Raw genomic sequence first — 115,343 nt, forward strand, 5'->3', positions numbered from 1 at the left:
TCAACCCGGAAGACAACCGCGTCTACAAATGTACGCTGTGCGTTGACCGCGTGGTGGTTGGGCAAGAACCGGCCTGCGTGAAGACCTGCCCAACGGGCGCGATTCACTTCGGTACGAAAGAGTCGATGAAAACGCTGGCGAGCGAGCGCGTGGCGGAGCTGAAAACTCGCGGTTACGACAATGCGGGTCTGTACGATCCGGCAGGCGTTGGTGGTACACACGTTATGTACGTGCTGCACCATGCTGACAAGCCAAATCTGTATCATGGCTTGCCGGAGAACCCGGAAATCAGCGAAACCGTGAAATTCTGGAAAGGCATCTGGAAACCGCTCGCGGCTGTTGGCTTTGCGGCTACCTTTGCGGCCAGTATCTTCCACTACGTGGGTGTCGGTCCGAACCGTGCGGATGAGGAAGAGAATAATCTGCACGAAGAGAAAGACGAGGAGCGCAAATGAAACGACGTGACACCATCGTGCGCTACACCGCGCCGGAACGTATCAACCACTGGATCACCGCCTTCTGCTTCATCCTGGCGGCGGTGAGCGGGCTGGGCTTTTTGTTCCCGTCCTTCAACTGGTTGATGCAAATCATGGGCACACCGCAGCTGGCGCGAATTCTGCACCCGTTTGTCGGCGTGGTTATGTTTGCCTCGTTCATCATCATGTTTTTCCGTTACTGGCATCACAACCTAATCAATCGGGATGATATCTTTTGGGCGAAGAATATTCGTAAGATCGTCGTCAACGAGGAAGTAGGTGACACCGGGCGTTATAACTTCGGTCAGAAATGCGTTTTCTGGGCGGCGATTATTTTCCTGGTTCTGCTGCTGGTGAGCGGCGTGATTATCTGGCGTCCTTATTTTGCGCCTGCTTTCTCAATCCCGGTGATCCGATTCGCGTTAATGCTGCATTCATTTGCCGCAGTGGCGTTAATTGTGGTTATCATGGTGCATATCTACGCCGCCCTTTGGGTGAAAGGCACGATTACCGCCATGGTGGAAGGATGGGTTACCAGCGCCTGGGCGAAGAAACATCACCCGCGCTGGTACCGTGAGGTCCGCAAGACAACGGAAAAGAAAGCTGAATGAGTATTCGCATAATCCCGCAAGATGAGCTGGGTTCGAGCGAGAAACGTACGGCGGATATGATTCCGCCGTTATTGTTCCCTCGGCTCAAGAATTTATACAACCGCCGCGCCGAGCGTCTGCGCGAGCTGGCAGAAAATAATCCGCTGGGTGATTACCTGCGCTTTGCTGCGCTTATCGCCCACGCCCAGGAAGTGGTGCTGTACGACCATCCGCTGGAGATGGATCTGACTGCACGCATTAAAGAAGCCAGCGCACAGGGCAAGCCCCCGCTGGATATTCACGTTCTGCCGCGTGATAAGCACTGGCAAAAGCTGCTGATGGCGCTGATTGCTGAGCTGAAACCTGAAATGAGCGGCCCGGCGCTGGCAGTGATTGAGAATCTGGAGAAGGCATCGACCCAGGAGCTGGAAGATATGGCCAGCGCACTGTTTGCCTCTGATTTCTCGTCCGTCAGCAGTGATAAAGCGCCGTTTATCTGGGCTGCACTGTCGCTCTACTGGGCGCAGATGGCCAATCTGATCCCCGGCAAAGCCCGCGCTGAATATGGCGAACAACGTCAATATTGCCCGGTTTGTGGTTCTATGCCGGTGTCCAGCATGGTGCAAATTGGCACCACTCAGGGTCTGCGTTACCTGCACTGCAACCTGTGTGAAACTGAATGGCACGTAGTGCGCGTAAAATGCAGCAACTGTGAACAGAGCGGCAAACTGCATTACTGGTCGCTGGATGACGAACAGGCCGCGATTAAAGCCGAAAGCTGTGATGACTGTGGCACTTACCTGAAGATTCTTTATCAGGAAAAAGAACCGAAAGTTGAAGCCGTGGCAGATGACCTCGCCTCTCTGGTACTGGACGCGCGAATGGAGCAAGAGGGCTACGCCCGCAGTTCCATCAACCCGTTCCTGTTCCCGGGTGAAGGGGAGTAATCTCTGACGTTTTCCGGGTGGCGCAGGTCGCCCGGATTACAATTGATAGGGTATGACGACACCCGCTATTCCCGCAAAATCTCTCGTATTTTGCGAGGCGTTTTCCAGATATGATGTAACAGTTGCAGTTATTATAAGTTCAAGTAAAACAGCCTTGTATTAATACCAGAATAAGGGCATCTGTTTTTTTATATTCAAGAATGAAAAATTTTTGTCATTCCTTATGCTCCTTACACTGATCATCAACACCAACTACCTCCCCCTTTTGCCTGCCTCCCTTTGCTTTACGCACCGGGAATTGCTGACGTTCCAGATATTGCTCTACCGCTTCGCGTAAAATTGCAGATCGTGAAACCTTACGCCAGCCCCTAAGCTTGTTCAGCCGTTTAATTGCCTCTTCTGATAAATGAAGAAAAACCGTATTCATCGCCATTACCAATACCTTACATATATTACTCATTAATGTATGTGCGAAAATTACGCCGAAAAATCATTTAAAAAAAGCGGATTTTTGCATGCTGTTTTGTTTTTGCGAGACGTTTTCCAGAAATAATAAGAACGTTGCAGTTGTTTCATTTGTTAATCAAAAATGGTTTGGTTATCGCCCAGGATGAGATATGGGTGCTATAAATATATTATATTCAGGGATATTTATTTTTTGATTGGGTCTTCATTTGCATAATCTGAATGGTGTACCCGAAAAACGTCAGCATCCTAACAGCACCAGGATTTAAGGTGAAATTTAACATCCATCACAGACCGTTCAATGCTGCCACCAACCGGTCTTTACTTGCTCGTCGTTATAATTTTGTGGGTAACAGTTCGGGAAACAAGGAATTCCTTCCGGAACACCCCGGTATCATCCGATAGCATTGACGTCAATCATCAGCGCGACGGTGAGTTTTTTTAATCGCATCATAGGATGGTAACGTTAAGCACGATTACGGGTCATAGTAAAACTCCTGAGCAGGCGGCACTATGCCGCTTTCACAGGAGTTCTGAATGCTAGTGCTTTCTGTATGGCTTCGCTATGCCCCTCGCGGCTAAGCGCCTGCACACATCTCTCTTTGAATGTCATTTTTGCAATGCATTGTCCGAATTCTGATAATCCTAATGAGTTTTACCCGTCAGACTCCCATCCCTACGGTATACGAGCTAGATTCATGAATGAAATCGACATTTTTAAAAAACGAATCTTGTAAAACATCCGTGTTGATATTACCTTGCAATCCAACATTAAATTTGTTAGAGAGATGAAGAACTCGAATATCAAAAAGGTCTTTTAACATCATTAATTCTTTGGCTGTTAATGAATCGCAACTAAAATATCCCTGTTGATCAAAAAGCTTTTCTATTTCTCTACCATCGGCGAGGCGTTTTTCAAGGAGTGTTTGCAACATCGAGTTACCAAGGACAATGGATATCGTGCGATCTTTCGCAGATTTACACCCCATCACAACGGCAACATTCGTATCCCCCTCAGGAGTTTCATTTATCGCCGTCGCTAAAATGGTGGTCAAACACGCAAACGGAACTGTATTTCTTTCGTGATTTAATTTATCTACCAGCTCATTCCATTTATCAAAAGCCGGGCGATATTTGTTGCGCACAGAAGCATCCAACTGGGTAAACAATTGAGCCATGCGATTTTTTATCATCTCGATATCCGGAGAACCAGAAAGACTTTGTGCATAATACGGTCCTGATGATGTTGCATACATTAAAGCCGATCCCACGCCTGTCGCCATGATGGGCGCAGCCACGGTTTTGGCAAGGGCGACGCTGCGATGGCTATGCGCTTCACAGGCTAAAGGAACATATTCCACTGACTGCGGTAATTCCTCACATGCCTCCCTCATCATTGCGGTATGCTTTACAAACAACGGTTTTTCACTGCCCAAAAAAACTTTCTGCTTAATTGCACTAAGAAAACGTAAATCAAAAATGATTGTTTTTGGTTTATTATTTTTTGGCACATTTCCTATTATCCCGCTAAGAACCTTCCTTGCTGCATGGAGATTTTTTTGCACAGCACATAACACAATTGACGAAGCCTTCTCTACTTCGTTATTGATTTTAATTTTAAAATCTGCATGATATACGTTGACGGGCAATGCAAGTATATCTTCCCCTACATCTTTGGCTGAGTATTTATTTGTGATCGACGGTCGTGAATCCACGAGAAAACTTAGCTGCAAATTATGCTCTATATTACCAGCTGTTTTTGTAGTGTGGTTAAACATAGAGATGCCACATCTCATTCTTTCACACATATCCTCAACTTTTTCACTTCGTTCTTGTGGCAATTTGGCTTTAACGTTAATTTGATGATTTTTACCCGTGCATTCCTTAACTACAAGAGGAATGTTATCTAAAGTGCCATACAGGCTAATAACGTCACCAGGATTTTTATCATGTAAGTAAGTTTGATTAATACTCGAAGCATTCACAAAGAGGTCAATATTATAACTGTTTATAACTTCACCTACATCAAATGTGTAGTGCTTACTCTGGAGGCTGCCATCCTTATTTAATTGTATATCAATCAATATATCCCCGGACTTTGTCACCATATCTTTGCCATAAACCATTTGCATAGCCATTTCGAGGAGATTTTTATCTAACTGATTGCGGGCGTTGAGTAAGCGACTACCAAATAATTTATATACTGTTCCCGTCATTGCCAGCGCTGCACTTTCTGGTACTTTGCGTTTCCACAGTGAGGTTTCTTTATTTTTAAACAGGTCATATTTATTATTACTCGACAACCCGAGTTTAAGTTCGTTAACACAATCGCACAGTTGCTCCTCACCTTCCATTTTAAGGCGATGTGAAAAATCATTTAATAGCGTTTGCTTCGGTGATTCATTACTCATTAGTTGTTTTTCTAAATTAACAATAGAATAACTTTCTTGTTTAATGAGATTAATATTGGCAACCATTACAGCCTCCTTCCCACGGTTTAAGAGCAAACATGCCACATAATTATTTACAACATCCAGAAGCAGTAAATGAATGATACTGACAATGACGCCAGTCCATTATCTTTGCATAATGTTTGTTAGCTATAGATTTTAAAAATATTTATGAGAAAAGTATGGCACCAGAGGGGGTTTTGACTATCAAAAATCGCTCAAACCTGAACTAAGATGATGAATTAAGCATTATCAGCGATAATTGCCACTCAGCTCTACAAATAATATTTAAATGCTCCTGAACAGTGATGTAGCAAGACACGTATGGTGCCAACGAAGAATAAAAATTTATAGAGTTCTTATTCAATATAACCGGAATAGTCAGAGACTGAAGTAAATGACCTGAAAGAATGAGAGAGGCAGCACCGCCCCTCTCCATCAGCTACTCTTCTTCGTTCCCGCCCTCTTCATACGGGCCAAATGGCTTCGCGGGCAGAACGATATACGTGCCTTCAAACACTGCACCCGGCGTCTCGTCGCCAAAGATTTCGACCTGCATTTGTACCCGCGCTTTGCGCCCGCGCGCCAGACGGTCGAGATCGCCGCTTAAGGCACCGAGGTCGGCTTCCGCATGAGGTTTACCGCTAATCGGCTTGCTGTAGCGGATATGCGCATCGGCCAGAATAATCGTTCCGCCCAGATGGCGTTCACGCAGCATCAGCCAGATAAGCCCCCAACCGGTGAGCGTTGCCAGTGAGAATAAACTCCCGGCAAACAGCGTATGGTGCGGATTCTGATTGCCGGTTTCCGGCATGGTGGTGATAAATTTTTGCCCGGTATATTGCTGAATGCGCACGCCCATTTTTTCGCTTAGCGGGATATGTTCGTACCACGCCTGCTGAAGCTGGGCGCACCAGTCGCCGCGATGCAAAATATCATCCAGAGTGGCGACAGGTTTAATCATCAAAAAATGGCGAATCGGCGTGGTGGTTGGCGTGGTGATTTCTCCCTGATTAACAAACCCCAGCTTGGCGAAAAACTCCACCGCGTCTTCGCGGGCGCTACAGGTCACGCGCTTAACACCTTCCTGACGCGCCACAGATTCGAGGGTCATCGCCATCAGCGTTCCTAACCCTTTGTCCTGCACGTCGGGATGAACGGCCATAAAGCGAATGGACGCTTCATTGTCGGCATTAATATACAGTCGGCCTACCGCCACCAGATTACCCTGCTCGTCGACGACCATCTGGTGATGCGCCATCGCATCCCACGCGTCGCGTTCCGAACCTTTCGGTTGATGCAGGGGCTTACGCAACATTTCCCAGCGAAACTGATAGTAACGCTCTAATTCTTCTTCTGTTTGTGGAACCCGAAGGTGGTACATAGCGATACTCTCTCTTGTTTCCCGTGACAACCCTGGAAGCTGGCTCATACCTGCAACCAGAATGTCACGGGGCCATCATTGACCAGCGATACCTGCATATCCGCAGCGAAGCGTCCTGTTTGCGTGTTCATCTCTTGCTGACGGCAGCGTTCGACGAAATAGTCATATAACGCCTCTGCGCGATCCGGTGATGCACCTTTGGAGAAACTTGGACGCATCCCCCGTTCGGTATCTGCGGCGAGGGTAAACTGGGAAACCACCAGCACACTGCCGCCCGCCTGTTGCACGTTGAGGTTCATCTTGCCTTCGGCATCGCTAAAGATGCGATAGCCGAGCACACGCTCGCACAGACGGTTTGCTTTCTGTTCGTCGTCATCCTTTTCGACACCCAATAACACCAAAAGTCCCGCGCCAATTTCGCCCGTCACTTCTCCCTCCACGGTGACGCTGGCACGGGTTACGCGTTGAATTAATGCAATCATGGTTCGTCGTCTTCTTCTTGTTCAGCTGCTTGTTTTAGTTTGCGGTATTCCCCGAGAGTGACAGTAATTTCCGCGCCAAGCAAGACGATACACCATGTCCAGTAGACCCAAACAAAGAGAATGGGGATCACCGCCAGCACGCCGTAAATGAGCTGATATGACGGGAACATGGTGATATAAAGCGCGAAACCTTTCTTTCCTGCTTCGAACAGGAGTGCGGCGACAAACGCGCCGACAATCGCGTCGCGATTAGGTACGCGGATAGTAGGAACAATGCTGTACAGCAACCAGAAGGAGATCCACGACAACAGCAGCGGAAAAATACGCAGCACGTTGTCGATGACAGTATTGAGATCGCTCGCCCAGCGCAGGGAGAGCAAATAGGAACTGATCGCCAGACTGGCCCCTGCCAGCAGCGGCCCCAGCGTTAAAATCATCCAGTACACGGCAAACGAGTAAATTTTTGGTCGCGCTCGTTTACTGCGCCAGATGGTATTCAACGCGCTATCGATGGAGTACATCAACAATAACGCGGTGACGATCAGCCCGCACGCCCCAACGGCGGTCATCTTGTTGGAATTGGCAACAAATTGTTCGATATACCGCTGAATAACATCGCCAGTAGCAGGCAGAAAGTTGGCAAAAATAAAGTGACGCAACTGAATGCTGACGTCGGAAAACATGGGAAAAGCGGCGAAAAGCGCAAAAACAACGGCAACAAGCGGCACTAATGAGAGCAACGACACATAGGCAAGGTTACCTGCCAGGGTTGTCATGTTGTCCTCATCAATGCGTTGCCAGAGTAGTTTTAGCCAGGCCCATAGTGGACGGGTACGGTGCCTGGCTTTGTCCTGAATGGTTTTTAGCATAACACCTTCGCGAAATAGTCCGGGATGGTGGTTTTATCTTTCACCAGAATACTGGTAATGCCTAGCTGATTCGCTCCTTCTATATTATCGGCGTTATCGTCGAAAAAGACCGTATCGTCTGGTGAAAAACCTTCTGCCTGCAAAACATGCTGATAAATTCGTGCTTCAGGTTTGCGCATCCCCAGATCTTGCGACAGATAGATATGGTCAGCAGCATCACGGATTTCCGGGTATTCCTCCGGCCAGAAGGTAGTATGCAGGCGGTTAGTATTGGAAAGCACCACCACGCGATGCCCCTGCTCACGCAGTTTATGCATGATGGCGATCACTTCCGGGCGCAGCGCAACAAACACCGCCTGCCAGCCGTGAGAGAACTGCTCGTAGCTTAGCGGTAGAGCCATCTCATGACACAGCGCCTCTGCGAACGCTTCGTCGCTAATTTCCCCACGCTCATGCTGATGAAACGCCTCGCCCATGTGGAAACTCTTCTTAAGCGTAGCCAGTGGAACACGCGTTAAATCGCTCCAGGCACCCAGCACACGGTTAAAGTCGATATCGACAATCACATTACCTAAATCAAAGATATAGAGCATTTTTGCCTCCTTTCGCGCCACAAGAAATTAACTGTAGCGGGAAAGGATAGGTTTGGCTATGTGGCAATAAGGGTAATCTTGTGATGCTGATTGCGAAAAAGTAGAGTAATTTCACTGGCTTTTTCGCAATAGATGAATGGTTAAGATTCAGGTGTAAATTGCCAACGAGTTTCGATGACCAGCGGCTTATCTGGTGTCACCAATTCCGGCGTTAGATTTATTGCGTTAGGTGCCTGAGTCAGCGGGTTAATACAGGTGGCATCGGGCTGTTTATCAAATACCACCAGACTGTTTGCAGAAGAGATCATGGTCATCGCGAGTTTACCAGGCCACAGTAACTTAACCTTCACCCCGTCATAAAAACCAAAACAGTCATCCCAGGGACCGGCTTGAGGAGAGATACGATTTCCAGTTGGCAGTTCATCACTACCCGCTTCTTCTTGCCAGTCCGCATCAAAAAGCACCTGCAACGATTCTGCATTTTGCGGAGTCAGCTTTTTCGCAAACCACGGATGCCAGCCTGCGGAGGCCGGGAATGTATCGGCATATGAATGGACTTCCAGTTGCAAAACCAGCGCATCGTTCTCCAGCAAAAAAGTCTGAATCACTTCCCCTTGCCAGGGCCACGGTGAAGCCAAGGGCATACGTAAAGTCAGGGAATCTGTTGTTTTGTCGATGATTTCCCACGTTGAGTAACAAGCCATACCATGCAACGCATGTGGTGGTTTATTGGCGGGTAAAGAATAACATTGCCCACCAGCATTCAGCGTCGCATTCCCCAGTCGCCCTGCCCACGGCACCATTGGGAAACAGCCATACTGAAAAGCTCTGCGCTGCGGCTGCCATTGGCGTAATACTTCAGAACCAAATGCCTTTAACGAGGTTATCCTGGCACCATCATGCGGATAAATCTGCAGGTGAATATTGCCTTTTTCCAGCATCACTAACTCTCCTACAGGCCCAGGCCATGGCGCGTCAAACGCCTGTTGTAGCGCCAGGTAATGCTCGTTTTTTCGTTCAGTTTTCATGAGATTGTTCCCTGATGTAGCGGTAAGAAGCGGTTTCTTGTTCATCGGTCGGCTCAATCAGCCAGACGCAAACAAAGGAAAGAACTGAGACAGCAAATAAAAACAGAGCGACATACCACGGTTTTCCTCCCCCTAGCGCCAGCAAACTTGAGGCGATAAGGGGGCTTAGTCCGCCAAGAATCGCGGAAAATTGATAAGCAAAAGAAAGGCCGGTATATCGTACTTTGGTACCGAACATGCGGGTGAAAAGTGTTGGCTGCACGGCAAACATCATCGTCGGACCTAAGTTGTAGCCGAGGATCATACTGCACCAGATGATGAGCGTACTTTTGCTATCCAGTAATAAGAAGAAAGGAAACGCGAACAGGACACAAAATCCTGCTCCCGACAAATACAGACTTTTTTGACCTATACGATCTGATAACCATCCAACCAATGGACAACTGAAAATACCGATCGCCGAGGCAATCAACATACCCGTCAGGGGAATATCTCGCGACAATGCTAATTGGCTGGAAATATAGACAATACCAAAGGCGTTAATAATATTAGAGGAGACACTTTCCGCCAGCCTCGCACCCAGTGCCAATAAAATATTTCGTGGATGTTTTTTGAATAATTCAATCAACGGAGGAACGGACTTTTCTTTATTATTCGTCGTTTTTTGCTTTTGAAAATCCAGCGTTTCTTCGGTATGCAGGCGGATAAACAGCCCAACGATCAACATCACCGCAGAAAGCCAAAACGGAATGCGCCATCCCCAGGAGAGAAACTGCTCCGAAGTAAGAAAATGGTTACAGAGAGCAAAAATACCGGTTGCCAGCATAATACCCACAGACGCTGCCGTTTGCGGGAGTGAACCTAAAAATCCTCGTCGGGATTCGGGCGCTGATTCTATGGTCATCAATGCCGCTCCGCCGTACTCGCCACCAAGACCAAAGCCCTGAATTAAACGTAGCACCATTAATATGAGCGGTGCCCAGATCCCAATTTCCTGATACGTCGGAATAAAACCAATCAAAAATGTGGAGCAACCGACAATAGCCAGCGTCCAGATAAGCGTTATTTTTCGCCCGATTTTATCGCCAAAATGACCAAAGACGATGCCACCTAAAGGACGAGTCAGAAAACCGACACCAAAGGTCGCAAAGGAAGCTATAAGACCTATAAAAGGATCGCTGTCTGGATAAAACAGCGGTGCAAATACCAGTCCTGCTGCCGTGCCAAAAATAAAGAAGTCATACCATTCCATTAACGCGCCTGCGAAACTGCCCATAACGACACGTCTCATGGCTTTACCGGAAAGCCCTTCACGCGGTGCGGGTAACTTTTCAGACATAATTTTCCTCTCCTGGTAGGCGAGAAATCTGGGATACGAACCACTAAACGTGGGCAGTTTGAATTAATGCGCATCGGCTTAAGCCGATGCGCATTAAATTATTTCTTCAATTCAGCCAGAACCTCTGCGTCCTCAGCATCAACATTTGCACCCAGTGGTTCCCAATTAATCAATACACAGGTTAGGAATCCCAGGAATGGCACGATTGCCAACCAGTAAAACGCTTCAGTTTTCAACGCACCCCACAGCATCGGCCAGAAAATGAGTCCTGCAATTGCCCCTGTGCGCATAATAGCGCGGGCAAATCCGACCCCAGTAGGGCGAATAGCGGGAGGATAAGAGAGTGTGGCAATGGTCATGCCCAGCCCACCAGGACCCGCTGAATGGAAGAAAATAATTGATCCCAATAACCCTAAAGACAGCCAGGGATTAGTCGTTGCCAGTGCGCCTAACGACAGCAATGCTAAGGTCACAACAGCAAATCCATACATCGACTGTCGGCGAGTACCCAGTCGTTGGAGAATAAACGAGCCGATCATCCCACCTGTCACCCCACAAAGGGCATTCACGACGGCAGAACCGGTCAACGCGCCAGTAAGCCCGCCACTTATTATTCCCGCCAACGTAAGAGGAAGATAAACACCTACGGCGTTATATTGCCACGCCTGCATGGTTGCCACGACACAGCCAAGAATGGTGCGTTTGCGGTAACGATCATTAAATAAGATGCCATATCCACCACTGTATTTATTCTCTGCTTTTTCCGAGAATTTCGCTTCTGTTGTACCCGATGCCGCAACGCGAGCCTGAACACCATAACGTTTTCCCAGAATGTCGCACGCTTCCTGGTAACGCCCAACGCGTGCGGCCCACATTGCGGATTCACCAATAAAGAAGTAACGCAAAATCATGAAGATGACTGCAAAAATAGCTCCGATGAATATTCCGTAACGCCACAATTGTTCTTCAGCGATACCAGACAGAAGCAGCGGCAAAAGCACCAAATAAACAACGGTTGTCGAAACATACCAGGCCATTTGCCAGAGGTTGACCGACGTTCCGGTTTTCTTCGACGTTGAACCACGAAGCTCTGCCACGGCATTAGTTGCCAAAGGGAAGTCGATGCCTAAACCAAAGCCCATGATGACGCGGCACACCAGCACCCACCAGATACTGGGAGCAATAGCTACCGCTGCAGCACCGATGGTGCACAGCCCCATGCCAATAATAAATGCCCGCTTTTGCCCAAAGCGGTTTATTACTCGGTTCGCTAATAAACCGCCAATTAACGCGGCGATTAATACTGATGCATTGACGGTTGCAGCAAGACCCGGCGAAATGCCGAATTGAGCGGCAATGTATTTATTACCAAACCCCACCATCGCCGCCTGGTAGGCATCAATCAATATGCCGCCCAAAGCAATAAAAATAACGCCGATACTGGTGTTGATTGCAGAGTTCTTATTAACAATATCAATTACGTCCTGTGGCCGACTAATTGAATAAGTTGCAGGACTGGTGATTTGACTCATCGCAGTGTCCTTTTTAATTGTTGTAGGGTGGCGCTGACGTGACGCAGCGCCAGACAGAGATTTAGAAAATCATTCCGGCGCAAATTGCAGCATGACCTTTATGGAGTCATTTTGCTGCGCGCGTTCGAATGCCGCCGCTGCATCCTCAATGGCAAATAAATCGGTAACCAGTTCACTGGTATCAAACCGCCCATCCGCCAGCCATTCGATAACAGCATCGAAATCTTCAGGGATGTACATACCAGAGTTGAGCAAGTCACGCTCGAAACGTTGCATCATCGGTAATGGTATTTCACGCGGCCCACTTGGTACGCCCATGCACACGACGGTGCCTCCGGCATATACACGGGTACATGCATCGTTAAGCGTGGCCTGCGCTGCAACGACATCAATCGCCCCCGTAAATCGCACATCTGCGGCCAGCTCACCTGGTGCCCAAACTTCTGCTGCGCCCAGCTTTAACGCCAGCGCGCGTTTGGCAGCGTCAGGTTCAATCACGGTAATCTTACCTGCCCCCATAATGCGCAGTGCCTGCACGATGGATAAGCCTATCGTTCCGGCACCAATCACCAGTACGCTTTCCAGAGAAGCTTTCGGCATTCGGTTAACGCAGTGACGAGCACAAGCCGCTGGTTCGGCAAAGGCCAACACTTTTAGCGGTAAAGAGGCTGGTGCGACATGGCAATTACGCGCAGGAACAATGTGTTGTGAGCGAGCAAAGCCCGGTGCGCGAAAACCAGCAACCTGCGGTGGTTCACAAAGATTAAAACGTCCTGCTTTGCAGGCTCGGCATTCCATGCAAGCCATGATGGGATCGACCACAACATGATCGCCCGGCTGTACATTTTTAACGTCGTTGCCCACTTCCGTAACGCGCGCTGCAATTTCATGACCGGGGACGACAGGCGGTTTGGCAAACGGATGACCGCCTTTCAGAACATGCAAATCCGAACCGCATATCCCGTAGAACACGGGCGCAATCCGTACTTCGTGCGGTTTAAGTTGCTGGTGTGGTACTTCAACATATTGAGTGGTGACTTTCCCAATATCTGAAAATAAAACCTGGGTAATTTTATCCATTGTTATTCTCCAGAATCGATATCCATAGGGGATTAGCGTTGCGCGATACCTTCATCGACAATTTCAGCCAGCCGTTGCAAGCGTGGAACGGAGACATCGCGCAGCATGGTTTGTGGATCTTGTGCACCAACAACCGACGCCCAAACCGCTCGTCCAGCCAGGAAGCCCGACGCACCACCTTTCATGGCAATACTTACTGCACGGCCAAAAATATCGGCATCAACGCCAGAGGAAAGAATTACCCACGGCATCTTCATCTGATCGTTAAGTTGCTGACAGGCGGCAAGTAAGGTTTTTTCATCGCCTTTGCCCCCTAATGGCATCTCGGCTTTGTAAAGATCAGCTTCTGTTCCACCAAGCTCTGCGGCGGCGGCAACAATGGCGCTTTCACGATCAAAGTCCCAACCGCGACGAGGTGGACGCACCACAGGTTCAATAATGCTAACCAGCCCGGCACTACGGCAGCGACGAACAAATTTATCAACCATTGCCAGACGTTCCTCTGCGGGTTCATCTTCACGCCAGAGTACAAGTAATTTCATTGCCTTAGCCCCCATTTCACGGGCTTTATGCGGGTCGACGGACATATCTATTTCAACGCTATCAACCGGGATGCCATTACCTGGGATAAAAAGATCGGCAGCGACAATCAGGCCGCAAGAATTAGCCACAGCGCCCTGCTCGACTATTTGTTCAAGACAAAATTGTTTATCCGCCAGAACGGCAGAAGCATAAGGAGAAAGGATTCGGGTCGCGGCAACTTTAAAATCGGTGAGTACACTGTCGGCGATGGGTTTTGGCTGCCCTGCTGCCGCAAACATCAGGCGCATGGCCTCACGCTGATCGACAGCTAACATGGCGAATCCACCACCTGGGCGGGAGATATCTTTCAGCGTAAATGGGGTGAAGTGGGATGACATAGAAACTCCTGTTAATAGATAAAATTAAAGACCAGCCTGCTGGCGAACCTGATTTAGCAGGGCGCTCCAGTCCTGCCGCCCTTTGCCGTCTTGACTTGCTGCGGCGTAATAACTTTCTGCTGCAATCCCCATATTGAGCGGTGCCCCCGTCTCCCGAGCGACGTCAACTGCAATACGCAGATCTTTCAACGCCAGATCCACCATGAAGGCGGGTGAAAGATCGCCTTTCAGCACTTTGCCAGGCCAGGTGGTCGTAAAATGTCCTTTCCCTGCTGCCGTACCACTCATCACCTTAATTGCGACATCAAGATTTAATCCCAGTGACTCACATAACACAGCGGCCTCGGAGGACAGCGCATTAAGCGCAATGCTCATATAGTTGTTAATTAGCTTCACGCGGATCCCCATTCCTGGGCCGCCAGCCTCGACCAGCTCATTACCCATGCACATGAGAATCGGGCGTGCACGTGCAATCTGCTCATCAGTGCCACCCGCTAAAATCAGCAATGTGCCATCAATCGCATTCACGGACGTTCTGCCCACGGGAGCGTCCATCATACTGATGCCTTTTTCTTGTAACTCCCGTATTAATGCATCGGTCTGTAAGGGATGAATAGTCGACATATCAATCAATAACGCGTCAGATGAAACAGCCTCACAGACGCCTTTTTCCCCCAACAGAACCTGTCGAACAATGTCACCATTGGGAAGCATAGTGATGATAAATTCAGCGCCTGCTGCTGCTTCCGCTGGGGTTTGTGCCGCAGTGGCCCCCTGCGTAACTAGCACATCGACGGCCTGTGCATTGACATCAAATACCTGCAATGAATGCCCTTTTTGCAATAGATTGTTAGCCATTGGGCTACCCATCTGCCCCAGCCCGAGAAATGCAATGGTTGCCATGAATACTCTCCTGTCTGACATTGACAAAATAATGACAATTGAAAATTCGTTTTCGTCTGTTTTTGAGCATATTTGTAATTTATGTTCAAAAACACGACACGCATCACTAATTTGATCATTTGTGTCATTTAAATTGACCAAAGACGACAAAATTAAACAGGACAAGACAAATATGACCAGAATTGCATGCGTGGGTATCACAGTTCAGGACAGGATTTATTCTTTGCCCACTCTGCCGGAGGGCGGCGGGAAGTATCAGGCAAATCATTATCTTGAGATTGGTGGCGGCCCGGCAGCAACAGCCGCTGTTGCAATCGCAAAGCTTGGCGTGGAGGTTGATTTCATCGGTCGCGTCGGCGATGACAGTTGTGGAAATACCTTACTTGCAGAACTTGAGGGTTGGGGCGTCAATACCGCATTTTGCCGCCGATATCCTAACGCCCGTTCGTCGCAATCAGCGATCCTCGTTGATCAGCATGGCGAACGGATTATCGTTAATTATCCAAGTCCTGATCTCGGTACTGATGCCGAATGGTTAGAAGCGATCGATTTCTCTCGTTATGCTCTGATTCTGGCCGATGTTCGCTGGCATAGCGGTACTGAAAAAGCATTCTCGCTAGCGCGCCTTGCGGGTGTGACAACGCTTTTAGACGCCGATATGACACCGCAGGATATTTCTCCACTTGTCGCGCTTGCCGATCACGCAGTGTTCTCAACACCAGGGCTGAAACGCATGACTGGCCTGCAGTCACCTGAAGAAGGTTTGTTCCAGGCAACGACACAAACAGCAGGTAAAGTGTATGTTACGCTGGGTTCTGAAGGATCGTTGTGGATTGAAGATGGTCATTTGTGTCAACAGGAGGCATTTTCTGTCAATGTGGTTGATACCACTGGAGCAGGCGATGTTTTTCACGGCGCACTCGCGGTAGCGTTGGCAGAAAAAATGCCAACAAAAGAGGCTATTCGTTTTGCCAGTGCGGTTGCCGCGATGAAATGTACCCAGCCTGGCGGTCGGGCCGGCATTCCTAATCGTGAGCAAACCGAATCATTTTTGTCACTTTATGCGTAAAATGGTAAACATCTACCGAGGAGGGGCAAGGGAGTATTCATGAGTATCATCGAAGTGACAGGTAATCCACGCCATGACCAACTCGTTCATCTAATCGCAGAACGCGGTTATATGAATATTGAAGAACTGGCACAACTGCTGGATGTTTCAACGCAAACCGTGCGCCGGGATATCCGAAAACTCAGTGAGCAGGGCTTGATCACCCGTCATCATGGAGGGGCCGGGCGCGTCTCCAGCGTCATGAATACCGCTTTTGAGCAACGGGAACTTTCGCTCACCGCCGAGAAACGGGCGATCGCTGAGGCAGTCGCCGATTACCTTCCCGAACGCTGTACCGTCTTTATCACCATCGGTACAACCGTAGAAGCCGTTGCCAGGGCATTACTCAACCGGCGTGATTTACGCATTATCACTAATAGCCTGCGTGTGGCACAGATTCTTTATAAGAATCAGGATATTGAAGTGATGGTGCCGGGAGGCACTTTACGCGCTCATAACGGTGGGATTATCGGCCCAGGAGCCGTGGATTTTATTGAAGGCTTCCGCGCAGATTATTTAATCACCAGTATAGGTGCCATTGAACATGACGGCACCCTACTGGAATTTGATGTAAATGAAGCGTTAGTCGCGAGAACGATGATTAAACATGCGCGGAATACATTGTTAGTGGCCGATCATACGAAGTTTGCCGCGTCTGCTGCCGTTTCAATTGGCAATGCACGGAATGTCAGGGCTTTTTTTACTGATGCCCCGCCTCCCAATTCTTTCTGCCAGTTGTTAAGTGAAGAGAATGTTGAACTGGTGGTTGCCGAGCAAGAAGTATCCTGAAATTGAAACTTCGGTTGATACGGTTTTCGTTGGCCGGATTAAGCACATCCGGCCATTAATTAAGCTTCAGCCGCCAGCATCTCTTTCTTACGTTGGCTAATACGCTTAACCAGCATTACGGAAACCACCGCACCACAGAATGCGAAGCAGGCCATAATGCCAAACACGATTTTGTAGCCAATAATCCCCGGATTTAAATCCAGAATGTAGCCATACAGACTGAAGCAGAACATCGCCGGGGCGTAACCAATAAAGCTACCCAACGCCATCGCCGCGCCTGTTTTATTTTCAGCAATTTTTGCTTCGCCGATAGGTGCAAAAAATACGGCTCGCTGTGTAAAGACTATCGCGCCAAAGCCCAGCGTACATGCCATCCCTAAATATACCGGCATACTTTCGTGCGGCAGCATAATCAACAGTACGAGCGCAGCGGTACTGATGATAAAGGTGTAGCATAGATATTTACTCGGCGATTTCAGGATCTTATCTGAAATCATGCCACCAATCGGTCCACCAATCATTTTCAGACAGTATTGGTTAATGATGCCGTAACCCCCCACCAGCGCAACGGGCAATAGATAGATGTTTTTCAGGAATGGAATGAAGAATGTCAGGCCACAGTAAACCGCGTAAACGAAGAAGACGTTGAAAGCGATAAGCCAGATAGTTTTGTCTTTCAGCACCGAGGTCATACTGGTGTTTTTCGATGCTCCGTCTTCTTTTTTCACCTCAACGGACGGTGCCTCTTCTTTGTCATTCAGAACAAAGAAAATGATAATGCCTACGGCAATCACAATAAGGGAATAGAACCAGATGCCTGCTTTAAAACCCAATAAGCCACTGCCAAACCAGGTAAATACTGCCAACGCAGAAAATGCCACCACGGTATCGACAATGCCACGCCCTGTTTCGAAGAAGCCAAACAACCGACCTTGTTGTTCGCTATTGCCCAATCGACTTACCGACTTGAGCAAGACCGGCCAGTTCATCATGTCGCAAGTAACGCCAAATAGCGCCCAGACAAAGAGGATGCCCCAATACCCCGGCATTGTCGTCAAATAAACACCCAGTAATCCTGTCGCAATGAGTGAGAATGACATGGTGTATCTGCGCGGTAGTTTATCGGCAAAATAAATAGACAGAAAAAAGCCCACTGTCGTGACAAATGAGTTCACCGACATAGCATTACCAATTTGACCATTGGTCAAATGGAAATATTCCTGCATCGGGATATAAAACGCATCTTTCAGCGACGGTAATTTATAAATTGTACCGCCACACAATGTTAATAGACTAAATAACGCCCATTTCTTTTTCGTGAGCATAACATCCCCTAAGCGATTTTTAAAATCACTGTTTTAAAGGCAATAAGATACCGACCATTCATATCGAATGGTTTTATTAACTGCGTATGAGTTAAAACTTATTAGTGGTTCAGAAGATGGTTTGCCTCTTGTTTGATTTGTTGTAGTACGTTACGCACATGATTTATCTGATTAATTGCATCTTCTTTTTCTTTACGTAACCGCGCATCCAGTAAATGATTTTCTGGCAATGGTGTTTCACTCATCTGGCGATAAGGGATCCACGGATTATCATCTTCGTCTTCAAAGCGGAACGCCGGCGCATAGTAATCAACCTCTTCTTCCAGGCCATATGCCGTCACCTGCGGCTCATCATCACCCAGGCATATAAGGTGCGTTAACAACGCTTTGAACGGCATATCACCCTGACCTGAAATACAGGCTTTATGACCCAGGCCACCCTCTTCTTTAACGATCAAGGCATCTTTGATATGGACCTGGGTAATATGCGGTGCCATCGTTTTTAAAGCGTCGATGGGATGCTCATTTGCATTGATCATGTTCGCAAAATCAAACAGTAAGGAAAGAGATTCCATCTCACTTTCTTTGACCAGCGACACCAACTCATGGCTTTTTAAATCTTCATGCTGTTCGATCGTAAAAGTCAGGCCGCTGTCCTGATACGTTTCCCGTACATAGGCAATGTCGTTAGCGATGATCGATAATACGTCGCGCAAATTACCTTCATAACGTGGATAAAAACGTACGGACGATGCCCCAGTTTTCAACGCAATGGCGACGGCTTCGTCAATAGATGCCTTATCTGAAGCGCTGGTTTCAATATGAATATCAAGGTTCAGACGGCGGGCTTTATCCCCAAAGGCAGAGAGTTCTTTATCGTCCATATTACCAAGAGAAAAACGCTCACCATCCAGAACATGGATTTTGACGCCACGTAGATTATTTTCACTTGCGATATCAAGTAAATCAGCAGGCAACACTCTTTCCAGCCGCATATTTAAATGAAAGGCATAAGCATGTAAATAAAGAGGAAGAGTGTCGACACGTTGTAGAATCTTTCTTGCGTTATTTATTGTCACCATAAAACACCTACAGATTAATGATGAGGTCTACGGCCTCAAATCGCCAATATTCAATATCTATCTGGACAATATTGCCTTGCTGGTCGGCGCGATGCTTTTCAATTAAGATCGCTGGCATACCCGCAGAACCGCCAAGATACTTGCTGATATCGCCCGGCATTCTGACGGGTTTGAAAATCAATTTTTTTACTACCGTCTCTTTTTGGTAGCACTTTTCCCAGACTGCAGAAAATGAGTGGTTTTCAAGTTGTTCAATAAAACCCGGAGCAACTTCAGGATTAATATATGTTTCGTGATAGAAAACTTTATGTCCTTCCAGCGCCCCCCAGCCGGTGATGCGATAGAGTTCAGTTGATGGTGTCACTGCAATCAGTGGCGCGAGCGTCTCGGGAATATCGCTGGTACGGTTTTTCTCGGTAAACCCCCAGGAAGGCTCTCGTCCTTGCTCAATTGCGGCCCGCTGAAAGCTCGCTGACAGCTCCGGACTGTAATTAAATCGCGGCTGGGTCACGAACCACCCCTTACGATCCTTACGGAAGATTTTGGATTCTGCCTCGAGGTTCAACAACGCCTGGCGCAGCGTCATACGTTTAATGCCCAGCAGTTCTCCCAGCTCTCTTTCTGAAGGGAGTTTTCCACCCGGCGTGGTGATGCCATCTTTCAACCACCGATCCAGTTTCTCTTTTGCATTTTCTACGGTGGATTGATTCTCCGCCATTGTTTAATCCTTTTGGTTTAAACCAGATGAAGCATCTTACGCTTACGCCAAAAAAGAAAGCAATTAACGGTGTATGACTTTGCAGATAATTGTGACAAAGCTCTCTATTGACGTAATCACAGACTTATAAGGGAGATACTCGCATTGGTGTGCGCTCACGACAGGTAAAAAAAAACCTGCCAGCGATGGCAGGTTTTTTATGACTGAAAAGCGAAATTAATCGTCTTTCGGTGCGCGGTTGGCGCGACGACGATCGTTTTCCGTCAGGTGACGTTTACGAATACGGATAGAGGTCGGAGTCACTTCTACCAGTTCGTCATCATCGATGAACTCCAGAGCTTGTTCCAGAGTCATGCGGATAGGCGGAACCAGAACAACGGCTTCGTCAGTACCGGAAGCACGCATGTTGGTCAGTTTCTTACCGGTCAGGCAGTTTACCGTCAGGTCGTTAGAGCGGCTGTGAATACCGATAATCTGACCTTCGTAAACTTCTGCACCGTGACCGAGGAACAGCTTACCGCGATCCTGCAGACCGAACAGCGCGAACGCTACCGCTTTACCCTGACCGTTAGAGATCAGTACGCCGTTCTGACGCTGACCCACTTCACCCGGACGTACGTCGTCGTAGTGGCTGAAGGTGGAGTACAGCAGACCAGTACCGGAAGTCATGGTCATGAACTCAGAACGGAAGCCAATCAGACCACGGCTTGGGATCACGTAGTCGAGACGTACGCGGCCTTTACCGTCTGGATTCATGTTTTTCAGGTCGCCTTTACGTTCGCCCAGCGCCTGCATCACAGAACCCTGATGCTGTTCTTCAACGTCCAGCGTCACGTTTTCATACGGCTCTTGTTTACGACCGTCGATTTCACGGAAGATTACTTTCGGACGGGATACCGCCAGTTCGAAACCTTCACGACGCATGTTTTCGATCAGAACAGACAGGTGCAGTTCGCCACGACCAGAAACGCGGAACGCATCGGCGTCTTCGGTTTCTTCTACGCGCAGCGCAACGTTGTGTACCAGTTCTTTGTTCAGACGATCCAGGATCTGACGAGACGTTACGAACTTACCTTCTTTACCGCAGAACGGCGAGGTGTTAACGCAGAAGAACATAGAAACGGTCGGCTCATCAACGGAGAGTGCCGGCAGCGCTTCAACGTTTTGCGTGTCGCAAACGGTGTCAGAAATGTTCAGTTCGCCCAGGCCCGTGATCGCCACGATATCGCCAGCTTCCGCCAGATCGGTTTCGATACGTTCCAGACCGAGGTGGCCCAGCACTTTACCGACTTTCGCGTTACGGGTTTTGCCTTCGCTATCGATGATAGTGACCTGCTGGTTCGGCTTCACTTTACCGCGCTTGATGCGGCCAATGCCGATAACGCCAACATAGCTGTTGTAATCGAGCTGAGAAATCTGCATCTGGAACGGACCGTCAAGGTCAACGTCCGGCGCAGGAACGTGGTCAACAATCGCCTGATACAGCGGGGTCATGTCTTCCGCCATATCTTCGTGGTCCAGACCCGCGATACCGTTCAGCGCAGAAGCGTAAACGATCGGGAAGTCCAGCTGCTCGTCGGTCGCGTCGAGGTTAACGAACAGATCGAATACCTGATCCACAACCCAATCAGGACGCGCGCCAGGGCGGTCAACTTTGTTGATAACAACAATCGGCTTCAGGCCGTAAGCAAACGCTTTTTTGGTTACGAAGCGCGTTTGCGGCATCGGGCCGTCAAATGCGTCAACCACCAGCAGCACTGAGTCTACCATGGACATTACACGTTCAACTTCACCACCGAAGTCGGCGTGCCCCGGGGTATCAACGATGTTGATACGGTAATCATTCCATTTGATAGCGGTGTTTTTCGCGAGGATGGTAATCCCACGCTCTTTCTCCAAATCGTTGGAGTCCATCACGCGCTCTTGGGTTTCGGCACGAGAGTCGAACGTACCGGATTGTTGGAGCAGCTTGTCTACCAGGGTGGTTTTACCATGGTCTACGTGCGCGATGATGGCGATATTACGCAATTTTTCGATCACAACTTTGCCTCAGGCATTAGAAATAGCGCGTTATTGTACACGGATTAATCGCACTACAAAACAGGATCACAAACATCCTCCGCAAACAAGTATTGCAGAGTCCCTTTGTGATCGCTTTCACGGAGCATAAAAAGGGTTATCCAAAGGTCATTGCACCAATATGGTGCTTAATGTTTCCATTGAAGCACTATATTGGTGCAACATTCACATCATGGTGCAGCCCTTTTGCACGATGTTAAGCATGATAACGCCTTTTAGGGGCAATTTAAAAGTTGGCACAGATTTCGCTTTATCTTTTTTACGGCGACACGGCCAAAATAATTGCAGATTTCGTTACCACGACGACCATGACCAATCCAGGAGAGTTAAAGTATGTCCGCTGAACACGTACTGACGATGCTGAACGAGCACGAAGTGAAGTTTGTTGATTTGCGCTTCACCGATACCAAAGGTAAAGAACAGCACGTCACTATCCCTGCTCATCAGGTGAATGCTGAATTCTTCGAAGAAGGCAAAATGTTTGACGGCTCCTCGATTGGCGGCTGGAAAGGCATTAACGAATCCGACATGGTGCTGATGCCAGACGCATCCACCGCAGTGATTGACCCGTTCTTCGCCGATTCTACCCTGATTATCCGTTGCGACATCCTTGAACCTGGCACCCTGCAAGGCTATGACCGTGACCCGCGCTCCATCGCGAAACGCGCTGAAGATTACCTGCGTTCTACTGGCATTGCCGACACCGTACTGTTCGGGCCAGAACCTGAATTCTTCCTGTTCGATGACATCCGTTTCGGATCTTCTATCTCCGGTTCCCACGTTGCTATCGACGATATCGAAGGCGCATGGAACTCCTCCACCCAATACGAAGGTGGTAACAAAGGTCACCGTCCGGCAGTGAAAGGCGGTTACTTCCCGGTTCCGCCGGTAGACTCAGCTCAGGATATTCGTTCTGAAATGTGTCTGGTGATGGAACAGATGGGTCTGGTGGTTGAAGCCCATCACCACGAAGTAGCGACTGCTGGTCAGAACGAAGTGGCTACCCGCTTCAATACCATGACCAAAAAAGCTGACGAAATTCAGATCTACAAATATGTTGTGCACAACGTAGCGCACCGCTTCGGTAAAACTGCGACCTTTATGCCAAAACCGATGTTCGGTGATAACGGCTCCGGTATGCACTGCCACATGTCGCTGTCTAAAAACGGCGTCAACCTGTTCGCAGGCGACAAATACGCAGGTCTGTCTGAGCAGGCGCTGTACTATATTGGCGGCGTAATCAAACACGCGAAAGCGATTAATGCCCTGGCAAACCCGACCACCAACTCTTACAAGCGTCTGGTGCCGGGCTACGAAGCACCGGTAATGCTGGCTTACTCTGCGCGTAACCGTTCTGCGTCTATCCGTATTCCGGTGGTTTCTTCTCCGAAAGCACGTCGTATCGAAGTACGTTTCCCGGACCCGGCGGCTAACCCGTACCTGTGCTTTGCTGCCCTGCTGATGGCCGGTCTTGACGGTATCAAGAACAAGATCCATCCGGGCGAAGCGATGGACAAAAACCTGTATGACCTGCCGCCGGAAGAAGCGAAAGAGATCCCACAGGTTGCTGGTTCTCTGGAAGAAGCACTGAACGAACTGGATCTGGACCGCGAGTTCCTGAAAGCCGGTGGCGTGTTCACTGATGAAGCGATCGATGCGTACATCGCTCTGCGTCGCGAAGAAGATGACCGCGTGCATATGACTCCGCATCCGGTAGAGTTTGAGCTGTACTACAGCGTCTAATAGTTGAAGTTGTACTACCCGGCGCAACAACGCCGGGATTTAGTTGCCGTGGAAACTTTCAGCCCATCTCTGCATGGGCTTTTTTCTCCGTCAATTCTCTGATGCTTCGCGCTTTTTATCCGTAAAAAGCTATAATGCACTAAAATGGTGCAACCTGTTCAGGAGACTGCTTTATGGCAACAGGCACGCAGCCCGATGCTGGGCAGATCCTCAACTCGCTGATTAACAGTATTTTGTTAATTGATGACAATCTGGCGATCCATTACGCCAACCCCGCCGCGCAACAACTGCTCGCCCAAAGCTCCCGCAAATTGTTTGGTACGCCGTTACCGGAACTGTTGAGCTACTTCTCATTAAATATCGAGCTGATGCAAGAAAGTCTGGAGGCGGGGCAAGGTTTTACCGATAACGAAGTGACGCTGGTCATCGACGGGCGCTCGCATATCCTTTCTGTGACGGCCCAGCGTATGCCGGACGGCATGATCCTGCTGGAGATGGCACCGATGGATAACCAGCGCCGCTTAAGTCAGGAACAGCTACAGCACGCCCAGCAGGTTGCTGCCCGTGATTTAGTGCGCGGCCTGGCACATGAGATTAAAAATCCGCTTGGCGGTTTACGTGGCGCGGCGCAGCTGCTCAGCAAAGCATTACCTGACCCGTCACTACTTGAATATACCAAAGTGATTATCGAACAGGCGGACCGGCTGCGAAATCTGGTCGACCGTCTGTTGGGACCGCAGCTGCCCGGTACGCGCGTTACCGAAAGTATTCACAAAGTAGCTGAACGCGTGGTGACGCTGGTGTCGATGGAACTGCCGGACAACGTGCGGTTGATTCGTGATTACGACCCCAGCCTGCCGGAACTGGCGCACGACCCGGATCAAATTGAGCAAGTGCTCCTGAATATTGTGCGCAATGCGCTACAGGCGCTGGGGCCAGAGGGTGGTGAAATCATTCTGCGTACCCGCACAGCTTTCCAACTGACCTTACACGGCGAGCGTTATCGGCTGGCGGCGCGAATTGATGTGGAAGATAACGGGCCAGGTATTCCGCCTCATTTGCAGGATACACTGTTTTACCCGATGGTCAGCGGCCGCGAAGGTGGCACCGGGCTTGGCTTATCCATCGCCCGTAATTTGATTGATCAGCATTCAGGCAAAATTGAATTTACCAGTTGGCCAGGTCATACCGAGTTCTCGGTTTACCTGCCTATCAGGAAATAAAGGTGACGTTTATGCAACGAGGGATAGTCTGGGTAGTCGATGACGATAGTTCCATCCGTTGGGTGCTTGAACGTGCGCTCGCTGGAGCGGGTTTAACCTGTACAACATTTGAGAACGGCGCGGAGGTACTGGAGGCGCTGGCGAGCAAAACGCCGGATGTGCTGCTTTCAGATATCCGTATGCCGGGAATGGACGGGCTGGCGCTGCTCAAGCAGATTAAACAGCGCCATCCGATGCTTCCGGTCATCATTATGACCGCACATTCCGATCTGGATGCTGCCGTCAGCGCCTATCAACAAGGGGCGTTTGATTATCTGCCCAAACCGTTTGATATCGACGAAGCCGTCGCGCTGGTTGAGCGCGCCATCAGTCATTACCAGGAACAGCAGCAGCCGCGTAATGTTCAGCTTAACGGCCCAACGACCGATATCATCGGCGAAGCGCCAGCCATGCAGGACGTGTTCCGTATTATCGGTCGGCTTTCGCGTTCTTCTATTAGCGTGCTGATTAACGGCGAATCCGGCACCGGTAAAGAACTGGTCGCTCATGCCCTGCATCGCCACAGTCCGAGAGCCAAAGCGCCATTTATCGCGCTGAATATGGCGGCTATCCCGAAGGATTTGATCGAATCAGAACTGTTTGGTCACGAGAAAGGCGCGTTTACCGGCGCGAATACCATTCGTCAGGGGCGTTTTGAACAGGCCGATGGCGGCACGTTATTTCTCGACGAAATTGGTGATATGCCGCTGGATGTGCAGACGCGTTTGCTGCGCGTGCTGGCAGACGGTCAGTTTTATCGCGTTGGCGGCTATGCGCCGGTGAAAGTGGATGTGCGGATTATCGCTGCCACTCACCAGAATCTTGAACAGCGGGTGCAGGAAGGTAAGTTCCGTGAGGATCTGTTCCACCGCCTGAACGTCATCCGCGTTCATCTGCCGCCGCTGCGCGAACGTCGGGAAGATATTCCCCGTCTGGCACGCCATTTTTTACAGGTTGCCGCGCGCGAACTGGGAGTAGAAGCGAAGTTACTGCATCCGGAAACCGAAGCCGCGCTGACGCGTCTGGCGTGGCCAGGCAACGTGCGCCAGCTGGAAAACACCTGCCGCTGGCTAACGGTAATGGCTGCCGGACAGGAAGTGTTGATTCAGGATTTGCCTGGCGAACTGTTTGAATCAACGGTTGCGGAGAGTACTTCGCAAATGCAACCGGACAGTTGGGCGACGCTGTTAGCGCAGTGGGCAGACAGGGCGCTGCGTTCCGGTCATCAAAATCTGCTTTCCGAAGCGCAGCCTGAGCTGGAGCGGACGTTACTGACCACCGCGCTGCGACATACGCAGGGGCATAAACAGGAAGCGGCGCGGCTACTCGGCTGGGGGCGTAACACTCTGACGCGGAAGTTAAAAGAGCTGGGGATGGAGTGATTCACGGCTTGTGTGTAAAGATTGATTATTGAGCGCAAATTGCTGGTATTTTGCGCTTTACTGTTCCGATAAGTTCAGTATGATCTTGCCCGGAAAACGGGGAGAGTCATTATGCTGGAATCAATAATTAATCTGGTATCGAGTGGCGCAGTTGACAGCCACACACCGCAAACTGCTGTTGCTGCCGTGCTGTGTGCCGCGATGATTGGGCTGTTTAGCTGAGTTTCAGATTGCTGATGAAGTGCTCTTTGTTCATGCCGGATGCGGCGTGAACGCCTTATCCGGCCTACAAAAGCAATATTTTCAACAGGTTTTGTAGGCCTGATAAGCGTAGCGCATCAGGCAATCTTGTTCTCAGCACATTGATGGCGCTTTCGTTTTCTACTTTGTAAACGAAGCGCCATTCACTATTTAAATCACCCGTGAGAACTGCTGCATCCGCGCTTTCTGGCGCAGATAGGTATCAAAGCACATGCAAATGTTGCGGATCAGCAAGCGACCTTTCGCCGTCACCTGTATTCCCTTCTCATCCACATCCACCAGTCCGTCTTTTGCTAATGGGGCGAGCAACTTGAGATCTTCCGCAAAGTAATCAGCGAAGTGCAAATCCCACTGTTGCTCAATAGGGGCGTAATCCAGACGGAAGTTGCAGATGAGCGACTTAATCACATCGCGGCGAATACAGTCATCACGCGTTAGCGCAATACCACGCCACAGCGCATTGCCTTGTTCATCCACTTGCTGATAGTAGTGCTTCAACTCTTTCTGGTTCTGCGCGTAGCAGTCGCCAATCATGCTGATGGCGGAAACGCCCATCCCCAGCAGATCGGTATCGCCCTGAGTGGTGTAGCCCTGGAAGTTACGATGCAGCACGCCTTCACGCTGGGCCACCGCCAGCTCGTCATCCGGACGGGCAAAGTGATCCATACCGATAAACTGATAGCCCGATTGCGTCAGGAAGGCGATGGTTTCCTGCAGGATATCGAGTTTTTGCTGCGGACTCGGCAGGTCAGCATCTTTGATTTTGCGCTGAGCAGCAAAAATGGTCGGCAGATGCGCGTAGTTAAAGACACTCAGACGATCGGGGTTCAGCTCCGCCACGCGTTTCAGGGTAAAAGCGAAACTCTCCGGCGTCTGTTTCGGCAGGCCGTAAATCAGGTCGATGTTGGTGGAGGTAAAACCAATCTCACGCGCATGGTTAAGCAGTGCAAAGATGAACTCTTCATCCTGCTCGCGGTTAACCAGACGTTGCACTTCTTTGTTGAAGTCCTGCACGCCCATGCTCAGGCGATTAAAGCCCTCGGCGCGTAAATGATCGAGTACATCCAGTTCGATTTCGCGCGGATCGACTTCGATCGAAATCTCCGCATCGGCATTGAACTGGAAGTTTTCGCGCAGCAGCTTCATCAGACGGCTGATTTGCGCTTTGTTCAGATACGTCGGCGTACCACCGCCCCAGTGCAGCTGGCTCACCTTGCGCCCGGCAAAAAGCGGTGCACGATGGACGATTTCTTGCTCCAGCGCGTCCAGATACTGATCGGCCTTGTGCTGCTGGCGAGTAACAATCTTATTGCAACCGCAGAAGTAACAAAGCTTATGGCAGAACGGAATATGTACGTAGAGAGATAATGGACGCTCAGGATAGCGCGCCACGGCTTGTAAAAACGCCTGTTCGCCGAAGTCTTCTGAAAACTCCAGCGCGGTCGGGTACGAGGTGTATCGTGGCCCGGAATAGTTATATTTCTGGATCAGGGCCAGATCCCAGTCGATTTGCTGTACAGACATGCTCACTCCTTCCGATGGCGTCTCTGGCGGCTACGGCGTACCGGCGGATGCCCGTTTCGGGTCATCAGCCGGTTGCGCAGCCACTTTTGTCGCCGCGACAACCGCTGTAGTTTAACGAATAACCACACCAGATAACATATAACCGGAAGGGTTATCAGCAGAACGGGAAGGCCCACGGCGGCAATCCGTTAGTTGCCCCGCAGCAGACGCATCATGTCTTCTTGCTTCTCGTCTTCTTCCTCTTCTTCGTCATCGTCATAAGAGAGGCCGAGTTTCTGCATCAACTCATCAATACGATCCAGTTTGGCATCCACCCAGGATTGCTCTTCGGCGCTCAGGGTTTCGCCTGCTTCCAGACGTTCCAGCAGCGCATCCAGACGCTCATCCGTTTCCAGTAACTCCAACTCCGCCTGCGGTGAAAGCATAGGTTTCTCACTCTTCGGTTTGTGCTGTTTGGTGACTTTTTCAGTCACGCCCAATGGAATAGGGGTTTTACTGCCAATACGTGGATCTTTCGGTGCGTTCTGGCCTTTACTGCCTGACGTGGTGTTACCGCCCGCTGCGCGGCTGCCCGGCGCATGACCACGACGTTTTTTCTGACGCTTACGGTCACGAGCTTCCTGATCCAGCTCCTCGCGTGTTTTTCGACGCGCTTTTGCATGACCTTTGCTGCGTGAGTTTGAAGATGATGGTTTCATAATGGTTCGTCTTTTAGCCGTTTTATTCAGTATAGATTTGCGGCGGAATCTAACAGAAAGCAAGCAAAGAAAAAAGGCGACAGATTACTCTGTCGCCTTTTTTCCTGACTCATAACCCTTAACGGGTCTTACAATCCTTGCAGGCCGCCAACACACCCTGTTTTTCCATTAGCCGGAACAATCCGTGTTGATTCCATTTCCGTTTAATTACGTCTCCGGACGTTTGTCTTCCTGACAATCCTCTGTCTTCGCCTCCTGGCGCTCCTGACCCTCATCCTGAGTCATTGTTCCTGTTAGCGTCCTCGCTCTATGGGTGCTACTTTACGCCTTTGCTTTAAACAAACAATCAACCGCCATCAGTATTTGCACATTTTCAGAGTTTTATATAAAAGCAATTAACTGATTTATATAGCTTATTTGACATGCATCGCAGAATTTTCTCTGCTATTTCGCATAAAGACTATCGGCAATGTCTCACAAAGCGTATGGCTTTTACTTACAACGCTCACGCCGAAAAATCCGCCTTTTATTATGGTTCAGGTATAATCGCCGCAAAGCTTTGACTGACGGAGACGACCGCTTTGACTAATTTGAATTATCAACAGACGCATTTTGTGATGAGTGCGCCTGATATTCGCCACCTACCTTCCGATACCGGAATTGAAGTGGCTTTTGCAGGCCGTTCCAACGCAGGTAAATCCAGCGCGCTGAACACGCTGACTAACCAGAAAAGCCTGGCGCGGACCTCAAAAACCCCAGGGCGCACCCAGCTTATCAACCTGTTTGAAGTGGCTGATGGCAAGCGTCTGGTTGACTTGCCTGGGTACGGTTATGCGGAAGTCCCGGAAGAGATGAAGCGCAAATGGCAGCGCGCGCTCGGCGAGTACCTCGAAAAACGTCAGAGCCTGCAAGGTCTGGTGGTGCTAATGGATATTCGCCATCCGCTGAAAGATTTGGATCAACAGATGATTGAGTGGGCGGTAGACAGCAATATCGCCGTGCTGGTGCTGCTGACCAAAGCGGACAAACTGGCAAGCGGCGCACGTAAAGCGCAATTGAATATGGTGCGTGAAGCGGTGCTGGCGTTTAACGGTGATGTGCAGGTTGAAACGTTCTCTTCACTGAAGAAACAAGGCGTGGACAAGCTGCGGCAGAAACTGGATACCTGGTTTAGCGAGATGCAGCCTGTAGAAGAAACGCAGGACGGCGAATAATTTTCTTGCCTTAATGCTTGTGCCGGATGTGGCGTATCCGGCCCGTAAATTCAATAGATTACACTTCTACCGTTGGCCTGATAAACAGGGCGCATCAGGCATTACGGATCTTTTCTTTCGCCCAATAAAAAACGCCCCAGTCATTACTGACTGGGGCGGCTAAAATATTCAGCCAAATCCGATTACGTGAAGTAAAAGGTCTGAAAGATAGAACATCTTACCTCTGTACCCTACGCGACTAACTTTACTCTTTTTTGTTCAGTTCAGAAAGCATTTTTTGTAATTTTTTTTCAGTTGTTGCATAGGAATTTCTAATAGCCATCACAAAACGTGACAGCTTATGTTGCTTACTTACGAAAAAAGGGCATGTTCAGGCGAATCTTAGTGCGCCTGATCCCAGTTTTCGCCACTCCCCACTTCCACCAGCAACGGCACATCCAGACGGGTACAGTTTTCCATCAGTTGATGAATCTGCTTCGCGACGGCATCGACATCATCTTTATGAACTTCAAATACCAGTTCATCGTGTACCTGCATGATCATACGCACACGCGGTTGCTCAGCCTGTAGCCACGTATCAACGGCAATCATTGCCCGTTTGATAATGTCGGCGGCGGTTCCCTGCATTGGCGCGTTAATGGCTGCACGTTCAGCCGCTGCACGACGAGCACCATTGCTGGATTTGATATCCGGCAGATACAGACGGCGTCCGTCCAGCGTTTCAACGTAGCCCTGCTCTTTCGCCTGAGCACGGGTGCGTTCCATATACTCCAGCACGCCAGGGTAGCGTTCGAAGTAAAGGTCCATGTACTTCTGCGCTTCTTTACGTGGAATGTTCAATTGCCGCGCCAGACCGAAAGCACTCATGCCATAAATCAGACCAAAGTTGATCGCTTTCGCGCTACGGCGTTGCTCGCTGGTGACGGTTTCCAGTGGCAAACCAAACACTTCTGCCGCCGTTGCCCGGTGGATATCTTTTCCTTCCGCGAATGCGGTCAGCAAGCCTTTGTCACGCGAGAGATGCGCCATAATGCGCAGTTCAATCTGCGAGTAGTCCGCTGAGACAATCACATAATCCTCTGGCGCAATAAACGCCTGGCGGATACGACGACCTTCTTCGTTACGCACCGGAATGTTTTGCAGGTTAGGATCGGTTGACGATAAACGTCCCGTTGCAGTTACTGCCTGGTGATAAGAGGTATGCACACGCCCGGTTTTCGGGTTGATCATCAGCGGCAGCTTGTCGGTGTAAGTCGATTTCAGCTTCGCCAGACCACGATACTCCAGAATCACTTTTGGCAACGGATAGTCCAGCGCCAGTTCTTCCAGTACCTCTTCCGACGTTGACGGCGCGCCACCTGGCGTTTTCTTCAGCGGTTTAATGCCCTGTTTTTCAAACAGAATGGTTTGTAACTGCTTGGTGGAAGAAAGGTTAAACTCCTCACCTGCAATTTCATGCGCTTTCTTTTCCAGCTCAGCCAGACGAAGAGTGAGCTCTTCAGAATGATTGTGCAGCACTTTCGGATCGATCTTCACACCGTTACGTTCAATGCGTGAAAGCACCGGCACTAGCGGCATTTCGATATTCTCGAAGACGTTCAACGGCCCTTTGTGTTTTTGCAGATCCGGCCACATTTTCAGATGCAGCTGCAAGGTGACATCTGCATCTTCGGCGGCGTAACGTCCGGCCTCTTCCAGGGCAATCTGGTTAAAGGTCAGTTGATTTTTACCTTTACCAGCAATCTCTTCAAAAGTGATGGTTTTATGCTTCAACCAACGTTCCGCGAGGCTGTCCATATCGTGGCGACCGGCAACGCTGTTGAGAATGTAGGACTCCAGCATGGTATCAAATGCAATCCCCCGCAGTTCAATGCCGTAGTTCGCCAGAATACCGCGATCGTATTTCAGGTTTTGCCCGACCTTCAGCGCCTTTTCATCTTCCAGCAGCGGTTTTAGCAACTCGAGTGCACGCTCGCGAGAGATTTGATCGGGCGCATCAAGATAATCATGAGCAACCGGAATATATGCCGCTACGCCTGGCTCGATAGCAAAAGAAAGCCCGACCAGGTTAGCAGAGATGTTATCAAGGCTGTCGGTTTCGGTATCAAATGCAAATACCGGCGCTTTTTCCAGCTTCGCAATCCACGCTTTCAGTGTTTCTTCATCAAGGATGGTGACGTAGTTGTCATAAGAAATCACCGTTGCCGTCACTTCTGATGCTTCGTCTGCAACACTGGTTTCCTGTGACTTCGCGGCTGGTTTTGCCCCTTTGGCCTGTAACCATTTGCCCGCTTCGACATCAGCAGTCCAGCGTTTGAACTCATACTTTTTGAACAGCCCCAACAACTCTTCCGCCGCCGGTTGCTGCACTTCCAGTTGTTCACAGGTCAGCTCCAGTTCAACGTCGGTTTTAATCGTCGCCAGCTGGTATGAGAGATAAGCAACTTCTTTGTTTTGCTCGAGCTTCGCTGCCATTGTTTTCGCGCCACGGAAGCTCAACCCAGCAATTTTTTCTGGCTCGGCATACAGCGTATCCAGTCCGCCAAGACCTTGCAGCAATGCCTGTGCGGTTTTTTCACCGACGCCCGGTACGCCTGGAATGTTATCAGAGGAGTCACCCATCAGCGCCAGGAAGTCGATGATCAATTCTGGCGGCACGCCGTACTTATTCACCACCTCTTCCGGTCCGAGGATGGTATTCGTCATAGTGTTGATAAGCGTAATATTTGGCGTCACCAGCTGCGCCATATCTTTATCGCCAGTGCTGATCAGCACCGGACGCCCGGCTTTTTCGGCTTCGCGCGCCAGAGTACCGATAACGTCGTCCGCTTCTACGCCAGAAACCGCCAGCAGCGGCAGTCCCATCGCTTTAACCATCGCGTGCAAGGGTTCGATTTGTGCACGCAGATCGTCCGGCATTGGCGGGCGATGTGATTTGTAATGTTCAAACAGTTCATCACGAAAGGTTTTTCCCTTGGCGTCAAAGACCACCGCTGCATGCGTCGGTTTATATTGCATGATCAGACTGCGCAGCATGTTGAGGACACCATACATCGCACCGGTCGGCTCGCCTGCGCTGTTAGTCAGCGGGGGAAACGCGTGATATGCGCGATAAAGATAAGATGAACCATCTACAAGGATAAGTGGATTTTGGGGGATCTGAACCATAATGTCCGTGCCTGTTTATCAGATTATGGGTAAAGGATGCCACAGACAGGATGAAAACATGAGTTTTTCACCGCTTTTCGTGAAAATCTTTTGTAGATCTTCTGGATCGCTCGCAAATCGTCATGTGGATAACTTTGTGCATAAATTATTTACATCGCTTTTAATTTATTATCATGCTTTTTACAGCATGATGTTTGTCTTTGTTTTTCATGAAGTTAAAAATAAGACCATCCCTAATAATTGAGATAATGGGATTTTTTCTAATGTGGATAGATATGAATTATTTTTCTCCTTAAGGATCATCCGTTATTTGGGTCGTTTTCTGCTAAAATCTGCGCCTTGCGCTTCTTTAGCGCACTGTCTATGGCTAACTTTTTGAATAAATTCATTATGACGAGAATACTCGCTGCGATAACCCTTTTGCTGAGTATCGTATTGACCATTTTGGTCACTATTTTTTGCTCCGTCCCGATCATCATTGCCGGGATTGTAAAACTATTGCTTCCTGTGCCAGTCATTTGGCGAAAGGTTTCGCGTTTTTGTGATTTTATGATGTATTGCTGGTGCGAAGGTCTGGCGGTATTACTGCATCTGAACCCACACCTGCAATGGGAAGTTCACGGGCTGGAAGGGTTAAGTAAGAAGAACTGGTATCTACTTATTTGTAACCACCGTAGTTGGGCAGATATTGTCGTACTGTGCGTGCTGTTTCGTAAGCACATTCCGATGAATAAATATTTCCTCAAGCAGCAGCTGGCCTGGGTGCCTTTTCTTGGCCTGGCGTGCTGGGCGCTGGATATGCCGTTTATGAAGCGTTATTCCCGCGCTTATTTATTACGTCATCCGGAGCGACGTGGTAAAGATGTCGAAACCACTCGGCGTTCTTGTGAAAAGTTTCGCCTGCATCCCACCACCATTGTCAATTTCGTTGAAGGCTCCCGTTTCACGCAAGAAAAACATCTGCAAACCCACTCCACTTTTCAAAACTTGTTGCCACCAAAGGCGGCAGGCATTGCGATGGCGCTAAATGTACTGGGTAAACAATTCGATAAACTGCTTAATGTTACGCTGTGTTATCCGGACAATAACCGTCAGCCGTTCTTCGATATGTTAAGCGGTAAACTGACGCGAATTGTCGTACATGTGGATTTGCAGCCTATTGCCGATGAGTTACATGGCGACTACATCAATGACAAAAGCTTTAAGCGCCATTTTCAGCAATGGCTGAACTCACTGTGGCAGGAAAAAGACCGACTTCTGACGTCGTTGATGTCATCACAGCGTCAGAATAAGTAAGTTTTACTCGCCTCTGAATGAGCAGAGGCGAGTGAGTATTTTAATGAACAAAACGTCCGGCACGAGACATAAATTCTTCTTCGCTCATTTCCTGTCCGTTAAAAACAACTTTACCCGGTGTATAACGCAGTTGCAGCGAGGCGGTATTGTTGTCAATCGTGATTAACTGAAACATCTGACCTAATGTCATCATCCCGCTGATTTGTTTATCAGCCCGCTTTTGCGCTTTTTCAGCATCCATTCCTTCAGATAAATTAAGCTGTTTTGCGGTTTCTGTGACGACATTAAGCGGTAACTTCACATCAAAATTGAGCGATTTAATATCTTTGTTTGTGGATGATGAGGATTTGGCTGGGTCGGCAATACTGATATCCAGATTGGCATTTAGTTCGCCGAGTGCATTCTTCCATCTTACCGGTTGTTTAATGGTCGGCTCACTTTTTTGTAATAACGGTAAATACTCTTTGAACAATGCAGCATTCACTTCTTGCAGAGCAACTTCATCGTTTGCTAACTCAGGGTGTGCAGCAAGCTGCTTCTGCATCGCAATGTTATACTGGATGATAAATTGGCGCACCGCTGAGGGATCAATAGATTCAGCAATCAATGACCACTCACCACTACCGAGTTGCTGATTCCCTTTTGTTAACTTATCAAGTTCGTAGGTCAGACTGACATTGATATAATCTTTGTCTTTAACGCGATCCAGCCTGGTTTTTGCAACGAAAGCATCGATTTGGGCAACGTCTTCCCCGTGATTGATAATGTTAATCTGGTTAAATTTCGACTCGCTTTCGCCAACCGGAAATTTCTTTTCTTCTAATCGCGTTAGAGAATCAATGGTAAAACTTTTCGCCGTTACTTTGTTCAATGGCGATAATTCCAAAACAATATCTTCGACTTTGCCTTCAATATCCAGGTTAGATAATGAACTACCATCACCATTAAAAGTAAACTGGCCCTCACCAAAAGAAAACTTTCCATATTTTGCAGGGGCAACATCTAATGTCGTGGAGAATGAGCCACCAAACGCGAATCGCAATGTCGCTTCCACGGGCGATTTATTTTTTGCGGCGATAAATAGCGGTTGTGTCTGTTCATTATTCACTAAGTTCACTTTTGCCGCTGCCAGTGCGGGGATGACATTACCACGCATTAACATTGTGATGGGCAACGGACCGTGCTCAACATCCACATCAAATGCAACTTTCTGGCCTGGCTTGATATTGAGATCGGGTGCACCGTTATCAAATGTTATTTGCATTTGAAAATGAGAATTAAAAAAGCCTTTGTCAAAGTTTTTATAACTTAACGTCATATCGTAGGCATGTTCATCTTTCTTTTTAGCATCGTTAAAATCTTTAATGAACTTTTCGACACCAGGCTGAATTTGCGTACCTGTGTACCATGTGCCACCACCCCAGATTACGGCAAACGCAACAATAACACCTGTAGCTGACTTACGTATCATATAAATATTCCCTGATAAAACAGCAAAACTTTGAATATCCACTTATGCTGAAATAATGTCCAGCGGCAGGACGCATTATCAGAATGTATTTATATTTATTAAATAATAAAAAAAGCCCGTGAATATTCACGGACTTTATGTAATTTACATTGAATTATTTTTTCTCGGACAGATATTTCACAGTATCAGCATACTGCTGAACAAAAACATCCATATTGCTGGTATCCATACCCTGCGGATTCAGCTGATATTTACCGTTAACAAACATCGCCGGAACGCCACGCAATTGCACGTCAGCTGCAGCTTTTTCCTGCTGAGCGACCAGGGATTTCACCACGAAGCTGTTCCATGCCGCGTCATACTCTTCACCTTTAATACCTGCGTTGATAAATACATCGCGGATATCAGATGCTGAACGAATAGTCTGGGTTTTCTGTACGCCTTCAAACAGCGGAACAGTGACTTTGTCTTCCACGCCCAGTGCCATCGCCACTGCCCATGCCTGAGTCAGATCTTTGCCCAGATCACCACCCATGAAGTTGACGTGGTATTTAGTCATCTTCACGCCTTCCGGCAGTTTTTTCTTCACGTTATCAGAAATATGCAGAACTTCTTCAAACTGATAGCAGTGCGGGCAGAAGAAAGAGAAAAACTCCAGCACTTGCGGCGCGCCAGCTACCGGTTTTTCCAGGGTAGTGTACTGTTTACCATCTTCATACTGCGCCGCCGATGCGCTAAACGCTAAAACTAAACCAGCCAGCGCCAGCCAAATCTTTTTCATGATCTACTCTCTCCGATTAATACATAGGTGTTAATTGCAAAGGGGGTTCTTGTAGAACTTTTGCCTGTTCTATAAAAGTCGCCATCTGTCGTAGCCAGTAATCTTCCCCGGTTAACCACGGGAAATTTTTCGGGAACGCGGGATCAGCCCAACGCCGCATTAGCCAGGCAAGATAATAAACCAAACGCATGGCGCGTAAAGGTTCAATCAGTCCGATTTCAGCGGTGTCGAACTCGCTAAATTCTTCATAAGCTTCAATAATAGTTTCCAGTTGCATCCGCTGCTCGGCTTTATCGCCATTGAGCAACATCCACAAATCCTGAATAGCCGGACCATTACGTGCATCATCCAGATCAACAAACATTGGACCATCGCGCCAGAGAATATTCCCGGCGTGGCAGTCTCCATGTAGCCGCAGAACGGTGAAATCTTCCCGCCAGTGTGCTGTAACGGCGGCGATCAGCTCATCTGTCGCTTTCAGGAATGCCGCTTTCAACCCGGAAGGTATCAGTGTAGCGTCCTCAAACAGCTTGCGTGGCTCAATGAGATATTCATTCAGACCGATGGTCGGGCGATGGATAAAAAGCTGTTTGCGCCCCGTCTGGTGCATACGCCCTAAATAACGCCCAACCGCTTCCATCTGATCGATATTATCAGCTTCGAACTGGCGACCACCGACGCTTGGAAAAACAGCGAAATAAAATCCCTGATGATTCAATAAAGTCTGACCGTTAAAGGCCACAGGCGCTGCGACCGGAACTTCATCGTTAACCAGCTGCAACGCAAATTGATGTTCTTCGAGGATTTGATCGGCTGTCCAACGTTCAGGGCGATAAAATTTGACGACAAAACGTCGACGATCTTCGTCCTGAAATTGATAGACACGGTTTTCATAGCTGTTAAGCGGGGTAAGACCGGAATCCACCCGGATCCCATGCTCAAACAGAGCATCCATGATGGTATCCGGGTGTAGTGTCTGGAAAGTAAAAGCGCTGTTGTTCATCCCATCATCCGGAAAACATTACGAATGATGAAGGATATCATTTCACGATGATTTTGGTGGCACCGCTTACAAGCTTTTACTCTTTAATTACGCCGCGAGCGCGTAACAGCGCCGTTTTGAAATCTTCTTCATAATCTTTTTGCAAACCCGGGATAACCGCATCTTTCGCGGAATCACGCATTTTCAGGTGATAGATCAGAATGTCATCCGTCAAATCCGCCAGTTCGCCGTCAAAACCTGACTCTTTCGCCAGTTTCTGCAAAAATTGCAGCAGGTTAAGGTCTGGCTCTTTTTGCCAGGCTGGCTGGAGGAGTTCAATAACTTCATTCAGACGTTTACATTTCATAGTAATGCTCCTTACTCTTGAGACAGACACGTTAGCAGGGTCAATCCCACAATAAAAGAGGCGATATCGGTGAATCTGATGACGACGATAACAGGCGTTGTGCTGGCGGGCGGTAAAGCCAGACGAATGGGCGGCGTAGATAAAGGATTGCTTGAATTAAACGGCAAACCGCTGTGGCAACATGTCGCTGACGCGCTTATGACGCAGCTCTCTCACGTCGTGGTTAATGCTAATCGTCATCAGGAAATCTATCAGGCAAGCGGTCTGAAAGTGGTTGAAGATTCACTGGCGGATTACCCAGGCCCTCTGGCAGGAATGCTTTCAGTAATGCAGCAGGAAGCGGGGGAGTGGTTTTTGTTTTGCCCATGCGATACGCCTTACATTCCCCCTGATTTAGCTGCCCGGCTTAATCATCAGCGCAAAGAGGCACCTGTCGTGTGGGTCCACGACGGTGAACGCGATCACCCGACTATTGCTCTGGTAAACCGCGCAATTGAGCCTTTATTACTGGAATATCTGCAAGCAGGAGAACGCCGGGTAATGGCATTTATGCGTCTGGCTGGCGGTCATGCGGTTGATTTCAGCGATAATAAAGATGCATTTATTAACGTGAATACGCCAGAGGAACTTGCCCGATGGCAGGAAAAACGATGATACCGTTACTCGCCTTTGCCGCGTGGAGCGGCACTGGAAAAACTACGCTTTTGAAAAAACTGATCCCGGCATTATGCGCCAGAGGGATCCGTCCAGGGCTGATTAAGCATACGCACCATGATATGGATGTTGATAAGCCAGGCAAAGATAGCTATGAGCTGCGCAAGGCTGGCGCGGCACAAACCATCGTTGCCAGCCAGCAACGATGGGCCTTGATGACGGAAACACCAGACGAAGAAGAGCTGGATCTACATTTTCTCGCAAGTCGAATGGATACCTCAAAGCTGGATTTGATTCTGGTCGAAGGGTTTAAGCATGAAGAGATCACAAAGATTGTGCTGTTTCGCGATGGAGCCGGACATCGACCTGAAGAATTAGTGATAGATAGGCATGTTATTGCTGTAGCCAGTGATGTGCCGCTTAATCTTGATGTCGCATTACTGGATATTAATGATGTTGAGGGGCTGGCTGATTTTGTGGTGGAGTGGATGCAAAAGCAGAACGGATAAGCAAGAGTAGGCTGGATAAGACGCGCCAGCGTCGCATCCGGCATTTTTTTCACCAACGCAAAAAGGCCATCCTGACGGATGGCCTTTCGCTTAATTTGATGCCTGGCAGTTCCCTACTCTCGCATGGGGAGACCCCACACTACCATCGGCGCTACGGCGTTTCACTTCTGAGTTCGGCATGGGGTCAGGTGGGACCACCGCGCTAAGGCCGCCAGGCAAATTCTGTTTTATCAGACCGCTTCTGCGTTCTGATTTAATCTGTATCAGGCTGAAAATCTTCTCTCAATCCGCCAAAACATCTTCGGCGTTGTAAGGTTAAGCCTCACGGTTCATTAGTACCGGTTAGCTCAACGCATCGCTGCGCTTACACACCCGGCCTATCAACGTCGTCGTCTTCAACGTTCCTTCAGGACTCTCAGGGAGTCAGGGAGAACTCATCTCGGGGCAAGTTTCGTGCTTAGATGCTTTCAGCACTTATCTCTTCCGCATTTAGCTACCGGGCAGTGCCATTGGCATGACAACCCGAACACCAGTGATGCGTCCACTCCGGTCCTCTCGTACTAGGAGCAGCCCCCCTCAGTTCTCCAGCGCCCACGGCAGATAGGGACCGAACTGTCTCACGACGTTCTAAACCCAGCTCGCGTACCACTTTAAATGGCGAACAGCCATACCCTTGGGACCTACTTCAGCCCCAGGATGTGATGAGCCGACATCGAGGTGCCAAACACCGCCGTCGATATGAACTCTTGGGCGGTATCAGCCTGTTATCCCCGGAGTACCTTTTATCCGTTGAGCGATGGCCCTTCCATTCAGAACCACCGGATCACTATGACCTGCTTTCGCACCTGCTCGCGCCGTCACGCTCGCAGTCAAGCTGGCTTATGCCATTGCACTAACCTCCTGATGTCCGACCAGGATTAGCCAACCTTCGTGCTCCTCCGTTACTCTTTAGGAGGAGACCGCCCCAGTCAAACTACCCACCAGACACTGTCCGCAACCCCGATCAGGGGCCAACGTTAGAACATCAAACATTAAAGGGTGGTATTTCAAGGTCGGCTCCATGCAGACTGGCGTCCACACTTCAAAGCCTCCCACCTATCCTACACATCAAGGCTCAATGTTCAGTGTCAAGCTATAGTAAAGGTTCACGGGGTCTTTCCGTCTTGCCGCGGGTACACTGCATCTTCACAGCGAGTTCAATTTCACTGAGTCTCGGGTGGAGACAGCCTGGCCATCATTACGCCATTCGTGCAGGTCGGAACTTACCCGACAAGGAATTTCGCTACCTTAGGACCGTTATAGTTACGGCCGCCGTTTACCGGGGCTTCGATCAAGAGCTTCGCGTTACCGCTAACCCCATCAATTAACCTTCCGGCACCGGGCAGGCGTCACACCGTATACGTCCACTTTCGTGTTTGCACAGTGCTGTGTTTTTAATAAACAGTTGCAGCCAGCTGGTATCTTCGACTGATTTCAGCTCCACGAGCAAGTCGCTTCACCTACATATCAGCGTGCCTTCTCCCGAAGTTACGGCACCATTTTGCCTAGTTCCTTCACCCGAGTTCTCTCAAGCGCCTTGGTATTCTCTACCTGACCACCTGTGTCGGTTTGGGGTACGATTTGATGTTACCTGATGCTTAGAGGCTTTTCCTGGAAGCAGGGCATTTGTTGCTTCAGCACCGTAGTGCCTCGTCATCACGCCTCAACCTTGATTTTCCGGATTTGCCTGGAAAATCAGCCTACACGCTTAAACCGGGACAACCGTCGCCCGGCCAACATAGCCTTCTCCGTCCCCCCTTCGCAGTAACACCAAGTACAGGAATATTAACCTGTTTCCCATCGACTACGCCTTTCGGCCTCGCCTTAGGGGTCGACTCACCCTGCCCCGATTAACGTTGGACAGGAACCCTTGGTCTTCCGGCGAGCGGGCTTTTCACCCGCTTTATCGTTACTTATGTCAGCATTCGCACTTCTGATACCTCCAGCATGCCTCACAGCACACCTTCACAGGCTTACAGAACGCTCCCCTACCCAACAACACATAGTGTCGCTGCCGCAGCTTCGGTGCATGGTTTAGCCCCGTTACATCTTCCGCGCAGGCCGACTCGACCAGTGAGCTATTACGCTTTCTTTAAATGATGGCTGCTTCTAAGCCAACATCCTGGCTGTCTGGGCCTTCCCACATCGTTTCCCACTTAACCATGACTTTGGGACCTTAGCTGGCGGTCTGGGTTGTTTCCCTCTTCACGACGGACGTTAGCACCCGCCGTGTGTCTCCCGTGATAACATTCTCCGGTATTCGCAGTTTGCATCGGGTTGGTAAGTCGGGATGACCCCCTTGCCGAAACAGTGCTCTACCCCCGGAGATGAATTCACGAGGCGCTACCTAAATAGCTTTCGGGGAGAACCAGCTATCTCCCGGTTTGATTGGCCTTTCACCCCCAGCCACAAGTCATCCGCTAATTTTTCAACATTAGTCGGTTCGGTCCTCCAGTTAGTGTTACCCAACCTTCAACCTGCCCATGGCTAGATCACCGGGTTTCGGGTCTATACCCTGCAACTTAACGCCCAGTTAAGACTCGGTTTCCCTTCGGCTCCCCTATTCGGTTAACCTTGCTACAGAATATAAGTCGCTGACCCATTATACAAAAGGTACGCAGTCACCCCATAAAGAGGCTCCCACTGCTTGTACGTACACGGTTTCAGGTTCTTTTTCACTCCCCTCGCCGGGGTTCTTTTCGCCTTTCCCTCACGGTACTGGTTCACTATCGGTCAGTCAGGAGTATTTAGCCTTGGAGGATGGTCCCCCCATATTCAGACAGGATACCACGTGTCCCGCCCTACTCATCGAGCTCACAGTATGTGCATTTTTGTGTACGGGGCTGTCACCCTGTATCGCGCGCCTTTCCAGACGCTTCCACTAACACACACACTGATTCAGGCTCTGGGCTGCTCCCCGTTCGCTCGCCGCTACTGGGGGAATCTCGGTTGATTTCTTTTCCTCGGGGTACTTAGATGTTTCAGTTCCCCCGGTTCGCCTCATTAACCTATGGATTCAGTTAATGATAGTGTGACGAATCACACTGGGTTTCCCCATTCGGAAATCGCCGGTTATAACGGTTCATATCACCTTACCGACGCTTATCGCAGATTAGCACGTCCTTCATCGCCTCTGACTGCCAGGGCATCCACCGTGTACGCTTAGTCGCTTAACCTCACAACCCGAAGATGTTTCTTTCGATTCATCATCGTGTTGCGAAAATTTGAGAGACTCACGAATAATCTTTCGACTATTCAGTGTTTCAATTTTCAGCTTGATCCAGATTTTTAAAGAGCAAAACTTCGCAGTGAACCTTTGCAGGTACACTCTGAAGTATTTTTTATTTAATCACTACAGAGATGGTGGAGCTATGCGGGATCGAACCGCAGACCTCCTGCGTGCAAAGCAGGCGCTCTCCCAGCTGAGCTATAGCCCCATAACATGTAGTTAAAACCTCTTCAAATTTGCCGTGCAAATTTGGTAGGCCTGAGTGGACTTGAACCACCGACCTCACCCTTATCAGGGGTGCGCTCTAACCACCTGAGCTACAAGCCTGTAGAGGTTTTACTGCTCATTTTCATCAGACAATCTGTGTGAGCACTGCAAAGTACGCTTCTTTAAGGTAAGGAGGTGATCCAACCGCAGGTTCCCCTACGGTTACCTTGTTACGACTTCACCCCAGTCATGAATCACAAAGTGGTAAGCGCCCTCCCGAAGGTTAAGCTACCTACTTCTTTTGCAACCCACTCCCATGGTGTGACGGGCGGTGTGTACAAGGCCCGGGAACGTATTCACCGTGGCATTCTGATCCACGATTACTAGCGATTCCGACTTCATGGAGTCGAGTTGCAGACTCCAATCCGGACTACGACGCACTTTATGAGGTCCGCTTGCTCTCGCGAGGTCGCTTCTCTTTGTATGCGCCATTGTAGCACGTGTGTAGCCCTGGTCGTAAGGGCCATGATGACTTGACGTCATCCCCACCTTCCTCCAGTTTATCACTGGCAGTCTCCTTTGAGTTCCCGGCCGGACCGCTGGCAACAAAGGATAAGGGTTGCGCTCGTTGCGGGACTTAACCCAACATTTCACAACACGAGCTGACGACAGCCATGCAGCACCTGTCTCACGGTTCCCGAAGGCACATTCTCATCTCTGAAAACTTCCGTGGATGTCAAGACCAGGTAAGGTTCTTCGCGTTGCATCGAATTAAACCACATGCTCCACCGCTTGTGCGGGCCCCCGTCAATTCATTTGAGTTTTAACCTTGCGGCCGTACTCCCCAGGCGGTCGACTTAACGCGTTAGCTCCGGAAGCCACGCCTCAAGGGCACAACCTCCAAGTCGACATCGTTTACGGCGTGGACTACCAGGGTATCTAATCCTGTTTGCTCCCCACGCTTTCGCACCTGAGCGTCAGTCTTCGTCCAGGGGGCCGCCTTCGCCACCGGTATTCCTCCAGATCTCTACGCATTTCACCGCTACACCTGGAATTCTACCCCCCTCTACGAGACTCAAGCTTGCCAGTATCAGATGCAGTTCCCAGGTTGAGCCCGGGGATTTCACATCTGACTTAACAAACCGCCTGCGTGCGCTTTACGCCCAGTAATTCCGATTAACGCTTGCACCCTCCGTATTACCGCGGCTGCTGGCACGGAGTTAGCCGGTGCTTCTTCTGCGGGTAACGTCAATGAGTAAAGGTATTAACTTTACTCCCTTCCTCCCCGCTGAAAGTACTTTACAACCCGAAGGCCTTCTTCATACACGCGGCATGGCTGCATCAGGCTTGCGCCCATTGTGCAATATTCCCCACTGCTGCCTCCCGTAGGAGTCTGGACCGTGTCTCAGTTCCAGTGTGGCTGGTCATCCTCTCAGACCAGCTAGGGATCGTCGCCTAGGTGAGCCGTTACCCCACCTACTAGCTAATCCCATCTGGGCACATCCGATGGCAAGAGGCCCGAAGGTCCCCCTCTTTGGTCTTGCGACATTATGCGGTATTAGCTACCGTTTCCAGTAGTTATCCCCCTCCATCAGGCAGTTTCCCAGACATTACTCACCCGTCCGCCACTCGTCAGCGAAACAGCAAGCTGTTTCCTGTTACCGTTCGACTTGCATGTGTTAGGCCTGCCGCCAGCGTTCAATCTGAGCCATGATCAAACTCTTCAATTTAAAAGTTTGATGCTCAAAGAATTAAACTTCGTAATGAATTACGTGTTCACTCTTGAGACTTGGTATTCATTTTTCGTCTTGCGACGTTAAGAATCCGTATCTTCGAGTGCCCACACAGATTGTCTGATAAATTGTTAAAGAGCAGTGCCGCTTCGCTTTTTCTCAGCGGCGCGGGGTGTGCATAATACGCTTTCCCGCTACAGAGTCAAGCATTTTTTTGCTTTTCTCTGTTGAGATTCTCAGGAGAACCCCGCTGACCCGGCGGCGTGTTTGCCGTTGTTCCGTGTCAGTGGTGGCGCATTATAGGGAGTTATTCCGGCCTGACAAGAGGAAATTTAAAATAATTTTCTGACCGCGCATTTTTTATTCTTTATGCTTATTTCAGCGTCGGTTTGTCGGTTAAATGGGCGATTTCTCGGGCGAAATTCGCCACCTGCTCCCAATCGGTATAGACAACTTCTTTACGCGTATCCGTTTCACCGCCTGACATCTTCATAATTAGCTTGATCATAAAACGGTCGTACCAGCGGTAACGTGGATAACGCAGCGCCCCGGCAATGACGGCACAGCGATCGGGACGCCATTGTGAACTCATCAGAAACTTCCGCGCGTAGCTGTTGGTCTGTGGAGTACGCTTCTCCGGTTTACGCGCCACCAGGTTTACGGAGTAAAAGGCGCTCGGCATCGAATTCAGCCGCGTCGCATGCTTTTTAACAAATTCCTGGAACGCAGAGTGGTAGTGACCATAGCGAATAGAAGCACCAATGACCACACGGTCATAGTTTTCCCATTGTGGTTCTTCAATGCGGTGCACATTGGCGACATCCGCCTGGATCCCCAGTTCTTTCAGTTCCGAAGCCAGGTAAGAGGCAATCTCGCGCGTTTGTCCGTCCCTTGTTGAGAAAAGAATTAATGTTTTCACGTATTACTCCATCATTCACGCCAGAAAGTCGGGGTAAAGAGCACCAGCAATGTAAAGACCTCGAGACGACCAAACAGCATGTTGGCAATCAGGATCCATTTAGCCACCGGGTTCATACTGGTAAAGTTATCAGCAACCACGCCAAGCCCTGGCCCCAGGTTATTCAATGTCGCAACAACTGAGGCAAAGGCAGAAAAGTCATCCACGCCCGTGGCGATAATCGCCAGCATACTGACAATAAACACCAATGCATAGGCGGAGAAAAATCCCCAAACGGCTTCGAGGATACGTTCCGGCAGTGCGCGATTCCCCAGCTTAATGCTATAGACGGCGTTCGGATGCACCAGTCGTTTCAGCTCACGGTTCCCCTGCTTAAACAGCAGCAGGATGCGGATCACTTTCAGGCCACCGCCCGTTGACCCGGCACAACCGCCGATAAAAGCTGAACATAAAAGCAGTACCGGCAAAAAGAGCGGCCAGCGGGCAATGCTGTCAGTCGTAAACCCGGCGGTTGTCGCCATCGACACCACCTGGAAAAACGCCTGGTTAATTGTCATCAGCGCCGAACTGTAGACATTATGAAACCACAGCACGAGGGTACAAATAACCACCAGCGTAAACTGTACGCCGATAAACATGCGAAATTCCGGATCGCGCCAATAAACCTTCAGACTACGCCCACTTAACAGTGAAAAGTGCAGACCGTAGTTACAGCCGGAGATCAGCAGGAAGATAGCAATGATAGTGTTAATAGTCGGGCTGTCGAAATAACCGATACTGGCATCATGTGTCGAGAAGCCGCCAATAGCGATAGTCGCAAAGCTATGGCCGATGGCATCAAAGGCATCCATTCCGGCAAACCACAACGCCAGCGCACAGGCGACGGTCAGCAAGACATAAATCAACCACAGGGTTTTCGCCGTTTCCGCAATTCGCGGGCGCATTTTGTTATCTTTCAGCGGGCCGGGCATTTCTGCGCGATAGAGCTGCATCCCACCCACGCCGAGGATAGGCAGTATCGCAACCGCCAACACGATGATCCCCATCCCGCCAAACCATTGCAGCATCTGGCGATAAAATAGGATGGCGTGAGGGAGCGAATCCAGCCCCACCAGCGTAGTGGCCCCCGTGGTGGTCAGGCCAGAGAAAGATTCAAAAAACGCATCGGTAATCGTGAGGTTCGGGCTTTCCGAGAAGATAAAAGGGAGCGCACCGACACTACCCAGCACGGTCCAGAACAGCACCACTATCAGAAACCCCTCACGGGATTTCAGTTCGCCCTTCTCTTTACGGTTCGGCCACCACAGCATAGAGCCAATGGCGAGGGCGACAAAAAAGGTCTGGGTAAAAGCGCGGCCCGCTCCATCCCGGTAGATGAGTGCTACCAGTCCAGGGATAATCATGGTCCCTGAAAATAAGATGACCAGTAGTCCAACGATTCGGGTAATGGCGCGAAAATGCATCTCTGCCGCTTCCTTAGTTCTGCAAAACGAAGTGGGGATTATTCTTCAATCGCTAACAATTGCAATGAACCACGGCTAAAATCCGCCAGCTTTGCGGAAAATTCAGCCACTTTCGCCGCCGGAAGCGCCACCCGCAGCAGAACGAATGCCTGATAATCACTGTTGATAATTTTGCCGTCACACTGCCCCAGCAACGCTTCAATGCCGGTTAACTGACTATATTCACATTGCAAAGTATATTCGGTTAATGGCGTCTTGCGTTGGGTCGTTAGCTGGCGCAGCGCCTGATTCACGCCGCCACCATACGCTTTCACTAACCCACCGGTGCCAAGCAATATGCCGCCGTAGTAGCGCACTACCACAGCGGTAATTTCCCCGACGCCGCTGCCCATTAGCTGGGCGAGCATCGGTTTACCTGCCGTTCCCGCCGGCTCCCCATCGTCAGAGAAACCCAGCTGTTGAGAATCATCCGGCGCACCCGCCACCCACGCCACGCAATGGTGGCGGGCATCGGGGTGTTCTGCTCGCACCGATTCAACAAACGCTTTCGCCGCCTCAACGCCATCGGTATGCGCCAACATCGTTATGAAGCGGCTCTTTTTGATCTCTTCAACGACCATGACCGGTGCCGCAGGAATTAACCAGCTTTCCATCACGCCAGTTTCAGATCCCGGGTCATGTTTTCCACGTTGTTTTCGTGGATCACCACGTTGTCTTCGATACGAATGCCGCCGAACGGTTTCAGTGCTTCAATTTTCTGCCAGTTGAAGTGTTTGCTGAACTGCCCGTCACGCCACGGTGCCAGCAGCGATTCGATGAAGTAGATACCCGGTTCGATGGTTAACACCATGCCCGGCTGGAGAATACGGGTGCAGCGCAGGTACGGATATTTTGCCGGTGCCGCGAGGTGCGTACCGCTATCATCCTGCATAAAACCGGCTACGTCATGCACCTGCAGGCCCAGCGGATGGCCGATACCGTGCGGCATAAACGGTCCGGTGAGATCGTTTTCGACCATCGCTTCTTCACTCATATCGGTGATGATTTGATGTTTACGCAGCAGTTTGGCGATGCGCTGATGGAACTGGATGTGGTAATCCACATAGCTGACGCCAGCTTTCATGGTGGCGATCAGCGCAAGTTGTTCATCATTTACGTCTTTCACCAGCTGTGCGTAGTCGTTGTCGCTTTTTGCCGACCAGGTACGGGTCAGGTCAGCCGCATAGCCGTTATATTCGGCCCCGGCATCCAGCAGGAAGCTGCGCATCTCTTCCGGTGCCTGGTGGTCCAGTTTGGTGTAATGCAGCACCGCAGCGTGTTCGTTAAGCGCCACAATGTTGCTGTAAGGTACGTCGGTATCACGATGACCGGTCGCGGTCAGATAGGCAATATTGATATCGAACTCGCTCATGCCAGAACGGAACGCTTCTTCTGCCGCGCGATGACCGTTGACCGCCATTTTCTGCGCTTCACGCATACAGGCCAGTTCGTACTCGGTTTTGAAGGAGCGGTAGTAATGCAGGTAGTCGATCACCCCTTTCGGGTTGATATTGCTGGCCTCAATACCCAGTTGCAGCGCACGCTCCGGCACCGGACCGATATAACCGATATTCCCGCGCGCAGCAGGCAGCAGGCTACCAATGCCATCGGCTTTCGGCAGCGCGATCACTTCTACATCTTCAGTCCAGAAGGAGGTCGGCAGCGGTTCGACGTTGTGCCAGTAATCAACCGGCAGATAAAACCACAGTTTCGGCTTGTTCACGCCATCCACCAACAGCCAGCAGTTTGGCACCTGAGTTACCGGCACCCACGCTTTGAATTGCGGATTCACTTTAAACGGATAGGGATGATCGTCGAGAAAAACGTTGAACAGTTCGCCGGAGTGAATAAGTAACGCATCCAGCTTGAAGCGCGCCAGCGCATCGCGAGTCCGTTCTTGTAAGGTAGCTATATGATTTTTATAGAGCGAGGCCAGTGATTCCATTTTTTACCCTTCTGTTTTTTTGACCTTAAGTCTCCGCATCTTAGCACATCGTTCATCCAGAGCGTGATTTCTGCCGAGCGTGATCAGATCGGCATTTCTTTAATCTTTTATTTGCATATTTTTAACACAAAATACACACTTCGATGCATCTGGTACGACCAGATCACCTTGCAGATTCAGGAGACTGACATGCTTTACAAAGGCGACACCCTGTACCTTGACTGGCTGGAAGATGGCATTGCCGAACTGGTATTTGATGCCCCAGGTTCAGTTAATAAACTCGACACTGCGACCGTCGCCAGCCTCGGCGAGGCCATCGGCGTGCTGGAACAGCAATCAGATCTAAAAGGGCTGCTGCTGCGTTCGAACAAAGCAGCCTTTATCGTCGGTGCTGATATCACCGAATTTTTGTCCCTGTTCCTCGTTCCTGAAGAACAGTTAAGTCAGTGGCTGCACTTTGCCAATAGCGTGTTTAATCGCCTGGAAGATCTCCCGGTGCCGACCATTGCTGCCGTCAACGGCTATGCGCTGGGCGGTGGCTGCGAATGCGTGCTGGCGACCGATTATCGTCTGGCGACGCCGGATCTGCGCATCGGTCTGCCGGAAACCAAACTGGGCATCATGCCGGGCTTTGGCGGTTCTGTACGTATGCCACGTATGCTGGGCGCTGACAGTGCGCTGGAAATCATTGCCGCCGGTAAAGATGTCGGCGCGGATCAGGCGCTGAAAATCGGTTTGGTGGATGGCGTAGTCAAAGCAGAAAAACTGGTTGAAGGCGCGAAGGCGATTTTACGTCAGGCTATTAACGGCGACCTCGACTGGAAAGCGAAACGTCAGCCGAAGCTGGAACCGCTAAAACTGAGCAAGATTGAAGCCACCATGAGTTTCACCATCGCTAAAGGGATGGTCGCACAAACGGCGGGGAAACATTATCCGGCCCCCATCACCGCAGTAAAAACCATTGAAGCGGCGGCCAGTTTTGGTCGTGAAGAAGCCTTAAATCTGGAAAACAAAAGTTTTGTCCCGCTGGCGCATACCAACGAAGCTCGCGCACTGGTCGGCATTTTCCTTAACGATCAATATGTAAAAGGCAAAGCGAAGAAACTCACCAAAGACGTTGAAACCCCGAAACAGGCCGCTGTGCTGGGCGCAGGCATTATGGGTGGCGGCATCGCTTACCAGTCTGCGTGGAAAGGCGTACCGGTTGTCATGAAAGATATCAACGACAAGTCGTTAACCCTCGGCATGACCGAAGCCGCGAAACTGCTGAACAAGCAGCTTGAGCGCGGCAAGATCGATGGTCTGAAACTGGCTGGCGTGATCTCCACGATCCACCCAACGCTCGATTACTCTGGTTTTGACCGCGTGGATGTTGTGGTAGAAGCGGTTGTCGAAAACCCGAAAGTGAAAAAAGCCGTACTGGCAGAAACCGAGCAGAAAGTACGCCCGGATACCGTGCTGGCGTCTAACACTTCAACCATTCCTATCAGCGAACTGGCCAACGCGCTGGAACGTCCGGAAAACTTCTGCGGGATGCACTTCTTTAACCCGGTGCACCGGATGCCGTTGGTGGAAATTATTCGCGGCGAGAAAAGCTCCGACGAAACCATCGCGAAAGTCGTCGCCTGGGCGAGTAAGATGGGCAAAACGCCGATTGTGGTTAACGACTGCCCCGGCTTCTTCGTCAACCGCGTGCTGTTCCCGTATTTCGCCGGTTTCAGCCAGTTGCTGCGCGACGGCGCGGATTTCCGCAAGATCGACAAAGTAATGGAAAAACAGTTTGGCTGGCCGATGGGTCCGGCATATCTGCTGGATGTCGTGGGCATTGACACCGCGCATCATGCCCAGGCTGTCATGGCAGCAGGCTTCCCGCAGCGGATGCAGAAAGATTATCGCGATACCATCGACGCGCTGTTTGATGCCAACCGCTTTGGTCAGAAGAACGGCCTCGGTTTCTGGCGTTATAAAGAAGACAGCAAAGGTAAGCCGAAGAAAGAAGAAGACGCCGTCGTTGACGACCTGCTGGCAGAAGTGAGCCAGCCGAAGCGCGATTTCAGCGAAGAAGAGATTATCGCCCGCATGATGATCCCGATGGTCAACGAAGTGGTGCGCTGTCTGGAAGAAGGCATTATCGCCACTCCGGCAGAAGCGGATATGGCGCTGGTCTACGGCCTGGGCTTCCCTCCGTTCCACGGTGGTGCGTTCCGCTGGCTGGACACCCTCGGTAGCGCAAAATACCTCGATATGGCACAGCAATATCAGCACCTCGGCCCGCTGTATGAAGTGCCGGAAGGTCTGCGTAATAAAGCGCGTCATAACGAACCGTACTATCCCCCGGTTGAGCCAGCCCGTCCGGTTGGCGACCTGAAAACGGCTTAAGGAGTCACAATGGAACAGGTTGTCATTGTCGATGCTATTCGCACCCCGATGGGCCGTTCGAAGGGCGGTGCTTTTCGTAACGTGCGTGCAGAAGATCTCTCCGCTCATTTAATGCGTAGCCTGCTGGCGCGTAACCCGGCGCTGGAAGCGGCGGCCCTCGACGATATTTACTGGGGTTGTGTGCAGCAGACGCTGGAGCAAGGTTTTAATATCGCCCGTAACGCGGCGCTGTTGGCTGAAGTACCACACTCTGTCCCGGCGGTTACCGTCAATCGCTTGTGTGGTTCATCCATGCAGGCACTGCATGACGCAGCACGAATGATCATGACCGGCGATGCGCAGGCATGTCTGGTTGGCGGCGTGGAGCATATGGGCCATGTGCCGATGAGTCACGGCGTCGATTTTCACCCCGGCCTGAGCCGCAATGTCGCCAAAGCGGCGGGCATGATGGGCTTAACGGCAGAAATGCTGGCGCGTATGCACGGTATCAGCCGTGAAATGCAGGATGCCTTTGCCGCACGGTCACACGCCCGCGCCTGGGCCGCCACGCAGTCGGGTGCATTTAAAAATGAAATTATCCCGACTGGTGGTCACGATGCCGACGGCGTTCTGAAGCAGTTTAATTACGACGAAGTGATTCGCCCGGAAACCACCGTGGAAGCCCTCGCCACGCTGCGTCCGGCGTTTGATCCAGTAAGCGGTACGGTAACGGCGGGGACATCTTCTGCGCTTTCCGATGGCGCAGCTGCCATGCTGGTGATGAGTGAAAGCCGCACCCATGAATTAGGTCTTAAGCCGCGCGCCCGTGTGCGTTCGATGGCGGTCGTTGGTTGTGACCCATCGATTATGGGTTACGGCCCGGTTCCGGCCTCGAAGCTGGCGCTGAAAAAAGCGGGGCTTTCTGCCAGTGATATCGGCGTGTTTGAGATGAACGAAGCCTTTGCCGCGCAGATCCTGCCATGTATTAAAGATCTGGGACTGATTGAGCAGATTGACGAGAAGATCAACCTCAACGGTGGCGCGATCGCGCTGGGTCATCCGCTGGGTTGTTCCGGTGCGCGTATCAGTACCACGCTGCTGAATCTGATGGAGCGCAAAGATGCCCAGTTTGGTCTGGCGACGATGTGTATCGGTCTGGGTCAGGGTATTGCGACGGTGTTTGAGCGGATTTAACCACTTGCCGGATGCGGCGTGACGCCTTATCCGGTCTACCGATCCTGCACCAATGTAGGCCTGATAAGACGCGCCAGCGTCGCATCAGGCAGCGTATGCCGAATGCCGGATGCGACATAGATCTAAATGCCACTGTATAAAGTTTTAGTTGCCGTTCTTCCCGCCTGTCAGGGGCGGGTTTTTTATATCTCAGATAAATGCAAACGCATCGCCAAACAGGCGATCTTCCCGCGCATTACGCTCACTGCAAAACAGGTCACGGGCAATTTTCGCCATCTCAAAACGTCCGGCAATATAGATATCATGCTCTGCCAGCGTACCGTGATCCTGCAATACCGCCGTTAACACAGTGCCAGTACGCCCACGCCAGCCCGCTTCCGGTTGTTCAACCACCGGCACCACTTGCAGACCAGGATGCTTAAGCGAAAGCGCCTCAAGCTCGGAGAGATCATAAAGATGCTGCTCTTCACGCCCGCCCCAGTAAATGGTGATATCACGGTTTGGGTTACGCGCCAGCGCCGTCAGCAAAATCGAGCGCGCATAAGAGAACCCGGTGCCGCCCGCGATGAGAATCATCGGACGTTCTTCATCATCGCGCAGCCATGCCTCACCGTGCGGAATATCGACCACGATTTGATGATCTTTAAGAATGCGGTCCATGACTGCTTTCGCGTAAAGGTTGATTTCAGAAGCGCCAATATGCAGCTCGATAAACCCTTTTTCATCCGGCGTCGAGGCCATTGAGAACGGACGTTTGTCGCGCTCATCCATCACTACCATCAAATACTGACCAGCACGAAAAGAAAAGGCCGCGTCTGGCACGATGCGGACACGATATACGGTATCCGTGATAGCTTCTACCGAGGTCACTTTACAGCTTAAGGTTGTCATGCGCTTTCTCTGTCGGATCGATAAATAGGGCAAAACAAACGCGCATCAGGCGCTTTTACCGTTGTTAAAAATAGCCAGTTCATCCCAGATGGCGTCAATATGCGCGACAACATCTGGATCTTTTTTGATGGGACGTCCCCATTCACGCTGGGTTTCCCCCGGCCATTTATTCGTGGCATCCAGCCCCATTTTTGAACCCAGCCCGGAGACAGGCGAGGCAAAATCCAGATAATCAATAGGCGTATTTTCTACCAGAACAGTATCCCGCGCCGGGTCCATACGGGTAGTAATCGCCCAAATCACATCGTTCCAGTCGCGTGCGTTGACGTCATCATCGCAAACGATCACAAATTTAGTGTACATAAACTGGCGTAAGAACGACCAGACGCCCATCATGACGCGCTTCGCGTGTCCGGCGTACTGTTTTTTGATCGTCACTACCGCCAGGCGATAAGAGCAGCCTTCCGGCGGCAGGTAAAAATCGACAATTTCCGGGAACTGTTTTTGCAGAATCGGCACAAACACTTCGTTCAGTGCGACACCCAGCACCGCAGGTTCATCCGGCGGACGCCCGGTATAGGTGGAATGATAAATCGCATCTTCACGCTGGGTAATATGCGTCACGGTAAATACCGGGAAACTATCGACTTCGTTATAGTAACCGGTGTGGTCGCCATACGGCCCTTCCGGCGCAGTTTCGCCTTGTTCGATATACCCTTCCAGCACAATCTCCGCACTGGCGGGCACTTCGAGATCATTGGAAATACACTTTACTACTTCGGTTTTGGTGCCGCGCAGCAATCCGGCAAACGCATACTCTGAAAGCGTATCCGGAACGGGGGTGACTGCACCGAGAATCGTGGCGGGATCGGCACCCAGCGCCACAGAAACCGGGAAACGTTCGCCCGGATGCGCCGCACACCACTCCTGGAAATCCAGCGCGCCGCCGCGATGCGACAACCAGCGCATAATCAGTTTATTTTTACCAATCAACTGTTGACGATAAATACCCAGATTCTGCCGCTCTTTATGCGGGCCACGCGTCACGGTCAACCCCCAGGTAATCAGCGGCGCGGCGTCTTCCGGCCAGCAGGTCATAATGGGGATACGGTGAAGATCGACGTCATCGCCGGAGATAATTTTTTGCTGACACGGCGCACCACGCAGTCGCTTTGTCGGCATGTTCAACACCTGCTTAAACTGCGGCAGTTTATCAAACAGGTCGCGAAAACCTTTTGGCGGTTCAGGTTCCTTGAGAAAGGCTAATAATTTACCGACTTCACGCAGCGCAGAAACATCTTCCTGCCCCATGCCCATCGCCACGCGCTTTGGCGTACCGAACAGGTTGCACAGCACCGGCATCGAGTAGCCTTTAGGGTTTTCGAACAACAGCGCAGGCCCACCGGCACGCAAAGTACGGTCAGCAATTTCAGTGATTTCCAAATGCGGATCCACCGGGAGCGTGATACGTTTTAGCTCACCCTGCTGTTCAAGCAGCGTCAAGAAGTCGCGTAAATCGTTATATTTCATGGCGTCCATTGTAGCCTCTTAATCTGCGCCCATTATACGGCGTTCATCTTTGCGATGCTGTAAATTTGTTAAATTAGCGTGAACTCTGACGGTATAACGCAAACTGGGGAATATAATTAACTTAGCGTAAAGCTTTTGCTATCCTTGCGCCCCGATTAAACGGATAAGAGTCATTATGCAATCCTGGTATTTACTGTACTGCAAGCGCGGGCAACTTCAACGTGCCCAGGAACACCTCGAAAGACAGGCTGTGAATTGCCTGGCACCGATGATCACCCTGGAAAAAATCGTGCGTGGCAAACGTACTGCAGTCAGTGAGCCATTGTTCCCCAACTACCTGTTTGTGGAATTTGATCCAGAAGTGATTCATACCACGACTATCAACGCGACCCGCGGTGTCAGCCACTTCGTGCGCTTTGGCGCATCGCCAGCGATAGTCCCATCGGCGGTGATTCATCAGCTATCGGTATATAAACCGAAAGACATTGTCGATCCGGCAACCCCTTATCCGGGTGATAAGGTGATTATTACCGAAGGCGCGTTCGAAGGTTTTCAGGCCATTTTCACCGAACCCGACGGCGAGGCTCGCTCCATGCTGTTACTTAATCTTATCAATAAAGAGATTAAGCACAGTGTGAAGAACACCGAGTTCCGCAAACTCTAAAACGCAATCCCAAACAGTGTTTTGACATTGGCATCCGTGGTGGCAGCCAGCCATGCGGCATCTTCTCCACGCCAGTGCGCAATACGTTGCAAAATATGGGCCAGATGGGCTGGCTCGTTGCGCCGGGATGATGGTTTCGGCGTGAGATCGCGCGGGAGCAGATACGGCGCATCAGTTTCGATCAGCAATTTCTCCGCCGGAATCAACGGCAACAGTTCCCGCAGCTCCAGTCCGCGTCGTTCATCGCAAACCCAACCGGTAATGCCGATATAAATTCCATGCGCCACGCACGCCTGCATCTCTTCGCGTGTGCCGGTAAAGCAATGAAGAACCGCACCAGGCAGTTTATCCAGCCACGGCTCCAGCAATGTCATAAACCGCTCGTGGGCATCGCGACAGTGCATAAATACCGGCATGTTTAATTCTGCGGCAATGCGTAGCTGGGCAACAAAAGCGCGTTCCTGCTCTTCCGGCGTCGAAAAGTTGCGGTTAAAGTCGAGACCACATTCACCAATCGCCACCACTTCTGGCTGCGCGGCCAGCTCAATAATCGCTTCTTCAGTCCCAGCTTGCCACTGGCTGCTGTCGTGAGGATGTACGCCCGCCGTTGACCAACAGGATGAATACTGACGCGCCAGCTTTTGCGCCTGCTGGCTTTCACGCAGGTTAGTGCCGGTGATGAGTAGCCCATTAACTCCCGCGTCAAGAGCGCGTGCTACAACATCATCACGGTCTTTCGCAAATTGCGAACTGGTCAAATTAACGCCGATATCAAACATCCTGTACTCCATATGACAACCGCCCTGACGGGCGGTTGAATTTATTCTTCAGTTTTTTCGCTTTCTGCTTCCGCGTCGTTTTCCTCTTCCCGATTTCGCCCTTTACCAACGTAAAAGCGTGAGAAGAAGACACCGATTTCAAACAGACAGTACATCGGGATCGCCAACAGCGTTTGCGAGAAGACATCCGGCGGTGTCAGCAGCATCCCGACAACGAATGCACCAACCAGCACATACGGGCGTTTTTTGCGTAAGTCTTCTGGCGAGGTAATCCCCATCCAGCACAGCAGCACTATTGCCACCGGCACTTCAAAGGAGACACCAAACGCCATAAACAGCGCCATAACGAAGCTTAAATAGCTGGCGATGTCGGTGGATACCTGTACCCCTTCCGGCGCGGTATTGGCAAGGAAGCCAAATGCCAGCGGAAAGACCACAAAGTAGGCGAACGCCATGCCGATATAAAACAACAGAGAGCTGGAAACCAGCAGCGGCACCACCAGGCGACGTTCATGCTTATACAGCGCTGGGGCGATAAACGCCCACACCTGATAGAGAATCACCGGCGCTGACAGAATCAGCGACACCATAAAGGTCAGCTTGATCGGCGTAAAGAACGGTGAGGCCACGTCGGTGGCGATCATCGTTGAACCTTGCGGCAACTGCTTGATCAATGGCGCGGATACCAGGTGATAGATGTCATTGGCGAAATAGACCAGACACAGGAATATCACGATCACCGCGATAATGCAGTTCAGCAGACGCTTACGCAGCTCAATCAGATGCGTGATAAGCGGTTGAGTATCTTCTACAGACATGTTTACGGTTTATCACTCGACGAAGGGGAAGGTGCAGCGGTTTTCGGTTCAGCGTCCGCAGCAGGTTTTACCACCGGCTCTGGCGTGGTTTCTGGCTTCTGTTCCGGCGAACTGGCCTGCGTTTGTGCAGCGGCAGGCGTTACGCCTTCATGCGCAGCTTCATTGTCTTTCACCACCGGGTTATGGATGGTGTGCGCTTCATCGCTCGCCTTTTCAGGATCGTTTGCAACGTAGGAACGCTTCATCGACTCCGCGGCCTGGCGTAGTTCATCCATCGACGCTTTCAGTTCGGGCGTCAGGTTAGTGAGGCTCGCCTTTTCAACCTTTTTCAGACTGTCCTGAAACTCCTGGAGTTTTAACTCCTGGGTCAGTTCGTTCTGCACCGTTGTCGCCAGTGAACGCAACGCGCGAATCCAGCCCGCGACCGTTTTTACCGCCACAGGCAGTCGTTGCGGCCCCAGAACGACGAGGCCGATGATGAATACCAATAGCAGTTCGCTAAAACCGATATCAAACACGGATTACACCTGCTCTTTATCGTGGCGCTTCGCGTCTTCTGTTTTAGCCTGTTCCTGATTCGTATCCGCCTGCTTATCGGCGATAGTTTTCGCAGTAAAATCAGCATCCTGACTGGTTTTATCCTGCTTTGGTTCATCATCGCTCATTGCTTTTTTAAAGCCTTTGATCGACGCACCAAGATCGGAACCGATGGAGCCGAGCTTTTTGGTGCCAAAAAGCAGTACAACGATGACGGCAATAATCAATAACTGCCAAATACTGATACCACCCATACATGTTCCTCTGTGGTAGATGATGATTAAACAAGGCCGCATTATACGTTACACGGCCCGCCTTGAGCGATGAAAAAATCAGCGTGTTTTGCGCCAACCGACAAACCAGGCGATCAGACCACCTGCCATTAACCAGCCGGGCATCAGCCCCCATTCAGGTCGGCTGACCAACAAGAATGTGCCACTTAATACTAACGTAGCGCCAATTCCGAGAAAATAACGCGATTGTCCCTGACGTACATGATTTGACTGAAGCTCGCGGGCAATCTTATCAACACTGTGCTGTAAATACTTGCCCTGGCGCAAACTGTCGTAAACCAGTTCAGGCAGTTCTGGCATTTTTTCGACCCAGAACGGCGCTTTTTCTTTAAATGCTCTCACCAGCGCAGGAATACCGACCTGATCTTTAATCCACGACTCCAGGAAAGGCTTCGCCGTTTTCCATAAATCGAGTTGCGGATAAAGCTGGCGTCCTACCCCTTCGACGTAGAGCAGGGTTTTCTGGAGTAACACCAGTTGCGGCTGCACTTCCATATTGAAGCGACGCGCCGTATTAAACAGATTTAACAGTACATGTCCAAACGAAATTTCGGCCAGCGGTTTCTCAAAGATAGGTTCACAGACCGTACGAATGGCAAATTCGAACTCTTCAACGTTGGTATCTGGTGGCACCCAGCCAGAATCGACGTGTAGCTCTGCCACTTTGCGATAGTCGCGATTAAAGAAGGCGATAAAGTTTTCTGCCAGATAGCGTTTATCTTCTTTGTTTAGCGAGCCAACAATCCCGCAATCAATGCCGATATATTTCGGGTTTTCCGGGTGTTCATAGCTTACGAAGATGTTGCCAGGGTGCATATCGGCATGGAAAAAGCTGTCGCGAAAGACCTGAGTGAAGAACACCTGCACGCCGCGTTCCGCCAGCAATTTCATGTTAGTGCCGTTTTTCTCCAGCGCCGCAACATCAGACACCGGAATGCCGTAAATGCGCTCCATCACCATCATCCCTTCACTACAATAGTCAGGGTAAACTTCCGGGATGTAGAGCATCGGGCTGTCTTCAAAATTGCGCCGAAGCTGAATGGCGTTGGCAGATTCCCGCAGCAAATTCAGTTCATCAATCAATGTCTTTTCGTACTCGCGCACCACTTCGGTTGGGCGCAGACGGCGACCATCCGGCAGCAAACGCGGCACCCAGCGAGCCAGACGGTAGATAAGTTTCAGATCCGCTTTAATAACCGGCAAAATATCCGGGCGGATGACTTTAATCACCACCTCTTTACCATTCGATTTCAATCGTGCGGTATGAACCTGGGCGATAGAAGCAGAAGCCAGCGGCTTGATTTCAAAATCGTCAAACCACGCTTCTACCGGCAAGCCGCCCATTGCAGCTTCAATCTGCTGCTTCGCCAGCTTGCCATCAAACGGAGCAACTTTGTCCTGCAATAACGCCAGCTGATCGGCAATATGCGGCGGAAAAAGATCGCGGCGGGTTGATAACATTTGCCCGAACTTGATCCATACCGGCCCCAGTTCTTGCAGGGCCAGTCGTAGTCGCTCACCTAAAGGTTTGTCTTTATGCCGATTTGGCATCCAGAATAATGAGTATCGCCATAGCCGTAGCGGCAGGGTGATACGCATTTTGGGGATCAGTTCATCAAGTCCGTAGCTTAAAAAAGTTCGAATGATGAAATATAGGCGCCGTACTTCACCTGGCGTCATTTAGCCTCCAGTTTTTCCAGCCGTTTGGTCAGGGCATCAACAGCACGCTCGACAGCAGCCGTCTCTTCCGCAAACCAGGCCACTTCAAGCGGACCGGGTGCCATACGCCACTCTTCAGTAATGGCTTCTGCCACATAACGTTGCTGGCGCTTAATGCCGTGATGCAGGAACTTTGCGCCTCCGCGCATGGCTTTGCTGATTCCTTCAGCGGCGATATCACCGGTATAAGGGGCCAGCAGTTCCGCAGGGTCGAACTCTGCCAGATCTGCCAGCGCAACGAAGTTTTGCACCACCTGAATATCGCCCTGCACTTCCAGCTCACCACTGCGAATCAGGGCGGCAAGCTGCTGGCGATCGCGAAGTTTCGGCAACACACTGGCGTAAGCGATAACGGTGCAGTCAGCATCGCCTGCCCATTCGCCCAGTACATCAACCTGGCGTTCGCTGAACACCAGAATCAATGACGTCGAAAAGCCTTTTACCTCCACGCGCAGCACTTTGCCCAACAGACGCGAGCGGGCCGTTTTCAGCGCGGGTGAGCGATACAGGAAGGTGTTGAGCAGACTTTCAATTCCTGCCGTCACTAAAGGTTTAAAAGGCATTTCCGGTCTCCTGTCAGAACTTATAACCACGATGCAACGCCACAACCCCTGCCGTCAGATTGTAGTAGTCGACACTTTCGAATCCGGCATCCTGCATCATGGCTTTCAGAGTATCCTGATCGGGATGCATACGGATGGATTCTGCCAGATAACGATAGCTGTCGGCGTCGTTCGCGACCAGTGAGCCAATACGCGGCAGCACATGGAAGGAGTATGCATCATAGGCTTTGCTCAGCGGCTCGATAATTGGCTTCGAGAACTCAAGCACCAGCAGGCGGCCGCCGGGTTTCAGCACGCGATACATTGAACGCAGTGCTTTATCTTTGTCGGTGACGTTACGCAGACCAAACGAAATAGTGATGCAATCAAAGGTGTTATCCGGGAACGGCAGCGCCTCAGCGTTCGCCTGAACATACTCAACGTTGCCAATCACACCGATATTACGCAGCTTCTCGCGGCCCATTTTGAGCATGGATTCATTGATATCAGCAAGGACCACTTTGCCAGTTTCTCCGACCAGGCGGGAGAATTTCGCTGTCAGGTCGCCGGTGCCACCAGCCAGATCCAGCACGGTCTGCCCACGGCGTACGCCGCTGCAATCAATCGTGAATCGCTTCCACAAACGATGAATACCAAATGACATCAAATCATTCATGACATCGTATTTTGATGCCACGGAATGGAAAACGTGGGCGACCATATCCGCTTTTTGTTCCTTCGCGACGGTCTGAAAACCAAAGTGCGTCGTTTCTTGTGACTTATCCACCATCTCAATGCCTGCTCATCAAAAAATTGTTCCAGAAGTGTAACAGATTGGGCGTCGATGCCCTAGATTTCTACCCGGCTTAACTACCCCCAATGGGCTAGCGCGACTGCTGATTATATTCATCATCGCGTTGATAAGCTTCATCATTCGGCTGCTCCGGAACCGACCGCAGTCGATACTCTTCATCCTGGCTCACCGCTTGTTCAGCCAAATCCGGATTAATCTCGCGTTTAATTTCTACCCCTAAACCGCGAAACGCTTCTGCCTGCGCCAGCACATTTCCGCGACCTGAAGAGAGTTTTTTCATTGCCTGGCGATAGTTATCCTGCGCTTTGTCGAGACTTTGACCAATCGCTGACATGTCATCGACGAACAAACGCATCTTGTCGTACAGCTTGCTGGCGCGATCGGCTATTTTCTGGGCGTTACGACTTTGATGCTCATAGCGCCAGAGGTTGGCGATAGTGCGCAGCGCCACCAGCAGCGTGGTCGGGCTAACCAGCATGATATTGTTTTTCAACGCTTCGGTGATCAGCTCCGGCTGGCGGTCAAGCGCCAGTAAAAAAGCGGGTTCAACGGGAATAAACATCAGCACGTAATCCAGGGTTCGCAGCCCCGGCAGCTGTTGATAATCTTTGCGTCCCAGCAAACGGATATGGTTACGCACCGACGCGATATGTTCCTGTAGCGCACTTTCGCGGGTGTAGTCGTCTTCTGCGTTAAAATAGCGTTCATAGGCGACCAGCGTCATTTTGGCGTCGATCACCACATCTTTTCCCTGCGGCAACCGCACGATGACATCCGGCTGCATCCGCGAGCGGGCGTCATTTTCGATGCTGACCTGAGTTTCATATTCATACCCTTCACGCAGACCGGAAGCCTCCAGCACCCGCGTCAATACCACCTCGCCCCAGTTGCCCTGGGTTTTATTGTCGCCTTTCAGCGCGCGCGTCAGGTTGATCGCCTCCTGAGCCATTTGCGCGTTGAGCTGCTGGAGATTGCGAATTTCGTGGGTCAGGGTATGACGTTCCTGTGCTTCTTTACCAAAGCTGTCCTGAACCTGACGGCGGAAACCGTCCAGTTGTTCACGTAGCGGCGACAACAGGCTGTTCAGACTCTGACGGTTTTGCTCATCAACCCGGCGATTGCTGTGCTCAAAAATACGGTTGGCGAGGTTTTCAAACTGCTCACTGAGACGCTGCTCGCTGTTAATCATCTGGCGAATTTTATCGTCAGCATGTTGCTGTGCGGCTTCCATCCGCGTGGTTACTTCACGCAGATCGGCCTCCAGAGAGGTGTTAATACTTTGCAGGCTGCGCACTTCGTTATTGAGTAACTCGCACTCAGCGCGCCAGTGCTCGCTTTGGGTAATTTGTTGTTTTGCCGCGCTTAACTCCGCGACCATCTCTTCACGTTCAGCTAATTGCTCGGCTTTTTGCTGCGCATGTTGATAACTGGCAAACAGCCAGCCAATTGCCACACCCACCAACGCAATAACTGCGTAAACCATGATTGAGAAATCCACAACGCCTCCTGACGCAACAACTTACCCGCACAAAATAGAATTGTGCTGTACAAACGTCCAGTTGGAAAGGCATTTCCTGCGAGGCGCTACGCAAAAATACAAAAGGCCGAACGCGTCGGCCTTCAGACAGGAGAAGAGGATTACAGCAGACGACGCGCCGCTTCCACCACGATTTTCACCGCTTGGCTTTCAGTTTGTTTCATCGTCTCAGCATTCGGGATCTCTTGCTGGGTGCGGTTAACGATAACGCCCGCCACCATACCCGCACGCAGGCCCTGACTTGCACACATGGTCAGCAGGGTTGCAGATTCCATTTCATAGTTCATTACGCCCATCGCCTGCCACTCTTCCATAGAACCTTTAAAGTGACGAACTACGCGACCAGAGTAAGTATCGTAACGTTCCTGGCCTGGGTAGAAGGTATCAGAAGAAGCCGTCACGCCAACGTGAGTCGTCGCGCCAATGGATTTCGCCGCTTCAACCAGCGCAGTCGTACATTCGAAATCAGCGACAGCCGGGAATTCCAGCGGTGCGAAGTGCAAGCTCGCGCCATCCAGACGAACAGACGCCGTGGTAACCAGAACATCGCCAACATTAATATGCGGCTGAATAGCGCCCGTTGTACCGATACGCAGGAAGGTGCGAATGCCCAGCTGTGCCAGCTCTTCAACAGCAATAGAGGTAGACGGGCCGCCGATACCGGTAGAGCAGACGATAACAGGTTTACCATCCAGCTCTGCACGCCAGGTGGTGAATTCGCGGTGAGATGCCAGCTTAACCGGCTTATCCATCAGCGCGGCGATCTTTTCCACACGATCCGGGTCGCCAGGGACGATGGCAAGCGTAGCCCCTTGTAAATCGTTTTTAGTGAGGCCGAGATGAAAAACATCAGACTTGGACATATACAACTCCTCTGTGAATCGGTTTAGTCAGAAGAAGCAAAAAGACACTTTACCGAAGGGTTTAACATTTTTTCGTGATACTCATCACCATGACGAAAATGCGTTGCATAAATTTACCCGCCAAAAGTGATGCAAATCACATAAATCACTCTTCATTCTGCAGGACTGCATAAAAGATGAGCCGATTCAGGCAATGTGATTTGTTGCATGCTGACTATAGTTAACATTGCGCAACATTTTTATAAGGGTACGGAGAATACCATGGCAACAACACAACAATCTGGATTTGCACCTGCTGCATCGCCTCTAGCTTCGACCATCGTTCAGACCCTGGACGACGCGATTGTGGCGGGCTTCACCTCTATCCCTTCACAAGGGGATAACATGCCTGCTTACCATGCCAGACCAAAGCAAAGCGATGGCCCACTGCCAGTGGTCATTGTAGTGCAGGAAATTTTTGGCGTGCATGAACATATCCGCGACATTTGTCGCCGTCTGGCGCTGGAGGGGTATCTGGCTATCGCTCCTGAACTTTACTTCCGCGAAGGCGATCCGAATGATTTTGCCGATATCCCCACGTTACTTAGCGGTCTGGTAGCAAAAGTGCCTGACTCGCAGGTGCTGGCCGATCTCGATCATGTCGCCAGTTGGGCTTCCCGCAACGGCGGCGATGTTCATCGTTTAATGATCACCGGATTCTGCTGGGGTGGACGTATCACCTGGCTGTATGCTGCGCATAACCCGCAACTGAAAGCGGCGGTGGCATGGTACGGCAAACTGACGGGTGACAAGTCGCTGAATTCACCGAAACAACCTGTTGATATCGCAACCGATCTTAACGCGCCGGTTCTCGGCTTATATGGTGGTCAGGATAACAGCATTCCGCAGGAGAGTGTCGAAACCATGCGTCAGGCGCTGCGGGCTGCTAATGCGAAAGCAGAGATTATCGTGTACCCGGATGCCGGGCATGCATTCAACGCTGATTATCGCCCGAGCTATCATGCCGAATCTGCGAAAGATGGCTGGCAGCGAATGCTGGAGTGGTTTAAGCGGTATGGTGGGAAGAAATCGCTGTAATGAAAAAAGACCGGGTGGTATTACCACCCGGTTTGGATTTTACCCCCGTCGCAAATTCTGCGCCGCCTGCACCATGTTCGCCAGTGCCGCGCGGGTTTCTGGCCAGCCGCGCGTTTTCAGGCCACAGTCCGGGTTTACCCACAGGCGCTCTGCCGGAATGCGTTTTGCCGCTTTCTTCAGCAAGGCTTCAATCCATTCCACGCTCGGTACGTTTGGCGAGTGAATGTCATAGACGCCTGGACCGATTTCATTCGGATAATCAAACTCTTCGAACGACTCCAGCAACTCCATGTCAGAACGCGAGGTTTCGATGGTGATGACGTCTGCGTCCAGCGCCGCAATCGAATCCATGATGTCGTTGAACTCGCAGTAACACATGTGAGTGTGGATTTGTGTGTCATCTTTCGCCACGGCGGCGTTGATGCGGAAAGCCTCCACGCCCCACTGGAGATAGGCATCCCAGTCGCTGCGACGCAGCGGTAAACCTTCGCGCAGCGCCGGTTCGTCAATCTGGATGATGCCAATTCCAGCGGCTTCCAGATCGGCCACTTCATCACGCAGCGCCAGCGCAATCTGTTTGGCGATAGTTTCACGGCTGACATCTTCACGCGGGAATGACCAGCAGAGTATGGTTACCGGCCCCGTCAGCATCCCTTTCACCGGTTTGTCGGTCAGCGATTGTGCATATTTCGCCCACTCCACGGTAATTGGTGCCGGGCGGCTAACGTCACCAATGACAATCGGCGGCTTCACGCAGCGGGAACCGTAGCTCTGTACCCAACCGTTTTGCGTAAAGACAAAACCGTCGAGATGCTCGCCAAAGTATTCCACCATGTCATTACGCTCGGCCTCGCCATGCACCAGCACATCCAGACCTAAACGTTCCTGCTCAACAATGGCCTGCTTGATATGTTCCGCAATGCCCGTGCGGTAGTTGTTAGCGTCGAGATTACCCTTTTTGAAATCCAGACGCAGGGTACGAATTTCCGTAGTTTGCGGGAAAGAACCAATCGTGGTGGTCGGCCACGCGGGCAGTTTAAAACGCGCACGCTGGGCTTCAGCACGCACTTCATAGACATTCGCACGCTGACTGTCCTGAGCGGTGATCGCCGCCAGACGCTTTTCTACTGCCGGATTATGTACACGAGTAGAGTGACGACGCGCCTGAATCGGAGCGCTCCACTCTGCCAGAGCTGCCGTATCACCACTGTTCAGCGCATCGCGCAGCAATGCCAGTTCATGACATTTTTGCAGGGCGAAGGCAAACCAGCTTTTCACTTCTGCATCAAGACGCGTTTCCATGCTCAGGTCGATGGGGCTGTGCAGCAACGAGCAGGAAGATGCCACCCACAAATCACGTTTGCCGACAATGTCCTTAATTTGCGCATATTTCTCGGTAAGATCGGCGCGCCAGACGTTACGACCATTGATAAGACCCGCAGACAGTAGCCAGTCTGAAGGCAGACGCTTGTGCAGTTCAGCAACGTCATCTTTACCATGTACAAGGTCCACATGCAGCCCCTGAACAGGCAGCGCAGTAATCGTGTCGAGATTTGGCGTTACGCCTTCAAAATAGGTAGTCAGCAGCAGTTTCACCTGGCCCTGAAGCGCGTCGTAGGCGGGTTTGTATGCGTCCAGCCACGCCTGCGGCAGTTCCAGCACCAGCGCGGGTTCGTCAATCTGTACCCACTCGATGCCGCGTTTCGCCAGTTCTGCCAACACTTGCTGATAAACCGGCAGAATGTCGTTCAGCAGGCTCAGGCGGTCAAATTGTTCACCTTTCACTTTCCCCAGCCACAGGTAGGTAATCGGCCCCAGCAGCACAGGTTTCACCTTGTGGCCCAGCGCCAGCGCCTCGTCCACTTCGTCCAGCAGCTGCGTCCAGGTCAGTTTGAACTGTTGGCCTTTAACGAATTCCGGCACCATGTAGTGATAGTTGGTATTAAACCATTTGGTCATTTCCGCTGCCGCCGCAGGTTCGCCAGTCGGCGCACGTCCACGACCAATACGGAACAGGGTGTCGATATCTACCGAACCATCTTTGTTCTGATGACGCGCCGGAACATTACCCAGCAGCAGACTGGTGGTCAGTACATGATCGTACCAGGCAAAATCGCCCACCGGCAGCAGGTCGATACCCGCTTGCTTTTGTTGATCCCAGTGACGAGCACGCAATTCACGCCCTACCGCCAGCAGTTCTTCACGCGTGGAGTTCCCCGCCCAATAACTCTCTTGCGCTTTTTTCAGCTCGCGACGCAGGCCAACGCGAGGGAAACCGAGGGTGTGATTCAATATTGTCATTTTTCTTCCTCTAATTATATGTAAATCCTATGGATTTTGAATTTAGGGAAGGCGGCAAGTTTATTCATCCCCGGGAGCTTACTGAAGTAAGTGACCGGGGTGGAGAAACGCAGCCAACGCACCATAAATTTAAAAGACGAAGGATTTTAGCCGTCCAGATGTTTACACATCCATAATTGGCGGTTACTGTATATTCCTCAAGCGCAAATTATTCATGCCGAAGTGAAGGACTTTCATGATCGAAGTAAAACACCTGAAAACGCTACAAGCGTTGCGGAACTGCGGCTCTCTCGCAGCCGCTGCGGCGACGTTGCATCAGACGCAATCCGCCCTATCTCACCAGTTTAGCGATCTGGAACAACGCCTTGGCTTCCGGCTATTTGTGCGTAAGAGCCAGCCGCTTCGCTTTACACCGCAGGGAGAAATCCTGTTGCAACTGGCAAACCAGGTGCTGCCACAAATTAGCCAGGCACTGCAAGCCTGCAATGAACCGCAGCAGACGCGTCTGCGCATCGCCATTGAGTGCCATAGCTGTATTCAGTGGCTGACGCCCGCGTTAGAAAATTTCCATAAGAACTGGCCGCAGGTCGAGATGGACTTTAAATCGGGCGTGACATTTGACCCGCAGCCCGCCTTGCAACAGGGAGAGCTGGATCTGGTAATGACGTCCGATATTCTGCCGCGCAGTGGCCTGCATTATTCGCCGATGTTCGACTATGAAGTACGCCTGGTGTTAGCACCTGACCATCCATTGGCGGCAAAAACGCGTATTACACCGGAAGATCTCGCCAGCGAGACGCTGTTGATTTATCCGGTGCAGCGTAGTCGACTGGATGTCTGGCGGCATTTTCTTCAGCCGGCAGGCGTCAGCCCGTCACTGAAAAGCGTCGATAACACCTTATTGTTGATTCAGATGGTTGCCGCGCGGATGGGTATTGCCGCGCTACCGCATTGGGTAGTAGAGAGTTTTGAGCGCCAGGGTCTGGTGGTGACCAAAACCCTGGGCGAAGGCTTGTGGAGCCGACTGTACGCCGCCGTGCGCGATGGCGAGCAGCGTCAGCCGATTACTGAAGCGTTTATTCGCTCAGCGCGCAATCACGCCTGCGATCATCTGCCGTTTGTGAAGAGCGCGGAGCGACCCACTTACGATGCACCCACAGTGAGGCCAGGATCACCAGCGCGCCTGTAATGAACGTTGGCCAGTGCGGCTGTTGGTGCCAGATAGCCAGGTTTACCAGCAGCCCTGCCGGAACGTGCATATTATTCATAATACCCAGCGTTCCGGCGTCTACTTGGGTTGCGCCGTAGTTCCACATAAAGTAGCCAATCCCGGAAGCCACCACGCCAAGAAACACCAGAATGCCCCATTGCAACGTGGTTTGCGGCATTTTCTGCGCATTTCCCAGCAAGAACCATGCAATCACTGCCACCAGAAACGCGCCAAGATAGAACCACGCAAAGGCGTTATGCTGTGGCATCGGGCGAGTTTCCATCAGGCGTTTGTAACCCACCATGCCGATGGCAAATGTGATATTGGAGAGTTGCACCAGCAGCAAGCCAGTCCAGAAATGGTCGGTGACCTGATCATAGCGAATAATCCCGGCACCAATCACCGCCAGCAAGGCGCTAAAGGCATAGCCCCAGCGCAGACGGCGCTGACTCATGATGTCATAAATTAGCGTGATGTAGAGCGGCGTCAGTACGGTGAACAGCAACAATTCGGAGACCGTCAGGTAGAGATAGGCGCGGAAACTCAGCATATACATCACACCGAGCTGCATCGCGCCCACCAGCATATACAGGCCGACCGTTTTCAGGCTATTGCCACGGGTACGCAGAAACGGCAGAAAAACGAGTGCCGCCAGGCCAACGCGCACCAGCACCGCAAAATAGCTATCGACGTGCCCCGCAAGGTACTCGCCATAAAAGCTAAAGGAGAAGGCCCACAGAATCGTGGTGATGATAAGTAGCGCCACAATGGAAAACTCTTTGATTAACGAGTATCCATTGTAGCGAAGTATCAGGTTGACAACTGACCAAATAAAGAACGATTACGATAAATAGAGCTTACGCAGATAATGCGGCACTGCGTCCTCGGCGTTAGTACCAATCACTTCCAGTTCCGGATGCAGATCTTTCAGACGCTGGTGCGCACTGCCCATAATGCAGCCTTTCCCCGCCATCGACAGCATTTCGGCGTCGTTCATGCCATCGCCAAAGGCAATGCAATCTTGCAGGCTGTAGCCCAGTTTCTTCGCCACCGCTTCCAGCGCATGACCTTTCGACACGCCGCCCGCCATCACTTCCAGACAGGTTAAGGTAGAGAAACTAACGTTGACGCGATCGCCCCAGCGAGCGTTGATCGCCTGCTCCAGCGGCAGAAGTTGTTCATGGGAATCGCAGGTGAAGAACACTTTGCTGACGCCTTCCGGCTCCAGTAATCCCGGCTCATACAGCGCATATTTGAACACCGCTTCTTTAAAAAAGCGCATCTCTTCCGGGCGATGGCGATTCATAAACCATTCGTCGTCGCGATAAACATTAGTAATGATGTCCGGATTGTCGTTGACTACGCCAAACAGATCGCTGGCAATGTCGCGATCCAGGTTATGAGCAAAAATCAGATTGCCATCCAGATCGTGAACGCGCGCGCCATTGGAGGTAATCATGTAAGACTTAATCTCCAGATTATCGCGAATTTGCCCCACATCAACGTGGTGACGACCGGTCGCAAACACAAAGTTGATGCCGCGCGCGGTGAGCAGCTTCAGAGTTTCTTTGGCGTAAGGGGATAACGTATGGTCGGGAGAAAGTAACGTGCCATCTAAATCAGACGCAACAACCTGGTACATAAGAAATTTAAACCTCTGTAGAGCGGTTTCCGCTGGGTGAGTTATGCCTGTTGAAAAAATCAACGATGGCGTGGAGCGCGACTGAGCGCATTGCGTCCTTTTCAAAAAGGATCTCATGGTACGCACCTTTAATTACCAACGGCCGTCCTCCTTCGACAGGATGGCCCGCGGCGGTGCGGAGTTCACAAAAACGGTCGTGCATGCGGTTATCCACCACGCGTTCCTCTTCAGCCTGCAAGAGAAGCGTTGGCGTGGCGTCATCACCCGCACCGGCTAACACCTGTTCGCCAGCCAGAATACTTTCGCGTACCCAATGGTAGGTCGGCCCACCGACGCGAATCGTTGGATCATCAGCATAGAAGCGTAAGTTACGTCGATAGCGCTGTCTGCTGTGGGTCAGTACGTTGATAGCAAACGGCAACGCGCGCCAGCGCCCGGTGCCTATTGCATAGCCATCACGGAAACGTGGATGCGCTTCGGCCCAGTTGAGGATCTGCCGTGCCATAAATGACGGCATACGAATCACGATCCCAAACATTGGCGCAGTTAGCGCAATGGCGTCACATACACCTGGATGGCGTTGCAGAAATAATGCGGAGATCGCACCGCCCATCGAGTGCGCCAGTATATAGCGTTTACGCCACGGACCGGGCTGAACCTCCTGTTGCCAGAATGCCGCCAGATCATCAACATAATCATTAAAGCGATTAACATGCCCGAGATGTGGATCGGCTAACAGGCGACCGGAACGTCCCTGCCCGCGATGGTCGATGATTAAGACATCAAACCCCAAATGGAACAGGTCGTAGGCCAGTTCCGCATATTTTACGTAGCTCTCAATACGCCCCGGGCAGATGACTACCACCCGGTCATGGTGCTGTGCGCGAAAACGGACAAAGCGCACCGGAATGTCATCCACACCAGTAAATTCTGCTTCATCACGCTGACGCCAGAAATCAGTCAGCGGTCCCATGGTAAAAGCAGCAAACGCGTTTTCTCTTGTTTCCCAGTCTTTTTGCTGCTGAAACATCGGGTAATCTGCCTCTTAAACCACGTAAAATCGTTTTTTTAAGCGTGCCTGACACAACGCTGCGACAGTAGCGTATTGTGGCACAAAAATAGACACACCGGGAGTTCATCATGACCTTAGAATGGTGGTTTGCCTACCTGCTGACATCGATCATTTTAAGCCTGTCGCCAGGCTCTGGCGCAATCAACACCATGACCACCTCGCTCAACCACGGTTATCGCGGCGCGGTGGCGTCTATTGCTGGGCTTCAGACCGGACTGGCGATTCATATTGTGCTGGTTGGCGTGGGGTTGGGGACGCTATTTTCCCGCTCAGTGATTGCGTTTGAAGTGTTGAAGTGGGCAGGCGCAGCTTACTTGATTTGGCTGGGAATACAGCAATGGCGCGCCGCTGGTGCAATTGACCTTAAATCGCTAGCCTCTACTCAATCGCGCCGACATTTGTTCCAGCGCGCAGTGTTTGTGAATCTTACCAATCCCAAAAGTATTGTGTTTCTGGCAGCGCTATTTCCGCAATTCATCATGCCGCAGCAACCACAACTGATGCAGTATATCGTGCTCGGCGTCACCACTATTGTGGTCGATATTATTGTGATGATCGGTTACGCCACCCTTGCTCAACGGATTGCTCTATGGATTAAAGGACCAAAGCAGATGAAGGCGCTGAATAAGATTTTCGGCTCGTTGTTTATGCTGGTGGGAGCGCTGTTAGCATCGGCGAGGCATGCGTGAAAAATAATGTCGGATGCGGCGTAAACGCCTTATCCGACTTACTCTGATGACGCGTCTGGCATCAACGCGAAATAATCAAATGAATGCCAAATCCGGCAAATAACGCCCCGGCAAAACCATCAATCCACTTCGCCAGACGTTGATAACCACGGCGCATTTGCGGCAGGGCAAACAGGCTGGCAACGACGGTAAACCACGCCAGTGTTTCGACAATAATCAACGCGAAAATGCCCCAGCGCTCGGTGGTACCGACGTTATCGCCGACAAACAATGAGAATACCGAACCAAAATAGATAATCGCTTTCGGATTGGCGAGATTGGTCAGTAAGCCTTTCAGGAAACTGCGCCCGCTTTTCGCCAGCTCAACCTGTGGTGCAGGCGCAGATACAGCCTCTTTTTTCAGTGCACCACGTAGCATCTGGTAACCCATCCAGCAGAGATACAGGCCACCGCCCACCATAATCAGCGTATGCAGCCAGGCCATTTTTTCGATAATCAAATGCAGGCCAAGCAACGCAATCCCAGCCCAAACCATTACGCCGCAGGTAATGCCCAGCACGCCCATCATCGCTTCTTTACGGGAACGACTAACAGCGGTCTGAGAGACAAAAAAGAAATCGGGACCGGGGCTCATAAGCGCCACAATGTGCACCATGGCGACGGTGAGGAATAACATCAACATACATTAGACTCGCGGGGGAAACGTTTACGAAGTCTTCATCCTGGCACTTTTTTATGCTGCTGACTACTCTTCGTCGTCACCATCGACATGCGCACGAATCAGCGCCATAAACGGTTTGCCAAAGCGTTCCAGCTTGCGCATACCAACGCCGTTAACGCTGAGCATTTCGCTGGCGGTGATCGGCATCTGTTCAGCCATCTCAATCAAGGTCGCGTCGTTAAACACCACGTACGGCGGGACATTGCTTTCATCGGCAATCGATTTACGCAGTTTGCGTAATTTGGCGAACAGTTTGCGATCGTAGTTGCCGCCGAAGGATTTCTGCATCGCTTTCGGTTTGAGTGCCACGATACGTGGCACGGCAAGTTGCAAAGAGGATTCGCCGCGCAGCACCGGACGCGCAGCCTCTGTCAGTTGTAGGGCAGAATGCTGGGCAATATTTTGCGTCACCAGGCCGAGGTGAATCAGCTGGCGGATCACGCTCACCCAATGTTCATGGCTTTTATCACGGCCCATGCCATAGACTTTCAGTTTGTCATGACCATAGTCGCGGATACGCTGGTTATTAGCGCCACGAATCACTTCCACCACATAACCCATCCCAAACCGCTGATTCACACGACCAATGGTGGAAAGGGCAATCTGAGCATCGGTTGAACCATCGTATTGTTTCGGCGGATCGAGGCAGATATCGCAGTTCCCGCACGGCTCCTGCCGCCCTTCGCCAAAGTAGTTCAGCAGCACCAGACGACGGCAAGTTTGCGCTTCGGCAAACGCGCCCATCGCATTGAGTTTATGGCGCTCGATATCCTGCAATTGCCCCTGCGGCTTCTCTTCCAGACAACGGCGTAGCCACGCCATATCCGCCGGATCGTAAAACAGCATCGCTTCCGCGGGCAGGCCATCACGCCCGGCGCGACCGGTTTCCTGATAATAGGATTCGATATTGCGCGGAATATCAAAGTGGACCACGAAGCGGACGTTTGGTTTATTGATGCCCATGCCGAACGCCACCGTCGCCACCACAATTTGCAGGTCATCGCGCTGGAATTTCTCCTGCACATCAGCGCGAACATTATTTTCCAGCCCGGCATGATAGGCCGCCGCGCTAATTCCCTTGCTTTGCAGACGCGCGGCGGTGTCTTCTACTTTCGCACGACTATTACAGTAAATAATCCCCGACTTACCGCGTTGTTCCTGCACGTAGCGCATCAGCTGATCGAGAGGTTTGAACTTCTCCATCAACATGTAGCGAATATTCGGACGGTCAAAACTGCTAATTTGAATCAGCGGATCGTTCAGCCCCAGCAGGCGCACGATATCCTGCCGCGTGGTGTCGTCGGCGGTGGCAGTCAGCGCCATAAACGGCAGCGTCGGAAAACGCTGACGCAGCTGACCGAGGGCAGCGTATTCCGGGCGGAAATCGTGACCCCATTGGGAGATACAGTGCGCTTCATCAACGGCTAATAACACCGGATTCCAGTGCGCCAGATGCTCAAGAAAGTTATCCAGCATCAGACGTTCCGGCGCGATATAAAGCAGGCGGATTTGCCCGGTGCGACAGCCTGTCATCACTTCAAGTTGCTGCTCGCGGGTTTGCGTCGAGTTAAGGCACGCCGCCGCCACGCCGTTGGCTTGCAGTTGATCCACCTGATCTTTCATCAACGAAATCAGCGGTGAAACAACCACGGTAAGGCCGTTTAGCAATAAGGCAGGGATTTGATAGCAAAGGGATTTTCCGCCACCAGTGGGCATGACGACGAGGCAATCGCGGCCGGAAAGCACAGTGTCGATAATTTCTTCCTGGCCGGGGCGAAACTGTTGGTAGCCAAAGGTTTCTTGTAAAACCTGTTTAGCTCCGGACTCCAGATTCAACACTTCCGCCTGCGCCACATTCACCCCGATTGCCTGAAATAAAAACAGGCGCTATTTTCAGCGCCTGCGCGAGAAACTGCAATGCTTTTAGTCTCTGAGAGGGTAATCCTGGATACTGGATTCCAGATTTGCCAACCACTCAACCGTTCATCAAAACAAGTCGTTTAGCATAACCCCTACACCAACGCGGGTCTGGTTGAAGTTATAGTCGATGAGCGATTCGCCATAGCCGCTGTAAACCTGAGTATAAAGGCGCACATGTTTGGTGATCGGGTAACTTAAGCCTAACTCCGCGCCGCCGTAGCCCGTGTTCCAGTTGTACTGTCCTTTCGCACTCAATACCGCATCACCGAGGTGATAACCGATTTTAAGCTGGTAGTAACCCATATATTTGGTGATATCCGGGTTATCGTCAGTATTACCCACCACATACCACGGCTTCACTTCTACCAGCCAGTTACCGTTTTCTGCCATCAGGCGAGTATAAAGGCGGTTCCAGCTGCGGGAGGTCGGGTCTGAACGCCCGTTAGAGTCGTGGTTATACCCCATCTCCACATCGCGCAGCGTCCAACCTGCAAAACGGTAATCGGTGGCAAAACCGAGAAACAATTGCGGTTCGTAGTTGGTTTCACGAAACGGTGAAGACTCTTCGCTATTGGACAGTTGCCACCAGGATTTTTGCGTATAAGACGCACCCAACACCGAGTTCGGGCCTAAAATCCCACGCCACAGCGGAAACGCCAGGCTCAACTGAAACTTTACTTCATCCTTACGCGCATTTTCCGCCCAGTCGTAACTGGCAATCGCTTCTTTATTCAGATCGCTGGTTTGGGTATAGATGATGTAGTTGGTGTCATAAGGATAAAGGGTGAACGGATTGTCATGCTCCTGCAGCATATTGGCGATAATACTGCCACGCACCGCTGGCGCGTCATGCACCTCTTTCACCGTTGCCTCTTGTGCATATACTGCCATAGGCAACATAAACACCGGCAACAACCAGCCCTGCAGAGTCCGCATCGCTCGTGTTCTCCGTAACGAATTATTGATAAGGTGAATATTTTTCTGCGGGCTATTTTACATACTTAACTCCATAGCCGTTAGTTATCCCTTCCTAAAGTAGAAACCAACAACAAAGAAGCATAAAATCAACATTTCATTAACTAATGAAGTGTAAGGATGATATGTCTGCCGTACTGACCGCTGAACAAGCCCTGAAATTAGTGGGTGAGATGTTTGTTTATCACATGCCATTTAACCGCGCATTGGGGATGGAACTGGAGCGTTACGAAAAAGAGTTCGCACAGCTGGCCTTTAAAAATCAGCCAATGATGGTGGGTAACTGGGCGCAAAGCATTTTGCACGGCGGGGTCATTGCGTCGGCGCTGGATGTCGCCGCAGGTCTGGTGTGCGTGGGAAGTACCTTAACCCGCCACGAAACCATCAGTGAAGATGAACTACGCCAGCGGCTATCGCGGATGGGGACCATTGATCTTCGCGTCGATTATCTGCGCCCAGGCAGAGGCGAGCGTTTTACTGCTACCAGTAGCCTGTTACGTGCAGGCAATAAAGTCGCCGTCGCCCGCGTTGAATTACACAATGAAGAACAGCTTTATATTGCCAGTGCTACAGCCACCTATATGGTAGGTTGATAACGTAAAAGCAGGTAAACTGCTGTTACCAATTAAAAATGAGTATTCCCGATGGATGCAAAACAAACGCGGCAGGGCGTATTACTCGCTCTTGCCGCTTATTTTATTTGGGGTATTGCGCCAGCGTACTTCAAGCTGATTTACTACGTGCCCGCCGATGAGATCCTGACGCATCGCGTGATCTGGTCGTTTTTCTTTATGGTGGTGCTGATGAGCATTTGCCGCCAGTGGTCCTATTTAAAAACGCTGATTCAGACGCCACAGAAAATTTTTATGCTGGCAGTCTCTGCCGTGCTGATTGGTGGCAACTGGCTACTGTTTATCTGGGCGGTGAACAATCACCATATGCTGGAAGCGAGCCTTGGTTACTTTATTAACCCGCTGGTGAACATTGTGCTGGGGATGATTTTCCTCGGCGAGCGATTCCGCCGGATGCAATGGCTGGCGGTGATTCTGGCGATATGTGGCGTGTTGGTTCAGTTGTGGACTTTTGGTTCACTGCCGATTATCGCGCTGGGGCTGGCGTTTAGTTTTGCCTTCTACGGCCTGGTACGCAAGAAGATTGCTGTTGAAGCGCAAACCGGCATGTTAATCGAAACTATGTGGTTGCTGCCCGTGGCGGCGATTTACCTGTTTGCTATTGCCGACAGCGCAACCAGCCATATGGGGCAAAACCCGATGTCGCTGAATTTACTGCTGATCGCCGCCGGTATTGTCACTACCGTACCGCTGTTGTGTTTTACTGCGGCTGCGACACGCCTGCGTCTCTCAACGTTAGGCTTTTTTCAGTACATTGGCCCGACGCTGATGTTCCTGCTGGCTGTGACGTTTTATGGTGAAAAACCGGGTGCCGATAAGATGGTGACCTTCGCCTTTATTTGGGTGGCGCTGGCAATTTTTGTGATGGATGCGATTTATACGCAGCGTAGAACGTCCAAATAAAAAATAAATATATTCTGAAAAAATATGCCGACTCTTGCATGAGAGTGGGCATATTGCCATGCTGACAGGAGACTCACACAAGGATGTAAAATTTATGTTGCGTATATTTATCCCAACATCTAACGGTAAGATTTCCAGACGTCGTTATATATTTTCATTTATTTTAATAAATTTCATTTTTGCCTTTCTTATTATCTTTTTTAACGATGGGGACGCAGGTTTTCTTGTTATTGTCTCTACCATCGCACTCCATTATCTCGTCATCAACATGAATTGCCAACGACTCCGTGATAGTGGTTTCATATATATAAAAACTTATGTTTTTGGTACATTAGCAGTATATATCATCTCTATCATCACAATGATAGCCGAACATTTTGATTGTTCAGGCAATGGTTCGATGATTTTTTTGATTTGTTATTTTTCCACTTTCAGTATGCTAATGCTTGCACCTACTGATTCATCAAAACAATAGTTATGGAGTATTTATGAGTAAGGAATATATGAACGATGGTTCATTAAGTGAAAAATGGAAATACCGATTTAATTTTTATGATCAACATGGCTTTCCTGGATTCTGGGGGGCAACACCAGAATATAAAGCAGCATTTAAAACATTAAAAGTAAGACAACGATTAACTATTCAAATGAATTTCATTGCTTTCTTCTGCTCCTGGATCTATTTATTTGTTCTGGGATTATGGAAAAAAGCAATTATAGTTCTATTACTTGGCATTCTATCTCTATTTGTTGGTGCACTAATTGGCGTTAACATTCTGGGAATTGCCGTAGCAGCCTATGTTGCTGTTAACACGAACAAATGGTTTTATGAGAAAGAGGTAAAAGGGTTAAATACCTGGAGCCTTTGAATAACAGGTGGCTTAGCCAGGCTAAGCCACCGCCTTCTTTTTACAACCAGTTCTTCCGCTTAAAGTACAGATACGGTGCCAGGCCCGCGAGGATCATAAAGATAATCGCGCCAGGGTAGCCGAAACTCCACTTCAGTTCCGGCATAAACTCAAAGTTCATCCCGTAGCTGGAAGCAACCAGCGTTGGCGGCAGGAACACGACGGATACCACCGAGAAGATTTTGATGATGCGGTTCTGCTCGATGTTGATAAAGCCCATCGCCGCCTGCATCAGGAAGTTCACCTTCTGGAACAGAGATTCGTTATGCGGCAGCAGGGATTCGATATCTCGCAGGATTTCACGCGCCTGCTCTAGTTGCCCGCCCGGTAAACGCGCCTTACGCACCAGGAAGTTGAGCGCACGCTGGGTATCCATCAGACACAGGCGAACTTTCCAGCCGATATCTTCCAGTTCCGCCAGCGTGGAGAGCGCCTCGTCGTACTCATCGCCCTGATGCCCTTCCATAATTACCCGGCTCAACTGCTCCAGGTCGCTGTAGATATTTTCAATTTCATCTGCCAACTGTTCGATTTTGGTTTCGAACAGATCCAGCAGCAGCTCGTAGGCATTACCGTCTACCATCGACTGGCTACGGGCACGCATACGATACAGACGGAATGCAGGCAGTTCACGCTCACGCAGAGTAAACAGACGACCATCACGGATGGTAAATGCCACAGTGGAGTTACCGGCGTGATCTTCCGCATCTTCAAAGAAGAAGAAGGAGTGAATATGCAGGCCGTCATCGTCTTCAAAGAAACGTGCCGATGCTTCGATGTCTTCCAGTTCCGGGCGGGTTGCCAGGCTCTGGCCAAGTTCAGATTGTACGCGCAGTCGCTCGTCGTCGTCCGGTTCGACAAGATCAATCCATACTGCATTTACAAGGGGTTGTGACTCTTCGACTTCCAGCCGGGTCAGTCGGTTATTTTCCAGTTGAAATGCGCTCAGCATGACCGGGACTCCCAATGCTTAAAATATCGGACAGTTCGGTGGGCACACAGAAACAAATTGGGTTTCAGACCATTAAACAGCCTGACTCAGCGCGACGGGAAAAATTGAGGTCGCTGACAACCGCTAAGGCTATCAGCAAAAAGGGATAGCCTTAGGAGTTGATCCTGGATGACAGGATAGTGAGCCAGTATCTACTGGGTGTGTCCAAGGCGAATGTCCTCTTAGAGTGATCGTGCGCGCATGTTACGCCAGCAAAATTTTGCCGTCAACACGCAACAGAACACCACAGAACAATAGTTGAACTTCGCGCTTTTTGGTACTCGTCAAGGTCGCTAACAGGATAAAAAAATCCCACATCCAGGACCTATAATGGCGCATCGGCTACTCATTGGTAAAGGAATGATCACCTTGAATCTCAAACGGATTTTTCTCGCCCTCACCTTACTTCCCTTGTTTGCTGTTGCCGCTGATGATTGCGCACTCTCAGATCCGACGCTGACCGTACAGGCGTATACCGTTAATCCTCAAACAGAGCGGGTGAAAATGTACTGGCAAAAAGCCAATGGCGAAGCGTGGGGAACGTTACATGCTCTGCTGGCGGATATTAATAGTCAGGGTCAGGTGCAGATGGCGATGAACGGCGGCATCTATGATGAAAGCTATGCGCCGCTCGGTTTGTACATCGAAAACGGTCAGCAGAAGGTGGCGTTAAATCTCGCTTCAGGTGAAGGAAATTTCTTTATTCGTCCTGGCGGCGTGTTTTATGTCGCGGGAGATAAAGTCGGCATCGTTCGTCTGGATGCCTTTAAAACCAGTAAAGAGATTCAGTTTGCGGTGCAGTCAGGGCCAATGTTATTAGAAAACGGCGTAATTAATCCACGCATTCACCCGAATGTTGCCTCGCGTAAAATTCGTAACGGTGTAGGGATTAATAAACAAGGGAACGCCGTGTTTTTGTTGAGCCAGCAGGCGACAAATTTTTATGATTTTGCCTGCTATGCCAAAGCGAAACTGAACGTTGAGCAGCTGCTTTATCTTGATGGCACAATTTCACATATGTATATGAAAGGCGGGGCAATCCCGTTGCAACGCTATCCTTTTGTTACCATGATTTCCGTCGAGCGGAAAGGTTAAGCATTGTACACTCGAGGAGGCCAGACAAACTGGGACTGGCTACACAGCTGGAAAATCATCAGATAAATGAAGGGAAACAAAAATGAAAAAAACGCTCGCAACGTTATTTTTATTAACGTGTCTGGGATCATCATCCGCCTATGCGGATAACGCTTTGATTTTACAAACTGATTTTAGCCTGAAAGATGGTGCCGTCTCGGCGATGAAAGGGGTCGCATTCGGCGTTGACCATAATCTTAAAATCTTTGATTTAACACACGAAATTCCACCGTATAACATCTGGGAAGGCGCTTATCGCCTGTATCAGACTGCCAGTTACTGGCCGCAAGGTTCGGTGTTTGTTAGCGTGGTCGATCCGGGCGTAGGCACTGACCGTAAATCGGTAGTGCTGAAAACCAAAAACGGTCAATACTTCGTTTCACCAGATAACGGTACGCTCACTTTGGTGGCACAAACTCTGGGTATTGATAGCGTCCGGGAAATCGACGAAAAAGCTAACCGCCTGAAAGGTTCTGAAAAGTCATATACCTTCCATGGTCGCGATGTATATGCCTACACCGGTGCGCGTCTGGCTTCCGGAGCGATCACGTTCGAACAGGTGGGGCCAGAGCTTCCTGCAAAAGTTGTCGAACTTTCTTATCAGAAAGCAAAAGCAACAAAAGGTGAAGTGAAGGGCAATATCCCGATTCTCGATATTCAGTACGGCAACGTCTGGAGCAATATCAGCGACGAGTTGCTGAATCAGGCAGGAATCAAACTCAATGACACGTTGTGTGTGACCATTTCCGAAGGTTCCCAGCAAAAATACGCAGGGAAAATACCGTATGTCGCAAGCTTCGGCGATGTGCCGGAAGGCCAGCCGATGGTGTATCTGAACAGCTTATTGAATGTTTCCGTGGCGCTGAATATGGATAATTTTGCGCAGAAACATCAGGTTGCGTCTGGTGCTGACTGGAATATTGATGTGAAGAAGTGCGCTAAGTAAGGTGCTGATGCGGAATGCGGTGTGGCGCACCGCATCCCGCAACGTCACACCGTCTCCAACCGGGCATAAGCCGCCACCAGCCATTTAATACCCTGGCCCTGGAACGCCACCTGCAAACGGCTATGCTCACCGCTGCCTTCCATATTGACAATGGTGCCTTCACCAAACTTAGCGTGGCGTACGCGCTGGCCGAGCTTGTAGCCGCTGTCGTTCTCGACCATCGGCGTACCCATCCGTTGATGGCTGACCGGGCGGCTTACCGTGGCGCGCAGGCGCACCTCTTCCACACACTCTTCCGGCAGCTCGCCGATAAAGCGCGACGGGCGATGGTAAACTTCTTTGCCATACAGACGGCGGGTTTCCGCGTAGGTCAGCGTCAGTTTCTGCATCGCGCGGGTTACGCCAACGTAGGCCAGACGGCGTTCTTCTTCCAGACGCCCACCTTCATCCAGCGACATCTGGCTTGGGAACATGCCCTCTTCCATACCGACGATAAACACCTGCGGGAACTCCAGACCTTTCGCCGAGTGTAGCGTCATCAACTGCACCGCATCCTGCCAGGTATCCGCCTGCCCCTCGCCCGCTTCCAGTGCCGCATGGGAGAGGAACGCCTGCAGCGGCATTAAATCTTCGTCTTCTTCGTTGTAGCTGAACTGGCGCGTCGCCGTCACCAGTTCCTCTAAGTTTTCGATACGCGTCTGGCCTTTTTCGCCTTTCTCCTGCTCGTACATTGTGCGCAGGCCGGAGTCTTTAATTACCCGGTCAGTCTGTACATGCAGCGGCATATCGGCAGTTTCCTGCGCTAAGGCGTCGATCAGTTCCATAAACCGCTGTAAGGCACTGGCAGCACGTCCGGCGAGGGCTTTTTCCTGCAACAGTTCACGACATGCCTGCCAGAGTGTTAACTGGCGATCGCGCGATGTCTGACGTACCACGTCCAGCGTCCGGTCACCAATACCCCGCGTTGGTGTATTCACCACGCGCTCAAAGGCCGCGTCGTCATTACGGTTGGCAATCAGGCGCAGATACGAGAGCGCATCTTTGATTTCCTGGCGTTCGAAGAATCGCATCCCGCCGTAAATACGGTACGGCATACTTGCCTGTAACAGTGCTTCTTCCAGCACACGCGACTGGGCGTTGCTGCGGTAGAGAATGGCGCACTCGGCAAGCGCCCCGCCGTTGTCCTGCCAGGTTTTGATACGGTTAACCACAAAACGCGCTTCATCGAGTTCGTTAAAAGCGCAATAGAGGGAAATAGGCTCACCATCCGCGCCATCGGTCCACAGTTTTTTACCCAAACGCCCGTTGTTGTTTTCAATCAGGGCGTTCGCGGCGCTCAGAATATTGCTGGTAGAGCGGTAGTTCTGCTCCAGACGGATAGTTTCAGCACCGGGGAAATCATTGAGGAAACGCTGAATATTCTCCACCTGCGCTCCACGCCAGCCGTAGATTGACTGATCGTCATCGCCAACGATCATCACTTTGCCGGTATCGCCCGCTAGCAGGCGGATCCACGCATACTGAATGTTGTTGGTATCCTGGAATTCGTCCACCAGGATATTGGTAAACCGTTCGCGATAGTGCTGAAGGATATGCGGCTTGTTAAGCCACAACTCGTGAGCACGTAGCAGCAGCTCGGCGAAGTCCACCAGGCCCGCGCGGTCACACGCTTCCTGATACGCCTGATACACCTTCTGCCAGGTCTGCTCCACCGGATTACCGTAGCTTTGAATATGATGTGGACGCAGGCCTTCATCTTTCTGGCTGTTGATGTACCACATTGCCTGGCGCGGCGGCCACTGCTTCTCGTCGAGGTTCATCGCCTTGATTAGGCGTTTGAGCAGGCGTAGCTGGTCCTCGCTGTCGAGGATCTGAAAATCCTGCGGCAGATTGGCGTCCATATGGTGCGCACGCAGCAGACGGTGCGCCAGCCCGTGGAAGGTGCCGACCCACATGCCGCCCTGGCTGGTGCCCATCAGCTGCCCGATACGATGACGCATCTCCGCCGCCGCTTTGTTGGTAAACGTTACCGCCATAATCGAATATGGCGAGCAGTTTTCCACGCTCATCAGCCAGGCGATACGATGCACCAGTACGCGCGTCTTACCACTGCCCGCGCCCGCCAGCACCAGAAGGTTGCTGCGTGGCGCGGCCACCGCTTCGCGCTGTTTGTCATTAAGGCTGTCGAGCAGGTAAGAAACGTCCATTGGCACCGCCGCGTAAAAATAGGTTGGGCGGAGAAGCGCAACGCCCTCCGCCAAAAAGCTGGGTATATATACAGATTTGCTGATTATATCAGCGAGGTCAGAGATGCCAACCGGGAAATTTCCAGATGCGGGAGTAAACGGCTGTCCCAGGTTTGCATCAGATCGCCATTTTCCGGTCTGATCCAACAGGCCTGCATTCCGCTGCGAATTGCCCCACCCACGTCAGTGGTGAGATCGTCCCCAACATGTAAGATCTCGCCGATCGGCACGTTGAGTTTTTCCGCCGCCAGAAAGTACATATCGCTGAACGGTTTTGAGCGCCCGTGCGGGCCAGCACGCAGTACAAACTCAAAATAATCCCCCAAACCAAACAGTTCCGGCTGGGCGTTACCGTTGGTGATCGCCACCAGCGGCCATTTCTTCGCCAGCTGCTTTAAGGTGTCGTGGGTTTGCTGAGGGACATCGATTCGGCTGCGCCATTTGGCAAAGTTGATCATTGCTGCGTGTGCGCCTGCACTGGCTTCTTCGGCACTCAGCCCGGCGTCGAGCATGGCTTGTTCAATCGAACGAAAACGCCAGCGCGTCACGTCGTGATAAATCTCGGGTTCCGCTTCCCGTACCGCCTGGCGCAGGCGTTGCAGATCTTCATTCTGGAAGCTGCGCAGCGCCGGATGATAATTTTGCACAAAGGTAAGCGCCTCTCGCTCGGTGCGCAAAATCACCGGACGGTTATCGTAAAGGGTATCATCCAGGTCAAAGGTGAGCGCCGAGATGCGCCCCAAAGGCCGGTAAAAACGCATTATTTCCCCCGTTTGGCGCGTGGATGCGCCGCATCGTACACCGAGGCAAGGTGTTGAAAATCAAGATGAGTATAGATTTGCGTGGTGGAGAGGTTGGCATGACCCAGCAGCTCCTGCACACCACGAAGATCGCCGCTCGACTCCAGCATATGCGTAGCGAACGAGTGACGTAATTTATGCGGGTGAACGTGATTATTCAGCCCTTGTTTTATGCCCCATTCGGCAAAGCGTTTCTGCACATTACGCGCGGAGATACGCTTGCCCAGTTTCGACAGAAAAAGCGCGTCGTCTTCGCTACCAAACAGGTCGCGCAAATCAAGCCAGTGCTCAATCCACGCCACAGCGTTGCGACCAATCGGCAGGCGGCGCTCTTTGCTGCCTTTTCCCATCACCCACACTTCGCCGGACTCCAGGTCGAGGTGTTTGATATCGAGCCCCACCAGTTCGGAAAGACGCAGACCCGCGCCGTACATCACTTCCAGCATTGCCCGATCGCGCACGGCGAGGGGATCGTTGATATCAATATCCAGCAGCCGATTCATATCATCGACGTCGATGTTTTTCGGCAGATGACGCGGCGCTTTCGGTGCCGAAACACCTTTCGCCGGGTTGGCTTTGAGCTCGTTCTGGCTGACCAGCCAGTCAAAAAAGCTACGTAGCGCAGAAAGCCGTAACGCCAGACTTGCAGCTCCCAGCCCTTTACGGCGACTGCGTACAGCGAAATTGCGCACCATCGTCACATCACATTGCTGCCAGCTTTGCAGACCGTTTTCGCTGGCAAAATTGATGATCGCCTCAAGCTGACGCTGGTAGTTAAGCAGGGTTATCGGGCTTAGCTGGCGCTCCACGCTCAGATAACGTAGGTAGCGTTCTACATCGGTGTGTAAATCGGTCATACGCGTTCAATCCAACGCTCCAGAAGCTCCGGCAACATCAGCGCAATTTCATGAAGTAACTGCGTTCCCTGCCCTTGTTGATAGTGACTGGCATCGCGACTGGTAAACAGCACAACACCCAAATCAGCATCGCTTCCCAGCATCGACATCGCCACCGATCCCACCGCTTTCGCTTCCGGTAGCACCACCAGAAGCTCCGGTCCGTTAAGCGGCCCCAGATAGTGCTGTTCCTGCCCCAGACGCTGAATACGCAGCGGTTCGAAAGACTGACGGCTTAATGCCAGATGAGTGTGGTTCGACGGCGCACCTAAGCGCCAGCGATCTGGAAACAGGCGCAGACTCGCACCTGCCAGGCCGAGATCGCGCGCCCAGCGGTGAAAGCGCATCAGCATATCATCGAGACTGCTGGCGGCGGTGAGACTGCGCTGCAAGTAGAGTAAGCGATAAAACAGCCCTTCGTTGGCGATAGCCTGTTCCATCAACAACGCCATGTTCTCTTCCAGAACATGAATATGATTACGTGCACGGGCCATGTGCCATTCGACCAACGAAACGGTGCCGCGTACCGGATGCGGCACACGTATCGCTTCAACTGCGCGCGCATTGCGGATAAAAAACTCAGGATTTTTAATCAGATAATCGACAACCGCCCGGTCATCAAGCTCCGTGAGTGTTTCCTGCAGTTCTTCCCCTGGTTGCTTCATAGATGAATAAATCCGTCGTAGACATGTACCGCCGGGCCAGTCATATATAACGGGTGACCCGGACCTTTCCAGGCGATATCAAGACGACCGCCGGGGAGTTCCACGCGTACTTCTTCGGCCAGCAAACCTTGCTGGATCCCTACCGCCACCGCCGCACATGCGCCGCTGCCGCAGGCCTGGGTTTCTCCTGCCCCACGCTCATAAACGCGTAAACGAATATGCTCGCGCTTAACCACTTGCATAAAACCGATATTGGCGCGCTCCGGAAAACGCTCATGGCTTTCCAGAACAGGACCAAGCGTTTCTACCGCCGCAGTATCGACATCATCGACCTGAATCACGCAGTGCGGATTTCCCATCGACACCACGCCACATAAGATTGTCTGCTCGGCGGCGCGCATAATATAGGTCTTTTCCGCTTTGTTAGCGCGAAACGGCACAGCGGAAGGTTCGAAGTTGGGCTCGCCCATGTTTACGCGAACCAGATCATCATCGGTGACGGTCAGAACCATCCGCCCGTTGGCGGTGCTGACGCGGATATCGCGCTTATTGGTCAGCCCTTTCAGACGCACAAAACGGGCAAAGCAGCGCGCGCCGTTGCCGCACTGCGCCACTTCACTGCCATCAGCATTGAAAATGCGATAGTGAAAATCCAGTTCAGGATCATACGGCGGCTCAACCACCAGCAGCTGGTCAAACCCTACCCCCAGGTGCCGATCCGCCAGGCGACGAATCAGCTCCGGTGAAAAAAAGACATTCTGCGTTACCGCGTCGACGACCATAAAATCGTTGCCAAGGCCATGCATTTTCGAGAACTGCATCATTTACTCCAATCACGCGGGTACAGAAACTGACTTTTAGTAATTCACCTGGGATGGACCATCGCCAGTGGCGCGGTCGTTTTTATCCGGCACCGTGGATTGCGTTTGCGTCTCTACCGGTTTGGTCGGCGGCGGTGCGTTTTTATCTGCAGGCGGGAAATAGAGCGGACCTTTCAGACCGCAGCCCGTCAGGCTGAAGAGAGTAAGTAATACAGTGAGTGCCTTAAACACGTTTTTCATTATGGATTGCCTGTAAAGTTCATCGCTTTCTGCTTTCTATCATCGCAGGAGAAGGCGTAAAAGCAAGCGTTTAGCGACTCTTTATGAAGTCTGAAAAGTGAGGAAATGCTGCGAGTATAACGCTTACACGTGGGGATTTATGTTTTGCTGGTAGTTTCGTGATCGGCACCTCGCGCCAGGATGGCTTTATGCACTATCGCAATGTGGTTTGTGTGTTGTCTTGTTCATTGTTCTTATCATCGGCATGGGGATGTCGGCTTTCCGCGCCTGAACATAATATTTACCAGAAACAGGGAAAAGGCGTGGTGTATTTGCGCCCTTATGAAAAGACTAATCTTTCGCTATATAGAGACATTATTATTCCGTTGACAGATGAATCATGCCGGAACGCAGCCGCAGAGGTGCAAACTTTGAAGCCCTGACCCCATGCCGCTATACTGCCGCCATCACTTAAAAACAGGATACAACAATGAACGACAGTGAATTTCATCGCCTGGCTGATCAACTGTGGCTGACCATTGAAGAGCGTCTGGACGACTGGGATGGCGACAGCGATATCGACTGTGAAATCAACGGCGGTGTACTAACCATTACCTTTGAGAACGGCAGCAAAATCATTATCAACCGCCAGGAACCGCTGCACCAGGTATGGCTGGCAACCAAACAGGGCGGCTACCATTTTGATCTGAAAGGCGATGAGTGGATTTGCGATCGTAGCGGCGAAACCTTCTGGGATTTGCTGGAACAGGCGGCAACGCAGCAAGCGGGTGAAACAGTCAGTTTCCGCTAAGATTGCATGCCGGATAAGCCTCGCTTTCCGGCACGCTCATCACGAAAAATACTGCTGTAATAGCGGCGTGTCGTGATCCTGATTGGCAGGCGGCATGTTGCCAATCGATTTGGTGCGGAACGGAATCACCTGTTCACGACCATCAACCTTCACAATCTGATAGAACTGCGGCAGGTTGAAGTTGATGAAGCTTGAGCCGTAGGTAAAACGGTCGTGCGATGACGAGTAGAAGCGACTGACGTCACGCACCAGCTCCTCTTTGCTGCCTTCGCAGTGGTGATACACCTCAACCCGGTTGCTTTCGTCGAGAATGTAGATATTAAAGCCATTCTCGTCTTGCGTTTCTTCGAAGAAGAACTGGATGATCCCTTCGCTGGCAAAGCCGTCCACCACCGCCGGTAATTTGACGTGATTGGTTTCAACCTGCACTGACAGGCCGTGCAGTTTGTTATGCGAAATAGCGCCATAAAACTCGATGGCATTTTCTAGTTTCTGTACCGATACATTCAGGCGCTCGAAGAATAAGCCCCAGGTTTGACCAGAAACGCGCAGCGCCTTGAAGCGCCCGGTTTCCTGGCGGGTGCTGGAAAGACGCAGTTCAATGCACTCAGAAACCAGTTGCTGCACGCGAGTACGGATTAATCCGCGCAGATGCTGGCTGTAGCAGAAGACTTCCACGCTATCTGGCGGTGCGGCGTCCTGATGCATTTTACCGAGAATGGTTTTCAGGGCTTCGATCATCGACTGCTCGCCGTTGAAGTGCAACGTACGCACTTCGTTCCACGAGTTGCGGTACAGCAGGTCCACGCTACCTACCAGGCAATTTTGATTCTCGCCAAAGCTGAAGACGTCCAGCTTACGGAAATCAAAATGCACCACCTGATTGCGGAACGCAGCTGTCGGGTCATATTCCAGGTTAACGATAATCGCCAGATGGCGAATTTCACACGGGCTGTAGAGCGCCTTCGGTGTCGGTGCAGGTAAGCGCAGCGGGAAATGGTGCGACACGTCGGCGACCATCTCCTGCAACTTAGGCAAATCGACAATGCCGTTACCTTTAATATACAAACGGGTGCGCGAGGTCAGCAGGCCGTTAAACCATGCCCACGCCACCAGTTTATTCAGGTAACGGTTATATTCCAGCGGCTGATGGCTGATGATCGACTCAATATTTGGCGCGCGGTTATACAGATACCAACCTGAACGGTTAGCCCGGCCCGGCGGCACATAAATAAAGGTCAGATTCGGTTCCGAGAGATCGGGTGAAATCTGCGGGTTTACCAGCGTCACTTTACCCGGCAATGCTTCAAACGCGGCATACAGCTTACGCGTCAGCACGCCGATATCCTGCGGACTGGCGGAGACGCTAAGGTTATTGCGGCGCGCAAAGCGAATCAGATTACGGTAGCTCTGCATCATCGCGTCGAGCAACTCGTTGTGCGCCTCACGTACCTGATCAATCTTCCAGTTAGCGCGGTTATCGAGCATTGCCAGACGAGCATCGTCCCATTCCCACTCTTTCACTAACTGGGTTAGCACTTCACGACGCCAGCCTACGCAGGCGCGTTCACGGCTGAGTTTTTCGCACACTTTTAAATAGAAGCAGCGGCGTACTAAATCCAGACGGGTGAAATCTTCAATCGCCGTCAGGTATTCAGTAACACGCTCCAGCATCATGCAGTAAGGATCGAGGCCAAACGACACAATCTCGCCGTCGTGCAAACGCTGTTTGATATCTTTCGCCAGCAGACGAGGGTTCGGGTATTCCCAGGAATAGGCTTCCAGCAGCAGTGTTTTCAGCACCGCTTTGTATGGGGAATCGATACTCTTGTAGAGCTGCCAAAGGCTGGCACCAAAGTACTCTTCAGCAGAAAGCGAGCTTAAGCCACCGAGATCCAGCCATTCATTTGGCGTCAGCACGCCCTGCGCGTAAAGCGTCATCACATAGTCGTCGTAATGCTCTTCTTCGTCGCACGGCACCATATTCCACAGAATACGCTTACCAGCGAGACGCACGGCGGTACGGTAAAATTCGTCAAGCAGCAGTATATGCTGGGTGGAGCCACAATCTTCGCCCCCCAGGCTGCCGCTTTCATTATGACGGAAGCGATTTTCATCAATCAGGAAGAAGCTAACTTCCACGCCCAGCGAGGCGGCCCAGCTTTCCAGCAGGCTGCATTTACGTTGTAGTAACTGGCGCTCTTCGCTATCAAGCCAGGATTGATGACAGACCCAGATATCCAGGTCAGAGGAACAACTTTGCCCTACGGACGAGGTGCTGCCCATGGTGTATACACCAGTAATTGGAAGCTCACCTTTCGGCGGATCCTGTACTGACATTCCACGATACAGTTCAAGCTCGTTCAGGTAGTGGCGTTGAGTTTCATCAGGCGTGTAAAGGCAAATGCCTTTGGGAACGTTACCATCAAGGTAACCCGGCATTAGCGGATGGTGATAGTGCAACAATGTCGGCAGTAGACTGTAGACCTGTTGGAATGCAGGCCCCATAGCAGCAAGCGCGCGATCCACACGCAATTGATTTATGGCATCCAGTCTCTGTTTCAGAGTCTCAATATAGAGGTACAAGACGTATCGCCTGATTTGCTACCCGTCATGACTGTGATTCCGCCAACATCAACGGTAACACGCGGCATTCGGGATATTTCGTATGTCAAAGGTAACCGTTACCACTTTTCGCGCCTGGTTTTTTTAGTTTCACGACGAAAAAATGGTCTAAAACGTGATCAATTTAACACCTTGCTGATTGACCGTAAAGAAAGATGCGCTACATACAAGTGTAGCACCGTTTATTCTCTGTAAATTCCTTATTACGACGGCGTGAAACGCCTGTCAGGATCCACTGCCAGACCTCATTTTACGGTTTGCGCAGGCGTCTACGTTTCACCACAACACTGACATCGCTCTGGCAAGGATGTTAGGATGGACCACGGATGATAATGACGGTAACAAGCATGTTAGACAATGTTTTAAGAATTGCCACACGCCAAAGCCCACTTGCACTCTGGCAGGCACACTATGTCAAAGACAAGTTGATGGCGAGCCATCCGGGCCTGGTCGTTGAACTGGTACCGATGGTGACGCGCGGCGATGTGATTCTTGATACGCCGCTGGCGAAAGTAGGCGGAAAAGGCTTATTTGTAAAAGAGCTGGAAGTCGCGCTCCTCGAAAATCGCGCCGATATCGCCGTACATTCAATGAAAGATGTGCCGGTTGAATTCCCGCAAGGTCTGGGACTGGTCACTATTTGTGAGCGTGAAGATCCTCGCGATGCCTTTGTGTCCAATAACTATGACAGTCTGGATGCGTTACCGGCAGGCAGTATCGTCGGGACGTCCAGTTTACGTCGCCAGTGCCAACTGGCTGAACGCCGCCCGGATCTGATTATCCGCTCCCTGCGCGGCAACGTCGGCACTCGCCTGAGCAAACTGGATAACGGCGAATACGATGCCATCATTCTTGCCGTAGCCGGACTAAAACGTTTAGGTCTGGAGTCACGTATTCGCGCCGCGTTACCACCCGAGATTTCTCTTCCGGCGGTAGGACAAGGTGCGGTCGGTATTGAATGCCGCCTTGATGATACACGCACTCGCGAGCTGCTTGCCGCGCTGAATCACCACGAAACTGCACTACGCGTTACCGCAGAACGCGCCATGAATACCCGTCTCGAAGGCGGATGTCAGGTGCCAATTGGTAGCTACGCCGAGCTTATTGATGGCGAAATCTGGCTGCGTGCGCTGGTCGGCGCGCCGGACGGTTCGCAGATTATTCGCGGTGAACGCCGCGGTGCGCCGCAAGATGCCGAACAAATGGGGATTTCGCTGGCAGAAGAGCTACTGAATAACGGCGCGCGCGAGATCCTTGCTGAAGTCTATAACGGAGACGCCCCGGCATGAGTATCCTGGTCACCCGCCCGTCTCCCGCTGGAGAAGAGTTAGTGAGCCGTCTGCGCACACTGGGGCAGGTGGCCTGGCATTTTCCGCTGATTGAGTTTTCTCCGGGTCGACAATTACCGCAACTTGCTGATCAACTGGCAGCGCTGGGGGAGAGGGATCTGTTGTTTGCCCTCTCGCAACACGCGGTTGCTTTTGCCCAATCACAGCTGCATCAGCAAGATCGTAAATGGCCCCGACTACCTGATTATTTCGCCATTGGACGCACCACCGCACTGGCACTACATACCGTAAGCGGACAGAAGATTCTCTACCCGCAGGATCGGGAAATCAGCGAAGTCTTGCTACAATTACCTGAATTACAAAATATTGCGGGCAAACGTGCGCTGATATTACGTGGCAATGGCGGTCGTGAGCTAATTGGGGATACCCTGACGGCGCGCGGTGCTGAGGTCACTTTTTGTGAATGTTATCAACGATGCGCAATCCATTACGATGGTGCAGAAGAAGCGATGCGCTGGCAATCCCGCGAGGTGACGACGGTCGTTGTTACCAGCGGTGAAATGTTGCAGCAACTCTGGTCGCTGATCCCACAATGGTATCGTGAGCACTGGTTACTACACTGTCGACTATTGGTCGTCAGTGAGCGTTTGGCGAAACTCGCCCGGGAACTGGGCTGGCAAGACATTAAGGTCGCCGATAACGCTGACAACGATGCGCTTTTACGGGCATTACAATAACTCTCATAACAGGAAGCCATAATGACGGAACAAGAAAAAACCTCCGCCGTGGTTGAAGAGACCAGGGAGGCCGTGGACACCACGTCACAACCTGTCGCAACAGAAAAAAAGAGTAAGAACAATACCGCATTGATTCTCAGCGCGGTGGCTATCGCTATTGCTCTGGCGGCGGGCGTCGGTTTGTATGGCTGGGGTAAACAACAGGCCGTCAATCAGACTGCCACCAGCGATGCCCTGGCTAACCAACTTACGGCACTGCAAAAAGCCCAGGAGAGCCAAAAAGCCGAGCTGGAAGGCATTATCAAGCAACAAGCTGTACAGCTTGAGCAGGCGAATCGTCAGCAAGAAACGCTGGCAAAACAGTTGGATGAAGTCCAACAAAAGGTCGCCACCATTTCCGGCAGCGATGCTAAAACCTGGCTGCTGGCTCAGGCCGATTTTCTGGTGAAACTCGCCGGACGGAAGCTGTGGAGCGATCAGGACGTCACGACCGCTGCAGCGTTGCTGAAAAGTGCAGACGCCAGCCTGGCGGATATGAATGACCCGAGTCTGATTACCGTTCGTCGGGCAATTACCGATGATATCGCCAGCCTTTCTGCGGTATCGCAGGTGGATTATGACGGCATCATCCTTAAGCTTAATCAGCTTTCAAATCAGGTAGATAACCTGCGTCTGGCCGATAATGACAGCGATGGTTCGCCGATGGATTCCGACGGTGAAGAGCTTTCCAGTTCCATCAGCGAATGGCGTATCAATCTACAAAAAAGCTGGCAGAACTTTATGGACAACTTCATTACGATTCGCCGTCGTGATGACACCGCCGTACCGCTGTTAGCGCCAAATCAGGATATCTATCTGCGCGAAAATATTCGCTCTCGCCTGCTGGTCGCGGCACAAGCCGTACCGCGTCATCAGGAAGAGACTTATCGCCAGGCGCTGGAGAACGTCTCCACCTGGGTACGTGCTTACTACGATACTGATGATGCCACCACCAAAGCGTTCCTCGACGAGGTGGACCAGTTAAGCCAGCAAAATATCTCGATGGATCTCCCGGAAACCCTGCAAAGCCAGGCGATGCTGGAAAAACTGATGCAGACTCGCGTGCGTAACCTGTTGGCACAACCGGCAGCGGGGGCAACGGAAGCTAAACCTGCACCTGCACCTGCACCTGCACCTGCACCTGCACCTGCACCGCAAGCTGATACTCCGGCAGCCGCGCCGCAAGGAGAATAACCATGCTAAAAGTGTTATTGCTCTTTGTGTTGCTGATTGCGGGGATCGTGGTTGGCCCGATGATTGCCGGTCATCAGGGTTATGTGCTGATCCAGACCGACAACTACAATATCGAAACCAGCGTCACGGGCCTGGCGATTATTTTGATTCTGGCGATGGTAGTGCTGTTTGCCATTGAGTGGCTATTGCGGCGGATCTTCCGCACTGGCGCGCACACCCGTGGGTGGTTTGTCGGACGTAAGCGTCGCCGTGCCCGTAAGCAGACCGAACAGGCGCTGCTGAAACTGGCGGAAGGCGATTATCAGCAAGTTGAAAAGCTGATGGCGAAAAATGCCGATCACGCTGAACAACCGGTGGTGAACTATCTACTGGCTGCCGAAGCCGCGCAACAACGTGGTGATGAAGCACGCGCCAACCAACATCTGGAACGCGCAGCGGAGCTGGCCGGCAATGACACCATTCCGGTAGAAATCACCCGTGTACGTCTGCAACTGGCCCGTAATGAAAACCATGCTGCACGCCACGGCGTGGATAAGCTGCTGGAAGTTACGCCACGCCATCCGGAAGTATTACGTCTGGCGGAACAGGCGTATATCCGCACAGGTGCATGGAGTTCGCTGCTGGATATCATCCCATCAATGGCGAAAGCCCATGTTGGTGATGAAGAACATCGTGCAATGCTGGAACAACAGGCATGGATTGGCCTGATGGATCAGGCGCGCGCCGATGACGGTAGCGAAGGTTTGCGAAACTGGTGGAAAAACCAAAGCCGGAAAACGCGTCATCAGGTGGCGTTACAGGTGGCAATGGCGGAACATCTTATTGAATGTGACGATCATGATACTGCTCAGCAAATTATCATCGACGGCCTGAAACGCCAGTATGATGATCGTCTGCTGCTGCCGATCCCGCGTCTGAAAACCAATAACCCGGAACAGCTGGAAAAAGTGCTACGCCAGCAAATCAAAAACGTCGGTGATCGCCCGCTGTTGTGGAGCACATTGGGTCAGTCACTGATGAAGCACGGTGAATGGCAGGAAGCATCGCTCGCCTTCCGCGCGGCGCTGAAACAACGTCCGGACGCCTACGATTACGCATGGCTCGCCGACGCGCTGGACAGACTGCACAAACCAGAAGAAGCTGCAGCGATGCGCCGCGACGGTTTGATGTTAACGTTGCAGAACAACCCGCCACAGTAGTTCTTTCTCACCCGGAGGCAAGCACCTCCGGGACCTTTCTGATACATAAAAAAACGCCTGCTCTTATTACGGAGCAGGCGTTAAAACAGGTCTGTATGACAACAAGTGGGTGCTTCACTCAACGTTGTGTCCATGGTGTCTGATGAGGCATAAGCGACATCTGTCAGTGGACGATAAGCACCGTAAACGGCTCTGCGTCATTCCGGAGTTTATGAGGCACTAAGGCGAACATAAGAGATGGAATGAGCATCTACTCGTTTATTATGCCACAGAGAACCGGGAAATAACATCCCTTAACACTTGTTATGAGATAATTCTGTAATCCTCTTTGCTTCCTGAGTAATAACTTCCTGAGTGAATATTTCTCCTGCGCACGATTCTACACATATATATAATGAATAATAAAAGTCATTCAATTAATAACATATATATTAATTGCCGTTAAAACTAAAAACAGCATCAATAATCAACGCGATATAACATCACCGCCTTACATATCACCTGCGCCAGAGGTAGGATTGAAAACGCTCTCCTGATTTTCCAATTCATTTTCTGGATAAATAAATAATTTATTTTCATCACTATTATTTATGCAATCATCCTGTCAGGGAGAGGGATCTCAATTATCAATGCTTAATTACGTCATCATTTTGACGACATGAAACCGGAGCATTTTGCATGGAATTTTCGTTTTCACCCAAACTTCTTGTTGTGGCTGTCGCCGCCGCTCTTCCACTCATGGCCAGCGCAGCAGATACCCCGTCAACCGCCACCGCACGCAAAGGCTTTGCCGGATACGATCACCCAAACCAGTATCTGGTTAAACCGGCGACCACTATTGCCGACAACATGATGCCGGTGATGCAGCATCCTGCACAAGACAAAGAAACCCAGCAGAAGCTGGCAGAACTTGAGAAAAAAACCGGTAAGAAACCGAACGTGGTTGTTTTCTTGCTGGATGATGTGGGCTGGATGGATGTTGGCTTTAACGGCGGCGGCGTGGCGGTGGGTAACCCTACACCAGATATCGACGCCGTTGCCAGCCAGGGGCTGATTTTAACTTCGGCGTATTCTCAACCGAGTTCTTCCCCAACCCGCGCCACGATTCTTACCGGACAATACTCCATCCACCACGGCATTCTGATGCCGCCAATGTACGGGCAACCGGGCGGTCTGCAAGGGTTAACCACTCTGCCGCAGTTGCTGCACGATCAGGGCTACGTCACTCAGGCCATCGGGAAATGGCATATGGGGGAAAACAAAGAGTCGCAGCCGCAGAACGTTGGCTTTGATGATTTCCGCGGCTTTAACTCGGTATCCGATATGTATACCGAATGGCGTGATGTTCACGTCAACCCGGAAGTCGCCCTGAGCCCGGATCGTTCTGAATACATCCAAAAACTGCCGTTCAGCAAAGATGACGTTCATGCCGTGCGCGGCGGTGAACAGGAAGCCATTGCCGACATTACGCCGAAATATATGGAAGACCTGGATCAACGCTGGATGGAATATGGCGTTAAGTTCCTCGACAAGATGGCGAAGAGCGATAAGCCTTTCTTCCTCTACTACGGCACTCGCGGCTGTCACTTCGATAACTACCCAAATGCGAAATATGCGGGTAGCTCTCCGGCGCGCACCTCTTACGGCGACTGCATGGTGGAGATGAACGATATCTTCGCCAATCTGTATAAAGCACTGGAGAAAAACGGTCAGCTTGATAACACGCTGATTGTGTTCACCTCTGATAACGGTCCGGAAGCCGAAGTTCCGCCGCACGGTCGCACACCGTTCCGCGGTGCGAAAGGTTCTACATGGGAAGGCGGCGTTCGTGTGCCAACCTTCGTTTACTGGAAAGGCATGATCCAACCGCGTAAATCTGACGGTATTGTCGATCTGGCGGATCTCTTCCCTACGGCGCTGGATCTGGCGGGGCATCCTGGGGCGAAAGTAGCGAATTTAGTACCGAAAACCACCTTTATCGATGGTGTGGACCAGACATCTTTCTTCCTGGGAACAAATGGTCAGTCTAACCGTAAGGCCGAGCACTACTTCCTCAACGGTAAACTTTCTGCTGTGCGTATGGATGAGTTCAAGTATCACGTCCTGATCCAGCAACCGTACGCGTATACCCAGAGCGGGTATCAGGGTGGATTCACCGGCACAGTAATGCAAACGGCGGGATCGTCGGTGTTTAACCTGTACACCGATCCGCAGGAAAGCGACTCGATCGGCGTGCGCCATATCCCAATGGGTGTACCGCTACAGACCGAAATGCACGCGTATATGGAGATCCTGAAAAAATATCCACCACGCGCACAGATTAAATCTGATTAAGCCGGCGCTATCGCTGAGATCTACCTTTGCCGGATGCGATGCTGACGCATCCGACAATCAACCGCAGGCGGCCACAAAATGGCCGCTTTTTTACTTATTCACCACCATCAAATGCGCCTGCATAATGTCGCTGGCCGGACGACCGTGCGCCAGCAAATCAGCCATTGCTTTAAGATATGGCGGTAGATGGCGGAAATAACGCTGATACCCGGCACACAAATAATTCAGCCCCGGTTTGCCGCTGGCATCGAGCATAAAGCGGTGTTTCGGACAGCCTCCCCAGCACGCTTTTAACACGTTGCAACTGCGACACTGCGCCGGTAACTGCTTAAATTTATCTTCACCAAACACCTGCTGTTGCGGGGAATCTACCATTTCTGCAATTGTCTGCTGAAGCATATTCCCCAGTCGATATTGCGGATAAACATAGTGATCGCAGGCGTAAACGTCGCCGTTGTGTTCAACAATCACCGAGCGCCCACAGGTTGGCTGATGATGGCAAACCGCTCCTGGCGCACCGACAAAATTGGCAAACGCCCATTCGATATTCATCACGAAAATCTTGCCGACGTCGCGTTTGATCCAGTGGTCGAATATCGCCACCAAAAATTCACCGAACTCATCGGGGCGTACCGACCATTCCGTCAGTTCGCCCTGAATATCGCCGGGAGCATGTAGCTTAAGTCCAGCATGAGCAGCCGTTTCATCAGCCAGGCGCTCGACCACCGGAATAAACTGGATGAACTCAGCGCCTGCATCACACAGAAAATCATAGACTTGCAAAGGTTGTAACGCACTGGTGCGATTGACGCAGACCAGCACGTTATAGTCGACATGATGTTTTTGCAGGAGCGTCAGGGCACGCATCACCAGCTTATGCGTGGGTCTGCCACCTTTGGTCACGCGATATTGATTGTGGATCTCAGCCGGACCATCCAGCGATAACCCTACAAGAAAATGATTTTCTGCCAGAAATGCACACCATTCGTCATCAAGCAGAACGCCGTTAGTCTGGAAGCTGTTACTTATCTTCCTGCCAGCACCATATTTCGCCTGTAGCGCCACGGCACGGCGGTAAAAATCCAGCCCGAGTAACGTTGGTTCGCCGCCCTGCCAGGTAAAAGCCACTTCGTTTTGGGTTTCGCTGGCAGCGATATAGTGACGGACATACGCTTCCAGCGTGTCATCGTCCATATGCGTGACTGGCTTTTCGCGGTAAAGGGATTGTTTTTCGAGATAAAAACAGTAGTCACAGTTCAGATTACAATCGGAACCGCTCGGTTTCGCCATCACATGAAAAGCACGCGTTGGAACCTGTTGCAGCATGGTCGCTCCTTGCCTGAAGTCATCCTTCAATAAGTTAAGGGCGAAATCATACCGTGGCGCAATGAGTTATTACGGGCGTTTATTGCGAAGGGAAAGTGACGAAATGCACAGAAAACAAAAAACCCCGCCGAAGCGGGGTTCAAAATTGGTCGGCGAGAGAGGATTCGAACCTCCGACCCACTGGTCCCAAACCAGTTGCGCTACCAAGCTGCGCTACTCGCCGAAATACTGCTTTTTGAATTTTTAGTTCAATTCTTTAAAGTCGTGGTGCGAGGGGGGGGACTTGAACCCCCACGTCCGTAAGGACACTAACACCTGAAGCTAGCGCGTCTACCAATTCCGCCACCTTCGCATTGTCACAACTTCTAATAATGGGGTGGCTAATGGGATTCGAACCCACGACAACTGGAATCACAATCCAGGGCTCTACCAACTGAGCTATAGCCACCACTACAAATCTTGTTACGCGGTATTACTACCACCGCAGCTCAAGCGCCGGGACTAAATGGCGCGCCCGACAGGATTCGAACCTGAGACCTCTGCCTCCGGAGGGCAGCGCTCTATCCAGCTGAGCTACGGGCGCTTAGCGCCGTTGCGGGGGTGGATAATACGGACTTCCCACCCCTCTGTCTAGTCCCTTTTTAAATAAATTGCGCGTTTGGTTACGGTTTGTGCGTTTTGCTGCTTATTCCTCCAGTTTATGTGCTTTACCGTGGCGATTAAGCCCAAAAATTTTATAAATCGCCGTCACCGCCAGCATAAAGATGATGCCGACAAACAGCGACATACGCGTATCTTCATTAAAGTACATGCCGATCAAAACGCAAATCAGGAATGCCATTGTTACGTAGTTGGCCCACGGGAACAGGATTGAGCGGAACGGATGGCTGGCAATCGCCGCTTTATGCGCACGACGAAAACGCAGCTGGCTTATCAATATCACAAACCATGGCACCATCCCCGGAAGCACGCTGGCACTGTAGACGTAGACAAACACACGCTGCGGATTGGGAATGATGTAGTTCAGGCATGAGCCAATTAACAGGATAGCAATAGATACTGCCACACCCGCAACCGGTACGCCGTGACGGGAAACTTTCGCCATCGCCGTCGGTAACTGACGGTTTTTCGCCAGTGCGTAGAGCATACGTCCGCAACTGTACATGCCGCTGTTACAGCCAGAGAGCGCAGCCGTCAGCACCACAAAGTTGATAATGCCCGCCGCTGCGGTAATGCCGATTTTGGCGAAAGTCAGTACGAACGGGCTGCCGTTACTGCCTATTTCATTCCACGGGAAGATGGTGACGATAACGAAAATCGCGCCTACGTAGAAAATCAGGATACGCCACAACACTTTGCCTACGGCACTGCGCAGCGTCACCTGCGGATTCTTCGCTTCACCGGCAGTAATGCCAATCAGCTCCACGCCCTGGTAGGACGCCACCACAATACACAATGCGGTCAGGAACCCTTTCCAGCCCCCCGCAAAGAAACCGCCATGCTCTGTGAGATTGCTAAAACCAATCGACTGCCCGCCATTGCCAAAGCCAAAGAAAATCACGCCCAGGCCAATGACAATCATCACGATAATCGTGGTGACTTTGATCATCGCGAACCAGAACTCGATTTCGCCGTACAACCTCACCGCAGCCAGATTCGCCAACGCCACCAGCGCCACCGCGATCAATGCGGGTATCCACTGCGCCATCTCCGGGAACCAGAACTGGACATAAACGCCAATGGCGGTGATTTCTGAGATCCCCACCGCCATCCACATAAACCAGTAAGACCAGGCGGTGAGATAGCCAAAAAACGGGCTCATATAACGATGCGCATAAACGGCGAACGAACCGGTAACCGGTTCGAGGAACAACATTTCGCCCATTGAACGCATGATGAAAAAGACGAACAGCCCGGCGATGATATAGGCCAACAATACGGATGGCCCGGCCCATTTCAGGGTACTGGCGGCCCCCATAAACAGGCCGACGCCAATGGTGCCCCCCAGGGCGATGAGTTCGATATGTCGAGCTTCCAGCCCACGCTGTAGCTCTGGTTTGTTATCTGCCATAAATCCTCGTGTTGTGTTTGCATGCTTTCCGGTGTTACCGGTTATCGTTATGGGTACATCGAGTGTTGCGAATGTTTTCGTAATTCAGGAGAAATGGCAAATAAAGCATTAAAAATTTGAATGCTTTGTGTAATAAAAAAGCAGGAAGGCGACGAAGTGACCACTCCGTCGCTTTACAGAGAGAGGAAAATCAGAGGTTGCCGGTGTAATGCCAGCGTAAATAACGCAGCAAACGAAGCTGACGCTTAATGCGGCTCGGCTGCGAAAGCAGGCGGTAGAGCCACTCCAGCCCCAGCGTTTGCCAGATTTTCGGTGCGCGTTTCACGTGACCGGTGAAAACATCGTAAGTCCCGCCAACGCCCATATACAACGCATCCGGATGCACCAGACGGCAGTCGCGCATGAAGATCTCCTGCTTTGGCGATCCCATCGCAACGGTGACGATTTGCGCTCCGCTGGCATGAATGCGTTCAAACAGCGCCTGACGCTGCTCGGGTTTAAAATAACCATCCTGACTGCCAACGATATTCACATTCCACTGATTGCGCAGTTTAGCTTCAGTTTGCGCCAGCACTTCAGGTTTACCGCCCACAAGAAATACCGGCGTCCCTTCTTTGCCTGCGCGCGCCATCAGCTCTTCCCAGAGATCGGCCCCGGCAACGCGGGAAACCTGCGCCTGCGGGTACTTTTTACGTACTGAACGTACAACGCTGATGCCATCCGCATATTTAAATTCGGCAGCGTTAATTAACTCCCTGACCTCGGCGTTATCTTCAATGGTCAGCATTTTTTCAGCATTAATGGCAACCAGCGTTCCCTGCTTAAGCTGCCCGTCAGCGAACAGATAATCGAGGGCGTGCTGCATATCACGCCAACCAATCAACTGTAAGCCACGCAGCGTATAGGTCGGTGCCGTGGTGTTGTTATTCATTGTTATCCTTCAACCTGCGTCCGGAGCGATGATTTTGTTCGTTTATGAATGAGTCCGGCGCTTTCAAAAAGCCAGTACAACAGTTTTGCGATCATCAGACATGCGCCGAAGACCACGATAAAAAAGACTACGCGTGAGACAAACGAATCCAGCCCTTCACGTGCCAGCACGATCATATTGAAGATCGCCCCGAAGCAGAAACTGTGCAATATCGCAGCCTTATAGCGATTAGTCTCGCGGTTGCCCAGCTCATACAGCCAGTCGAACCATTTGATGATCAGTCCAACCACAATCGCCCCGAGCGGGATGAACAACGCGCCGCCCATAACAACCAGTGAGCCTATAAGCGTAGGCGAGATCGCCAGCCCGGAGTGGTTATTCAGCACTTCCCAGGTAAAGTAGTTGGCGGAGTTCAGTACCATACTCGGGCGACCCGGCCACAGCCAGGAAGGGATAAAGACATAGAAATCGCGGACAATGGGAGCCAGGCCCTGGAAGTCGATGTTGTCGTAGTTCTGCAACAGCAATGCCAGATTCTCCCACGGCGAAAAGGTGTCGCGAGTGAGATAGAGAAACGTATAGAACGCTTCATCGCCGCTCACATTCATTCCATAGCGTTTTAGCGCCAGCCAGAACATGCCCACAATCCCCAGCACGCCCGCCGCCGCCAGCATCCACAACGAAATCCAGCCGCGAATAATGCCAATAAACAGGAAGATAGCGAATGCGATGATGATATTGGCGCGAGTGCCGCCGACAATCATGTAAGTCAACAAGCCAAAGGCAACCGTGCTGACGAGGAAAAACAGCCACGCTTTGCTGTCCTGGCGCAGAAAGTAGACCACCAGCATCGCCGGGATGAAAAAGTAAAAGAAGCGTTTTAACGCCACGCCGGAGACTTCACTGGAGAAGATCTGACTGTAGGAGTTAAGCCGGAACAGCAAAAAGCCGTTGTGCATGAAGAAGATGCCGACGCTTACCAGCGCGATGCCCATCAGGATCACCCACGTAAGATTGGTCTCCACACGGTTCATGGTAAACAGCGGACGGCGCGGTACATCAGCAACGCGTTTGCGTAGGCGGGTTTTGTAGGTGACGTAGTAAACCGCGTAGAAGCAGCCCGCAGAAAGCAACGCCTGCAACAAGATTTCTGGCGGCGCGACACCAACATCAAAGCGAAATACCAGCACGCTGGTCAGCGGGAAGCCGAAGAAAAAGGTGAGCAAAAACAGCAATGAAAAGAAGACATTGAAGTTAAAACGCACACGGCGAAACTCAAACCAGGTCAGCGTGGCAATAAACAGCGTGCAGAGCAGCCAGACAACAAACAGGCCACTGAATTGCAGCAGACTCATGCAACCTCCCCGGCGGCAATAGCCAACGCCCGCTGCCAGCCTTGCAGATAGTTCGGGCTAAAGAAGGCAATGGTGTTTTTATCCACCGACGCCAACTGGCGCTGCGCTTCACGCACAATATCCTCGTTGAGATCGTCGGTAGTAAACAGCACCGGTAAATGCTGTTCCGTCATATCCTGCCAGAACGGATTTTCCCGGTTAAGCACACAAGGAATGCCCGCCTGAATCAGTAAGCACAGCGTACCAATGCCCTGCTGGCGGGCAAAAATAAAGTAACCAAGATCGCACTGACGAAGTAGCGTCAGATAGGCGTCAAATTCCAGTTTTTCGCTCAGAACTTGCAGATTTTCTTCGCTGAATAACTCCAGCCCCGCCTGACGAACTTCCTCGATGTACGCTTCGTTATTAGGCGGATATCCCATCGGCACCACCACTTTTACCGTATCGCCAAATTGCTGATGAACGGCGCGCAAGGCAGCAATATGCTCATTGCTGCGGTCGCCGGAGTTGCCCACCAGAATGGTCATTTTCCCTTCACGTTGCCGATCGTTCGCCATCTTATTGAGAGAAGGGTCCATCCGCGTCGGGAAGTACAGCAGTTCGCCCCGCACCTTTGGGTGCGTTTTGGCAAAAAAGCTCAAATCGCCGCGGGTGGCAAATACACAGCCGACTCGCTTTTGCGCCAGGCGACGTAGCGGGTAAAAAAGCTTATATCTCAAGCCACTGGAAAGCTCATACAGATCTGCTCCCCAGATATGCCAGTAAAACTGGCTGGGCTTAATGCCACCACTCAGCAGAGCCAGCCACAGTGTGGGATTGAACTGACCGTGGAAGAAAAATCGCTGCTGACGGTTAGCTTTTGCTTTCGCGATGACCGCTTCCGCCAGCGATTTTTTCCCAGGGAAAAATTGCACAGAAAGCGCCGGACAGCTATCACTTAAGCCGTCGTCCTTGCCAACAACCATAAACTCGCGCGCGTGCTCGCTCGTCGCGGCCAGCGCGTCATTGAAAAACCGCAAAACGGTTCGGTTATGGTGAGGGATATCCGATCCCAGTACGTGAATCAGTACAGTCATGCCCGCCTACGCCAGAGTAAAAACACGCCACAACAAAGAGAAAAATAGACGATATAGGTTGCCATATAGGCCTGCGCCGCGCCCAGTGCACCATGCGCAGGGATTAGCCAGTGGGCAAATACCATCAATAAAGTGAACTGGCTGACTTCCGCCAGAATATAAAACCGCAGTGACGCTTTGGCGATCACCAGATAACCAAAGACATAAGCGCCCACTTTTAACACATCACCTACCAACTGCCAGGCAAAGAGATCGCGCATAGCGGTAAATTTATTCGACAACAGCAGCCAGATAGCAAAATCACGCAGCAACCAGACGGTAAAACTCGCCGCCGCCACTGCCGGTAAGACGAATTTCAGCGATTTAACCACTTCCCGGGTGATATCGCGCTTTTCCGTTAGCCGCGACAACGTGGGCAGCAAATATACGCTGAACGATGCCGTAATAAATTGCAGGTAGGCATCGGAAATACTGCTCACCCCTTGCCAGATCCCCACCTCATCCCAGCTATACTGCGCCGCCAGCAGTTTACGCATCATGATGTAAGCAACAGGCAAGGTCACCGACGTAATCAACGCCATGAGCGTAAATTTGCTCAACTGCCCTGCCAGGCCGTTATCCCAGCTGGGTTTCAGATAGCTTAACGGGATTGCACCACGCTTAATTAGCATGATGACGGCAGGAATCACCACCAGCGCGGGAATCAACGCCAGCCCCAGCAACGCCCCTTCATAACCGCCCAAACGGTAACTGACGTAGTACGCGAGAACGCCAATCAAGCTGCCGACAATCAGCGATAACGCATTACCTGCGGCATCGCGAAAGCCTTTCATCAGCGCCAGTAACAGGTTGCCCCAGGCGATCCCCATTTGCACCAGCGCCACTAAACGCACCAGCCCCTGATAGTCGGTATTACCAAACAATCCCTGGCTGATTGGGGCTGCCGCCAGCACAAAAACCAGCGCCATCAGCGTAGAGAAGCCAAGTACCATCGCTGATGAAGTGCCGACCACGCGGCGCAGCTGTTGTGGATTATCATGGTACTGGGCAACGTATTTGGTTACACCGTTAAAGATGCCAGCCCCGGCAAGCACGCCGAGCACAGTAATCAACTGGCGGAAATTTGCCGCCAGCCCAAGCCCCGCCGGACCAAATGACACCGCCAGCAACTTACCGACCAGTAACCCGGCACCAATCTTGACCAGTGTACTGGCCGCCGTCCACAAGGACGCTTTTGCCAACGACATATCAGGAGAAGTAGTTCAACAAAGTCGCAATTACCGTACGCTGATTGACGGGCGACAGGTTGTAGAACAGCGGCAGGCGCAGCAGGCGCTCGCTCTCTTTGGTGGTGTAGCAATCTTCACCGTGGAACTCACCAAAGCGTTCCCCCGCAGGGCAACCGTGCAGCGGAATGTAATGGAACACCGCCATGATTTCCGCTTCTTTCAGAAAGTTAATCAACGCGCTCCGGTCATCAATATCCCGCAGTTTAATGTAGAACATATGCGCGTTCTGCACGCAGCCATCGGGAATCGACGGCAGCTCGATACGCCCGGCTTTCGCCAGAGGTGCTAACGCATCGTAGTAGTTTTGCCACAGCCCCAGACGTTGCTGATTGATACGATCTGCTGCTTCCAGTTGCGCCCACAGGTACGCAGCTTGCAGATCGGACATCAAATAGCTGGAGCCGATATCGCGCCAGGTATATTTATCGACCTGACCACGGAAGAACTGGCTGCGGTTTGTGCCTTTTTCACGGATGATCTCGGCTCGTTCGATCAACGCTTTATCGTTAATCAGCGTCGCGCCGCCTTCACCACCCGCCGTGTAGTTTTTGGTTTCATGGAAGCTAAAGCAGCCAATATGACCAATGGTTCCAAGCGCACGCCCTTTGTAAGTGGACATCACGCCCTGAGCGGCATCTTCCACCACAAACAGATTATGCTTTTTCGCCAACGCCATAATGGTGTCCATTTCGCAGGCCACACCTGCGTAATGGACCGGCACGATAACGCGCGTTTTGTCGGTGATCGCTGCTTCAATCAACGTTTCGTCGATGTTCATGGTGTCCGGGCGAACATCCACAAAGACGATTTTCGCGCCACGCAGCACAAAGGCATTGGCGGTGGAGACAAAGGTGTAGCTCGGCATGATCACTTCATCGCCAGGCTGGATATCGAGCAACAGCGCCGCCATCTCCAGCGAAGCGGTGCAGGATGGCGTCAGTAACACTTTGGCGCTGCCAAAACGTTGCTCCAGCCACTGCTGGCAGCGACGGGTAAAACCGCCATCGCCACACAGTTTGCCACTACCCATTGCCGACTGCATATAGTCGAGTTCGGTTCCCACCACCGGCGGTGCGTTAAATGGAATCATGTGATCACCTGTATAACCAGTACGCGGTGCTTTCTACATTCGCACCACTTTGTATGTATCGTTTTAGCGCGGCGGTGTTGCCCATTTGGGTCGCCACCCGCAAAGTTGTTTTACCGCGAGCATACGCCCAGTTTAGCGCCGTTTGCATCAGCTCAGCACCTGCACCTCGTCCAGCCAGCAGGCCAATTCGCGCATCTGTCGCATTGAGTTCCCGTAAAGAGACATAGCCGCGAATATCGCCGGACGCCGCACGTAAAATCAGACATTGATGATCAAAGGTGCCGCGCACGGCATTTTCAATCCACTGTGCATAAAAGCGACCGCTGGCGTCAGGCGCATACCATGGCGCACGAAAACGGCTTTGCGCAAATGCGGCGCTGGCTAACTGACGTAATGCGGGAATATCGGTCTCTTGTGCCACGACTGCACCGCTATCACTGATATTGTTCACGGGTAGCGCCAAATCAACTTCACCTTCTACCAGGGAGAATCCCAGCTGTTGCAGGGCATCCAGTTCACCCGTATTTGATGCCGTAATTTTGGCCTGCACCCGTGACCACGGCGCTAACGCGTCTGGCGTCAGGAGTGCCGCGTCAGGACTAATGCGCACAATGGCGCTGTTAACACCAAAGAAGGCGTTTTCCCAGGTTAGTGGCTCAATACTGGCGCGGACGGGCACGAAGTAACTCCAACAGATATTGGCCGTAGCCAGTTTTCGCCAGCGAGCTGGCGGCGCGCTTCACGCCTTCGTCATCAAGCCAGCCGTTACGCCAGGCGATCTCTTCCAGGCAGGCAATCTTAAAGCCCTGGCGTTTTTCCACCGTCTGTACAAAGGTGCTGGCTTCAATCAGGCTGTCGTGAGTGCCAGTGTCCAGCCAGGCAAATCCGCGCCCGAGCAGTTCAACGGTCAGGTTGCCCGCCTCGAGGTACATCTGGTTGATGGAGGTAATCTCCAGTTCACCACGCTCCGACGGCTTCACCTGCTTTGCGTACTCCACGACTTTACTGTCGTAGAAATAAAGTCCGGTCACCGCCCAGTTTGATTTCGGCTGTTTTGGCTTTTCTTCCAGCGAGATAGCGCGGAAATTGTCGTCAAACTCCACGACGCCAAAGCGTTCCGGGTCCATCACCTGATAGCCAAATACCGTCGCCCCTTCCGTGCGCGCCGCAACATGACGCAGCTTCGGACTGAAGCCCTGACCGAAGAAGATGTTATCACCCAGCACCAGACAAGAAGGTTCACCGTTAAGGAAGGTTTCACCGATGATAAAGGCCTGCGCCAGACCGTCCGGACTGGGCTGTTCGGCGTATTCCAGCTGGATACCGAACTCACTACCATCGCCCAGCAAGCGCTGGAAATAACCTTTATCTTCCGGCGTAGTGATGATGAGAATTTCGCGGATACCGGCCAGCATCAGCACCGACAGCGGATAGTAAATCATTGGCTTATCGTAAATCGGCAACAGTTGCTTCGATACGCCGCGCGTAATCGGATGCAATCGGGTACCGGAACCGCCCGCCAGGATAATACCTTTCATGTTTGCCTCCGCTGAAAATTAGCCTTTCAGACCTAAACGCTCGCCCTGATAGCTGCCGTCCTGCACCTGCTTCCACCAGCTTTCATTAGCCAGATACCACTGCACCGTTTTACGCATTCCACTTTCAAAGGTTTCCTGCGGCAGCCAGCCAAGTTCACGGGCAATTTTCGAAGCATCAATGGCATAACGCAGATCATGCCCCGGACGGTCAGCGACAAAGGTGATCAGGTCACGATAATGCACCACGCCGTGCGGCTTGTTCGGGGCCAGTTCTTCCAGCAGCTCGCAAATGGTTTCCACAACATCGAGATTCTTACGCTCGTTGTGACCACCAATATTATAGGTTTCACCGACTTTCCCGGTGGTCGCTACGCAATACAGCGCGCGGGCGTGATCTTCAACATACAGCCAGTCACGGATTTGCTGCCCGTTGCCATATACCGGCAGCGGTTTACCCGCCAGCGCGTTGAGGATCATCAGCGGGATCAGTTTTTCCGGAAAGTGGTAAGGACCGTAGTTATTCGAGCAGTTGGTGATAAGCGTCGGCAGACCATAGGTCCGCAGCCAGGCGCGTACCAGATGGTCGCTGCTGGCTTTTGAAGCGGAATAAGGGCTGCTCGGCGCATACGGCGTGGTTTCGGTGAAGAAATCATCCGTCGAGTGCAGGTCACCATATACTTCGTCGGTGGAGATATGATGAAAACGGAACGCTGATTTTTTATCTTCCGTCAGCGCATTCCAGTAAGCCCGCGCCGCTTCAAGCAATGTATAAGTCCCGACAATGTTGGTTTCAACAAACGCTGCCGGGCCGTCAATAGAACGGTCAACATGGCTTTCGGCTGCCAGATGCATGACACAGTCTGGCTGATGCTCAGTGAATACGCGCGCCAGTTCTGCCCGATCGCAGATATCAACTTTCTCAAAGGCAAAGCGCTCGCTTTGCGCGACCGGTGCCAGCGACATCAGATTTCCGGCGTAGGTCAGCTTATCGACCACTACCACCGCGTCGCTCGTTTCGTTGATGATATAACGCACCAGCGCCGAGCCAATAAACCCGGCACCACCTGTTATCAGAATCTTTCTCATCAGCGCCAAACTCCTTTGGCATCGACGACATACTGCTGATGGACATTGTCGCCATTGATAACTTTGAACTGACTATGATCGACCAGCATCACCAGCACGTCTGCCGTTGCCAGCGCCTCGTCAAGCTGCGCCAGAGTACAAAGCCCGGTCAGTTTTTTCGGCAACTGGTGGATGTTAGGCTCAACAACCAGCGTTTCGCCGCTATGCCACTGGGCGATCAGTTCAGCGATTTCCATCGCCGGGCTTTCGCGCAGGTCATCAATATTCGGTTTAAACGCCAGACCAAAGCAGGCGATTTTCAGTTCACTGGCGCGTTTATCGGTAGCAGCAAGGCAGTCGGCAACCGCCGCTTTCACCTGATCGATAACCCAGAACGGTTTGTGATCGTTCACTTCGCGCGCGGTACGGATAAGCCGCGCCTGCTGCGGGTTCTGTGCCACGATAAACCACGGATCAACAGCGATGCAGTGACCGCCCACGCCAGGACCAGGCTGAAGAATATTAACGCGAGGGTGACGATTCGCCAGGCGAATCAGTTCCCAGACGTTAATTCCCTGATCGGCACAAATCAGCGACAGTTCGTTAGCAAAAGCGATATTCACATCGCGGAAGCTGTTTTCGGTGAGCTTACACATTTCCGCCGTCCGCGAGTTAGTGACGACACACTCACCTTCGAGGAAAATTTTGTACAGTTCGCTGGCGCGGGCCGAACAAACCGGCGTCATACCACCAATCACGCGATCGTTTTTAATCAGCTCGACCATAACCTGGCCCGGTAACACGCGTTCCGGGCAGTAAGCAATGTTGACGTCCGCCTGCTCGCCCACCTGCTGTGGGAAAGTGAGATCCGGACGCATCTCTGCTAACCATTCTGCCATCTTCTCGGTTGACCCCACCGGCGAGGTGGATTCAAGGATCACCAGCGCACCTTTTTTCAGCACTGGCGCAATGGAGCGAGCAGCCGATTCAACGTAGGTCATATCTGGCTCATGATCGCCTTTAAACGGCGTGGGTACAGCAATCAGCCAGGCATCCGCTTCAACTGGCGTCGTGCTCGCTCGTAAAAAACCGCCTTCTACGGCAGTTTTTACTACGCTCGCCAAATCAGGTTCGACGATATGGATTTCGCCACGATTGATGGTATCAACCGCATGTTGGTTGATATCGACACCAATCACCTGTTTTTGCCGAGAGGCAAACGCAGCTGCTGTAGGCAGCCCGATGTAACCCAGTCCGATAACAGAAATGGTCGCAAAACTCATAGTGATATCCGATTATTTTTTAACGCTTCCAGAATGCGAGAGCATGCCTGACCATCACCATACGGGTTATGGGCGCGGCTCATAGCTTGATATTCGTTTTCGTCTTTTAAAAGACGCGTCACTTCCTCGACAATTCGCTGCTTATCCGTGCCTACCAGACGCACCGTACCCGCCGTCACCGCTTCCGGACGCTCAGTGGTATCGCGCATTACCAGCACCGGTTTCCCCAGCGAAGGCGCTTCTTCCTGAATGCCGCCTGAGTCGGTCAAAATCAGCCAGGCGTGGTTCATCAGCCAGACAAACGGTAAATACTCCTGGGGATCGATCAGAATGACATTTTTCACATGCCCCAGAATGCGATTGACCGGCTCTCTGACGTTCGGGTTGAGATGCACCGGATAGACAATCTGGATGTCCTGGTGCGTGGTGGCAATGTCTGCCAGCGCATGGCAGATTTCTTCAAAGCCACGACCGAAGCTCTCACGCCTGTGACCGGTCACCAGAATCATTTTTTTATTGGGGTCGATAAACGGGTAATTTGCCGCCAGTTCTGAACGCAGCGTATCGCTGCTCATCACCTGGTCACGCACCCATAACAGTGCATCAATAACTGTATTACCGGTAATGAAGATTCGGCTGTCAGCAACATTTTCACGCAGCAAGTTTTGCCGGGAAGTTTCGGTTGGAGAGAAGTGATACATCGCCAGATGCCCGGTCAATGTACGGTTAGCCTCTTCCGGCCACGGCGAATAGAGATCGCCCGTGCGCAGACCAGCCTCAACGTGACCAACAGGAATACGCTGATAAAACGCCGCCAGGCTGGTTGCCAGCGTCGTCGTAGTATCGCCGTGAACCAGCACGACGTCTGGTTTGAACTCGGCAAGAATAGGTTTTAGCCCTTCCAGAATCCGACAGGTTATCTCTGTCAGGCCCTGTCCTGGCTGCATTATGTTGAGATCGTAGTCAGGTACAATGGAAAAGAGTTTCAGCACCTGATCGAGCATCTCCCGATGCTGCGCAGTGACGCAAACTTTAGCCTCAAAAAAAGGATCTTTTGCCAACGCATGCACCAACGGAGCCATCTTGATGGCTTCCGGGCGCGTACCAAATACAGTCAGTACTTTCACATCGATTCTCTTCGAATAAGCGGCGAGCGCCTTTGCGCTCACCGCAGCAGTGTTGCTATTTCGAGCAACGGCGGGTTAATGCGACACCAGCCCCGATCAGCCCCCCGACAATGCCCCACATAATCATCAGGAAGGCACGACGTGGGCTATCGCGTTTTACCGGTTCTTCCGGCGTACGCAAATAGCGATAGGTCTGAAAACGCGGATCCAGGGTTGGACCAACATTCAGGGTGTTTAACATGGCCCGATTCTGATCATAGTCGAGATCAAAGGCCGGACCGACGGCCTGTAAATTTTCCAGTCGAGCCTGGAGCATTGGACGCCCAAGCAGGAACATTTCTGAATCAGGCAATTCCTCGGCAGGCACATCTGTCGCACTGCGCGAAATATTATGCTGCTCAGCAATTTTCAGCGCCTGTTCAATACTGTTCATCCGGCGGTCGTAGATGGCTTTCGCCACCTCTTCCTGACGCTTCACCTGAGCTTTCATCTGGATGGTGCGCGCCGCCCATGCACCTTTCAGCTCATCATTCAGATGGCTGGCTGCACGCTGGCTGGCAAAAGCAACATACTGACGTAACAGGTTATTAGCGTCAGGCGCGGTTTCGGCAATCAGCTTCACGCTGTCATTGACCGCGCGGGTAAAGTCTCCGGGGATAAACTGGATGTTGTTAATCATTTCATCCAGCAACGCCGCATCGGCTTTGCTGTTGCCCACCATCCGCTGCTTGTAATAGTCGGTTTGCAGCCAGAACTCTCTGCGGGTATCCCACGAGGCCAGTTGCATAACAAACTCTTTATAGGCTTCGTCCATGACCGATGGTTGGTCGGCAGAAGCCATGTTTGAACGGACATCCAGGTTACGCAAAAATTGCTGCTGTGAGTAATATCCCCCCAGCATATTCACCGTTGGACGATCGGTAATCGCCGTCGAGCTCCACTCCTGACGAGCAAAAAAAGTATACGCCAGCGCGATTAACGCAAACGCCAGCCCCATGCCAATAATCCACAGCTTCCCAGCCCACAAGGTACGAAACAACCCACGAATATCCAGTTCATTTTCAGCGTCTTCGGCCGGTTTCCCAGGCATTGGTTGTGTCATCACATCCTCATTTATTTGGTTAAATTGGGGCTGCCACCACGATTTCTACGCAGTCTGCGTTTTACGCGCTTAATAAAGCGAGCAACTTTCCAGGCACGCTTAATGCAATATCCATAGAGGAAGAATGCTAGCAAAAAGAGCACCAGCATGACCCACTCCGGGACAAAATGAGAATATTCTGCCAGCACGCCAATGGAAGCGAGCAGTGCTGCGGCAAGGGTAATCAGCACAAACGCCTGGCGGGAAGTAAACCCGGCACGCATGATCAAATGGTGAATATGCTGCCGGTCAGGAGAGAATGGGCTCATGCCTTTACGCAGGCGACGGTACATAATCGCCACCATATCCATTAGCGGAATGGCGATTATCCACAAAGCGGTAACCGGGCTGATGGGATGGGTTTTGCCTTGGGTCGTTTCGAGCAGGATCCAGATAACGGTAAAACCAATCAGCGTACTGCCCGCATCACCCATAAAGACTTTGTAGCGGCGACCCAGGATACCAAGGTTAAGCATGATGTATGGCAGGATGGCGGCTATCATCGCAAAACACCAGATTGCAAGGCTGGTTTGCCCGTCGAACCACAAAATCATACCGATTGCTGCAAACGAGACGCAGGACAGCCCGCCCAGCAAGCCATCAATGCCATCAACCATGTTGAACGCATTAATGGCCGCCCAGACGGCAAATAGCGTCAGGAAGTAGCCAAACGGTCCGAGCACCATCTCCCAGGAGCCAAAGATATAACCCAGGCTACTGAGATAAAGCTTGCCGAACACCATCATAACAATGCCAACAGCGGCCTGTATGGTGGCACGGATTTTTACGCTGATATCAAAACGGTCATCCAGCGCGCCAATGAAAACAAGCACACCGGCACAAGCGAGATAGAGAGATGCATGCGGAATATAGTAATCGACAATTCCGAACGTGAAGCAAATCCCTGCGTAAACCGAAATCCCCCCAACGAGAGGTATCAATCCCTGGTGACGTTTGCGGAAGTTAGGTTTATCCACTAAACCGACTTTTTTTGCCACCTTACGGGCAAAAAACAGAAACAGTGTCGTGAATAAAAAAATACTGATGAGATCAGTACTCACTGTCAGTAAATTCACAATGCATGCTCTCAGAGAAAATTATTAGCAGAAGTATAACCACGAAGACCTTTATTCAGAAGGGAAAGTCCGTTCCGAACCCACCAGTCCTGTGCAAAAATTAACCATTTGATATGCAAATTGCATAACACGCCAGCAAATTCCAGGAATTTTCCTAACATCGCCAGCGCGGCATTAAGATTACAGATATAAAAGCAAAACGCCACGTAAACACGTGGCGTTTTTGGCATAAGACAAATTTATGAGCGTTTCATCATTTCGAAGAAATCGTCATTGGTCTTGGTCATGGCCAGTTTATTAATGAGGAATTCCATTGCATCGATTTCGCCCATCGGGTGAATGATTTTGCGCAGGATCCACATTTTCTGCAGTTCTTCCTGAGTAGTGAGCAGTTCTTCTTTACGGGTACCGGAACGGTTGTAGTCGATAGCCGGGAAGACGCGTTTTTCAGCGATCTTACGAGAGAGGTGCAGTTCCATGTTGCCTGTACCTTTAAACTCTTCGTAGATAACTTCGTCCATTTTAGAACCAGTATCGATAAGCGCCGTCGCGATAATGGTCAGGCTGCCGCCCTCTTCCACGTTACGCGCCGCACCAAAGAAGCGTTTCGGACGATGCAGAGCATTGGCATCCACACCACCGGTCAACACTTTACCTGACGCCGGAACAACGGTGTTGTAAGCGCGCGCCAGACGAGTGATGGAGTCGAGCAGAATGATAACGTCTTTCTTGTGCTCAACAAGGCGTTTCGCCTTCTCGATCACCATTTCCGCAACCTGAACGTGGCGAGATGCGGGCTCATCAAAGGTGGAAGCAACAACTTCACCTTTTACCAGACGCTGCATCTCGGTTACTTCTTCCGGACGTTCGTCGATCAGCAGAACCATCAGCACACAATCCGGGTGGTTGTAAGCAATGCTCTGAGCAATGTTCTGCAGCAGCATGGTTTTACCGGCTTTCGGCGGTGCCACAATCAGACCACGCTGACCACGACCGATAGGTGATGCCAGATCCAGTACGCGAGCGGTTAAATCTTCCGTAGAACCGTTACCACGTTCCATACGCAGACGAGAGTTTGCGTGCAGCGGGGTTAAGTTCTCAAAGAGGATTTTGTTGCGGGCGTTTTCAGGTTTGTCGAAGTTAACTTCGTTAACTTTCAGCAGCGCAAAATAGCGTTCACCTTCTTTCGGCGGGCGAATCTTACCAGAGATGGTATCACCAGTGCGGAGGTTGAAACGGCGGATTTGGCTAGGGGAAACGTAGATGTCATCAGGACCGGCGAGGTAGGAGCTGTCTGCGGAACGGAGGAAACCAAATCCATCCTGCAATATCTCCAGTACACCATCACCAAAGATATCTTCGCCACTCTTTGCGTGCTGCTTCAGGATGGCAAAAATAATGTCCTGCTTACGCATACGAGCCAGGTTTTCCAGCCCCATATTTTCGCCGAGAGTGATCAGCTCAGAAACCGGCGTATTCTTTAATTCGGTAAGATTCATAGTGGTGTGAGTTCTTAAACTTGGGGTAAATCTCGAACTTAATGTTGTGAATGGTATGGCAGGATCATCCATGCCTGTTTACGGTCATCGACTCATGTCTTTTCGCTGTCTGGTCACAGGAGAGTACGCAGAACTGAAACGACAAGACGGATTGAGTGACGAGCCAGAAATCTGTTCACTTCGCATTTAAGATAAAATGGGAAGCGTTGGAAATTACAAGATTCAAACTTAATAAGGTATGTTTAATACGAAGTCAACACTAAGTTAGCATGACTCACGCCGGGCGTCCAGTTTTTAGCGACGGGGCACCCGAACATGAAATTCCCTTACGCCAGGTTAGCGTCGAGGAACTCTTTCAACTGACCTTTAGACAGTGCGCCCACTTTGGTTGCCGCCACTTCACCGTTTTTGAACAGCAGCAGAGTCGGGATACCACGGATGCCATATTTCGGCGCAGTGCCAGGGTTTTGATCGATGTTCAGTTTTGCAACGGTCAGTTTGCCCTGATATTCGTCAGCGATTTCATCCAGAATCGGGGCGATCATTTTGCACGGACCGCACCACTCTGCCCAGAAATCGACGAGGATCGCCCCGTCCGCTTTGAGTACATCCGTGTCAAAACTGTCGTCAGTCAGGTGAATAATTTTATCGCTCATATATAACTCCACAGGAATAAGCCTGGCGTGTTGGTTTCGTTGTTGGTGTAACATTAACCAACTAAAGGTTGACTTTATTTCACCGGATACGCTTTCGTAAAGCAATAGTAAGCTGATATTCTACCACACTATGAGCAAAACACATTTAACAGAACAGAAGTTTTCCGACTTCGCCCTGCATCCGAAGGTTGTAGAAGCCCTTGAAAAAAAAGGGTTTCATAACTGTACGCCCATTCAGGC

General features: G+C 51.2%; 103 protein-coding genes, 6 tRNA genes, 3 rRNA genes and 3 pseudogenes (2 of these 115 running past the window's edge). 33 read left to right on the forward strand and 82 right to left on the reverse strand.

Annotated features, from left to right (window positions below):
- The 3 genes in view from fdoH to fdhE are tightly spaced (each overlapping or abutting the next) and all read left to right on the forward strand, a layout consistent with a single transcriptional unit that may run on beyond the window.
- A protein-coding gene (fdoH, locus tag ACK8NJ_RS22830; RefSeq protein ID WP_000331377.1) for a formate dehydrogenase O subunit beta crosses the window boundary here: on the forward strand, positions 1-455 show its 3' portion. 448 nt of this gene lie to the left of the window's left edge; only the last 455 of its 903 coding nucleotides appear in the window; its start codon lies off the left edge, out of view; it ends in the stop codon at positions 453-455.
- Positions 452-1,087, forward strand: coding sequence for a formate dehydrogenase cytochrome b556 subunit (fdoI, locus tag ACK8NJ_RS22835; RefSeq protein WP_000829013.1), 636 nt, complete (start codon positions 452-454; stop codon positions 1,085-1,087). Before fdoH ends, fdoI begins: the two co-directional genes overlap by 4 nt.
- Complete coding sequence (gene fdhE, locus ACK8NJ_RS22840) at positions 1,084-2,013, forward strand: formate dehydrogenase accessory protein FdhE (RefSeq protein WP_000027708.1); 930 nt, start codon at positions 1,084-1,086, stop codon at positions 2,011-2,013. Before fdoI ends, fdhE begins: the two co-directional genes overlap by 4 nt.
- A 214-nt stretch (positions 2,014-2,227) precedes the next feature.
- Here the strand turns inward: fdhE and ACK8NJ_RS22845 are convergent, their stop codons facing one another.
- The 13 genes and pseudogenes from ACK8NJ_RS22845 to yihU form a co-directional block, all read right to left on the reverse strand.
- On the reverse strand, positions 2,228-2,446 hold the full coding sequence (locus tag ACK8NJ_RS22845) for a CopG family transcriptional regulator (RefSeq protein ID WP_001295676.1): 219 nt from the start codon (positions 2,444-2,446) through the stop codon (positions 2,228-2,230).
- 694 nt (positions 2,447-3,140) lie between these two features.
- A complete protein-coding gene (locus ACK8NJ_RS22850) occupies positions 3,141-4,055 on the reverse strand; it encodes a transposase (protein WP_225380836.1) in 915 nt (304 codons plus the stop codon).
- A 12-nt stretch (positions 4,056-4,067) separates the two neighbouring features.
- Positions 4,068-4,955: pseudogene (locus ACK8NJ_RS22855) on the reverse strand (hypothetical protein); the annotation flags it as partial.
- Between the two features lie 415 nt (positions 4,956-5,370).
- Positions 5,371-6,312, reverse strand: a complete 942-nt coding sequence (gene fabY, locus ACK8NJ_RS22860) for a fatty acid biosynthesis protein FabY (protein ID WP_024229722.1) — start codon at positions 6,310-6,312, stop codon at positions 5,371-5,373.
- 44 nt (positions 6,313-6,356) lie between these two features.
- Positions 6,357-6,794 carry a D-aminoacyl-tRNA deacylase gene (gene dtd / locus ACK8NJ_RS22865; RefSeq protein ID WP_000560983.1) on the reverse strand — a complete coding sequence of 146 codons (438 nt, stop codon included), beginning with the start codon at positions 6,792-6,794 and terminating at the stop codon, positions 6,357-6,359.
- Entirely contained in the window at positions 6,791-7,663 is an 873-nt protein-coding gene (locus tag ACK8NJ_RS22870) for a virulence factor BrkB family protein (protein ID WP_000920762.1), read from the reverse strand. Before ACK8NJ_RS22870 ends, dtd begins: the two co-directional genes overlap by 4 nt.
- Positions 7,657-8,256, reverse strand: coding sequence for a glucose-1-phosphatase (yihX, locus tag ACK8NJ_RS22875; protein ID WP_001314324.1), 600 nt, complete (start codon positions 8,254-8,256; stop codon positions 7,657-7,659). Before yihX ends, ACK8NJ_RS22870 begins: the two co-directional genes overlap by 7 nt.
- Before the next feature lie 140 nt (positions 8,257-8,396).
- Positions 8,397-9,284, reverse strand: a complete 888-nt coding sequence (locus ACK8NJ_RS22880; protein WP_411961999.1) for an aldose 1-epimerase — start codon at positions 9,282-9,284, stop codon at positions 8,397-8,399.
- Positions 9,274-10,623 carry an MFS transporter gene (locus tag ACK8NJ_RS22885; protein ID WP_001291196.1) on the reverse strand — a complete coding sequence of 450 codons (1,350 nt, stop codon included), beginning with the start codon at positions 10,621-10,623 and terminating at the stop codon, positions 9,274-9,276. The genes ACK8NJ_RS22880 and ACK8NJ_RS22885 overlap by 11 nt, the downstream gene beginning before the upstream one ends.
- A gap of 98 nt (positions 10,624-10,721) precedes the next feature.
- On the reverse strand, positions 10,722-12,155 hold the full coding sequence (locus tag ACK8NJ_RS22890) for an MFS transporter (RefSeq protein ID WP_000078433.1): 1,434 nt from the start codon (positions 12,153-12,155) through the stop codon (positions 10,722-10,724).
- 69 nt (positions 12,156-12,224) lie between these two features.
- Complete coding sequence (locus ACK8NJ_RS22895) at positions 12,225-13,235, reverse strand: zinc-dependent alcohol dehydrogenase (protein WP_001600777.1); 1,011 nt, start codon at positions 13,233-13,235, stop codon at positions 12,225-12,227.
- Between the two features lie 32 nt (positions 13,236-13,267).
- Complete coding sequence (locus ACK8NJ_RS22900; RefSeq protein WP_000094544.1) at positions 13,268-14,155, reverse strand: aldolase; 888 nt, start codon at positions 14,153-14,155, stop codon at positions 13,268-13,270.
- 24 nt (positions 14,156-14,179) lie between these two features.
- Complete coding sequence (gene yihU / locus ACK8NJ_RS22905; protein ID WP_001306655.1) at positions 14,180-15,058, reverse strand: sulfolactaldehyde 3-reductase; 879 nt, start codon at positions 15,056-15,058, stop codon at positions 14,180-14,182.
- 172 nt (positions 15,059-15,230) lie between these two features.
- Between yihU and ACK8NJ_RS22910 the strand changes: the two genes are divergently transcribed.
- Positions 15,231-16,127 (forward strand): sugar kinase, encoded by an 897-nt coding sequence (locus ACK8NJ_RS22910; protein ID WP_097336548.1) that lies wholly within the window; start codon positions 15,231-15,233, stop codon positions 16,125-16,127.
- A gap of 39 nt (positions 16,128-16,166) precedes the next feature.
- The gene (locus tag ACK8NJ_RS22915; RefSeq protein WP_000022286.1) at positions 16,167-16,955 is read left to right on the forward strand and encodes a DeoR/GlpR family DNA-binding transcription regulator; all 789 of its coding nucleotides are present in this window, start codon (positions 16,167-16,169) and stop codon (positions 16,953-16,955) included.
- A 59-nt stretch (positions 16,956-17,014) separates the two neighbouring features.
- Here ACK8NJ_RS22915 and ACK8NJ_RS22920 read toward each other — a convergent pair whose 3' ends face one another.
- The 4 genes from ACK8NJ_RS22920 to typA all read right to left on the reverse strand — a co-directional run bounded on the left by ACK8NJ_RS22920 (position 17,015) and on the right by typA (position 22,120).
- Positions 17,015-18,280 (reverse strand): MFS transporter, encoded by a 1,266-nt coding sequence (locus ACK8NJ_RS22920; RefSeq protein WP_097336547.1) that lies wholly within the window; start codon positions 18,278-18,280, stop codon positions 17,015-17,017.
- Between the two features lie 101 nt (positions 18,281-18,381).
- Positions 18,382-19,362: a sugar phosphate isomerase/epimerase family protein gene (locus ACK8NJ_RS22925; RefSeq protein ID WP_000256393.1), complete on the reverse strand. Its 981-nt coding sequence runs from the start codon at positions 19,360-19,362 to the stop codon at positions 18,382-18,384.
- A gap of 7 nt (positions 19,363-19,369) precedes the next feature.
- Positions 19,370-20,080, reverse strand: a complete 711-nt coding sequence (locus tag ACK8NJ_RS22930; protein WP_000829798.1) for a GntR family transcriptional regulator — start codon at positions 20,078-20,080, stop codon at positions 19,370-19,372.
- 216 nt (positions 20,081-20,296) lie between these two features.
- Positions 20,297-22,120, reverse strand: a complete 1,824-nt coding sequence (typA, locus tag ACK8NJ_RS22935; protein ID WP_000570668.1) for a ribosome-dependent GTPase TypA — start codon at positions 22,118-22,120, stop codon at positions 20,297-20,299.
- A gap of 372 nt (positions 22,121-22,492) precedes the next feature.
- Here typA and glnA point away from each other — a divergent pair, with 372 nt between their 5' ends.
- The 4 genes from glnA to ACK8NJ_RS22955 all read left to right on the forward strand — a co-directional run bounded on the left by glnA (position 22,493) and on the right by ACK8NJ_RS22955 (position 26,768).
- On the forward strand, positions 22,493-23,902 hold the full coding sequence (glnA, locus tag ACK8NJ_RS22940) for a glutamate--ammonia ligase (RefSeq protein ID WP_411962000.1): 1,410 nt from the start codon (positions 22,493-22,495) through the stop codon (positions 23,900-23,902).
- A 173-nt stretch (positions 23,903-24,075) separates the two neighbouring features.
- A complete protein-coding gene (gene glnL, locus ACK8NJ_RS22945) occupies positions 24,076-25,125 on the forward strand; it encodes a nitrogen regulation protein NR(II) (protein ID WP_000190577.1) in 1,050 nt (349 codons plus the stop codon).
- 11 nt (positions 25,126-25,136) lie between these two features.
- On the forward strand, positions 25,137-26,546 hold the full coding sequence (gene glnG / locus ACK8NJ_RS22950; protein WP_001188777.1) for a nitrogen regulation protein NR(I): 1,410 nt from the start codon (positions 25,137-25,139) through the stop codon (positions 26,544-26,546).
- Positions 26,547-26,657: 111 nt separating this feature from the next.
- Positions 26,658-26,768: a YshB family small membrane protein gene (locus ACK8NJ_RS22955; RefSeq protein WP_000893994.1), complete on the forward strand. Its 111-nt coding sequence runs from the start codon at positions 26,658-26,660 to the stop codon at positions 26,766-26,768.
- 189 nt (positions 26,769-26,957) lie between these two features.
- Here the strand turns inward: ACK8NJ_RS22955 and hemN are convergent, their stop codons facing one another.
- From hemN to ACK8NJ_RS22970, 3 genes and pseudogenes are all read right to left on the reverse strand, one after another.
- Complete coding sequence (gene hemN / locus ACK8NJ_RS22960; RefSeq protein WP_001590951.1) at positions 26,958-28,331, reverse strand: oxygen-independent coproporphyrinogen III oxidase; 1,374 nt, start codon at positions 28,329-28,331, stop codon at positions 26,958-26,960.
- Between the two features lie 188 nt (positions 28,332-28,519).
- Positions 28,520-29,029 carry a Der GTPase-activating protein YihI gene (gene yihI / locus ACK8NJ_RS22965; RefSeq protein ID WP_001295266.1) on the reverse strand — a complete coding sequence of 170 codons (510 nt, stop codon included), beginning with the start codon at positions 29,027-29,029 and terminating at the stop codon, positions 28,520-28,522.
- Positions 29,030-29,147: 118 nt separating this feature from the next.
- Positions 29,148-29,314: pseudogene (locus ACK8NJ_RS22970) on the reverse strand (hypothetical protein).
- Between the two features lie 296 nt (positions 29,315-29,610).
- Between ACK8NJ_RS22970 and yihA the strand changes: the two are divergent.
- Positions 29,611-30,243, forward strand: a complete 633-nt coding sequence (gene yihA / locus ACK8NJ_RS22975) for a ribosome biogenesis GTP-binding protein YihA/YsxC (RefSeq protein WP_000183349.1) — start codon at positions 29,611-29,613, stop codon at positions 30,241-30,243.
- A gap of 381 nt (positions 30,244-30,624) precedes the next feature.
- On the opposite strand, the gene polA is transcribed toward yihA, so the two are convergent.
- Positions 30,625-33,411: a DNA polymerase I gene (gene polA / locus ACK8NJ_RS22980; RefSeq protein ID WP_085460052.1), complete on the reverse strand. Its 2,787-nt coding sequence runs from the start codon at positions 33,409-33,411 to the stop codon at positions 30,625-30,627.
- A 363-nt stretch (positions 33,412-33,774) separates the two neighbouring features.
- Here polA and ACK8NJ_RS22985 point away from each other — a divergent pair, with 363 nt between their 5' ends.
- Positions 33,775-34,707 carry an acyltransferase gene (locus tag ACK8NJ_RS22985; protein ID WP_085460051.1) on the forward strand — a complete coding sequence of 311 codons (933 nt, stop codon included), beginning with the start codon at positions 33,775-33,777 and terminating at the stop codon, positions 34,705-34,707.
- A 40-nt stretch (positions 34,708-34,747) separates the two neighbouring features.
- Here the strand turns inward: ACK8NJ_RS22985 and ACK8NJ_RS22990 are convergent, their stop codons facing one another.
- The 4 genes from ACK8NJ_RS22990 to ACK8NJ_RS23005 form a co-directional block, all read right to left on the reverse strand.
- Positions 34,748-36,178: a DUF945 family protein gene (locus ACK8NJ_RS22990; protein WP_001560200.1), complete on the reverse strand. Its 1,431-nt coding sequence runs from the start codon at positions 36,176-36,178 to the stop codon at positions 34,748-34,750.
- 154 nt (positions 36,179-36,332) lie between these two features.
- Positions 36,333-36,959, reverse strand: coding sequence for a thiol:disulfide interchange protein DsbA (dsbA, locus tag ACK8NJ_RS22995; protein ID WP_000725337.1), 627 nt, complete (start codon positions 36,957-36,959; stop codon positions 36,333-36,335).
- A 16-nt stretch (positions 36,960-36,975) separates the two neighbouring features.
- Positions 36,976-37,962 (reverse strand): stress response kinase SrkA, encoded by a 987-nt coding sequence (srkA, locus tag ACK8NJ_RS23000; protein ID WP_001560198.1) that lies wholly within the window; start codon positions 37,960-37,962, stop codon positions 36,976-36,978.
- A 76-nt stretch (positions 37,963-38,038) separates the two neighbouring features.
- On the reverse strand, positions 38,039-38,308 hold the full coding sequence (locus ACK8NJ_RS23005) for a YihD family protein (RefSeq protein ID WP_001295263.1): 270 nt from the start codon (positions 38,306-38,308) through the stop codon (positions 38,039-38,041).
- A 69-nt stretch (positions 38,309-38,377) separates the two neighbouring features.
- Here ACK8NJ_RS23005 and mobA point away from each other — a divergent pair, with 69 nt between their 5' ends.
- The gene (gene mobA, locus ACK8NJ_RS23010) at positions 38,378-38,962 is read left to right on the forward strand and encodes a molybdenum cofactor guanylyltransferase MobA (protein WP_411962001.1); all 585 of its coding nucleotides are present in this window, start codon (positions 38,378-38,380) and stop codon (positions 38,960-38,962) included.
- Complete coding sequence (mobB, locus tag ACK8NJ_RS23015) at positions 38,944-39,471, forward strand: molybdopterin-guanine dinucleotide biosynthesis protein MobB (protein ID WP_000907620.1); 528 nt, start codon at positions 38,944-38,946, stop codon at positions 39,469-39,471. The genes mobA and mobB overlap by 19 nt, the downstream gene beginning before the upstream one ends.
- Before the next feature lie 100 nt (positions 39,472-39,571).
- On the opposite strand, the gene rrf is transcribed toward mobB, so the two are convergent.
- The 9 genes from rrf to pepQ form a co-directional block, all read right to left on the reverse strand.
- A 5S ribosomal RNA gene (rrf, locus tag ACK8NJ_RS23020) occupies positions 39,572-39,687 on the reverse strand.
- A 95-nt stretch (positions 39,688-39,782) separates the two neighbouring features.
- A 23S ribosomal RNA gene (locus ACK8NJ_RS23025) occupies positions 39,783-42,686 on the reverse strand.
- A gap of 185 nt (positions 42,687-42,871) precedes the next feature.
- A tRNA-Ala gene (locus ACK8NJ_RS23030) sits at positions 42,872-42,947 on the reverse strand.
- A gap of 42 nt (positions 42,948-42,989) precedes the next feature.
- Positions 42,990-43,066: transfer RNA gene (locus ACK8NJ_RS23035), tRNA-Ile, on the reverse strand.
- A gap of 68 nt (positions 43,067-43,134) precedes the next feature.
- A 16S ribosomal RNA gene (locus ACK8NJ_RS23040) occupies positions 43,135-44,676 on the reverse strand.
- Together the 16S, 23S and 5S rRNA genes with 2 tRNA genes alongside form the textbook arrangement of a ribosomal RNA operon.
- 376 nt (positions 44,677-45,052) lie before the next feature.
- Positions 45,053-45,598, reverse strand: coding sequence for a menaquinone-dependent protoporphyrinogen IX dehydrogenase (hemG, locus tag ACK8NJ_RS23045; RefSeq protein ID WP_000853963.1), 546 nt, complete (start codon positions 45,596-45,598; stop codon positions 45,053-45,055).
- 11 nt (positions 45,599-45,609) lie between these two features.
- Positions 45,610-47,061: a Trk system potassium transporter TrkH gene (trkH, locus tag ACK8NJ_RS23050; RefSeq protein ID WP_000545677.1), complete on the reverse strand. Its 1,452-nt coding sequence runs from the start codon at positions 47,059-47,061 to the stop codon at positions 45,610-45,612.
- Between the two features lie 38 nt (positions 47,062-47,099).
- On the reverse strand, positions 47,100-47,714 hold the full coding sequence (locus ACK8NJ_RS23055; RefSeq protein ID WP_089705264.1) for an IMPACT family protein: 615 nt from the start codon (positions 47,712-47,714) through the stop codon (positions 47,100-47,102).
- Entirely contained in the window at positions 47,714-49,045 is a 1,332-nt protein-coding gene (pepQ, locus tag ACK8NJ_RS23060; protein WP_000444560.1) for a Xaa-Pro dipeptidase, read from the reverse strand. The genes ACK8NJ_RS23055 and pepQ overlap by 1 nt, the downstream gene beginning before the upstream one ends.
- Before the next feature lie 189 nt (positions 49,046-49,234).
- On the opposite strand from pepQ, the gene fadB reads away from it, so the two are divergent.
- Positions 49,235-51,424 carry a fatty acid oxidation complex subunit alpha FadB gene (gene fadB, locus ACK8NJ_RS23065; protein WP_411962002.1) on the forward strand — a complete coding sequence of 730 codons (2,190 nt, stop codon included), beginning with the start codon at positions 49,235-49,237 and terminating at the stop codon, positions 51,422-51,424.
- A gap of 9 nt (positions 51,425-51,433) precedes the next feature.
- Positions 51,434-52,597 carry an acetyl-CoA C-acyltransferase FadA gene (gene fadA, locus ACK8NJ_RS23070; protein ID WP_407228061.1) on the forward strand — a complete coding sequence of 388 codons (1,164 nt, stop codon included), beginning with the start codon at positions 51,434-51,436 and terminating at the stop codon, positions 52,595-52,597.
- 189 nt (positions 52,598-52,786) lie between these two features.
- Here the strand turns inward: fadA and fre are convergent, their stop codons facing one another.
- Complete coding sequence (gene fre, locus ACK8NJ_RS23075) at positions 52,787-53,488, reverse strand: NAD(P)H-flavin reductase (protein ID WP_001306785.1); 702 nt, start codon at positions 53,486-53,488, stop codon at positions 52,787-52,789.
- A gap of 45 nt (positions 53,489-53,533) precedes the next feature.
- Entirely contained in the window at positions 53,534-55,027 is a 1,494-nt protein-coding gene (gene ubiD, locus ACK8NJ_RS23080) for a 4-hydroxy-3-polyprenylbenzoate decarboxylase (protein ID WP_000339783.1), read from the reverse strand.
- A gap of 166 nt (positions 55,028-55,193) precedes the next feature.
- Here ubiD and rfaH point away from each other — a divergent pair, with 166 nt between their 5' ends.
- Positions 55,194-55,682, forward strand: coding sequence for a transcription/translation regulatory transformer protein RfaH (gene rfaH / locus ACK8NJ_RS23085; RefSeq protein ID WP_001192396.1), 489 nt, complete (start codon positions 55,194-55,196; stop codon positions 55,680-55,682).
- On the opposite strand, the gene tatD is transcribed toward rfaH, so the two are convergent.
- The 9 genes from tatD to udp form a co-directional block, all read right to left on the reverse strand.
- Positions 55,679-56,461 carry a 3'-5' ssDNA/RNA exonuclease TatD gene (tatD, locus tag ACK8NJ_RS23090; protein ID WP_024211345.1) on the reverse strand — a complete coding sequence of 261 codons (783 nt, stop codon included), beginning with the start codon at positions 56,459-56,461 and terminating at the stop codon, positions 55,679-55,681. The two genes, rfaH and tatD, sit on opposite strands and share 4 nt — an antisense overlap.
- A gap of 41 nt (positions 56,462-56,502) precedes the next feature.
- On the reverse strand, positions 56,503-57,279 hold the full coding sequence (gene tatC / locus ACK8NJ_RS23095) for a Sec-independent protein translocase subunit TatC (RefSeq protein WP_000109943.1): 777 nt from the start codon (positions 57,277-57,279) through the stop codon (positions 56,503-56,505).
- Positions 57,280-57,281: 2 nt separating this feature from the next.
- The gene (tatB, locus tag ACK8NJ_RS23100; RefSeq protein WP_000459594.1) at positions 57,282-57,797 is read right to left on the reverse strand and encodes a Sec-independent protein translocase protein TatB; all 516 of its coding nucleotides are present in this window, start codon (positions 57,795-57,797) and stop codon (positions 57,282-57,284) included.
- Between the two features lie 3 nt (positions 57,798-57,800).
- Entirely contained in the window at positions 57,801-58,070 is a 270-nt protein-coding gene (tatA, locus tag ACK8NJ_RS23105; RefSeq protein WP_001295260.1) for a Sec-independent protein translocase subunit TatA, read from the reverse strand.
- A 78-nt stretch (positions 58,071-58,148) separates the two neighbouring features.
- Complete coding sequence (ubiB, locus tag ACK8NJ_RS23110; RefSeq protein WP_000187543.1) at positions 58,149-59,789, reverse strand: ubiquinone biosynthesis regulatory protein kinase UbiB; 1,641 nt, start codon at positions 59,787-59,789, stop codon at positions 58,149-58,151.
- Positions 59,786-60,391 carry a ubiquinone biosynthesis protein UbiJ gene (ubiJ, locus tag ACK8NJ_RS23115; protein WP_001309097.1) on the reverse strand — a complete coding sequence of 202 codons (606 nt, stop codon included), beginning with the start codon at positions 60,389-60,391 and terminating at the stop codon, positions 59,786-59,788. The genes ubiB and ubiJ overlap by 4 nt, the downstream gene beginning before the upstream one ends.
- 13 nt (positions 60,392-60,404) lie before the next feature.
- Positions 60,405-61,160 carry a bifunctional demethylmenaquinone methyltransferase/2-methoxy-6-polyprenyl-1,4-benzoquinol methylase UbiE gene (gene ubiE, locus ACK8NJ_RS23120; protein ID WP_000227958.1) on the reverse strand — a complete coding sequence of 252 codons (756 nt, stop codon included), beginning with the start codon at positions 61,158-61,160 and terminating at the stop codon, positions 60,405-60,407.
- 94 nt (positions 61,161-61,254) lie between these two features.
- Positions 61,255-62,682, reverse strand: a complete 1,428-nt coding sequence (gene rmuC / locus ACK8NJ_RS23125) for a DNA recombination protein RmuC (RefSeq protein ID WP_000347712.1) — start codon at positions 62,680-62,682, stop codon at positions 61,255-61,257.
- 140 nt (positions 62,683-62,822) lie between these two features.
- The gene (udp, locus tag ACK8NJ_RS23130; RefSeq protein ID WP_000045180.1) at positions 62,823-63,584 is read right to left on the reverse strand and encodes a uridine phosphorylase; all 762 of its coding nucleotides are present in this window, start codon (positions 63,582-63,584) and stop codon (positions 62,823-62,825) included.
- 261 nt (positions 63,585-63,845) lie between these two features.
- On the opposite strand from udp, the gene ACK8NJ_RS23135 reads away from it, so the two are divergent.
- Entirely contained in the window at positions 63,846-64,661 is an 816-nt protein-coding gene (locus ACK8NJ_RS23135) for a dienelactone hydrolase family protein (protein ID WP_096937192.1), read from the forward strand.
- A gap of 39 nt (positions 64,662-64,700) precedes the next feature.
- Here the strand turns inward: ACK8NJ_RS23135 and metE are convergent, their stop codons facing one another.
- Positions 64,701-66,962, reverse strand: a complete 2,262-nt coding sequence (gene metE, locus ACK8NJ_RS23140; protein WP_135426018.1) for a 5-methyltetrahydropteroyltriglutamate--homocysteine S-methyltransferase — start codon at positions 66,960-66,962, stop codon at positions 64,701-64,703.
- 235 nt (positions 66,963-67,197) lie between these two features.
- Here metE and metR point away from each other — a divergent pair, with 235 nt between their 5' ends.
- Complete coding sequence (metR, locus tag ACK8NJ_RS23145) at positions 67,198-68,151, forward strand: HTH-type transcriptional regulator MetR (protein ID WP_000573618.1); 954 nt, start codon at positions 67,198-67,200, stop codon at positions 68,149-68,151.
- Here metR and bioP read toward each other — a convergent pair.
- The 3 genes from bioP to pldB form a co-directional block, all read right to left on the reverse strand.
- Positions 68,039-68,938, reverse strand: coding sequence for a biotin transporter (gene bioP, locus ACK8NJ_RS23150; RefSeq protein WP_001196244.1), 900 nt, complete (start codon positions 68,936-68,938; stop codon positions 68,039-68,041). The genes metR and bioP overlap by 113 nt on opposite strands.
- A 75-nt stretch (positions 68,939-69,013) precedes the next feature.
- Positions 69,014-69,814, reverse strand: coding sequence for a sugar/pyridoxal phosphate phosphatase YigL (gene yigL / locus ACK8NJ_RS23155; protein ID WP_000285355.1), 801 nt, complete (start codon positions 69,812-69,814; stop codon positions 69,014-69,016).
- Between the two features lie 7 nt (positions 69,815-69,821).
- Positions 69,822-70,844, reverse strand: coding sequence for a lysophospholipase L2 (gene pldB / locus ACK8NJ_RS23160; protein WP_336477550.1), 1,023 nt, complete (start codon positions 70,842-70,844; stop codon positions 69,822-69,824).
- A gap of 110 nt (positions 70,845-70,954) precedes the next feature.
- Between pldB and rhtB the strand changes: the two genes are divergently transcribed.
- On the forward strand, positions 70,955-71,575 hold the full coding sequence (gene rhtB, locus ACK8NJ_RS23165) for a homoserine/homoserine lactone efflux protein (RefSeq protein ID WP_000171710.1): 621 nt from the start codon (positions 70,955-70,957) through the stop codon (positions 71,573-71,575).
- A 61-nt stretch (positions 71,576-71,636) separates the two neighbouring features.
- On the opposite strand, the gene rhtC is transcribed toward rhtB, so the two are convergent.
- The 3 genes from rhtC to pldA form a co-directional block, all read right to left on the reverse strand.
- On the reverse strand, positions 71,637-72,257 hold the full coding sequence (gene rhtC, locus ACK8NJ_RS23170; RefSeq protein WP_000928829.1) for a threonine export protein RhtC: 621 nt from the start codon (positions 72,255-72,257) through the stop codon (positions 71,637-71,639).
- A gap of 63 nt (positions 72,258-72,320) precedes the next feature.
- A complete protein-coding gene (gene recQ / locus ACK8NJ_RS23175) occupies positions 72,321-74,150 on the reverse strand; it encodes an ATP-dependent DNA helicase RecQ (protein WP_000035581.1) in 1,830 nt (609 codons plus the stop codon).
- Positions 74,151-74,282: 132 nt separating this feature from the next.
- Positions 74,283-75,152, reverse strand: a complete 870-nt coding sequence (pldA, locus tag ACK8NJ_RS23180; protein WP_001259694.1) for a phospholipase A — start codon at positions 75,150-75,152, stop codon at positions 74,283-74,285.
- A gap of 164 nt (positions 75,153-75,316) precedes the next feature.
- Here pldA and yigI point away from each other — a divergent pair, with 164 nt between their 5' ends.
- The 4 genes from yigI (at position 75,317) to ACK8NJ_RS23200 (ending at position 77,595) form a co-directional block, all read left to right on the forward strand.
- Complete coding sequence (gene yigI, locus ACK8NJ_RS23185) at positions 75,317-75,784, forward strand: acyl-CoA thioesterase YigI (RefSeq protein WP_001277142.1); 468 nt, start codon at positions 75,317-75,319, stop codon at positions 75,782-75,784.
- 51 nt (positions 75,785-75,835) lie between these two features.
- Positions 75,836-76,726, forward strand: coding sequence for an EamA family transporter RarD (gene rarD, locus ACK8NJ_RS23190; protein WP_000339094.1), 891 nt, complete (start codon positions 75,836-75,838; stop codon positions 76,724-76,726).
- Between the two features lie 94 nt (positions 76,727-76,820).
- Positions 76,821-77,201 (forward strand): protein YigG, encoded by a 381-nt coding sequence (gene yigG / locus ACK8NJ_RS23195; protein ID WP_021521448.1) that lies wholly within the window; start codon positions 76,821-76,823, stop codon positions 77,199-77,201.
- A gap of 13 nt (positions 77,202-77,214) precedes the next feature.
- A complete protein-coding gene (locus ACK8NJ_RS23200) occupies positions 77,215-77,595 on the forward strand; it encodes a DUF2628 domain-containing protein (protein WP_000032587.1) in 381 nt (126 codons plus the stop codon).
- A gap of 40 nt (positions 77,596-77,635) precedes the next feature.
- Here ACK8NJ_RS23200 and corA read toward each other — a convergent pair whose 3' ends face one another.
- A complete protein-coding gene (gene corA / locus ACK8NJ_RS23205; protein ID WP_000947159.1) occupies positions 77,636-78,586 on the reverse strand; it encodes a magnesium/cobalt transporter CorA in 951 nt (316 codons plus the stop codon).
- 151 nt (positions 78,587-78,737) lie between these two features.
- Positions 78,738-78,794, reverse strand: a complete 57-nt coding sequence (gene ysgD / locus ACK8NJ_RS23210; RefSeq protein WP_211180520.1) for a protein YsgD — start codon at positions 78,792-78,794, stop codon at positions 78,738-78,740.
- A 161-nt stretch (positions 78,795-78,955) separates the two neighbouring features.
- Here ysgD and ACK8NJ_RS23215 point away from each other — a divergent pair, with 161 nt between their 5' ends.
- Both ACK8NJ_RS23215 and ACK8NJ_RS23220 read left to right on the forward strand, forming a co-directional pair.
- On the forward strand, positions 78,956-79,720 hold the full coding sequence (locus ACK8NJ_RS23215) for a phosphodiester glycosidase family protein (RefSeq protein WP_137660041.1): 765 nt from the start codon (positions 78,956-78,958) through the stop codon (positions 79,718-79,720).
- 82 nt (positions 79,721-79,802) lie between these two features.
- Positions 79,803-80,705 carry an SAM hydrolase/SAM-dependent halogenase family protein gene (locus ACK8NJ_RS23220; RefSeq protein WP_032352757.1) on the forward strand — a complete coding sequence of 301 codons (903 nt, stop codon included), beginning with the start codon at positions 79,803-79,805 and terminating at the stop codon, positions 80,703-80,705.
- Positions 80,706-80,749: 44 nt separating this feature from the next.
- Here the strand turns inward: ACK8NJ_RS23220 and uvrD are convergent, their stop codons facing one another.
- The 6 genes from uvrD to lptM all read right to left on the reverse strand — a co-directional run bounded on the left by uvrD (position 80,750) and on the right by lptM (position 86,373).
- Positions 80,750-82,912 (reverse strand): DNA helicase II, encoded by a 2,163-nt coding sequence (uvrD, locus tag ACK8NJ_RS23225; protein ID WP_000383407.1) that lies wholly within the window; start codon positions 82,910-82,912, stop codon positions 80,750-80,752.
- An 83-nt stretch (positions 82,913-82,995) separates the two neighbouring features.
- Positions 82,996-83,712: a 5-amino-6-(5-phospho-D-ribitylamino)uracil phosphatase YigB gene (gene yigB, locus ACK8NJ_RS23230; RefSeq protein WP_001213584.1), complete on the reverse strand. Its 717-nt coding sequence runs from the start codon at positions 83,710-83,712 to the stop codon at positions 82,996-82,998.
- Positions 83,712-84,608, reverse strand: coding sequence for a tyrosine recombinase XerC (xerC, locus tag ACK8NJ_RS23235; RefSeq protein WP_000130691.1), 897 nt, complete (start codon positions 84,606-84,608; stop codon positions 83,712-83,714). The genes yigB and xerC overlap by 1 nt, the downstream gene beginning before the upstream one ends.
- Complete coding sequence (locus ACK8NJ_RS23240; RefSeq protein WP_000812796.1) at positions 84,605-85,312, reverse strand: DUF484 domain-containing protein; 708 nt, start codon at positions 85,310-85,312, stop codon at positions 84,605-84,607. The genes xerC and ACK8NJ_RS23240 overlap by 4 nt, the downstream gene beginning before the upstream one ends.
- A complete protein-coding gene (gene dapF / locus ACK8NJ_RS23245) occupies positions 85,309-86,133 on the reverse strand; it encodes a diaminopimelate epimerase (protein WP_001160654.1) in 825 nt (274 codons plus the stop codon). Before dapF ends, ACK8NJ_RS23240 begins: the two co-directional genes overlap by 4 nt.
- 36 nt (positions 86,134-86,169) lie before the next feature.
- On the reverse strand, positions 86,170-86,373 hold the full coding sequence (gene lptM / locus ACK8NJ_RS23250) for an LPS translocon maturation chaperone LptM (RefSeq protein WP_000799889.1): 204 nt from the start codon (positions 86,371-86,373) through the stop codon (positions 86,170-86,172).
- A gap of 158 nt (positions 86,374-86,531) precedes the next feature.
- Between lptM and ACK8NJ_RS23255 the strand changes: the two are divergent.
- Positions 86,532-86,717, forward strand: a pseudogene (locus ACK8NJ_RS23255) (DKNYY family protein); the annotation flags it as partial.
- Between the two features lie 125 nt (positions 86,718-86,842).
- Positions 86,843-87,163, forward strand: coding sequence for an iron donor protein CyaY (gene cyaY, locus ACK8NJ_RS23260; protein ID WP_000999947.1), 321 nt, complete (start codon positions 86,843-86,845; stop codon positions 87,161-87,163).
- 39 nt (positions 87,164-87,202) lie between these two features.
- Here cyaY and cyaA read toward each other — a convergent pair whose 3' ends face one another.
- Entirely contained in the window at positions 87,203-89,749 is a 2,547-nt protein-coding gene (gene cyaA, locus ACK8NJ_RS23265) for a class I adenylate cyclase (protein ID WP_000281696.1), read from the reverse strand.
- Positions 89,750-90,135: 386 nt separating this feature from the next.
- Between cyaA and hemC the strand changes: the two genes are divergently transcribed.
- The 5 genes from hemC to aslA all read left to right on the forward strand — a co-directional run bounded on the left by hemC (position 90,136) and on the right by aslA (position 96,580).
- Positions 90,136-91,077, forward strand: coding sequence for a hydroxymethylbilane synthase (gene hemC, locus ACK8NJ_RS23270; protein WP_001303155.1), 942 nt, complete (start codon positions 90,136-90,138; stop codon positions 91,075-91,077).
- Positions 91,074-91,814 (forward strand): uroporphyrinogen-III synthase, encoded by a 741-nt coding sequence (hemD, locus tag ACK8NJ_RS23275; RefSeq protein ID WP_000026054.1) that lies wholly within the window; start codon positions 91,074-91,076, stop codon positions 91,812-91,814. The genes hemC and hemD overlap by 4 nt, the downstream gene beginning before the upstream one ends.
- Positions 91,815-91,835: 21 nt before the next feature.
- The gene (gene hemX, locus ACK8NJ_RS23280; RefSeq protein ID WP_000139083.1) at positions 91,836-93,047 is read left to right on the forward strand and encodes a uroporphyrinogen-III C-methyltransferase; all 1,212 of its coding nucleotides are present in this window, start codon (positions 91,836-91,838) and stop codon (positions 93,045-93,047) included.
- A 2-nt stretch (positions 93,048-93,049) separates the two neighbouring features.
- Positions 93,050-94,246 (forward strand): protoheme IX biogenesis protein HemY, encoded by a 1,197-nt coding sequence (gene hemY, locus ACK8NJ_RS23285; RefSeq protein ID WP_000921783.1) that lies wholly within the window; start codon positions 93,050-93,052, stop codon positions 94,244-94,246.
- Positions 94,247-94,924: 678 nt separating this feature from the next.
- Entirely contained in the window at positions 94,925-96,580 is a 1,656-nt protein-coding gene (gene aslA / locus ACK8NJ_RS23290; protein WP_000395858.1) for an arylsulfatase AslA, read from the forward strand.
- 90 nt (positions 96,581-96,670) lie between these two features.
- Here the strand turns inward: aslA and ACK8NJ_RS23295 are convergent, their stop codons facing one another.
- The 21 genes from ACK8NJ_RS23295 to trxA form a co-directional block, all read right to left on the reverse strand.
- Positions 96,671-97,906: an anaerobic sulfatase maturase gene (locus tag ACK8NJ_RS23295; RefSeq protein WP_000941553.1), complete on the reverse strand. Its 1,236-nt coding sequence runs from the start codon at positions 97,904-97,906 to the stop codon at positions 96,671-96,673.
- Between the two features lie 146 nt (positions 97,907-98,052).
- Positions 98,053-98,129: transfer RNA gene (locus ACK8NJ_RS23300), tRNA-Pro, on the reverse strand.
- A gap of 42 nt (positions 98,130-98,171) precedes the next feature.
- Positions 98,172-98,258: transfer RNA gene (locus ACK8NJ_RS23305), tRNA-Leu, on the reverse strand.
- Positions 98,259-98,278: 20 nt separating this feature from the next.
- Positions 98,279-98,354 (reverse strand) — tRNA-His (locus ACK8NJ_RS23310).
- 58 nt (positions 98,355-98,412) lie between these two features.
- Positions 98,413-98,489, reverse strand: a tRNA-Arg gene (locus ACK8NJ_RS23315).
- 102 nt (positions 98,490-98,591) lie between these two features.
- Entirely contained in the window at positions 98,592-99,977 is a 1,386-nt protein-coding gene (thrP, locus tag ACK8NJ_RS23320; protein WP_000774739.1) for a bifunctional threonine/serine APC transporter ThrP, read from the reverse strand.
- 190 nt (positions 99,978-100,167) lie between these two features.
- Positions 100,168-100,908, reverse strand: a complete 741-nt coding sequence (gene wecG / locus ACK8NJ_RS23325; protein ID WP_001064038.1) for a lipopolysaccharide N-acetylmannosaminouronosyltransferase — start codon at positions 100,906-100,908, stop codon at positions 100,168-100,170.
- Positions 100,909-100,910: 2 nt separating this feature from the next.
- Positions 100,911-102,263, reverse strand: coding sequence for an ECA oligosaccharide polymerase (gene wzyE / locus ACK8NJ_RS23330; protein WP_000055132.1), 1,353 nt, complete (start codon positions 102,261-102,263; stop codon positions 100,911-100,913).
- Positions 102,260-103,339: a TDP-N-acetylfucosamine:lipid II N-acetylfucosaminyltransferase gene (gene rffT, locus ACK8NJ_RS23335; protein ID WP_089705289.1), complete on the reverse strand. Its 1,080-nt coding sequence runs from the start codon at positions 103,337-103,339 to the stop codon at positions 102,260-102,262. Before rffT ends, wzyE begins: the two co-directional genes overlap by 4 nt.
- On the reverse strand, positions 103,336-104,586 hold the full coding sequence (gene wzxE / locus ACK8NJ_RS23340) for a lipid III flippase WzxE (protein ID WP_000050271.1): 1,251 nt from the start codon (positions 104,584-104,586) through the stop codon (positions 103,336-103,338). The genes rffT and wzxE overlap by 4 nt, the downstream gene beginning before the upstream one ends.
- A gap of 1 nt (position 104,587) precedes the next feature.
- Entirely contained in the window at positions 104,588-105,718 is a 1,131-nt protein-coding gene (gene rffA, locus ACK8NJ_RS23345) for a dTDP-4-amino-4,6-dideoxygalactose transaminase (protein WP_411962003.1), read from the reverse strand.
- A 4-nt stretch (positions 105,719-105,722) separates the two neighbouring features.
- Positions 105,723-106,397, reverse strand: a complete 675-nt coding sequence (gene rffC / locus ACK8NJ_RS23350) for a dTDP-4-amino-4,6-dideoxy-D-galactose acyltransferase (RefSeq protein ID WP_001145169.1) — start codon at positions 106,395-106,397, stop codon at positions 105,723-105,725.
- Complete coding sequence (rfbA, locus tag ACK8NJ_RS23355) at positions 106,375-107,256, reverse strand: glucose-1-phosphate thymidylyltransferase RfbA (protein ID WP_000676056.1); 882 nt, start codon at positions 107,254-107,256, stop codon at positions 106,375-106,377. Before rfbA ends, rffC begins: the two co-directional genes overlap by 23 nt.
- A gap of 18 nt (positions 107,257-107,274) precedes the next feature.
- On the reverse strand, positions 107,275-108,342 hold the full coding sequence (rffG, locus tag ACK8NJ_RS23360) for a dTDP-glucose 4,6-dehydratase (protein ID WP_001226617.1): 1,068 nt from the start codon (positions 108,340-108,342) through the stop codon (positions 107,275-107,277).
- Complete coding sequence (gene wecC / locus ACK8NJ_RS23365) at positions 108,342-109,604, reverse strand: UDP-N-acetyl-D-mannosamine dehydrogenase (protein WP_000006621.1); 1,263 nt, start codon at positions 109,602-109,604, stop codon at positions 108,342-108,344. The genes rffG and wecC overlap by 1 nt, the downstream gene beginning before the upstream one ends.
- Complete coding sequence (gene wecB, locus ACK8NJ_RS23370) at positions 109,601-110,731, reverse strand: non-hydrolyzing UDP-N-acetylglucosamine 2-epimerase (RefSeq protein ID WP_001306792.1); 1,131 nt, start codon at positions 110,729-110,731, stop codon at positions 109,601-109,603. The genes wecC and wecB overlap by 4 nt, the downstream gene beginning before the upstream one ends.
- 55 nt (positions 110,732-110,786) lie before the next feature.
- Positions 110,787-111,833, reverse strand: coding sequence for an ECA polysaccharide chain length modulation protein (wzzE, locus tag ACK8NJ_RS23375; RefSeq protein ID WP_001295256.1), 1,047 nt, complete (start codon positions 111,831-111,833; stop codon positions 110,787-110,789).
- Positions 111,834-111,844: 11 nt separating this feature from the next.
- On the reverse strand, positions 111,845-112,948 hold the full coding sequence (gene wecA / locus ACK8NJ_RS23380; protein WP_001050960.1) for a UDP-N-acetylglucosamine--undecaprenyl-phosphate N-acetylglucosaminephosphotransferase: 1,104 nt from the start codon (positions 112,946-112,948) through the stop codon (positions 111,845-111,847).
- A gap of 239 nt (positions 112,949-113,187) precedes the next feature.
- Complete coding sequence (gene rho, locus ACK8NJ_RS23385) at positions 113,188-114,447, reverse strand: transcription termination factor Rho (RefSeq protein ID WP_001054527.1); 1,260 nt, start codon at positions 114,445-114,447, stop codon at positions 113,188-113,190.
- 84 nt (positions 114,448-114,531) lie between these two features.
- Entirely contained in the window at positions 114,532-114,633 is a 102-nt protein-coding gene (rhoL, locus tag ACK8NJ_RS23390; protein WP_001295255.1) for a rho operon leader peptide RhoL, read from the reverse strand.
- Between the two features lie 140 nt (positions 114,634-114,773).
- Positions 114,774-115,103, reverse strand: a complete 330-nt coding sequence (trxA, locus tag ACK8NJ_RS23395; RefSeq protein WP_001280776.1) for a thioredoxin TrxA — start codon at positions 115,101-115,103, stop codon at positions 114,774-114,776.
- A 130-nt stretch (positions 115,104-115,233) separates the two neighbouring features.
- Between trxA and rhlB the strand changes: the two genes are divergently transcribed.
- On the forward strand, positions 115,234-115,343 hold the start of the coding sequence (rhlB, locus tag ACK8NJ_RS23400; protein ID WP_000047499.1) for an ATP-dependent RNA helicase RhlB. Its footprint extends 1,156 nt past the window's final position; 110 of the gene's 1,266 nt are visible here — the first part of the coding sequence; the start codon lies at positions 115,234-115,236; the stop codon falls past the right edge of the window.

It is taken from the genome of Escherichia sp. F1, from assembly GCF_046764225.1.
Lineage (GTDB): Bacteria > Pseudomonadota > Gammaproteobacteria > Enterobacterales > Enterobacteriaceae > Escherichia > Escherichia coli.

Bases quoted from the DNA above. Each gene is read 5' to 3' on its own strand.
- fdoI (WP_000829013.1), top strand. From the start codon at position 452: ATGAAACGACGTGACACCATCGTGCGCTACACCGCGCCGGAACGTATC.
- fdhE (WP_000027708.1), top strand. From the start codon at position 1,084: ATGAGTATTCGCATAATCCCGCAAGATGAGCTGGGTTCGAGCGAGAAA.
- ACK8NJ_RS22845 (WP_001295676.1), bottom strand. From the start codon at position 2,446: ATGGCGATGAATACGGTTTTTCTTCATTTATCAGAAGAGGCAATTAAA.
- fabY (WP_024229722.1), bottom strand. From the start codon at position 6,312: ATGTACCACCTTCGGGTTCCACAAACAGAAGAAGAATTAGAGCGTTAC.
- dtd (WP_000560983.1), bottom strand. From the start codon at position 6,794: ATGATTGCATTAATTCAACGCGTAACCCGTGCCAGCGTCACCGTGGAG.
- ACK8NJ_RS22870 (WP_000920762.1), bottom strand. From the start codon at position 7,663: ATGCTAAAAACCATTCAGGACAAAGCCAGGCACCGTACCCGTCCACTA.
- yihX (WP_001314324.1), bottom strand. From the start codon at position 8,256: ATGCTCTATATCTTTGATTTAGGTAATGTGATTGTCGATATCGACTTT.
- ACK8NJ_RS22880 (WP_411961999.1), bottom strand. From the start codon at position 9,284: ATGAAAACTGAACGAAAAAACGAGCATTACCTGGCGCTACAACAGGCG.
- ACK8NJ_RS22885 (WP_001291196.1), bottom strand. From the start codon at position 10,623: ATGTCTGAAAAGTTACCCGCACCGCGTGAAGGGCTTTCCGGTAAAGCC.
- ACK8NJ_RS22890 (WP_000078433.1), bottom strand. From the start codon at position 12,155: ATGAGTCAAATCACCAGTCCTGCAACTTATTCAATTAGTCGGCCACAG.
- ACK8NJ_RS22895 (WP_001600777.1), bottom strand. From the start codon at position 13,235: ATGGATAAAATTACCCAGGTTTTATTTTCAGATATTGGGAAAGTCACC.
- ACK8NJ_RS22900 (WP_000094544.1), bottom strand. From the start codon at position 14,155: ATGTCATCCCACTTCACCCCATTTACGCTGAAAGATATCTCCCGCCCA.
- yihU (WP_001306655.1), bottom strand. From the start codon at position 15,058: ATGGCAACCATTGCATTTCTCGGGCTGGGGCAGATGGGTAGCCCAATG.
- ACK8NJ_RS22910 (WP_097336548.1), top strand. From the start codon at position 15,231: ATGACCAGAATTGCATGCGTGGGTATCACAGTTCAGGACAGGATTTAT.
- ACK8NJ_RS22915 (WP_000022286.1), top strand. From the start codon at position 16,167: ATGAGTATCATCGAAGTGACAGGTAATCCACGCCATGACCAACTCGTT.
- ACK8NJ_RS22920 (WP_097336547.1), bottom strand. From the start codon at position 18,280: ATGCTCACGAAAAAGAAATGGGCGTTATTTAGTCTATTAACATTGTGT.
- ACK8NJ_RS22925 (WP_000256393.1), bottom strand. From the start codon at position 19,362: ATGGTGACAATAAATAACGCAAGAAAGATTCTACAACGTGTCGACACT.
- ACK8NJ_RS22930 (WP_000829798.1), bottom strand. From the start codon at position 20,080: ATGGCGGAGAATCAATCCACCGTAGAAAATGCAAAAGAGAAACTGGAT.
- glnA (WP_411962000.1), top strand. From the start codon at position 22,493: ATGTCCGCTGAACACGTACTGACGATGCTGAACGAGCACGAAGTGAAG.
- glnL (WP_000190577.1), top strand. From the start codon at position 24,076: ATGGCAACAGGCACGCAGCCCGATGCTGGGCAGATCCTCAACTCGCTG.
- glnG (WP_001188777.1), top strand. From the start codon at position 25,137: ATGCAACGAGGGATAGTCTGGGTAGTCGATGACGATAGTTCCATCCGT.
- ACK8NJ_RS22955 (WP_000893994.1), top strand. From the start codon at position 26,658: ATGCTGGAATCAATAATTAATCTGGTATCGAGTGGCGCAGTTGACAGC.
- hemN (WP_001590951.1), bottom strand. From the start codon at position 28,331: ATGTCTGTACAGCAAATCGACTGGGATCTGGCCCTGATCCAGAAATAT.
- yihI (WP_001295266.1), bottom strand. From the start codon at position 29,029: ATGAAACCATCATCTTCAAACTCACGCAGCAAAGGTCATGCAAAAGCG.
- polA (WP_085460052.1), bottom strand. From the start codon at position 33,411: ATGGTTCAGATCCCCCAAAATCCACTTATCCTTGTAGATGGTTCATCT.
- ACK8NJ_RS22985 (WP_085460051.1), top strand. From the start codon at position 33,775: ATGGCTAACTTTTTGAATAAATTCATTATGACGAGAATACTCGCTGCG.
- ACK8NJ_RS22990 (WP_001560200.1), bottom strand. From the start codon at position 36,178: ATGATACGTAAGTCAGCTACAGGTGTTATTGTTGCGTTTGCCGTAATC.
- dsbA (WP_000725337.1), bottom strand. From the start codon at position 36,959: ATGAAAAAGATTTGGCTGGCGCTGGCTGGTTTAGTTTTAGCGTTTAGC.
- srkA (WP_001560198.1), bottom strand. From the start codon at position 37,962: ATGAACAACAGCGCTTTTACTTTCCAGACACTACACCCGGATACCATC.
- ACK8NJ_RS23005 (WP_001295263.1), bottom strand. From the start codon at position 38,308: ATGAAATGTAAACGTCTGAATGAAGTTATTGAACTCCTCCAGCCAGCC.
- mobB (WP_000907620.1), top strand. From the start codon at position 38,944: ATGGCAGGAAAAACGATGATACCGTTACTCGCCTTTGCCGCGTGGAGC.
- trkH (WP_000545677.1), bottom strand. From the start codon at position 47,061: ATGCATTTTCGCGCCATTACCCGAATCGTTGGACTACTGGTCATCTTA.
- ACK8NJ_RS23055 (WP_089705264.1), bottom strand. From the start codon at position 47,714: ATGGAAAGCTGGTTAATTCCTGCGGCACCGGTCATGGTCGTTGAAGAG.
- pepQ (WP_000444560.1), bottom strand. From the start codon at position 49,045: ATGGAATCACTGGCCTCGCTCTATAAAAATCATATAGCTACCTTACAA.
- fadB (WP_411962002.1), top strand. From the start codon at position 49,235: ATGCTTTACAAAGGCGACACCCTGTACCTTGACTGGCTGGAAGATGGC.
- fadA (WP_407228061.1), top strand. From the start codon at position 51,434: ATGGAACAGGTTGTCATTGTCGATGCTATTCGCACCCCGATGGGCCGT.
- fre (WP_001306785.1), bottom strand. From the start codon at position 53,488: ATGACAACCTTAAGCTGTAAAGTGACCTCGGTAGAAGCTATCACGGAT.
- ubiD (WP_000339783.1), bottom strand. From the start codon at position 55,027: ATGGACGCCATGAAATATAACGATTTACGCGACTTCTTGACGCTGCTT.
- rfaH (WP_001192396.1), top strand. From the start codon at position 55,194: ATGCAATCCTGGTATTTACTGTACTGCAAGCGCGGGCAACTTCAACGT.
- tatD (WP_024211345.1), bottom strand. From the start codon at position 56,461: ATGTTTGATATCGGCGTTAATTTGACCAGTTCGCAATTTGCGAAAGAC.
- tatC (WP_000109943.1), bottom strand. From the start codon at position 57,279: ATGTCTGTAGAAGATACTCAACCGCTTATCACGCATCTGATTGAGCTG.
- tatA (WP_001295260.1), bottom strand. From the start codon at position 58,070: ATGGGTGGTATCAGTATTTGGCAGTTATTGATTATTGCCGTCATCGTT.
- ubiB (WP_000187543.1), bottom strand. From the start codon at position 59,789: ATGACGCCAGGTGAAGTACGGCGCCTATATTTCATCATTCGAACTTTT.
- ubiJ (WP_001309097.1), bottom strand. From the start codon at position 60,391: ATGCCTTTTAAACCTTTAGTGACGGCAGGAATTGAAAGTCTGCTCAAC.
- ubiE (WP_000227958.1), bottom strand. From the start codon at position 61,160: ATGGTGGATAAGTCACAAGAAACGACGCACTTTGGTTTTCAGACCGTC.
- udp (WP_000045180.1), bottom strand. From the start codon at position 63,584: ATGTCCAAGTCTGATGTTTTTCATCTCGGCCTCACTAAAAACGATTTA.
- ACK8NJ_RS23135 (WP_096937192.1), top strand. From the start codon at position 63,846: ATGGCAACAACACAACAATCTGGATTTGCACCTGCTGCATCGCCTCTA.
- metE (WP_135426018.1), bottom strand. From the start codon at position 66,962: ATGACAATATTGAATCACACCCTCGGTTTCCCTCGCGTTGGCCTGCGT.
- metR (WP_000573618.1), top strand. From the start codon at position 67,198: ATGATCGAAGTAAAACACCTGAAAACGCTACAAGCGTTGCGGAACTGC.
- yigL (WP_000285355.1), bottom strand. From the start codon at position 69,814: ATGTACCAGGTTGTTGCGTCTGATTTAGATGGCACGTTACTTTCTCCC.
- pldB (WP_336477550.1), bottom strand. From the start codon at position 70,844: ATGTTTCAGCAGCAAAAAGACTGGGAAACAAGAGAAAACGCGTTTGCT.
- rhtB (WP_000171710.1), top strand. From the start codon at position 70,955: ATGACCTTAGAATGGTGGTTTGCCTACCTGCTGACATCGATCATTTTA.
- rhtC (WP_000928829.1), bottom strand. From the start codon at position 72,257: ATGTTGATGTTATTCCTCACCGTCGCCATGGTGCACATTGTGGCGCTT.
- pldA (WP_001259694.1), bottom strand. From the start codon at position 75,152: ATGCGGACTCTGCAGGGCTGGTTGTTGCCGGTGTTTATGTTGCCTATG.
- yigI (WP_001277142.1), top strand. From the start codon at position 75,317: ATGTCTGCCGTACTGACCGCTGAACAAGCCCTGAAATTAGTGGGTGAG.
- rarD (WP_000339094.1), top strand. From the start codon at position 75,836: ATGGATGCAAAACAAACGCGGCAGGGCGTATTACTCGCTCTTGCCGCT.
- yigG (WP_021521448.1), top strand. From the start codon at position 76,821: ATGTTGCGTATATTTATCCCAACATCTAACGGTAAGATTTCCAGACGT.
- ACK8NJ_RS23200 (WP_000032587.1), top strand. From the start codon at position 77,215: ATGAGTAAGGAATATATGAACGATGGTTCATTAAGTGAAAAATGGAAA.
- corA (WP_000947159.1), bottom strand. From the start codon at position 78,586: ATGCTGAGCGCATTTCAACTGGAAAATAACCGACTGACCCGGCTGGAA.
- ACK8NJ_RS23215 (WP_137660041.1), top strand. From the start codon at position 78,956: ATGGCGCATCGGCTACTCATTGGTAAAGGAATGATCACCTTGAATCTC.
- ACK8NJ_RS23220 (WP_032352757.1), top strand. From the start codon at position 79,803: ATGAAAAAAACGCTCGCAACGTTATTTTTATTAACGTGTCTGGGATCA.
- uvrD (WP_000383407.1), bottom strand. From the start codon at position 82,912: ATGGACGTTTCTTACCTGCTCGACAGCCTTAATGACAAACAGCGCGAA.
- yigB (WP_001213584.1), bottom strand. From the start codon at position 83,712: ATGCGTTTTTACCGGCCTTTGGGGCGCATCTCGGCGCTCACCTTTGAC.
- xerC (WP_000130691.1), bottom strand. From the start codon at position 84,608: ATGACCGATTTACACACCGATGTAGAACGCTACCTACGTTATCTGAGC.
- ACK8NJ_RS23240 (WP_000812796.1), bottom strand. From the start codon at position 85,312: ATGAAGCAACCAGGGGAAGAACTGCAGGAAACACTCACGGAGCTTGAT.
- dapF (WP_001160654.1), bottom strand. From the start codon at position 86,133: ATGCAGTTCTCGAAAATGCATGGCCTTGGCAACGATTTTATGGTCGTC.
- lptM (WP_000799889.1), bottom strand. From the start codon at position 86,373: ATGAAAAACGTGTTTAAGGCACTCACTGTATTACTTACTCTCTTCAGC.
- cyaY (WP_000999947.1), top strand. From the start codon at position 86,843: ATGAACGACAGTGAATTTCATCGCCTGGCTGATCAACTGTGGCTGACC.
- hemC (WP_001303155.1), top strand. From the start codon at position 90,136: ATGTTAGACAATGTTTTAAGAATTGCCACACGCCAAAGCCCACTTGCA.
- hemD (WP_000026054.1), top strand. From the start codon at position 91,074: ATGAGTATCCTGGTCACCCGCCCGTCTCCCGCTGGAGAAGAGTTAGTG.
- hemX (WP_000139083.1), top strand. From the start codon at position 91,836: ATGACGGAACAAGAAAAAACCTCCGCCGTGGTTGAAGAGACCAGGGAG.
- hemY (WP_000921783.1), top strand. From the start codon at position 93,050: ATGCTAAAAGTGTTATTGCTCTTTGTGTTGCTGATTGCGGGGATCGTG.
- aslA (WP_000395858.1), top strand. From the start codon at position 94,925: ATGGAATTTTCGTTTTCACCCAAACTTCTTGTTGTGGCTGTCGCCGCC.
- ACK8NJ_RS23295 (WP_000941553.1), bottom strand. From the start codon at position 97,906: ATGCTGCAACAGGTTCCAACGCGTGCTTTTCATGTGATGGCGAAACCG.
- thrP (WP_000774739.1), bottom strand. From the start codon at position 99,977: ATGGCAGATAACAAACCAGAGCTACAGCGTGGGCTGGAAGCTCGACAT.
- wecG (WP_001064038.1), bottom strand. From the start codon at position 100,908: ATGAATAACAACACCACGGCACCGACCTATACGCTGCGTGGCTTACAG.
- wzyE (WP_000055132.1), bottom strand. From the start codon at position 102,263: ATGAGTCTGCTGCAATTCAGTGGCCTGTTTGTTGTCTGGCTGCTCTGC.
- rffT (WP_089705289.1), bottom strand. From the start codon at position 103,339: ATGACTGTACTGATTCACGTACTGGGATCGGATATCCCTCACCATAAC.
- wzxE (WP_000050271.1), bottom strand. From the start codon at position 104,586: ATGTCGTTGGCAAAAGCGTCCTTGTGGACGGCGGCCAGTACACTGGTC.
- rffA (WP_411962003.1), bottom strand. From the start codon at position 105,718: ATGATTCCATTTAACGCACCGCCGGTGGTGGGAACCGAACTCGACTAT.
- rfbA (WP_000676056.1), bottom strand. From the start codon at position 107,256: ATGAAAGGTATTATCCTGGCGGGCGGTTCCGGTACCCGATTGCATCCG.
- rffG (WP_001226617.1), bottom strand. From the start codon at position 108,342: ATGAGAAAGATTCTGATAACAGGTGGTGCCGGGTTTATTGGCTCGGCG.
- wecC (WP_000006621.1), bottom strand. From the start codon at position 109,604: ATGAGTTTTGCGACCATTTCTGTTATCGGACTGGGTTACATCGGGCTG.
- wzzE (WP_001295256.1), bottom strand. From the start codon at position 111,833: ATGACACAACCAATGCCTGGGAAACCGGCCGAAGACGCTGAAAATGAA.
- rho (WP_001054527.1), bottom strand. From the start codon at position 114,447: ATGAATCTTACCGAATTAAAGAATACGCCGGTTTCTGAGCTGATCACT.
- rhoL (WP_001295255.1), bottom strand. From the start codon at position 114,633: ATGCGAAGTGAACAGATTTCTGGCTCGTCACTCAATCCGTCTTGTCGT.
- trxA (WP_001280776.1), bottom strand. From the start codon at position 115,103: ATGAGCGATAAAATTATTCACCTGACTGACGACAGTTTTGACACGGAT.